This window comes from Leptothoe sp. LEGE 181152 (assembly GCF_032906605.1).
GTDB classification, from domain to species: domain Bacteria; phylum Cyanobacteriota; class Cyanobacteriia; order Phormidesmidales; family Phormidesmidaceae; genus Leptothoe; species Leptothoe turfae.
The window spans coordinates 57,672-173,014 of record NZ_JASATU010000009.1 but is presented as its reverse complement, the minus strand read 5'-3'; the positions used below and the strand labels follow the sequence as shown (position 1 = coordinate 173,014).

At 47.0% G+C, this 115,343-nt stretch carries 100 protein-coding genes and 4 pseudogenes (2 of these 104 cut by a window edge); 48 read left to right on the top strand and 56 right to left on the bottom strand.

Features of this window, described 5'->3' with window-relative positions:
- Positions 1-278, top strand: partial view of an NAD-dependent epimerase/dehydratase family protein gene (locus tag QGP82_RS05995; protein ID WP_499057697.1) — the end only. The gene continues 739 nt to the left of window position 1, outside the view; the window shows 278 of its 1,017 coding nt (coding positions 740-1,017); its start codon lies beyond the left edge, outside the window; the stop codon is at positions 276-278.
- Positions 279-336: 58 nt separating this feature from the next.
- The gene (locus tag QGP82_RS05990; protein WP_499057695.1) at positions 337-1,680 is read left to right on the top strand and encodes a glutathione S-transferase family protein; all 1,344 of its coding nucleotides are present in this window, start codon (positions 337-339) and stop codon (positions 1,678-1,680) included.
- Positions 1,681-1,775: 95 nt separating this feature from the next.
- Here QGP82_RS05990 and QGP82_RS05985 read toward each other — a convergent pair whose 3' ends face one another.
- Together QGP82_RS05985 and QGP82_RS05980 are read right to left on the bottom strand one after the other, a co-directional pair.
- A complete protein-coding gene (locus QGP82_RS05985) occupies positions 1,776-2,780 on the bottom strand; it encodes an alpha/beta fold hydrolase (RefSeq protein ID WP_499057693.1) in 1,005 nt (334 codons plus the stop codon).
- Positions 2,781-2,924: 144 nt separating this feature from the next.
- Positions 2,925-3,854, bottom strand: coding sequence for a fatty acid desaturase (locus QGP82_RS05980; RefSeq protein WP_499057691.1), 930 nt, complete (start codon positions 3,852-3,854; stop codon positions 2,925-2,927).
- A 150-nt stretch (positions 3,855-4,004) separates the two neighbouring features.
- Between QGP82_RS05980 and QGP82_RS05975 the strand changes: the two genes are divergently transcribed.
- Both QGP82_RS05975 and QGP82_RS05970 read left to right on the top strand, forming a co-directional pair.
- Positions 4,005-4,724, top strand: a complete 720-nt coding sequence (locus tag QGP82_RS05975) for a GntR family transcriptional regulator (RefSeq protein WP_163697101.1) — start codon at positions 4,005-4,007, stop codon at positions 4,722-4,724.
- A gap of 140 nt (positions 4,725-4,864) precedes the next feature.
- Positions 4,865-6,292, top strand: a complete 1,428-nt coding sequence (locus QGP82_RS05970) for a PDC sensor domain-containing protein (RefSeq protein ID WP_163697102.1) — start codon at positions 4,865-4,867, stop codon at positions 6,290-6,292.
- On the opposite strand, the gene QGP82_RS05965 is transcribed toward QGP82_RS05970, so the two are convergent.
- The 14 genes from QGP82_RS05965 to QGP82_RS05900 form a co-directional block, all read right to left on the bottom strand.
- Complete coding sequence (locus tag QGP82_RS05965) at positions 6,289-7,611, bottom strand: dicarboxylate/amino acid:cation symporter (protein WP_163670577.1); 1,323 nt, start codon at positions 7,609-7,611, stop codon at positions 6,289-6,291. The two genes, QGP82_RS05970 and QGP82_RS05965, sit on opposite strands and share 4 nt — an antisense overlap.
- 50 nt (positions 7,612-7,661) lie before the next feature.
- Positions 7,662-8,759: a peptidoglycan-binding protein gene (locus QGP82_RS05960; RefSeq protein WP_163697104.1), complete on the bottom strand. Its 1,098-nt coding sequence runs from the start codon at positions 8,757-8,759 to the stop codon at positions 7,662-7,664.
- Positions 8,756-9,559: an aspartate/glutamate racemase family protein gene (locus QGP82_RS05955; protein WP_163670573.1), complete on the bottom strand. Its 804-nt coding sequence runs from the start codon at positions 9,557-9,559 to the stop codon at positions 8,756-8,758. The genes QGP82_RS05960 and QGP82_RS05955 overlap by 4 nt, the downstream gene beginning before the upstream one ends.
- Before the next feature lie 79 nt (positions 9,560-9,638).
- The gene (locus QGP82_RS05950) at positions 9,639-10,031 is read right to left on the bottom strand and encodes a DUF4280 domain-containing protein (protein ID WP_163670571.1); all 393 of its coding nucleotides are present in this window, start codon (positions 10,029-10,031) and stop codon (positions 9,639-9,641) included.
- 13 nt (positions 10,032-10,044) lie between these two features.
- Complete coding sequence (locus QGP82_RS05945; RefSeq protein ID WP_163670569.1) at positions 10,045-12,054, bottom strand: VgrG-related protein; 2,010 nt, start codon at positions 12,052-12,054, stop codon at positions 10,045-10,047.
- A gap of 213 nt (positions 12,055-12,267) precedes the next feature.
- Positions 12,268-12,753: a CIS tube protein gene (locus QGP82_RS05940; RefSeq protein ID WP_163670567.1), complete on the bottom strand. Its 486-nt coding sequence runs from the start codon at positions 12,751-12,753 to the stop codon at positions 12,268-12,270.
- A gap of 65 nt (positions 12,754-12,818) precedes the next feature.
- The gene (locus QGP82_RS05935; protein ID WP_499057687.1) at positions 12,819-19,946 is read right to left on the bottom strand and encodes a hypothetical protein; all 7,128 of its coding nucleotides are present in this window, start codon (positions 19,944-19,946) and stop codon (positions 12,819-12,821) included.
- A gap of 3 nt (positions 19,947-19,949) precedes the next feature.
- Positions 19,950-20,498 (bottom strand): phage tail protein, encoded by a 549-nt coding sequence (locus QGP82_RS05930; RefSeq protein ID WP_490794745.1) that lies wholly within the window; start codon positions 20,496-20,498, stop codon positions 19,950-19,952.
- A 1-nt stretch (position 20,499) separates the two neighbouring features.
- Positions 20,500-20,757, bottom strand: a complete 258-nt coding sequence (locus tag QGP82_RS05925; RefSeq protein ID WP_163670561.1) for a hypothetical protein — start codon at positions 20,755-20,757, stop codon at positions 20,500-20,502.
- A gap of 7 nt (positions 20,758-20,764) precedes the next feature.
- Complete coding sequence (locus tag QGP82_RS05920) at positions 20,765-21,196, bottom strand: hypothetical protein (RefSeq protein ID WP_348918745.1); 432 nt, start codon at positions 21,194-21,196, stop codon at positions 20,765-20,767.
- 11 nt (positions 21,197-21,207) lie between these two features.
- A complete protein-coding gene (locus QGP82_RS05915; RefSeq protein ID WP_163670559.1) occupies positions 21,208-21,693 on the bottom strand; it encodes a phage tail protein in 486 nt (161 codons plus the stop codon).
- An 8-nt stretch (positions 21,694-21,701) separates the two neighbouring features.
- A complete protein-coding gene (locus QGP82_RS05910) occupies positions 21,702-22,184 on the bottom strand; it encodes a phage tail protein (RefSeq protein ID WP_006519850.1) in 483 nt (160 codons plus the stop codon).
- 45 nt (positions 22,185-22,229) lie between these two features.
- The gene (locus QGP82_RS05905) at positions 22,230-22,727 is read right to left on the bottom strand and encodes a phage tail protein (protein ID WP_163670557.1); all 498 of its coding nucleotides are present in this window, start codon (positions 22,725-22,727) and stop codon (positions 22,230-22,232) included.
- Between the two features lie 113 nt (positions 22,728-22,840).
- Entirely contained in the window at positions 22,841-24,553 is a 1,713-nt protein-coding gene (locus tag QGP82_RS05900) for a phage tail sheath family protein (RefSeq protein ID WP_163670555.1), read from the bottom strand.
- A 480-nt stretch (positions 24,554-25,033) separates the two neighbouring features.
- On the opposite strand from QGP82_RS05900, the gene QGP82_RS05895 reads away from it, so the two are divergent.
- The 3 genes from QGP82_RS05895 (at position 25,034) to QGP82_RS05885 (ending at position 28,924) form a co-directional block, all read left to right on the top strand.
- Positions 25,034-26,311, top strand: coding sequence for a Pvc16 family protein (locus tag QGP82_RS05895; RefSeq protein ID WP_499057683.1), 1,278 nt, complete (start codon positions 25,034-25,036; stop codon positions 26,309-26,311).
- 6 nt (positions 26,312-26,317) lie between these two features.
- The gene (locus QGP82_RS05890) at positions 26,318-26,581 is read left to right on the top strand and encodes a hypothetical protein (RefSeq protein ID WP_499057680.1); all 264 of its coding nucleotides are present in this window, start codon (positions 26,318-26,320) and stop codon (positions 26,579-26,581) included.
- Between the two features lie 390 nt (positions 26,582-26,971).
- A complete protein-coding gene (locus QGP82_RS05885; protein ID WP_499057678.1) occupies positions 26,972-28,924 on the top strand; it encodes an ATP-binding protein in 1,953 nt (650 codons plus the stop codon).
- A 215-nt stretch (positions 28,925-29,139) separates the two neighbouring features.
- Here QGP82_RS05885 and QGP82_RS05880 read toward each other — a convergent pair whose 3' ends face one another.
- Positions 29,140-29,349, bottom strand: coding sequence for a Nif11-like leader peptide family natural product precursor (locus tag QGP82_RS05880; protein WP_163671186.1), 210 nt, complete (start codon positions 29,347-29,349; stop codon positions 29,140-29,142).
- A gap of 202 nt (positions 29,350-29,551) precedes the next feature.
- Between QGP82_RS05880 and QGP82_RS05875 the strand changes: the two genes are divergently transcribed.
- From QGP82_RS05875 to QGP82_RS05845, 7 genes are all read left to right on the top strand, one after another.
- Positions 29,552-29,908, top strand: coding sequence for a GPW/gp25 family protein (locus QGP82_RS05875; protein WP_163671187.1), 357 nt, complete (start codon positions 29,552-29,554; stop codon positions 29,906-29,908).
- Between the two features lie 8 nt (positions 29,909-29,916).
- Positions 29,917-32,091 carry a putative baseplate assembly protein gene (locus tag QGP82_RS05870; protein ID WP_499057677.1) on the top strand — a complete coding sequence of 725 codons (2,175 nt, stop codon included), beginning with the start codon at positions 29,917-29,919 and terminating at the stop codon, positions 32,089-32,091.
- A 10-nt stretch (positions 32,092-32,101) separates the two neighbouring features.
- Positions 32,102-33,118: a phage tail protein gene (locus QGP82_RS05865; RefSeq protein ID WP_499057675.1), complete on the top strand. Its 1,017-nt coding sequence runs from the start codon at positions 32,102-32,104 to the stop codon at positions 33,116-33,118.
- A 19-nt stretch (positions 33,119-33,137) separates the two neighbouring features.
- The gene (locus QGP82_RS05860; protein WP_499057673.1) at positions 33,138-34,418 is read left to right on the top strand and encodes a hypothetical protein; all 1,281 of its coding nucleotides are present in this window, start codon (positions 33,138-33,140) and stop codon (positions 34,416-34,418) included.
- Between the two features lie 93 nt (positions 34,419-34,511).
- Positions 34,512-36,662 carry a WD40 repeat domain-containing protein gene (locus tag QGP82_RS05855; protein WP_499057671.1) on the top strand — a complete coding sequence of 717 codons (2,151 nt, stop codon included), beginning with the start codon at positions 34,512-34,514 and terminating at the stop codon, positions 36,660-36,662.
- A gap of 12 nt (positions 36,663-36,674) precedes the next feature.
- Positions 36,675-39,242 (top strand): COG1470 family protein, encoded by a 2,568-nt coding sequence (locus QGP82_RS05850; RefSeq protein WP_499057669.1) that lies wholly within the window; start codon positions 36,675-36,677, stop codon positions 39,240-39,242.
- A 616-nt stretch (positions 39,243-39,858) separates the two neighbouring features.
- Positions 39,859-40,407 (top strand): hypothetical protein, encoded by a 549-nt coding sequence (locus QGP82_RS05845; protein ID WP_499057667.1) that lies wholly within the window; start codon positions 39,859-39,861, stop codon positions 40,405-40,407.
- Positions 40,408-40,789: 382 nt separating this feature from the next.
- Here the strand turns inward: QGP82_RS05845 and QGP82_RS05840 are convergent, their stop codons facing one another.
- The gene (locus QGP82_RS05840; protein WP_499057665.1) at positions 40,790-40,981 is read right to left on the bottom strand and encodes a hypothetical protein; all 192 of its coding nucleotides are present in this window, start codon (positions 40,979-40,981) and stop codon (positions 40,790-40,792) included.
- Between the two features lie 878 nt (positions 40,982-41,859).
- Between QGP82_RS05840 and QGP82_RS05835 the strand changes: the two genes are divergently transcribed.
- Positions 41,860-42,393 carry a hypothetical protein gene (locus QGP82_RS05835; protein ID WP_163671195.1) on the top strand — a complete coding sequence of 178 codons (534 nt, stop codon included), beginning with the start codon at positions 41,860-41,862 and terminating at the stop codon, positions 42,391-42,393.
- Here the strand turns inward: QGP82_RS05835 and QGP82_RS05830 are convergent.
- Entirely contained in the window at positions 42,332-42,895 is a 564-nt protein-coding gene (locus QGP82_RS05830; RefSeq protein ID WP_499057663.1) for a toll/interleukin-1 receptor domain-containing protein, read from the bottom strand. The two genes, QGP82_RS05835 and QGP82_RS05830, sit on opposite strands and share 62 nt — an antisense overlap.
- Before the next feature lie 302 nt (positions 42,896-43,197).
- Entirely contained in the window at positions 43,198-43,320 is a 123-nt protein-coding gene (locus tag QGP82_RS05825; RefSeq protein ID WP_284682006.1) for a hypothetical protein, read from the bottom strand.
- A gap of 291 nt (positions 43,321-43,611) precedes the next feature.
- Between QGP82_RS05825 and QGP82_RS05820 the strand changes: the two genes are divergently transcribed.
- Complete coding sequence (locus QGP82_RS05820) at positions 43,612-44,271, top strand: hypothetical protein (protein WP_163671197.1); 660 nt, start codon at positions 43,612-43,614, stop codon at positions 44,269-44,271.
- Between the two features lie 57 nt (positions 44,272-44,328).
- Here QGP82_RS05820 and QGP82_RS05815 read toward each other — a convergent pair whose 3' ends face one another.
- The 6 genes and pseudogenes from QGP82_RS05815 to QGP82_RS05790 form a co-directional block, all read right to left on the bottom strand.
- Entirely contained in the window at positions 44,329-44,481 is a 153-nt protein-coding gene (locus QGP82_RS05815) for a hypothetical protein (RefSeq protein ID WP_163671198.1), read from the bottom strand.
- Between the two features lie 112 nt (positions 44,482-44,593).
- Positions 44,594-45,127 (bottom strand): hypothetical protein, encoded by a 534-nt coding sequence (locus QGP82_RS05810; RefSeq protein ID WP_163671199.1) that lies wholly within the window; start codon positions 45,125-45,127, stop codon positions 44,594-44,596.
- A gap of 3 nt (positions 45,128-45,130) precedes the next feature.
- The gene (locus QGP82_RS05805) at positions 45,131-45,316 is read right to left on the bottom strand and encodes a hypothetical protein (RefSeq protein ID WP_163671200.1); all 186 of its coding nucleotides are present in this window, start codon (positions 45,314-45,316) and stop codon (positions 45,131-45,133) included.
- Between the two features lie 189 nt (positions 45,317-45,505).
- Positions 45,506-46,039, bottom strand: coding sequence for a hypothetical protein (locus QGP82_RS05800; protein WP_163671201.1), 534 nt, complete (start codon positions 46,037-46,039; stop codon positions 45,506-45,508).
- Positions 46,040-46,254: 215 nt separating this feature from the next.
- Positions 46,255-46,455, bottom strand: coding sequence for a hypothetical protein (locus QGP82_RS05795; RefSeq protein ID WP_163671202.1), 201 nt, complete (start codon positions 46,453-46,455; stop codon positions 46,255-46,257).
- A 162-nt stretch (positions 46,456-46,617) separates the two neighbouring features.
- Positions 46,618-46,824 (bottom strand): annotated as a pseudogene (locus tag QGP82_RS05790) (hypothetical protein); the annotation flags it as partial.
- 68 nt (positions 46,825-46,892) lie between these two features.
- On the opposite strand from QGP82_RS05790, the gene QGP82_RS05785 reads away from it, so the two are divergent.
- Positions 46,893-47,039 (top strand): transposase family protein, encoded by a 147-nt coding sequence (locus QGP82_RS05785; protein ID WP_163671203.1) that lies wholly within the window; start codon positions 46,893-46,895, stop codon positions 47,037-47,039.
- A gap of 2 nt (positions 47,040-47,041) precedes the next feature.
- On the opposite strand, the gene QGP82_RS05780 is transcribed toward QGP82_RS05785, so the two are convergent.
- The gene (locus QGP82_RS05780; RefSeq protein WP_250565221.1) at positions 47,042-48,484 is read right to left on the bottom strand and encodes an MATE family efflux transporter; all 1,443 of its coding nucleotides are present in this window, start codon (positions 48,482-48,484) and stop codon (positions 47,042-47,044) included.
- 97 nt (positions 48,485-48,581) lie between these two features.
- Positions 48,582-49,292 (bottom strand): SDR family oxidoreductase, encoded by a 711-nt coding sequence (locus QGP82_RS05775; protein ID WP_163671204.1) that lies wholly within the window; start codon positions 49,290-49,292, stop codon positions 48,582-48,584.
- Positions 49,293-49,409: 117 nt separating this feature from the next.
- Between QGP82_RS05775 and QGP82_RS05770 the strand changes: the two genes are divergently transcribed.
- Positions 49,410-50,306: a LysR family transcriptional regulator gene (locus tag QGP82_RS05770; RefSeq protein ID WP_163671205.1), complete on the top strand. Its 897-nt coding sequence runs from the start codon at positions 49,410-49,412 to the stop codon at positions 50,304-50,306.
- 205 nt (positions 50,307-50,511) lie between these two features.
- Here QGP82_RS05770 and QGP82_RS05765 read toward each other — a convergent pair whose 3' ends face one another.
- Positions 50,512-51,192 (bottom strand): response regulator transcription factor, encoded by a 681-nt coding sequence (locus QGP82_RS05765; RefSeq protein ID WP_163671884.1) that lies wholly within the window; start codon positions 51,190-51,192, stop codon positions 50,512-50,514.
- 86 nt (positions 51,193-51,278) lie between these two features.
- A complete protein-coding gene (locus QGP82_RS05760; RefSeq protein WP_163671206.1) occupies positions 51,279-51,458 on the bottom strand; it encodes a hypothetical protein in 180 nt (59 codons plus the stop codon).
- A 193-nt stretch (positions 51,459-51,651) separates the two neighbouring features.
- Here QGP82_RS05760 and QGP82_RS05755 point away from each other — a divergent pair, with 193 nt between their 5' ends.
- Positions 51,652-53,304 (top strand): phytoene desaturase family protein, encoded by a 1,653-nt coding sequence (locus tag QGP82_RS05755; protein ID WP_499057658.1) that lies wholly within the window; start codon positions 51,652-51,654, stop codon positions 53,302-53,304.
- Between the two features lie 57 nt (positions 53,305-53,361).
- On the opposite strand, the gene QGP82_RS05750 is transcribed toward QGP82_RS05755, so the two are convergent.
- From QGP82_RS05750 to QGP82_RS05730, 5 genes are all read right to left on the bottom strand, one after another.
- Positions 53,362-54,360, bottom strand: a complete 999-nt coding sequence (locus QGP82_RS05750) for a sll0787 family AIR synthase-like protein (protein ID WP_499057656.1) — start codon at positions 54,358-54,360, stop codon at positions 53,362-53,364.
- 196 nt (positions 54,361-54,556) lie between these two features.
- Positions 54,557-55,069 carry an MSMEG_0567/Sll0786 family nitrogen starvation N-acetyltransferase gene (locus QGP82_RS05745; RefSeq protein WP_499057654.1) on the bottom strand — a complete coding sequence of 171 codons (513 nt, stop codon included), beginning with the start codon at positions 55,067-55,069 and terminating at the stop codon, positions 54,557-54,559.
- 241 nt (positions 55,070-55,310) lie between these two features.
- Complete coding sequence (locus QGP82_RS05740; RefSeq protein ID WP_163671210.1) at positions 55,311-56,393, bottom strand: MSMEG_0568 family radical SAM protein; 1,083 nt, start codon at positions 56,391-56,393, stop codon at positions 55,311-55,313.
- Between the two features lie 98 nt (positions 56,394-56,491).
- Positions 56,492-57,490: a Nit6803 family nitrilase gene (locus QGP82_RS05735; protein WP_499057652.1), complete on the bottom strand. Its 999-nt coding sequence runs from the start codon at positions 57,488-57,490 to the stop codon at positions 56,492-56,494.
- Between the two features lie 198 nt (positions 57,491-57,688).
- Entirely contained in the window at positions 57,689-58,171 is a 483-nt protein-coding gene (locus QGP82_RS05730; protein ID WP_006519826.1) for an MSMEG_0572/Sll0783 family nitrogen starvation response protein, read from the bottom strand.
- Positions 58,172-58,500: 329 nt separating this feature from the next.
- On the opposite strand from QGP82_RS05730, the gene QGP82_RS05725 reads away from it, so the two are divergent.
- The 3 genes from QGP82_RS05725 to QGP82_RS05715 all read left to right on the top strand — a co-directional run bounded on the left by QGP82_RS05725 (position 58,501) and on the right by QGP82_RS05715 (position 60,815).
- On the top strand, positions 58,501-59,790 hold the full coding sequence (locus QGP82_RS05725; protein ID WP_499057650.1) for an MSMEG_0569 family flavin-dependent oxidoreductase: 1,290 nt from the start codon (positions 58,501-58,503) through the stop codon (positions 59,788-59,790).
- Positions 59,791-59,808: 18 nt separating this feature from the next.
- Positions 59,809-59,985 carry a hypothetical protein gene (locus QGP82_RS05720; protein WP_499057648.1) on the top strand — a complete coding sequence of 59 codons (177 nt, stop codon included), beginning with the start codon at positions 59,809-59,811 and terminating at the stop codon, positions 59,983-59,985.
- A 254-nt stretch (positions 59,986-60,239) separates the two neighbouring features.
- Positions 60,240-60,815, top strand: coding sequence for a Uma2 family endonuclease (locus tag QGP82_RS05715; RefSeq protein WP_163703159.1), 576 nt, complete (start codon positions 60,240-60,242; stop codon positions 60,813-60,815).
- A 30-nt stretch (positions 60,816-60,845) separates the two neighbouring features.
- Here the strand turns inward: QGP82_RS05715 and QGP82_RS05710 are convergent, their stop codons facing one another.
- Entirely contained in the window at positions 60,846-61,070 is a 225-nt protein-coding gene (locus QGP82_RS05710) for a hypothetical protein (protein ID WP_499057647.1), read from the bottom strand.
- A gap of 269 nt (positions 61,071-61,339) precedes the next feature.
- Between QGP82_RS05710 and QGP82_RS05705 the strand changes: the two genes are divergently transcribed.
- Both QGP82_RS05705 and QGP82_RS05700 read left to right on the top strand, forming a co-directional pair.
- Positions 61,340-61,924 carry a TetR/AcrR family transcriptional regulator gene (locus QGP82_RS05705; protein WP_163671134.1) on the top strand — a complete coding sequence of 195 codons (585 nt, stop codon included), beginning with the start codon at positions 61,340-61,342 and terminating at the stop codon, positions 61,922-61,924.
- Positions 61,925-62,177: 253 nt separating this feature from the next.
- Entirely contained in the window at positions 62,178-62,561 is a 384-nt protein-coding gene (locus tag QGP82_RS05700) for an allophanate hydrolase-related protein (RefSeq protein WP_499057645.1), read from the top strand.
- A gap of 161 nt (positions 62,562-62,722) precedes the next feature.
- On the opposite strand, the gene QGP82_RS05695 is transcribed toward QGP82_RS05700, so the two are convergent.
- The 3 genes from QGP82_RS05695 to QGP82_RS05685 form a co-directional block, all read right to left on the bottom strand.
- Complete coding sequence (locus QGP82_RS05695) at positions 62,723-63,352, bottom strand: hypothetical protein (RefSeq protein WP_499057643.1); 630 nt, start codon at positions 63,350-63,352, stop codon at positions 62,723-62,725.
- 730 nt (positions 63,353-64,082) lie between these two features.
- Positions 64,083-64,802: an MOSC domain-containing protein gene (locus QGP82_RS05690; protein ID WP_499057640.1), complete on the bottom strand. Its 720-nt coding sequence runs from the start codon at positions 64,800-64,802 to the stop codon at positions 64,083-64,085.
- Between the two features lie 57 nt (positions 64,803-64,859).
- Positions 64,860-65,528, bottom strand: a complete 669-nt coding sequence (locus QGP82_RS05685) for a M24 family metallopeptidase (protein ID WP_163670659.1) — start codon at positions 65,526-65,528, stop codon at positions 64,860-64,862.
- Positions 65,529-65,679: 151 nt separating this feature from the next.
- On the opposite strand from QGP82_RS05685, the gene pdxR reads away from it, so the two are divergent.
- A complete protein-coding gene (pdxR, locus tag QGP82_RS05680; protein WP_499057638.1) occupies positions 65,680-67,140 on the top strand; it encodes a MocR-like pyridoxine biosynthesis transcription factor PdxR in 1,461 nt (486 codons plus the stop codon).
- 265 nt (positions 67,141-67,405) lie between these two features.
- Here pdxR and QGP82_RS05675 read toward each other — a convergent pair whose 3' ends face one another.
- From QGP82_RS05675 to QGP82_RS05640, 8 genes are all read right to left on the bottom strand, one after another.
- The gene (locus QGP82_RS05675; protein WP_499057636.1) at positions 67,406-68,389 is read right to left on the bottom strand and encodes a DMT family transporter; all 984 of its coding nucleotides are present in this window, start codon (positions 68,387-68,389) and stop codon (positions 67,406-67,408) included.
- A complete protein-coding gene (locus QGP82_RS05670) occupies positions 68,386-69,372 on the bottom strand; it encodes an ABC transporter ATP-binding protein (protein ID WP_499057633.1) in 987 nt (328 codons plus the stop codon). Before QGP82_RS05670 ends, QGP82_RS05675 begins: the two co-directional genes overlap by 4 nt.
- A complete protein-coding gene (locus tag QGP82_RS05665) occupies positions 69,356-70,387 on the bottom strand; it encodes an ABC transporter ATP-binding protein (protein WP_499057630.1) in 1,032 nt (343 codons plus the stop codon). The genes QGP82_RS05670 and QGP82_RS05665 overlap by 17 nt, the downstream gene beginning before the upstream one ends.
- A 453-nt stretch (positions 70,388-70,840) precedes the next feature.
- Positions 70,841-71,707: an ABC transporter permease gene (locus tag QGP82_RS05660; RefSeq protein WP_499057627.1), complete on the bottom strand. Its 867-nt coding sequence runs from the start codon at positions 71,705-71,707 to the stop codon at positions 70,841-70,843.
- Positions 71,704-72,732, bottom strand: a complete 1,029-nt coding sequence (locus QGP82_RS05655) for an ABC transporter permease (protein ID WP_499057624.1) — start codon at positions 72,730-72,732, stop codon at positions 71,704-71,706. Before QGP82_RS05655 ends, QGP82_RS05660 begins: the two co-directional genes overlap by 4 nt.
- A 155-nt stretch (positions 72,733-72,887) precedes the next feature.
- On the bottom strand, positions 72,888-74,579 hold the full coding sequence (locus tag QGP82_RS05650; protein ID WP_499057621.1) for an ABC transporter substrate-binding protein: 1,692 nt from the start codon (positions 74,577-74,579) through the stop codon (positions 72,888-72,890).
- Positions 74,580-74,960: 381 nt separating this feature from the next.
- Entirely contained in the window at positions 74,961-76,289 is a 1,329-nt protein-coding gene (locus QGP82_RS05645) for a hypothetical protein (protein WP_499057618.1), read from the bottom strand.
- A gap of 11 nt (positions 76,290-76,300) precedes the next feature.
- Positions 76,301-76,885 carry a hypothetical protein gene (locus QGP82_RS05640; RefSeq protein ID WP_499057615.1) on the bottom strand — a complete coding sequence of 195 codons (585 nt, stop codon included), beginning with the start codon at positions 76,883-76,885 and terminating at the stop codon, positions 76,301-76,303.
- 318 nt (positions 76,886-77,203) lie between these two features.
- Between QGP82_RS05640 and QGP82_RS05635 the strand changes: the two genes are divergently transcribed.
- The 3 genes from QGP82_RS05635 to QGP82_RS05625 are packed head-to-tail and all read left to right on the top strand — an operon-like array spanning position 77,204 to position 79,938.
- On the top strand, positions 77,204-77,497 hold the full coding sequence (locus QGP82_RS05635; RefSeq protein WP_499057612.1) for a DUF433 domain-containing protein: 294 nt from the start codon (positions 77,204-77,206) through the stop codon (positions 77,495-77,497).
- A gap of 59 nt (positions 77,498-77,556) precedes the next feature.
- Positions 77,557-78,192 (top strand): LysE family translocator, encoded by a 636-nt coding sequence (locus QGP82_RS05630; RefSeq protein ID WP_163670687.1) that lies wholly within the window; start codon positions 77,557-77,559, stop codon positions 78,190-78,192.
- A 9-nt stretch (positions 78,193-78,201) separates the two neighbouring features.
- Positions 78,202-79,938 (top strand): CHASE domain-containing sensor histidine kinase, encoded by a 1,737-nt coding sequence (locus tag QGP82_RS05625; protein ID WP_499057609.1) that lies wholly within the window; start codon positions 78,202-78,204, stop codon positions 79,936-79,938.
- A gap of 96 nt (positions 79,939-80,034) precedes the next feature.
- Here the strand turns inward: QGP82_RS05625 and QGP82_RS05620 are convergent, their stop codons facing one another.
- Positions 80,035-80,709 carry a response regulator transcription factor gene (locus QGP82_RS05620; RefSeq protein ID WP_490795137.1) on the bottom strand — a complete coding sequence of 225 codons (675 nt, stop codon included), beginning with the start codon at positions 80,707-80,709 and terminating at the stop codon, positions 80,035-80,037.
- A gap of 204 nt (positions 80,710-80,913) precedes the next feature.
- Here QGP82_RS05620 and amiF point away from each other — a divergent pair.
- From amiF to QGP82_RS05565, 11 genes and pseudogenes are all read left to right on the top strand, one after another.
- Positions 80,914-81,166: pseudogene (gene amiF, locus QGP82_RS05615) on the top strand (formamidase); the annotation flags it as partial.
- Between the two features lie 416 nt (positions 81,167-81,582).
- Positions 81,583-81,816, top strand: a pseudogene (locus QGP82_RS05610) (cysteine hydrolase family protein); the annotation flags it as partial.
- A gap of 148 nt (positions 81,817-81,964) precedes the next feature.
- Positions 81,965-82,525, top strand: a complete 561-nt coding sequence (locus QGP82_RS05605) for a DM13 domain-containing protein (protein ID WP_499057606.1) — start codon at positions 81,965-81,967, stop codon at positions 82,523-82,525.
- A 279-nt stretch (positions 82,526-82,804) separates the two neighbouring features.
- Entirely contained in the window at positions 82,805-83,737 is a 933-nt protein-coding gene (locus QGP82_RS05600) for an alpha/beta fold hydrolase (protein WP_163670693.1), read from the top strand.
- A gap of 291 nt (positions 83,738-84,028) precedes the next feature.
- Positions 84,029-84,691: a YdcF family protein gene (locus QGP82_RS05595; protein WP_499057603.1), complete on the top strand. Its 663-nt coding sequence runs from the start codon at positions 84,029-84,031 to the stop codon at positions 84,689-84,691.
- 39 nt (positions 84,692-84,730) lie between these two features.
- A complete protein-coding gene (locus QGP82_RS05590) occupies positions 84,731-86,416 on the top strand; it encodes an ArnT family glycosyltransferase (protein WP_499057600.1) in 1,686 nt (561 codons plus the stop codon).
- Positions 86,417-86,580: 164 nt separating this feature from the next.
- Positions 86,581-88,083, top strand: a complete 1,503-nt coding sequence (locus QGP82_RS05585) for a sodium-dependent transporter (RefSeq protein WP_163670698.1) — start codon at positions 86,581-86,583, stop codon at positions 88,081-88,083.
- Positions 88,084-88,194: 111 nt separating this feature from the next.
- Positions 88,195-88,422, top strand: a complete 228-nt coding sequence (gene nrtS / locus QGP82_RS05580) for a nitrate/nitrite transporter NrtS (RefSeq protein WP_163670699.1) — start codon at positions 88,195-88,197, stop codon at positions 88,420-88,422.
- Between the two features lie 117 nt (positions 88,423-88,539).
- The gene (locus tag QGP82_RS05575) at positions 88,540-89,067 is read left to right on the top strand and encodes a GNAT family N-acetyltransferase (protein WP_163700796.1); all 528 of its coding nucleotides are present in this window, start codon (positions 88,540-88,542) and stop codon (positions 89,065-89,067) included.
- 94 nt (positions 89,068-89,161) lie between these two features.
- The gene (locus QGP82_RS05570) at positions 89,162-90,094 is read left to right on the top strand and encodes a helix-turn-helix domain-containing protein (RefSeq protein WP_499057596.1); all 933 of its coding nucleotides are present in this window, start codon (positions 89,162-89,164) and stop codon (positions 90,092-90,094) included.
- Positions 90,095-90,467: 373 nt separating this feature from the next.
- On the top strand, positions 90,468-90,965 hold the full coding sequence (locus tag QGP82_RS05565) for a YbhB/YbcL family Raf kinase inhibitor-like protein (protein WP_499057593.1): 498 nt from the start codon (positions 90,468-90,470) through the stop codon (positions 90,963-90,965).
- A 400-nt stretch (positions 90,966-91,365) separates the two neighbouring features.
- Here QGP82_RS05565 and QGP82_RS05560 read toward each other — a convergent pair whose 3' ends face one another.
- Entirely contained in the window at positions 91,366-91,563 is a 198-nt protein-coding gene (locus tag QGP82_RS05560) for a hypothetical protein (protein WP_499057590.1), read from the bottom strand.
- 180 nt (positions 91,564-91,743) lie between these two features.
- Between QGP82_RS05560 and QGP82_RS05555 the strand changes: the two are divergent.
- A pseudogene (locus QGP82_RS05555) lies at positions 91,744-91,891 on the top strand (transposase); the annotation flags it as partial.
- Between the two features lie 216 nt (positions 91,892-92,107).
- Here QGP82_RS05555 and QGP82_RS05550 read toward each other — a convergent pair.
- Positions 92,108-93,028: an ankyrin repeat domain-containing protein gene (locus tag QGP82_RS05550; protein WP_499057587.1), complete on the bottom strand. Its 921-nt coding sequence runs from the start codon at positions 93,026-93,028 to the stop codon at positions 92,108-92,110.
- 758 nt (positions 93,029-93,786) lie between these two features.
- Here QGP82_RS05550 and QGP82_RS05545 point away from each other — a divergent pair.
- Positions 93,787-94,401 (top strand): hypothetical protein, encoded by a 615-nt coding sequence (locus QGP82_RS05545; protein ID WP_499057584.1) that lies wholly within the window; start codon positions 93,787-93,789, stop codon positions 94,399-94,401.
- A gap of 56 nt (positions 94,402-94,457) precedes the next feature.
- Here the strand turns inward: QGP82_RS05545 and QGP82_RS05540 are convergent, their stop codons facing one another.
- Positions 94,458-95,003 carry a hypothetical protein gene (locus QGP82_RS05540; RefSeq protein ID WP_163698644.1) on the bottom strand — a complete coding sequence of 182 codons (546 nt, stop codon included), beginning with the start codon at positions 95,001-95,003 and terminating at the stop codon, positions 94,458-94,460.
- Between the two features lie 389 nt (positions 95,004-95,392).
- Here QGP82_RS05540 and QGP82_RS05535 point away from each other — a divergent pair, with 389 nt between their 5' ends.
- Positions 95,393-96,574, top strand: a complete 1,182-nt coding sequence (locus QGP82_RS05535; protein WP_499057581.1) for an MFS transporter — start codon at positions 95,393-95,395, stop codon at positions 96,572-96,574.
- Between the two features lie 147 nt (positions 96,575-96,721).
- On the opposite strand, the gene mfd is transcribed toward QGP82_RS05535, so the two are convergent.
- Positions 96,722-100,228: a transcription-repair coupling factor gene (mfd, locus tag QGP82_RS05530; protein ID WP_499057578.1), complete on the bottom strand. Its 3,507-nt coding sequence runs from the start codon at positions 100,226-100,228 to the stop codon at positions 96,722-96,724.
- A 403-nt stretch (positions 100,229-100,631) separates the two neighbouring features.
- Here mfd and QGP82_RS05525 point away from each other — a divergent pair, with 403 nt between their 5' ends.
- Entirely contained in the window at positions 100,632-102,812 is a 2,181-nt protein-coding gene (locus QGP82_RS05525) for an ATP-binding protein (protein ID WP_499057575.1), read from the top strand.
- A 52-nt stretch (positions 102,813-102,864) separates the two neighbouring features.
- Here QGP82_RS05525 and QGP82_RS05520 read toward each other — a convergent pair whose 3' ends face one another.
- Entirely contained in the window at positions 102,865-104,451 is a 1,587-nt protein-coding gene (locus QGP82_RS05520) for a glucose-6-phosphate isomerase (protein WP_499057572.1), read from the bottom strand.
- Between the two features lie 426 nt (positions 104,452-104,877).
- Here QGP82_RS05520 and ccsB point away from each other — a divergent pair, with 426 nt between their 5' ends.
- The gene (gene ccsB, locus QGP82_RS05515; protein WP_163670705.1) at positions 104,878-105,873 is read left to right on the top strand and encodes a c-type cytochrome biogenesis protein CcsB; all 996 of its coding nucleotides are present in this window, start codon (positions 104,878-104,880) and stop codon (positions 105,871-105,873) included.
- An 89-nt stretch (positions 105,874-105,962) separates the two neighbouring features.
- On the opposite strand, the gene QGP82_RS05510 is transcribed toward ccsB, so the two are convergent.
- Positions 105,963-106,619 (bottom strand): SDR family oxidoreductase, encoded by a 657-nt coding sequence (locus tag QGP82_RS05510; RefSeq protein WP_499057569.1) that lies wholly within the window; start codon positions 106,617-106,619, stop codon positions 105,963-105,965.
- Between the two features lie 549 nt (positions 106,620-107,168).
- Here QGP82_RS05510 and QGP82_RS05505 point away from each other — a divergent pair.
- Positions 107,169-107,777, top strand: coding sequence for a DUF1997 domain-containing protein (locus tag QGP82_RS05505; RefSeq protein ID WP_250565196.1), 609 nt, complete (start codon positions 107,169-107,171; stop codon positions 107,775-107,777).
- On the opposite strand, the gene QGP82_RS05500 is transcribed toward QGP82_RS05505, so the two are convergent.
- Positions 107,774-108,589 carry a DUF362 domain-containing protein gene (locus tag QGP82_RS05500; protein ID WP_499057566.1) on the bottom strand — a complete coding sequence of 272 codons (816 nt, stop codon included), beginning with the start codon at positions 108,587-108,589 and terminating at the stop codon, positions 107,774-107,776. The genes QGP82_RS05505 and QGP82_RS05500 overlap by 4 nt on opposite strands.
- Here QGP82_RS05500 and folP point away from each other — a divergent pair.
- Together folP and QGP82_RS05490 are read left to right on the top strand one after the other, a co-directional pair.
- Entirely contained in the window at positions 108,588-109,703 is a 1,116-nt protein-coding gene (gene folP, locus QGP82_RS05495; RefSeq protein ID WP_163670707.1) for a dihydropteroate synthase, read from the top strand. The genes QGP82_RS05500 and folP overlap by 2 nt on opposite strands.
- A gap of 400 nt (positions 109,704-110,103) precedes the next feature.
- Positions 110,104-112,092 carry a ShlB/FhaC/HecB family hemolysin secretion/activation protein gene (locus QGP82_RS05490; RefSeq protein ID WP_499057563.1) on the top strand — a complete coding sequence of 663 codons (1,989 nt, stop codon included), beginning with the start codon at positions 110,104-110,106 and terminating at the stop codon, positions 112,090-112,092.
- A gap of 184 nt (positions 112,093-112,276) precedes the next feature.
- Here QGP82_RS05490 and QGP82_RS05485 read toward each other — a convergent pair whose 3' ends face one another.
- The gene (locus QGP82_RS05485) at positions 112,277-113,965 is read right to left on the bottom strand and encodes an EAL domain-containing response regulator (RefSeq protein ID WP_163670709.1); all 1,689 of its coding nucleotides are present in this window, start codon (positions 113,963-113,965) and stop codon (positions 112,277-112,279) included.
- 525 nt (positions 113,966-114,490) lie between these two features.
- On the opposite strand from QGP82_RS05485, the gene QGP82_RS05480 reads away from it, so the two are divergent.
- Positions 114,491-115,343 carry the 5' portion of a glycosyltransferase family 4 protein gene (locus tag QGP82_RS05480; RefSeq protein ID WP_499057559.1) on the top strand. It continues 350 nt past the right edge of the window, so only the first 853 of its 1,203 coding nucleotides appear in the window; its start codon is at positions 114,491-114,493; its stop codon lies beyond the right edge, outside the window.

The following is a 115,343-nucleotide window of genomic DNA, read 5'->3' as shown; positions in this document are numbered from 1 at the left end:
GCTCTGGTAACGGTACGGCAATTCGTGATCTAGCCTATCTAATTGTCACGATGGCCCATCAAAGCATCGAGCGTATTACCTTTAAAGGCAATAAAAGAGGAGGCGATCCATCTCACTGGGTAGGCTGTAACAAGGCCCTGATTCGTACAGGATACACGGCAGAATATTCATTATTTACTGGGTTGCAAGCAACACTAAATTGGTTTAATCAATGGCGACATCAGACAAATAAGGGGACTACCAAAAGTGTGGTAAAGCTTGCAAACGCCTTGAAGTGACCTCCTAGGGTGGTGCGTTTAGCGTTAGCTTGGAGTAGTCAGCATTCAATACGCAAGCATGACTACTCAACCACTGTCTTGGACCGAGCTAGAAGCGCTAGACACAATTCAACGTGATCGCATCAATGGCCCAACAAATCCTCAAGCAACGCTGAGATTATTCGGTCAAAAAGAGCCGCTGCTAACGCTGTTCAGGGACAACCACGCATGGTGCCCTTACTGCCAGAAGGTGTGGCTATGGCTAGAGGAAAAGCAAATTCCTTATGCCATTAAAAAAGTAACCATGTTCTGTTATGGCACCAAAGAAACATGGTATAAAGCCCTTGTCCCATCTGGGATGCTGCCTGCTATCCAGTTTGATGAAAACTTTTCTGCTAAACTATGCCAGGCTGAAGCCTGGTATAAACAGAAGGTGCCTTCAGGTACGCTGCCTGGGGTAGAGTTAGATGGAAAGCGACTTACAGAAAGCGATGATATTCTAATCGCTCTGGAGCAGGCATTTGGACCACTGACCGTAAGCATGTTGGCTCCCCAGGCAATTCCCCTGCGACGGTTAGAGCGCCTGCTGTTCCGTGCCTGGTGTAGCTGGCTGTGCCAACCCGTTCGCTCTGCCCGTCAGGAGCAGTTTAACCGCGAGCAATTTGTGGCTGTGGTAGCTAAGGTGGAAGAAGCGCTAGCGGCTACTCCTGGCCCGTACTTTTTAGAAAAATTCAGTGTTGTCGACCTGGTATTTACCCCCTACGTGGAGCGCATGAATGCCAGCCTGTTTTACTACAAAGGCTACTCCATGCGCGAAGAGAATCCTGGTTTGGCTGCCTGGTTTGACGCTATGGAAACTCGCCCCACCTATCGCGGTACCCAGAGTGATTTTCATACCCATGTCCATGACCTCCCACCCCAAATGGGAGGCTGCTGGGAAAATGGCGAACCCGAGGCCAGGGCTAATCAACAACGGGTAGACCAGGGACCTTGGTTGGGTCTACCGGATGTGGGCTACCCTGAACCCGAAAACTCTCGTGTGGAAGCACTGCATCGGGTATTAAAACATCGTGGCAATATTATTCGCGTCAACCCCACAGACGATCAGATGTTTGATGAAGCCCTGCGCTGTGCTCTCACCAACTTGATGACGGGGGAAGCGTGTGAACCACCCCAGGGGAGCGATAATGGTCTGCGCTATCTGCGAGACCGGGTCAATGTCCCCCGCGACATGTCGATTTATGCAGGAAAGCGGTTGCGGATGGCCCTAGAAAAGACAGCGGCGCTAGTCGGTGATGCCCAAGGACCAGCTATTCCAATACGTAATCGGTATGATCAAAATCCGGCAGAATTCTCTTCAGAAACCCCTGATGGTGCAGCAGAAAAATCTCTGCCGTTTGGATTGAACTGGCTGAGGGGATAATAAGGGGACTGCACAAAATAAAGCCCCAGGTTGGGGCTGTCGATGGGTAGATGAGTGATGGGGTAATGATGTAAGACGTTCTATGGAACGTCTCTTTAACTGGCTAGCAACATCTCAACCGTTTGCTTAATAAAGATCTCGTCTTCAGGATTCTGGTAAGGATTGCCAGCTCGATGGCCCCAAATGGAACGAATTGGAACGTAGTTACTTCCGGAGATTAGTTTGGCCTCTGCCTCACAATCTTCCGGTGTAAAGTACAGATCTGTTGTAGCAGGCATCACCAAGGTCTTGGCCGTAATTGACCCCATTGCTTTAACATAGTCACCCCCATAGATGGGATTATCTCCCACATTGCAGTGTAGCCACGTCTCAATCATTGCCAGTAAATTATGCGGATCGCGCCGTCGATAACCCGCTTCCCAACTCCGCAGCAGATAGTCTTCTAACGACCCATAGCCCCATGCCAGATAAGGCTTTGCTCGATAATAAGCTGGCGACGCAGCCCAGCTGGCATAAATCTGAGTAAACGTGTGAAACCCTTTTTCCGGTATCCCTTCAAATCGCTCACCATTCCAGGTGGGATCACCCTGTAAAGCAGCCCTCAAACTGTAGAGAAAAATCCGATTATGATCAGTAGTTTTAGCGGTGCCACACAATGCTGCAATCCGCTTCACCCGCTCTGGATAAAGTGCACCCCAATGATATCCCTGCTGGGCTCCCATGGACCAGCCGTATACCAGGGCTAACTGATCAATGCCTAAGCTGTCCAACAATGCAGCTTGGGCTCGCACATTGTCATAGTGGGTGAAGTAAAACCCTGGTCGCTTGGCATCCTGACAGGTGCTAGGCGATGTGGAAAGGCCGTTGCCAAACATATTTGGCATAATTACAAACCAGTCAGTGGGATCCAAAATACTTTCTGGACGCACCAACCAGTCAACATCACTGTGCTGTGCTCCGTAAGATGTGGGATATAGTACCCCATTACTGCGCTCTGAATTTAACTCTCCATAGGTTTGATAGATAATCTCTGCTTCAGGCAACACTACACCACACTGTAGTGGAAACTCTTTCAAAACAAAGCTGTTAGGAGACGTCATGATTCTGTTTACGAATGAAGTAAATGCAGTGCTCAATGCTCAATGCTCAAATCAAGACGTTAATCTCTTCCTAGACAGGTGACAGGGGGGATTATCCAAAGGGAAACTACCTCTTTTGAGGAGAGAAAGGATTAATGTTCTCTCTTATTGCAAAGCGCTAATAATTGATCGATTCACCTGGAAATATCCTGAATCGACTCGAGAGAAAGAATCTTTCAGTTTTTGGTGAGCCTTGGGCAACGCATGAAATGGAATCGACGGATAAAGGTGGTGTTCAGCGTGATAGGGCATATTCCACATCAAGAGTCGGAGCGGCCATATCGTTAATGTTGTGCGTGTATTTGTGAGAGGATTATCATCATTCATACACCCTGTATGCTCTGCAATGAGTACAAATCTGAGGAATGGCTGTCCTAACGCCAGTGGCAACAACCAGTAGGTGACAATAAACCAGGGATGCCCTAGGGCCGTGGAAAGTAGTGCGATCGCAATATATGTTCCTAACTGTAGCCGAGTTGACGAGATCACGTCTCCGTAGGAACTTTGTGGCAAAAAGTAATAATCTTCCAGTTGCCTAAAAGAAATCTTTAGATGACCTTTAATTTTGTCATACCACCAAGAAGCACCACTTAGCCGCCATAGATACTGGCCTAGATTTTCAGGTTTAGGATCATCCAGTTCTGGATCTTTTCCGGCAATTTGTGTATAGCGATGGTGCCACTTATGGTAATAACGATAGAACGTGCTGTTATAGAACGATAATAGACCCGCTAACCATCCCACAACATCATTGGTCCTAGAATTAGCAAATGCTGTCCGATGAACACATTCATGGGTTGGACAAAACATCATGGCAAGGCCGATCCCATAGAGCAACAGGGCGGGAAACTTTAGCCAACTGGACGCACTTCCCCACAGGTAGCCACTGACACCAAGCACAACTACATGTAAGGCTAACCTAGCTACACCGTCCAGATTAGTGCGTGTATTCAATGTCTTAAGCTCACAAACATCCAAGATTTTATGAGGTTTCGACACCGATACGTTAGGGGCTTGAGTCGAGTCAGTTAACATCTTTCCAACGTTGATGGGACAAGTGCTCAACGGTTCTGACATCTTGAACTCTTGAAACACTTGTTATAACAAGTAAAAAGTAGCACACCATAGCTGCTATAACAAGGCTAGGTGATATTTCATCAAATCCTGACATAGGCACTCTTCCATATGTCGTCAACATCTGTTCCTTTACACATCAGTATCTCGGAGAAGCTTCGCCAGCAAATTGAAGCAGGTGATTACTTGCCTGGTGAAAAATTGCCCAGCGAACATCAGCTGATGGAGGCTTTTAATGTCAGTCGGATTACGGTTAGACAAGCTGTGGCCAACCTAGTTAGTCAGGGGTTGGCACAAGCGCAACAGGGGCGGGGTGTTTTTGTCACTCCCAGGCAAAAGGTCGCCTATGCATTATCTAGCCCCTTGGTTTTTCTAGAACGAGATCTAGCACGTAAAGGGATTCAGTTCACATTTGAAAATCTTACTTTTAGAAAAATTCGTCCTTCTAACGCTGTGCAAACATCCTTACAGTTGCCTGATAAGTCAACAGTTTATCTGCAAAAAAAACTGCTGCATATGGATGGCGTCGTTGGTGCAGTGGATGTCAGCTATCTTGTACTGGAACTGGGGCAGCAGTTTGGTGCTCAGCTGAAGCGGCAAATGACATTTCCAACCCTTGAAGCTCATGGAATCGTCATTGCGCAGGTTGATGCAGTCATTGAATGCACGCATGCTGACTATGAAATCAGTGGTTATTTAGAAGTGCCCTTAGGTCAACCACTGATTGTGTATCGCTATACGGCTTACACCCATGATCAGTCCCCCATCTTACATGGGGAAACAATCTCGCGAGCAGATCGTTTTTGCTATTCTCTCTCCTTTGAGAAGTGAAAAATAGTCATCCAGTTTCAGGTGAATAAGATAGGAGTCCGGTGGAATCAGCAAATTATGTTGATGCTGTAGCGACTACGGGCATGTTAGTAGGAGATTCTTGGCTTGATTCAAAGCCTCTAACCCTAGCAATCACTCCTATGACAGCTAAATTCAAAAGTTCTCTAGCCACCGGGATAACTACCGGAGTTAATGCGACTAAACAGCTTGTTTCTATTCGCTGGAGTTTGCCCCTGTGTGTGGTCACCCCCTTAGTGTCTGGCATTCTTTTGACGAGCGGGTTGGCTTTTCGTAACGGTCAGAAAGCTGTAGATGAGCTAGTGGGAAAAATTAGTACAGAAGTTGCTGCCAATATTGAAAAACAGGTTGACAGCTACTTGACCAAACCATCGCTGATTGCTTCTGTAATTGAGACCGAGGTGGCTAGTGGCAATCTCAATATTCAAGATACTCGTCAGTTGGGGCAAACTCTCTGGACGTTCACCCAGTCCGATGAACTGACTAATAATCTTTTCTATGGCAATGAGTTGGGTGAGTTTGTTTACAGCGAACGTCAAGATGATTCAACTCGTATGGATTTTGTCGATAAAACCACAAATTTTCAACGCATTGCCTATGAAGTGGATACTAAGGCTAATCCAACAACCCAACTGACAGTATTCGACTACGATCCTCGGGTTAGAACTTGGTATAAAGAAGCCGCTTTCAACAAAGAACCTGTCTGGAGTCAGGTCTATATTGCCAATTCTAGGGCGGATCTTACCCTGACTCGTGCCACACCCATTTTTGATCAAAATGGCCAGCTACAGGGGGTATTTGGCATAGATGTTTACCTCTTTGAGCTCAGTGACTTCCTTAAAAACTTATTTGTTAGCCCTAATGGCAAAGCATTTATCATCGAGCCATCTGGAGATTTGATTGCAATTTCTGCCAATGAGAAGCCATTTATCGTGCAAGGAGACAAAAAACTACGTCTAGCGGCAAACAATAGCCAAAATGAATTGGTACGAGAAACTGTCAATCATCTGTTAGAGAATATCGATGATCTGAATCAGATGAAAAAGCAGTACTCCTTTAGATTTGATTTAGACGGGCAAACGCAGCACGCCCATATTTATCATCTAAAAGACTTAGGAGTTGATTGGATTATTGGAGTCACCATTCCTCAAGATGACTATATGGCCAAAATTCGAGAGACAGCTCAACATACCCTACTTATTGGTATTGGTATTACAGTGATTGCTTCTTTGTTAGCGCTAACCGCAGCCTTGCATATTATTCGTCCCATTAATAAGCTAAATCAAGCGGCAGATGAGATTAAGCGTAATCGGTTTAATCCGCGGACGTTAGCCCATGTTATTTCACGACCTGATGAGTTTAGTAAGCTTGCTAAACTATTTAATGATATGGCTACTGTGGTGATGAGCCGCCAACAATCTCTATCTGAGCAGGTTAAGTTGTTGAAAACAGAGATTGATCAGCATGGTAACGCTGGTGACGATCGTCAGCGGCTGGAGACATTGTTGAGACATGCTCAGCAGGTGCGACAAGCCTATAGAAATCGCTAGTTGAGACCAGGGATAATAGTTTTGCCGCTAGATTTATCAGCAATTACAGCAGTTGTTGCAATGCCGGTGTGAACAATACCCAAAGTACGGAATGGGTCCATAATGGGATCAATCGCTACGAATAAAACTAAGACAGCCTCCAACGGCAACTGTAACGGCTCTAGCACAATCCCCAGCATCGTTAATGTGAGAATGCCAGTAACCCCCGCTGTTGCCATACCGGCAAAAATAGATCCGACAATTACAACCATGATGCTAACTGGACCTATTGGCTTGTCATATAGCTGCATCACAAAAACTGAGCCCAAGGCAAAGTAAATGACTGAGCCAAATCGACAAAGTGTAATTGACAAAGGCGTAACCAGGTTTACAGTTTGACGACTAAAATTTAAGGCTTCGGTTAACTGGGCAATAGCTGATGGTAAACACGCTAAGCTGCTGGACGTCGCTAAGGCCAGGATGGTCGGCTCACGTAAAGCTGACAACACTTTAATGATGGACATCTTGGATTGTTGCCAGACCACTATCGTACTCAAAACATAGATGACTAAAAACGTGACTAGGGTAGCTATGACAAAATTAATCATTGATAACATCACATCTAGCCCCTGTTGAGAGAGCTGATAGGCTAAAAGACTAAAGAGGCCAAGGGGTAAAATCATGGTCAGCCAGTCAATTAGTTGATTAAATGTTTTATAAATGGCTTCTAAGATATCGAAACAGGGCTCAGTAACGCGATCGCGAATCAGCCCCAATGAAATACCGACAATAATGGAGAAAATCAGTACCTTTAATGTTTCACCCTGGCTCAGGGCATTAAAAATATTTTCGGGCACCAAGCTAATCAGAAATGAGGCCATCCCTCTGGAGGATTCTTCAGGAATTGGCCCTGTCAACGCCATTTCTAAATCAATGCCAGAATTATTGACCAGGACTCCTAGAGATTCCAGTGTTTTAGTAGATAGATTACGCCCAGGTCCCATCATAGCCGCCAGAATAACGGTTAAGCCACTGGCAGACAAGAGACCTAAAGGAAAGATTACCAAAATACGTTTGATATATTGAGCTGCATTGCTGCTCTGCATCAGTCGGCCAATGCTAGTGGTAATAGCGGCTAAAAGAATAGGTAAAACACACATCTTCAGTAACCCCAAGTAAAAATTACCGAGGGGTGCTAGCAAGATGGCAAATTCTTGATGTGTAGTACCGACATAGATTGCTAGTGCAACACTAATGAGAATTGCCCAGGGACTGCGTAACCATTTGAGTGAGAGAGTATTTGACCAAAACTGTTGTTTAGTCGCAGGATTAATCGTCATAATAAGCCCGTATAGATGTTGAACTTGTAGAGGCGCATAGCTGTTGATCCCTACTCTTTTTCATCGGTCTCTAGATGATCGGCATAGTCTTCTAGAACGGTGTCAGCTGTGTAGTCAAGACTATAGGTATCTAAATACTGATTAACAAAGTCTTGTAAATGTTGACTATCCCAAGGTAAGGCCATGGCAATTTGGTCTTGGGTGTCATTTAAGGCAATGGTTTGTAACCTGAGGGCTGCGTCTGGATTTTTATGAATAATTTTTTTGACTTCAAGTTCATCTCGATAAGCTGCCTGAATATCGCCATTAATGACAGCTTCTACAATGTCCTCCCATGTGGGATATTCTTGAATCGTGGATTTAGGAAACTTTTGTTTAATAAAACTAGCGTAAGATGAACCTTGAATAACACCCACGTTGCCGCTGAAGTTACGAATGGCTTCAATGACCTGATTCCCTTCGGTTTGTTTAGCCAGCTGCACCCGATTAACTAACAATCCCTGACGCATGGTGACATAGGGGCGGGAGAATCGCACCCGTTTGGCCCGACTGAGGGTGCGACTGAGCTTAGAAATAGCAATATCAGCCTTCAGTTGATATACCTGATCAACAACATCATTAAAGGTATTCGCTGAGCGGTTAAACTCTAAATCAACATCTAGGGCATCAGCTAATCCCTGGGCAATAGTAATGTCCAACCCCTTTGGTGTGTTGCCTTCTGTAAAAAAGGGAGTGTTATCGGTGCTAAGTAACGCGACGACTAATTTTCCGCGATCGAGAATGCGCTGAATATCAGGAGGCATCTCTGTCCGGGGAGCATGGATAGCTTCTTCTGTACCTGCAAGCTGGCGCTGAGTTTCAGTGCCAGCGATGCCATCTGGCTGTAGATTACGGTCTCTTTGAAATGCTTTAACGGCAAGCTGAGTAGATTTGTTATAGCTCCCGTCAATCTCTGCCTCAAAGTATCCTAAGGTATGCAATCGGGTCTGTAGCTGTTCAACAGCGGTCCCTTCACTCCCTAATCGCAGAGTATTTAGGGTATTAGCCAGGGCAGGCTGGGCAGCTAATTGAACCAGACCAATCAACAGGGTGACAACAAGGAGATGCGATACCCATCGAGGTAGTCGCAGTGACGATATATTAATCATGGGAAACTCTTGACTGACACAGTGGATGACTCTGAAATTATTCCGTAGGCAAGATCGAGGGTGAGATTGGCCATGATATCCAGGGGATCAATCCAGTTAATGGGTAGCTGGCTGAGTTGGGCAAGACCGATGGATATTTCTGTACATCCGGCGATTAACAGTTCTGCTCCTTGAGCCGCTAGCCAGCGAGAAGCAACGATCAGCTCGATGAGAGCAATGTCTGAAACCCAGGCACCCGTGGCTTTGATTCCCCAGTCCGGTGAGTAAATTGCTTCCATAATACGATGCTGAATAGGAGAACCTAAAGGGGGCAAAATTGGAGAGATCCCATATTGAGCAAGGCTAGTGGTATAGAGTTGCGATCGCAACGTTCCATCTGTTGCCAACACGCCCACCTGCCGTACATTAGGAAAACACTGAGCAATATAAGCCGCTGTTGCCTCCATCATATGTAGCCAGGGAATATCCAACTGTGCCTGCACCGTATGATAAAACCCATGGGCAGTATTGCAGGTTACCACTAAAAAACCGGCACCCATCGCTTCTAATAAACAAGCACTGCGCACCAGATAGGGAACACAGTCTGGTCCAGTCCCTGTCAAACTTTGAGTCCGATCTGGCGTAGACGCAGCACTCAACAACAACCAGTTAGGATGCTCCTGATCACACTGTGTTCCCCGTCGCGCACTATGGTGTAGCAGGCGTTGTTCGAACTCAATATGGGCCAACGGACCTAACCCACCCAAAATGCCTGGAAGCTTGACTTGCCGCTGGGAATTTTTGGGAAGATTATCTGCCATTATGTACCCATAGCTTTCCTGGGAGTTTGTTACTCCTTGAGGATGCCCAGTTGACTATGGGTTTTAGCAGAAAAATTGGCTATGGAACCTGAACCGTAAACTGTCCGGGATTCATAATTGTTATCACTCCCCCCCAAGTACACATGCACTTAGAACTGTTGTTAAGGGCTGGAAAGTTATTGATATTTACCGTAGGAGAACCTGGAACCCAGGGAGCTGGAATAACAGGTAAACAGGGCATGGGCGTCAGTACGCCCAGGGCAGCGGCAGTAGCGCTCGCCACAGTGGGATTAGCCAGGGAAGTACACATGCCAAAGGGAGGAATATTCACAATAGGCGCATAGTCCATGATGGTGGCGGCTAGAGGGCCAGAAGCCATGACAGGTGGTCCTTTGGGTAAGACATTTAAGACACTGGGTGCCACCCCAAAAGGGCATTTGAGCATGGCTCCAGCAACAACTTGCATTCCCATAATTTACCTCCAGTTAATTCAACTTCAACAAACTCCCTGCCACCTTCGTCATCCCCGAACACTGAACATTTACGGTCGCCTTCCCCTTCACATCCACCATCGAGCCCTCCATTTTCGCCGTTGCATTTGCCTTTATATTCACCTGAGTTCCCGAAATATCCACCCCCGTAGAACTCACAACAATCTTACTACCACCAACCTTAAGCGTAATCTTCGTCGCTCCGGTTAGCGTGATTTCACCGCCATTAATATTAATCTTCTCACTGTTACCACTCGTGCCTGATTTCGCATTAAGGCTACCGGTGGAGATAATATCTACCTTCTTGCCATTATCATCCATCGAAATTTGATGACCATTCTTAGTCTTAAGCTCTATCTTTTTATTCTTATCGTCAAACTTGAGCTCATGCCCGTCTTTCGTTTTGAGGTCAATATATTTATCAGTGTCATTGAAGTGAAGCTGATGCTTATCCACTGTGGTTAAATACACACCTTTTTTACTATCACCCTTATCTTCTTCCACAAATTGCAAAGTATGCCCTAGGCGAGTTTTTAGAGTTCTCAAACGAACCTTACCATTGGCAATGGTTTCCTCTGTTTTCTCCGGTGGTGCATCTTTACCGTTCCACACTCCCCCTAAAATGTAGGGTCGATGTATATCCCCATGTTCAAAGGCAACTAGCACTTCGTCGTTAATCTCAGGTAGCCAGTCAACCCCCCGGCTGGGTCCTGCTCCCATAGACACCACCCGTGCCCAGTTACTCATGTGGTCTTCGGTTAGAGTGGGCAGTTTTACCCTGACTCTTCCCCACCCTTTAGGATCTTTGTTATCGGCAACAACCCCCACCATTAGGGTCTGCCCTGGCAATAGCGTATTTTTAGTTTCCAACGTTTGTAACAAGTCGCCACCACGCAGTCCTCGTACCGAAAACTCAGTCATGTAAATGCGCTCGTGGAGCACATGCCGGGTCTCGGTAATATAGTAACTGCCGCTATAGTTACCCATACCCGTGAGTTTAACCACTCGCCCTGGTCGGATTGACGGATCGCCCTCACTGCGAGCATCAGCCTGGACAAACTCTCCACCCACTTCGTCATAGAGCGCCTGAGCCATCGTTTGAGCCTCTTTAGCTTGGGAGATCGGCTGATCAACCATGATTAACGTCGGTGTTTTGGGTTTACCATCAAAGCTGCTAACAGTTTTACTACCGTCACCACTATCGGTATCAGTTAAAACCTGTTTTGCTTTACTAATGGTTTCAGAAATTACCTCTTTTCGGCTATAATCCCAACCCCGCACTTCCACACTTTTGACCTGCTCAGCACTGCTTACGCGCACACGAAAACTGTGGATATCCTGTAGCCATTCTAGGGACAGAGTGCTGTCTTTTGTCGGTTTACGAAAGTTGAGCTTGCCATCTTGAACAAATAGTTCAAACCCATGGCGAACAGCTCGTTCCCGCAAAAACTCCATATTGGTCTGGTTCTGCTGAAACACATAACCACTAGAACCACCGATATCTCCGTACCCATAGGGTCCTCCGGTGGAGTCCACTGTCCCTGTAGAAATACCAACTTCTGAGGCAACGGATTTAACAATATCAGAATCCGTTTTATTTTGAAATGAACGATTATGACGTCCTCGATGCAAGCGATGGGAAGCATCGTAACCACGAATAATGATAGGAGCTTGGGCTTCACTGGTGAAATGGGTTTCAATCGCTGTGATTTCTCCTTTGATCACCGTGCCTTTGTTCTCTTCGTCAAATTCGTCTGACTCGGTGGTACTGGAGGTAAACCCGATTTCTATCGATTTGCCAATCTCAAATAGTTTCTCGTGTTTCCAGACTTGATAATTTTCTTCACCAGCGTAGTAATCATTCTGAATTACCAGGGTAAACATTCCTGGCAGATGTAAACTTTCCTCCACCACGATTTGTAAAAGATCCTCCATTAAATCACTGGAGGCGGCTTTGCCATCGATCTTCAGTGTAGGTGTGGCGACAAACTTGGTGGCAGCCATAAAGAAGCTTCTTACAAAGAGAACTTGATTTTAAAGAGGTAATGTCAACAGAACATGGAGGTAATTACCAGTTTCTGAAAATAAAAAACAATTGCTTTTACGTATTTTCACGTCAAGCTCCTATTGCCCCCTGCTCCCTTGCCATCTGCCTTTCTATAACAAATGGCCAGGCACAAGGCCATCTCCTACTTAGTTTCATGCCCTCGTTTTTATCTAGCGGCTACTGCTGCCTCGGCTAGGCGTGCCTGTATTACCTGAGCCACTGGTCTCACCAATTTCTTGCAGAGTTATATCCACTGTTGCCCTTACTGGAGTGCCATCAGGCAAAAACATAGTTAGCTTATAGGAAAGTGACTGAACAAAACAACGTAAATATTCTTGTTTTCCCCAAGTAAAGATATACATAGGAGGACGTTCTTTACTGTCTAAGAATTCAACCGCCTGTCGAAAATTTTCGATGTGTTTGTCGAGTACATTTTCGCCTGTCTCATAGGTGTCAAACATCAAACCACCAAGGGTGATGCTATAGGGGTCCGGTGAGCCAAAGCTAATTTTAGGAACACCATCATCCGTGCGGGCACCACCAGACGAATTGAGATTCATCTTACGACTAAAACTCAATTCAGTTGGATTAAACATAAACTCGATATTGCTACCACCTCCTTGGGCAATGAGTTTGGCTTTGACAAATTGGCTCATGGTTCGATCTAATGTATGGTTCGATCTAATGTTCGGACGGATAACTTTTCAAATTTAATTGAGGTTTATCTAGGGTATTTAGGTCCTCTACGCTCCTGTTCTAAAGAAAGTCGTTGTCGCAATAGGCTATAAACTTCTTGAACTAGCATCTCTAAATACTTGCTGTAGTTGTGGCTATCATCGGTTTGTGCATCGGCTGATACAGTAACCGTAGAGGAATTGTCTGGACTAGCTTGAATAACTGTGGGCTTGGTCGAAGATACTGGGCTTGCTACTTGGTGTTGAACAGTAACTGTAGCTGGCTTGGCAAGTTTGACAGTGGGGCTTGCTGACGTTATTTGGCTAGGTTTTGATGTTGATTTTCTAGCAGTGGGGCTAGACTGTTGAGAAGATGCTTTTTTCGTAGACTGATGACCTGACAATTTACGCTGTACAGGTGTCACTAAATTTTCTAAATTAGACCCATTGCCAGGGATATTGGTAATAGCATGTTGCTGTTGACTAGAACCATTGTTAACGTTAGAGACCTGGCGCTGAATTGTGTCAGAGTTGGTCTTTGATGGTTGCGTTGTAGATTCTGAATCTGTATTTGTAGGTTGATCAAAGGCAGGGGAGTTCTGTGGGTGACTGTTGGTCAGGTCTGCAACTAATGATTCTAGATTAGACCACTCACCAGGAATATCGTTGATTGTCTGGCGTTGAATTGTGGAGCTTGATGAGGGTAACTCTGAGGCAGTAGAGTTACCTTTCAGGGATGTTTGAGATGTTTTACCGTGTAACGATGGCAATGGTTCCAACACGCTTAGCGATCTGAGTACCGCTAGCGATTGTTTCTGTCTAGAAGGGGTTAAGACATCTTTATGAGTTGAAGTGATACTCGTGGATATAGATGTCGCTGACTTGTCTTTTGTCTCTGAAGAACGTTGTAACTTTGGGGAATCGAAGGCGATATTCGACGAACGTTGTCCAGTAGATTTCAAGCTTGCAAATTCTCCTCTACCAGACTCAGGCGACTGAATTTGAGTATCACCTAACTGCATCGAAGAATTGTTTGATGTCCCAAACTGAGTAATCTGCTCAGCCACAGAATCACTAATCACGTCCCGTTGGACTGTAGTTGGTTCTATGGGAGTCTGTTTGGATTCAGATAGTGTGTTGTCAGCTAGGCCATGCTTCCTATTCTCTTGCGATGGCTGTAGAACAGGTGGCTGGCCACTTATTGCAGACAAGTTGCTTCCGTTAGGATGATTGGACCGCTGACTGTTTTCTAACGGTGTCTGGTTCAATGGTAATGTGGCTGATTTGCTTACTTCAGACCGGTTGAAATTGGCAACTTGACGCTGTATAGGTGAATCAGGCGTTGGACTGTTTGCGCTATCAGAATGCCGCGTCGTTGGTTCTTGGATATTGGTTACATTATTAACCGACCTCGTCCGAGATGGAGAACTGTCAGTTAGCTGACCTGGCTTAGGCACGCGTTGAACCGATGGCGTTGCGTCAGAGCCTAGCGCAGCATCATGTAGTTCATTAATCTGAGTTTCTGACCAGCCCTTAAGAGATGCTGCATCCGTTTGGTTTAAGACATCGGGATCTGACGCAGTAGGCTGTGTTAGATCAGTAGTACGTTGAACTGAGCCTGTTGAGGTGACATCAGATTGTCCATGACTTGATTTCTGAATCGTCTGGCTTTCCGTTAACCTATCGGGATGATCTGTATCCGTTGAGTTTAAGGTTGATGTTGTTTGACTTGCCTCAGTTACGTGTTGAATCGAAATGGCTGACGTAGCAATAGGTTGAACGTTATTTAATTTGCTAACTTGATTCTCTTCTGATGAGTCATCAAAAGATTGAGACAGACCATAGGGAATTGATTCACTCGGCTGTGTTGAGTCAGGGACTCGTTGGATTGATTCTGTTGGCCCAGAAATGGCTTGCTCATGGTTTTGTTCTTGGATAATCTGATCTATTGATGAGCGATCAGGGGGTGCTATATTTTCTTGGCTAGGTTTATAGACATCTAATGCGGTGGGCTGACTTGACTCGGTTGCACGCTGAACAGACGTTGCTGAGTGAGAAATGGATTGAACATCCTTTAAATTCTGAGTCTGAGCTTCGCCTGATAATTTGTTGGAAGATTGGGTTATCTCATCAGGAGAAATGGATGTGGTAGTTTGTGTGACTTCGTTAGTGCATTGAATCGGATTGATTGAGTCAGAAATGGAGTGTACATCACTTACTTCTTGAATGATCTGCTCTGCTTTCTGAGGACAAGATATGTCCGTTTCAATTGAGCCTGGTGATGCTAAGTGAACTGACTCATATACACGTTGGACCGGCACTTCCAAACTAGATGTAGCAGCTTGAAGGTCTTTCAATACGTTGACTTGAGTTTCTTTCGAGCAATCATCAGAAGATTGGGTTAGCTCAGGAGAAACGGATGAAGTTAATTGAGGGGAAATAGTACGTTGGATTGAGGTTGGTGCACTAGAAATGGGACGCTCATCACTCGATTCTGGAATATCCTGGGCCGCTTTCAAGCTGTCAGGAATGGCTACATCTGTTTGGTTTGACTGATGAGAACCTGATGCGGTGGCCTGGTTTAAATTAGTGGCACGTTGAACCATCTCTGTTGGGCCAGATGTTGGATCAGATGTTGGGCCAGATGTTAGGCCAACAACGGATTGACCAGTACTCGATTTCTGAATAGTAGTCTTGACCTCAGGCGCATGATGAGGGTGAGCGATGTCTGTTGGGATCGGGGCTGATGTGATTGTTTGACGTGGTTCATCCGCACATTGAATTGATCCTGCTGAGGTGGCAACGTGTTGAACATTGCTTGATTCGTTAACCTGAATGTCTGGAAAATTGTCAGGAGACACTCTATCGGCCTCAATTGAGGTTGCTACTGTTGGCTCAACAGTAGTATGTTGAACAGGTTCAGCTGAGGTAGACGTATCTTGAGTATCACTCTTATGATTGAATTCAGTCTCTGCTGACTGCTGAGAAGACAGTTGAGATAATGGCAATTGAACAGCTATAGAATTATTGCCTACATCGCTTGAACTTAGAGACCTTTGAACCTGACTATGGGAAGTATTTTGAGCTATTGTTGGAAGATCTGGTGTGACTGATGCTTGACTGACTGCAGTTTGGTCTTGAGGAGATATCTGATCAGCAACGTTCTTACTTTGTATAGGCTCTATCGTAGAACGCTGAACAGAACCCATTGACTCAGGTGGTATTGCTGGAGTCCCAAGATCTAATGCTGGCCTGTTAAATGTGGGATCTTGCTGATTAGATAGTGTCGGATCCTGCTGATTAGATAGGGACAGTTCTATCTGTGAATATATAGATGGTGAATCCTCAATATTGTCTGGCACGCCAGACAAATCGCTGGGCTGTCGTTGGATTGGGGCTGAGGCCGTTGGAGACAAATTCGCCTGGGGTGATATTTCAGTCTGGTCTAATGCAGTCTGGATTTCAGGGGAAGAGGTTAGTGGATTGGCGGCGAATGCCAACTGGTTTGCGGCTTGAATCCCATCTGGAGCAGCAGAGGGCTGAAGATTTTCCTGTTGGTTGGAATCAGTTGATGGCGCTGATGTAATCTTACTAGGGTTGACAGCTTGCTGCATCGAGATAGACGGCTGCGACTCATCTTTTGATTGAATCTTGTTCTCAGTCGAAAAATCTCTTTGGGGAAGGATTTCATTTGAGTCAAAAGATTGGGATTCAGTATTAGATGCCTCTGAAAAGCACTGAATAGATGAGTCCTTAAGTGGTACTTCTGGAGTGAAGGAAGCACTGGCACCTTTAGTATCAGATAGTTGAGTTGGGTTTATCTGATGTGATTCGTGAGACACTAATGGAGTTAATTCAATCGATTCAGCTGCCCGCTGACTTGACTTGACTGAATTAGAGATAGATTGAATGTCGCTTGAAAACTCATTTGTCTGAGGGTCATTGGGCAACGGTTGAGCTGCATTAGCTGAACCCAATTTGTCAGAAACTGAGTTGAATGGCGACTTGGATTCGGTTACCCGTTGAATTGATTCAGTTTGGTGGGAAAGGGATTGACTCGAGATTGAGACATCAGGCAATGAAGCCTCGGAAGGATTGTTGCTAGGGGGTTGTTGAGAAACAGTTGGTTGGTTAGAAGCGCGGGAGATTAGTGTATCGGCTTGACTATAGGTAATATCAGTTGTGGTTAATTCAGAATGTAACTGTTGAACTGAAGGAGATTTATCTGGTTCGATAGTCTGTGGACTCTCTGCTATGTCTGTTGCTCGCTGGAGAGTGCTATGAATATTCGCTGTCGGTAACGTATTAGAGTGATTATTTGATTTGTGTGCGATCGCATCCCCAACCACCTGCGTTGTTTCTACTGGCTCTGGTTCATTAGAGACCTTGGGTGACCCTGATAAATCAACTCTCCGTTGAACTGATTCTTCTGAGTTAGCAACAGATTGACTATGGCCCAAATTCTGACTAGTCTCAGTTTCGGCAAGGTTATTAGCCGATAGCTGAGTTGCATCTGTTTGGTCAAAGTCAATAGACTGGTCTGTGTCTACTTGCGCTGATTTGTTAGACTCCCCAGTTGACTGAATTAAATCCGCTGAGCGTTGAACTGGTGATTCCAAATTATCACCGGATTGATCATTACCTGAATTCTGAAGAGTCTCAGTTTCGGCAAGATTATTAGCCGATAGCTGAGTTGCGTCCGTTTGGCCAAAGTCAATAGACTGAGTTGTATCTACTTGCGCTGATTTGTTAGACTCCCCAGTTGACTGAATTAAATCCGCTGATCGTTGAACTGGTGATTCCAAATTATCACCGGATTGATCATTACCTGAATTCTGAAGAGTCTCAGTTTCAGAACGACGATTAGCCGATAATTGGGGGCTGTCTGTCTGACTAATTTCACTCAAAACTGAGTCTGAGCCTGAGGACTGAGGTGTTTTAGCTACTCGTTGAATGGGGTCAACCTGGTTAGGTATTTTCTCGAAAAGGCTACACTGGCTGGAATTCTCCCCTTTTATGGAAGTAGTGCTATTATCCCGACTAGGCATAATAGGGTCTCCCAGATTCTCAGAGGGATAAGACTCAAAGCCCTCAGAATTTGGGGAGTGGCTTCGATGTGAGGCTCCGGCGCTGATCTTAGCCGAACCGCTCAGCCGAACGGGGTCTGAATAATGGTTAGCTTTTTTCCTAGAAATATCCTTAGGTATGGACGGGGTTGGATGGGGATTATTGAATAATGTTTCTGACAGATTACTTGCAGACGGCTGACCTGTGTCTACTTGGCTGGAGTCATGGGAGCCTTCTATTGTCTGAGATGATTCAGCTACACGTTGAATCAGTTTGGGTGCATCAGTAACAGATTTCTCAGTGCTCAGTGCATCAGTTGAGTCAGCCGCTGATGCATGACTGAGAGACTCTTGCGATCCAGATAGTTGATGGTTTGAAGAGTTACCTATATTACTAAAATTAGGTGACTTTTGAATTTCAGAATGAGCAGCTATCTGATCGGTCACTGATGGCTCTGATATAGCAAAATCCTGACTGACTGGAGTTGGTCTCTGCGCGGGTGATTGGATACCCTGATCACCGATATCAGATCCAGCTATAGCCCGTTGAATAGGATCTATTGTGGAAGATAATGTCTCAGGTGTCGCTGTGCAGTCGAATGATTGACTAGAATTATCTGATTTCAGATCTAGAGTTTCTACCTGAGTTAGCTCTGCTTGTGAACTGTTATCACCAGCATTGATTGTTTGTTTAGATAACAGATCAACCTTTCTTTGAATTATATCTGGGCTATCTGAATTCGAATGAGACGATGCTTTAGCCTGGTCTAAGGCAATCTCCTGAGTTTCAAGAAGGGCCGATAATCCATTGGGGGCTGTCGGTTGCTGATTGGACGCTAGTTGAATATCATCATGGGCAATACTCGTTTCACCAGAGGAGGATAAATGGCCAGGTGGCTGCTGCGACTCATCACATCGTTGAACAGGCGAGTCAGTTGCACGTGTTCCTAAAGTTGGCCCTATCTCAATATTGGGAGACGGATTTGAAGTTGTGGGTTTTGTATACTCTACCCTTGATTGAGTTCCTCCGTCCGCAGACTGTCCAATAGTTGGGTGATGCTGAGTAGCTCGTTGAATCGGAGAAGATAATTCTCGCAGACTCTGAATGGATTGGTGAATATCAGTTGAGCCCAGTCCCATAGGTGGCGGCTGGGCAACCGCATTTTGCTTATTATTGTTGACCGTATCTGCGGCCCTCTGTAAACTGCTGGGGGCAGTTTCTTTTGATGCCTTAGAGATAGTAGTGGATGAATCAACTGTATTTGAATCTGAAGTTGAGCCTGACTCAGCAGTTAGAGACAGATCTAAAGATTCTTGGGGTTTCAACCCTAACCCAGCTTGAGTTTTTATGTTGGTAGATGGCCCAATCTTTGGATTATCCTGGTTAGTCGATTGTTGAATTGGAGACGATTCACGGAGACTCTGAACGGATTGGTTAATATCGGTTGAGCCTAGGCCAATGGGAGACTGTTGAGCGGATGTTGGTAGATGTGGTTCCGCAACAGATTCAACAGATTGAGGACTATTGGCAGGGGATACTTGGGGATGATTGGATGTATTGTTGCGAGTATTCTCAGCCGTTAACCGTTGTATGGTCTGAGCCTCAATTGTCGCAGAGACCTCATGGGTCTCAGAAGGGTCAACATCTGTTATTTTGTGAGCAGCCTGAAAATTTGATGTAGATGCATGGGTTGGAGATGCTTGGGCAGTAGACTGATGAGGGGAGAGATGAGGCGAGGGATGCGGGGAGGGATGTGCGATCGCATCAGAACGACCTTCTACCTCTGGCGAAAAGTAACGCTGCAAACGGCTACGAAAAGAGGCAGTCTGCTCGACGGAACTAGGTGTATTTTCTCCCTTAACGCGCGATTTTGCATGGTGAGCTGAAGGTGCTGGCGTGTCTACACTACGCGCAACTGTATTATCTGCGATGCTGGATTGCGATGCATGATCTGTTCCGTCAGAGGTAACGGCAGGAAACCCATGGGGATAAAACGTTTTAAGATCTAAGATCGCTAACGATGACGTCCCCAACGAATGTCGCTGTACCCCACTACCCAGGTTACGAAATGCGCCTAAGGGAGACGTATGCCCCAGCTGTCTTGCCATCGATTACTTACTCTCAAAGTAGCCAGTATCAGAGCGTTTTGTTAGCATTGTGGCCCCACCGCCACCGCTGCCAAAGGTGACATTTAAACCTTCATACGCTAGCGTAAGTTCCTCGATGGCAACGGCACTGCCATCTGCCTGTAGAGAAGGTGCCTGCCACCCCACAGGAACAGCACCAATCAAAGTCCAACATTGTTGGGTTTGTCCCGCTTGATTGAAAATTAAGATATTGATGTTGCGGCGATACTGTTGGAGGGCAGTGCCTGACGTGCGCGGTTGAAACAATGTATTAAGCCAGTCCCAAAAGACTTGATCGCCACTCATACCCCGCTTTAGCGTGACATCCGAAAATTCAGGTGTACCCAACAAAATTCGCTGCTGGTCATTTAGGCCTCCTTCCGCGACGGTTTCCTTTTTGACCTGCACGCCAAGTCCACCACATTCTGTAAAACAGGCTGTGATTTTGCTTTCGATTTCCACATAAAATCGATTGCTGGTGACATAGTTAGCTGCGGTAGAATTCTCAGAGCTGCTGCTTGATGTAGTGGCCATTTTATCTCCTGCAAGACCGTTCCTGTTGTAATTTCATGTCGTCACACAGGAGTTGGTGGATGCGATCGCAAAATTGTTGCATCGCTAGGGGATTATGGGCTAGCTTCTCAGCTACCTGAGCCATCATTCGTTTTACTTCCAGCGTATGATCACTCTGCACAATGGCGGGTGCCACAAACGCTGCTGGGTTAGAAATATCGCTACTGGGTGGCAAAACAGTTGTGCGTTCAGCCCCAGCCATAGAATCTAAATTAGTCATAACGTATTTACCCCGTTAGGCGATTGATGTTTCTATAAAAGTTCTGTAGATAATTTAAGTCTCCGGCAAATAAGCCCTCAATGACGGTGGGACTGACCTCAGGTAAGGTGCCCAACGATAGAATAACCCGTGCCAAAATAATCACCGTGGCATAGGCTGGATTCATCTGAACCCTTGGATCAGACATGGGTTCAATCTCATCAATGGTGCGGGCCAATCGCATGGTGCCGTGTTGATGCACCTGACCAGCCGCATCCAGATAGCCCGTTGGCAGCCTGAACATAAACTCAGTTTGTATACCAGAGGAGCCATGACTGGGTGCTTCTGGTTGAAAATCTGAAGCGATGGTTTTGGGCGGCAACGGATCAATGGGTTGAATAGAGGGCTTAGTTTTGGGTGGTGCTAACCCTAAATTGTTGCTGAGTTGAATGGCTGTCATAATTCTCTTTCTCAGTTACAAACGCGTTTGAGCGATTCGACAACAATTTCTACTTCTTCAATGTTGTAGTCAGCTCCTTTAACATCTAAATCAGAGATTTTATAGCTGACGGGCCAAGCTCCAGTGAATTCAAAACGAAATTGTTCATCCCCCGCTTGATCATAGATGCAAAGAGCACCGTTGCGACGCTGGTCAATCCAATTACCCTCGCCAATGGTATCCATCCACTCCCAAAAGGCTGTGGAAATGGTCAAACCTCGTTTGATTGTGATGTTGGTATAGGAGCTGTTTCCTGGAATTTTAGATCGAACAATGTGCCCACGGCTTTTTCCCTGTTTCCCCCAAACCTGGGGGGTTACTTCACAGATTTCGATGACATCTTGCGATCGTGCAAAACCACTACATTCCATGAAGTAACCATCGGTTGAATCAACACTACCGTCCAGCCTAAGTTCCAGATAAAAACGAGCTTTAGTTAAAATCTCTGGAAATGTCATTAGTTACACTATTTGTTTCGAGTAACTTGAGTAAAGTACAACTCCAGTGTGTCTTCCGCTAAGTTGCCACCACTATCAACGGCAAGGCTGCCAATCTGTTTCTTACTGCCTGGAAATAGATCGATAAAGTTATAGCGCATGGCCTCTTTTCCATTCGGGTCATAGACCACTAGCGAACCCGTTTTGCGACTATCCATCGCCTTGGAACCACCCCCCGAATAGGTGTCTGGGTGGCAATCGTTATACCAATCTGATAACTTCTTCTGATCAGATTCGTTACCCGCTACATAGGTCAGGGTAACGGTGCTGTTGTACTTCACACCGCCAATCGTTGCCTGGGTTTGAGTTTTGGCATCTTTAGTCACACCAATGGCTGAATCTCCACCAGCCACTTCTAACTCAATCTCAGGCCCAGTACAGTTTTTGATTGACAAAGCTGTTACGCCATCAATCTCGAAATAGAATTTTGAATTGGTTAAATATTGGACCATGACTATGTTCTCTTGACTGTTCTCTTGACTGACCTAAAGGTCAAACTACATGGTGCGGTTAAACTTTTCGCAGGTAATGGTATAGGTCTCTTCGATGTAAGCATCTGCCGTTACATCGAGATCGGCACACTTATATTTAGAAGGCCATGCCTCAACAAATTGCCATTTAGCTACCTCATTGCCATCGGTATCGTAGGCAGTAATGCTACCTTCTTTTTTGTTGTCGCCCCATTTACTCTTGCCGCCATTGGAAGAAGGTAAACAGTTCTCAAACCACTCGTAGAGCTTTTTGCTGGTACTGTCACCATCGCCGCTGGCAATGCAGACACAGTCAAAGGTAAACAGTCCTTCAAAACCCGCTGAGTTTACTTGCCACAAGGTTTTACCACCCTTGGTGGTGCCAACAGCCTGCTGTCCACCCTGGACCTTAGGAGAATAGTCAGGAATATTGACACTCTTGAAAACAGACTTTTCCCCTTCACAAACTCCGGCAAGTTCCAGATAAAAACTACTTGGGGCTATTGGCTTATTGAGATCAGCCATGGGGTTATCTCCTTAAAATTCTGAAAACGTTGACCAAAACCCCTCTCTCTTTCGGAGGGGGGATGACGTAGAGGCACTCCATGGAACGCCTCTACATCCTTGATTGATATCCCTTATTGATTAGGTGCCCACTGGCTGATACGGAAGATGACAAATTCTGCCGGGCGTACAGGGCAGACACCCACTTCAACATATAAGCGGCCCAACATAATGGTGTCGTGGGTATTCAGCTCACCATCACACTTCACATAGAAGGCTTCTGCTGGAGATGTACCAAACAAGGCTCCCTCGCGCCATAGCCGTTCTAGGAAGTTACTGACCGTGCGACTCACACGAGCCCAAAGATCAGGATCGTTAGGTTCAAAGACAACCCACTGGGTGCCAATTTCAATGGACTTTTCAATGTAGCTCAACAGTCGCCGGACGCTGATGTAACGCCACTGAACATTGTCAGGTTCAACCAGGGTACGAGCACCCCAAACTTTTAAGCCACGGTTGTAGCTGGAGAAGTTACGAATGCAGTTTACACCCAAAGGATTCAGCAGTTCTTGCTCACGCATATTTGTCTCGTAAGCCAGGCCAATAACACCCCGGGGTGTTTCGTTGGCAGGTGCCTTAAACACACCGCGAGACTCGTCAGTACGACACCAGATACCCATCATGTGACCAGATGGGGGAACCAGTTTAGGACGACCGCCGTTGCGGGGGTCAGCCACCTTGATCCAGGGATAGTAGGTGGCCCCAAACATAGAGCGACGATTGAATGTGGTCAACCACTTAGCCGCATCTGCCGGACGCTGACGACTGGGTTCTACGGGATCCATGCTTTTGCCTGGTTTTACCGGCGGTGGATCGATAATGGCCATGCGATAAGCGGGGCCGGGGAATGAATTCTCACACATGCTAAGCATCATTTCCATGACACCGTGCACCTGATCGAGATCAATCAGACCTTTCTCGTAGGCTAACAATAGGTCTGGACAAGCCACCATAGAGACTTCATCAATCTCATACAGACCTTGAATGCCAGTACGATCGTCGCGGTTGCCTTGAAGATCGCGATTAAAGCGCTCTGGCTTGCCGACATAGGGGGGAGGTGCGATCTCATAGGAGCCATTAGCCGGTCGGCGAGAAAGAGCCTGGCCAGATTGTGAGATGTTCTCAACCACAATATACTCAGAGGGCTCTAGCATCGTGACAGCATAGTCAGCAACATCGGAGGCCACCTCTGGATTCATGCTCAGGTGATCGTACTGCTCTAAGATTTCATCACCTTGTCTGACGATGACTGTGAAATACTCACCATTATTAATGGGGGGTTCCGCATCCTCATCGGCATCGTCAGGTAAAGGCTTAGGTCCTCCATCTAGAACACTGACAGTTAATCGACCCGCACTGGATGGAAGCGCCAAGGTGCCTTCTTCCTCAGATTCAGAGGCTTTTAGATAGAAGGAAAGAGAAGGTTTACCACTGGAGGTGATCAGTTTGGTTGCATTCTCAGATGCAGCAGGTTTAGGCGTGCCCGGTAGCTTAGTGCCAACACTTACCACCCAACAGCGACCGCCACCATTCAAAAACCAACCCTGTACAGCAAAGGGAAGGTAAGCGCCAAAATCAGTGAACCCATCGGAGCCTGGCTTGCTAAAAAATTCTAAGTATTGAGCCCAGTTGGTAACCATCATGGGCTCAAACAGTTCAGCGTCTCCTCGTACGTCTTCGGTAAAGCCGATAAATCCGGCAACACTCATGCTGACGCCCTCAATGGGGCGACTACCTCGGTCTACCTCTTCGACGTAGACCCCTGGCGCAAAGTAGTCTAAGGCCATACTAGTTATTCTCCATCCAGTTTGAGCTGTAGTATCTGTGTTTTTCCGTAGAGAGAGGACGTTCTCCTCGTCTAACAGGAAGATAAAAATATAAGTGTTGCTAATTAAGTTTTAATCTGTTATCCGCAAAGGGCAGTGATAACAGGCTAAATCGTCTCTTAACCATATCCAAGCTAAAATCGATTGCTTCTTCTACAAAAACGAATGTTCTGGATGTGGTCAAAGTATAAATCGGCAACAACAATGTGAGTGGATTGACTCCTAGAATACTGTTTTCCCCAGAATCCCCATGCAATATCAATAAAAATCAAATTACGTATATTTAGTTCCCATTACTACGTTTGAACTATCCAAAATTACGGATGGAATAATGGTTTATCCAGATTGCCCAATGGCAGTAGACGCTAGTATTTATCAAACAATGTTGAATTCAATCGTTAACTGGGCACTTCTATAGCAGACGTTTTCATACATGGCTGAATGAGTAATCATCTTGCGATCGCAACTGTCACCGCTACACTACAGCGGTTGCTTCAGGGCGCGATTCAGCGTGATGTAGACGGAGCTCGAGTTACCACCCTAAAGCCCAACAGCATTGGCAGCAGCACCCCTGAGTCAGGCATCAACTTGTTTCTATATCAGGTCGCCCACAATAATGCTCTGCGCAATGGTGATACTGCCACATTTCGCTCTAAAAAAGGCCCCATTCGACGCCACTCCTCTCTGGATCTTTACTATATGTTGAGCGCCTATGGTAATGATACAGAATTAGAACCCCAGCGGTTGTTGGGGAGTGTAGTGCGCACTCTGAGCGATAAAACTGTGCTCACCGCCGATATGATTGACACTGCAATTGTAGACTCGGCGTTCTTAGCCAATTCAGATTTAACCACACAGACGCAACAAATCAACATCAATCCAGTGCCCATGGATATGGATGAGCTGTCTAAAATTTGGTCAACATTTTTTCAGGCACCCTATTCATTGTCTCTGGTTTATAAAGTCATGGCTGTTGTCATTGATGGTGAAATATCGACCCAGAAAGCCCTGCCAGTGAGAGAGCGTTACTTTGGTGGGATGGTTCCATTTCCCCATCAACCAGTAATTGAAAAAGTCATTGCCCAATCAGGCCCTCTGTCCCCCATTGATGAAAAAACTCCCCTGCGAATTTTAGGGAAGCTGTTGCAAGGACCCAATACTCAAATCAAAGTTGGTGATGCTGAGATTGTCCCAAACTCAATCACCGACAATGAAATCAACGTGTCGCTTACAGACGTCCCCCGCTTATCTTTACGGGCAGGCATTCAGTCTGCACAGGTGATTCACTATGGAGGTCAACAACAATCGCAACATTCCTCAAAAATCGTTAATCAATCTGTACTGATCAATTCCAATGCTTTACCTTTTGTTCTGCGTCCCACCGTAACATCGATAAAAGTTGTTGATATAGAAGGCGTTGACGACGATCCACGGACGGGGATTTTACAAATCTCCACCTATCTACCTGTCGGTGCTCAACAGCATGTAGTGCTTGCCCTTAATGAGTGGTCCACAGATGCCCCAGTCACCTACCTCTTTACCGCATCTCCCCGCGCAGCAGATACCGACAGTTTGACAATTTCCATTAGCGGCGTGAAACCTGGCGACTATCTTGTTCGTCTACAGGTTGATGGGGCTGATAGCCTATTAGGTGTTGATACTGATCCTAACAGCAGCACCTTTAATTGGTTTAATAGCCCCAGAGTCGTCGTCAAATAAATTGTCATGAGTGACGTTTCCGAACCCAATGCGGACCAGCCAGCCGAACCTGATTTTGAGGCCTTAAAAAATAAAATGAACCTAGAACTCGAAACAATTAGTGTTAATCAGCTGCATAATTTAGCGACCCAAGCAGTTGAGAAAAAGCTCATCACCGCCCACGGTTATCGTGGGGGACAGTATGAATTACTCCGCGATGGAGAATTTGTTCTGTTATCTCCGACAGAAGCCATTCAGTATTTGCAGGACCTGTTGCAAACGAATGATTAGAATTTGTTAAAGAGCAATTGCATGATTTAAATTTTATGCCCTAAATTTTCTTCAGGAGAAAGTCCATCGGAGGGACCCCACGCAGCCGGTTTTGCCTTAAATCGACTTCTCAAGATATATCAGTGGTTGATGGCGATGAAGGTTGCTCAGGGCTTTCCTCCCTGAAACCCTCCTGAAGTGGGGGCCTAACTCCCCCTTTAGGAGCAATTAAGTTATTTCTATTAGGCAAATTGGGGTTTCCCCGAAAATAGGTTCTCACTTATCGCAAATATTCAGGTGTGGTGTAGATTAAGGCGACGTCGATTAATAAGGTTATCCCTTAATCCCAAAATCATTGTTTAACAGTATCTGGAATACTTGCCTGTTTACATATCATCCAGACCAAATATTATGACTGTTGCATTGTCACCGTCTAAATCTATTCAAAGTTGGCACAGTGCCAATCAGCAATACCTCAGTCATTCACTCGCTCAAATCCGCCATCTATTAGAACAAAAAAACGAAACAAAAACTCCTTTAGACCAACCCAACCCAACTCCGTTAGAAAACAATTACAATGGTCAACTATTTACCCTAGAACTACTAACCCATTGTCTTGGGCTCACTCACTTTGAGCAAAACATTCTCCTGCTATGCGCAGGCATGGAACTAGATGGACATTGGCCTAAACTGTGCCAAACAGCTAGCAATAGCGCCTATCCTACCTTTGGATTAGCCTTAAGCCTATTCGAGAACGTCTGCTGGGAAGCGTTAACCCCCAGTGCAACACTGCGACGATACCAGCTGATTGAGATCGGTGGCGGCAATGCGTTAGTTACGAGCCCTCTACGGATTGATGAGCGAATTTTACACTATCTGACAGGGGTGCAATATCTTGACCAACGTTTGCAAACACTGATGCATGCTGTGCATGCGCCCAGTTTGTTAGTGCCTTCCCATCAACGTCTTATTGACCAGATAGAACAGACTTGGACTCAGAGGTTGCCGGGGAGTCTCCTGTCAGTTATTCAATTGATTGGCGGTGATAGCTCTAGCTTGAGAACTGTAGCCTCTGAAGCCTGTCAGCATTTAAGCCTGGAACTACAGGAGTTGTCTGCTGAGGCGTTACCTACCGATTGGCAACAGCTGAAAACATTGCAAACATTATGCGAGCGTGAATATCGACTGAGTCGCATGGCAGTGCTTTTAAACTGTGAGGATTTAGAGACTGAAAGTGCGGAGAGACGGAGTGCGATCGCAACCTTTATTGACACGACCAATCTCCCCCTGATGATTACTGGTAGAGATCGCCGTCGGCAGCGGCAGCGCCCCCTTTTCACCCTCGAAGTAGACCACCCCACATCGTCAGAACAGCGTCAACTGTGGCAGTCTGGCCTCGGCCATCGCGGAACGACTTGGCAGACCTCTATCAACTCGCTAGTGTCTCAGTTTAATCTGAGCCCTAGTGCCATTCATACCGTTTGTCTACAGGGGCAAACAGTTAATACCCCTGAGCCCCTATGGAATCTTTGTCGTACCCAGGCTCGACCTCGCTTAGATGAATTAGCCCAGCGTATTGACGCTCGTGCCACCTGGGATAGCCTGGTATTACCCGAAAAAGAACAACAGATAATTCAAGAACTCTCTACCCACGTGGCCCAGCGCTCTCGCGTTTACGAAGACTGGGGTTTTGGTGGCAGAAGTGGTCGTGGATTAGGCATTAGTGCTCTATTTTCTGGTGCGAGCGGTACGGGTAAAACGACAGCAGCTGAAGTGATCTCACGGGATCTCAATCTTGATCTTTATCGGATTGATCTAAGTACAGTGGTGAGTAAATATATCGGTGAAACTGAGAAAAATTTGCGTCGTATTTTTGATGCCGCTGAGGGCGGGGGGGTGATTCTACTCTTTGATGAAGCCGATGCTTTATTTGGTAAACGCAGCGATGTCAGTGACTCTAAAGATCGCTATGCCAACATGGAAATTAGTTATCTTCTACAGCGGATGGAGTCTTATCGGGGGTTGGCTATTTTAACCACCAACCTGAAGAACTCCATCGATCAGGCATTTCTCCGTCGTTTACGGTTTGTTGTTCAATTTCCTTTCCCCGACGCCAAACAGCGAGCTGAGATTTGGCGTCGTGTATTTCCTGCGGATACTCCCACTAAAGACTTAGTCTATGAGCGTTTAGCAAAACTGAGCATTGCTGGCGGTAACATCCGGAATATTGCCCTGAGTGCCGCCTTTATCGCAGCCGATGCTGATGAGCCTGTGATGATGAAACATCTACTGCAGGCAGCTAAACGCGAATATCTAAAGTTAGAGCGCCCATTAACCGACACAGAAATTAAGGGATGGATATAGGGGTACACCGCCGTGCCTTCTTCTTGACACTAGAAAAGCCTTAGAAAAGAGAGTTTCAATCCCTCTTTTCTAAGGCAATGCAGAGAAAATGATCAGCTATGCAACTATGCTAGTACCCATGGCATAAACTTGGCAGCGATCGCATCCACCCATCCACATTTGAATTTGATAGTGGGCAAACTTACGCCACAAAATACTCGTGTGACCCAGATGCTTTAAATTCCAGGAATCTCAGAGAGTTCACACTCTAATTCTTCCACCGAGAAATTAGTCATCTCTCGCCATTCTTTCATCGTAAACGAAAAGCCCTTTTGGTTAGCCATCGCTACAAATATCTCTGGGCTAGGTGCTGCACTGAGGGAGTTGCGTAGGGACGGGTTTGTTTGAGCTTCGCGAAAAAGCTTAGCTACTTGTTCTCTAGCCATAATTTAAATACTCGCTAAAGGAATTGAATCAATTAAAATTCATTTGTGTTTACTGTTGTACTCTGAATACCTGGCTAGTGCGAATCGTTAGAATCACGGAAGTTTTCTCACGTTTAGGTGGTTAACATAACAAAAAAAGTTGACAGCAATAAACATATTGGTAAGCACTAAAGAGATTTTAGGACAGGGTTGGGGATTTCCCATGAGGTTAACGCTTCAGGGGGGACTTCAATTTAGTCATGACTATCGTAATCTTGAAGAATCAATTGTCATCATTCTCAGCACTCGTTTAGGCGAGAGAGTCTATCGCCCTGATTTTGGCTCTCGCCTCCATGAATTAGTGTTTGCTCCCCTCAATGATGACACTCTACTGCTGGCCCAGATTTATGCTCGCACAGCGATCCAAAAGTGGGAACCTCGTGTCTTGGTTGAAGCAGTTACAGCCATACCGATGCCTGATACAGCCAGTCTCAGTATCACTGTTAATTATCGAATTCGAGAAACACCTCATCGACGGAGTTTGGTATACCCCTTTTATCTCACCCCATCTGATGAGTAGCGAGCCCTATGGAATTTGACTTTCTGCCCAAACTACCTAATTCCAATTTAGACGACCGCACGTTTAAGGAGCTGGTCGAAGAGTGTCTGTTGCGTGTGCCCCGCTACTGCCCGGAATGGACTAATCATAATCCTAGTGATCCCGGCATCACCATGGTGGAGCTATTTGGCTGGCTCACTGACCAAATGATGATGCGGTTTAATCAGGTGCCGCGTCGTAACTATGTAGCTTTTTTAGAGTTGTTAGGTATTCGTTTACAGCCGCCTGCGCCTGCCCATACCGCCATTACGTTTTACCTGGCTGCAAGTTTGCCAGAGCCCTACCAAATTCCTGTGGCAGTAGAGGTGGCAACTGAGCGTACTGAAACAGAAGAGGCCATTATTTTTAGTACTGATCGGCCACTAATCATTGGTCTTCCCTTGATTAATCATCTGTTGACAGCAGATACGGCTGAGCGTATTCCTAACGTTTTACAAGATCGGCTCTCTACCCGTTGGAGTCGTAATACCAGTGGTGATTGGACCGGTTGTGAACAGACTATTTTTAACCCCACCCCTCAACCTGGTAACAGCTTTTATCTAGTGCTTGATCCAGCCCAGTCCCTTGAAGGCAATGTGATCGCCCTACACTTTACGGGTGAAACGGCAACGCCCACTGGTATTCGTCCTGAGACACCACCCCGCCAATGGCAAGCCTGGGATGGTCAAACCTGGGTGCCAGTTCTCATGCAAGAAAGCGATGACGAGACCTGTGGGTTTAGTTTTTACAATACGGGTAGCACCAGCGATATTCAGCAGGGAGAGGTGGTGCTGCACCTACCTCAACAATTTCCAGTGACCGACTTTGCTAGCTATCGGGGCCGTTGGCTACGCTGTGTTTGTACAACTCCTGACATGGGAGTTCCCACCTATAGTAATTCTCCTCGTCTCTTGAGTGTTTCAGCTCGTTCCATTGGTGGCACCATTGATGCTAGCCAGTGCACGCTTGTGCAGGATGAATTGCTAGGGGAAAGTGACGGGCAGCCAGGCCAAAGCTTTCAATTGCAGAGCCAGCCGGTGCTTCCCCGTGATGAAACAGAATTTTTATCGATCATTCTGCCCAGCGGTATTCAGCAAGACTGGCAAGAGGTGACTGATTTTGCTGACTCTGGTCCAGAGGATTGGCATTACACCCTCGATTCGCTGACGGGGATGGTGCAGTTTGGCCCCCTGATTCGAGAGCCTGGTCAGCTAAAAACGGCGACACACGTGCGATCGCAACAACAATTCCACGGCACCACCGTACTCACTACCCCCCCACAGCTGCTGGAACGACAGTATGGCGCAGTTCCCCCCAGAGGGTCCATGATTACCATGGGTGCCTATCGCACTGGGGGTGGACAGCGGGGTAACGTGCAACCCCATACATTACGGGTGATTAAATCAGCTGTCCCCTATGTGGCCTCAGTGATCAACCATGGGGCCGCTTACCATGGAGCCGATGCTGAATCATTAGATGATGCCGTACTACGAGTGCCGCGACTGTTGCGTACCCGAGACCGAGCCGTCACTCCAGAAGATTTTGAAACCTTGGCCATTGAGGCCAGTCAAGGGGCTGTAGCCCGCAGTATTTGTCCTCAACAGATTAACAGCCAGCCGGGGGTGGTGAATGTGATGTTAGTGCCCCAAGCCAACACCGCCACCATTGATACTGCCATGGGGATCTCTCCGGAGTCCTTTGACCTTACGCCTCAGCTGACCCAACAGGTTACCCAGTATCTAGATGAGCGCCGTCCTTTAGGTATCCAGGTGAAGCTACAGTCCCCTGAGTATGTGGGCGTGACTGTCAAAACAGAAGTTGCCATTGATGCAGCCTATGGTGCCCCTGAAGCTCAGCAGGTGATTCTCCATGATCTGCAAGTCGCCCTCTATCGGTTCTTAAATCCCCTTGTTGGAGGCCGTAACGGTCATGGTTGGCCTTTTGGTACAGCGGTGCATCCGTCAGACATTATCACATTGTTGCAGGGGATAACTGGAGTACGTTATCTCGGGGCCGTCATGCTGTATGAATTACGACGTCAAGACAATGGCTGGGTGCGTCAGTTAGCCCCTGATAACGTTGTTAAACCAGGACCATTAGGCCTGGTCTGTTCCTGGGCAGATACTCAGCTACGTTCGGGCCACACCATTAGTCTGATTAATTAGGGAGAGGCCGATGTCACAGGTACAAACGGGACAAATGATGAGTCTTGAGCTATTGCCTCTCCAGGTGCCTGAAGCGGTTATAGACTCAGCTACCGTATTCTCTCGACAAGCGGTAATGCCGCAGTCGTTAATCAGTAAACTGTGTCTACGGCCAGGGGAGTTTAGTGAATTAGTGGTGCGGATCAAAAACCACTCTAGTGAGTCGATCCAACTTAACTTCTCGGTCACTGGAGATATGCCCTCTAGCTGGTGGCAACTGCGCACAGAAGGCTCTAGTTTACCTGGCCATCACCAGATGGAAGTTGTTCTGTATTTTGCGATCGCAGCCGATTTCTTTGAACAGCCCCTCGCCCCTGAGCAACTGCCCCTGAAACTAGATTACACTGGCCAACTAACCGTCACCGCCATCACCTCCCGAGGTGACAGCCAGGAACAAATTAGCCCTTTCCAAGTGTTGGTCAGGCCGCCAAGCCTGTATCTCGATTTTCTCCCCGACATCTATCGCAATGTTGATTTTGTTGGTCGATTTCTAAAAATCTTTGAAACCACCTTTGAGCCCGCCGTTGACATTCTGGATCACCAATGGGCCTACCTTGATCCGCTCACAGCCCCCCAGGCCATGCTGCCGTTTCTGGCCCACTGGGTGGGCTGGTCATTTCAAGGACCGCTCAGTTTAGCCCAACAGCGTGCCTTGATCCGCTATGCCATGGAGATTTATCGATGGCGTGGCACCCGACGCGGTTTGCGATTTTATCTCCATCTGGCCAGTGGTCTCCCCTTAGACGACCATGTATCCGATGAATCCCAACGGTCCATTGGCATCCACGAAAACTTTAGCCAGGGCTACGTGTTGGGTCAAACCATTCTAGGAGAATCCACCATCCTCAGAGGTAATCTTCCCTATCACTTCAACGTGCAGCTACGCCCTCCCAGGGATTATCCCCTCGATGAGACCCTGATTCGCACCATCATCGAACAAGAAAAACCCGCCTTCTGCAGCTACGACCTTGCCATCGAACCCCAATAACCAATACCCAATCCCCCCCATGAACCCCACCCCCCTCCGGCGTATCCAAGTCAACGACGGCATAATGAATCCCAGCCCCCTCCAGCGCATCCAAGTCAACGACGGCATGCTGATCACCGCCAACCATTGGCAAATTGCCCACAGCTATCACCAACAACGACAAACTATTCATTATGAAGCTCTCCATCAGGGTGGTATTGTTAGCGGCTTAGGAGTGAGTGTGGGTCCCATTCCCGAAGTCGCACCGAGTAAATATCGACAGCCCCGCTGGTTAACTATCCAGCCGGGATTAGCCATCGATGCCCAAGGCAATCCCATAGTGGTTTCTAATTTAGAAAGCTGTTATCTCTCAGCCCAGCCCATAGCTGAGACGACAATTTATATTGTGCTGAAACATTCAGAACGATCCTCTCAATCTGAGATTGTTCAAGAAGCATTTCAGATTATTGAAAAAGATGTCCCAGCAGAGAGTGATGAGGTAGAACTTTGTCGAGTGCGATTAGGCGTGGGGGACGTTGCGATCTCACCTCCTGAGGATGTCTTTTCTCCTGCGCTCAACCAGCTTGACTTACGCTATCGTCAGTGGGTGCAGCCTCGCCCCCAGCGAATGGCCAGCGTTGCAGCCTGGTCTTACCATAGCTCAATTATTGCTCAGTTCGAAGACCTATTTGCCGCCTTGCCAGGCCTATATCCAGCATTGCAGGGACAGGTAACAACGCAAGTATTGGAGAGTGATTTAACCTATCTTGCCTATGAAGATTTTTGTGAGCTGACTCGCCCCGATCAGCGGCAGGTTGCTCAGTATCTTCAGCAAGGGGGTGTAATTTTGGTTGGAGCTGCAGCCGACCAACTGGGTGAACTCTATCGGGTTGAAGCTGAGCTCAATCAAGCCCTCTTCGCCAAGCCTCAAGGCTTAACGTCATCGCTATACACCTCGGCAGAGCAGGAACTACATAACGTTCAAGGTTGCATTGCTGAAGCTGTGGCAAAACTAACTGAGCCATTGCTGGCTTTTCTAAACGCAGAAGGATTAAGTCTTAAATCTGTAGGCAGAGAAGTGCGATCGCAACCCTTTAGCTTTAGTCAGTGGCCCACGATCCATGGTCAGCCGGTTGATCTGCACGGTTGGGGTGGGTTGTTACTGTTGGTGGGGCCGTTGCCTCAGGCTTGGAGCCTTAGCGAAGACCTGAATCTCTCCCGCGAAGAGATTCGCAGCGCTCAGGAATTGGGGGTTAACGTGTTGAATTTTGCAGCACGGCGGCGGTGTATGTATCAGTGGTTAGCGCCGCCGCCATCATAAGGGGGCATTGCCCAACCTCAGTTTCCTGATGCCTTGACCAATTCTCAACTAATCCGATTGCCTGACCCCATTGCCTGACCCTATTGCCTGACCATGGCCAAACAAATTCTGACCCAGCTTTCTACCCATACAGTCCATTTAGGCATGGGTAATGACCAATTTGAAGTCATGGTCAATAATCTTAGCGATCGGTTTGCCACCTTTGCCTTAGAACTGTCAGCTTCGGGGCTAGCTCGCCAGACTACACCAGATTGGTATCGGCTCACTCCAGACATCTCGGCAAAGATTCCGGCGGGGGATCAAGTCAATTTTGTGGTGAGCATTCTAGAAACTCCCCCGATCCCTGGTGGTTTCACTGGCAAAATGAATCTCAATGTCAATGTGACCTGTCTGGAGTTGGGGGAAGAAGACCGCCAGCTAGTCAACCTTGTTGTTGCCGGATCTGGTGTACTACCGTCCTCCCTTAGCGTCCCCAAAACTGAATTTCAGGCTGTTCCAGGAGATTTGATTGAGATCCCTTTACAGCTGTTTAATCCTAATCGTAACACCGCACATACGCGGGTTACCCTCAAAGGTTTGCCCAAAGCATGGCTTACCGACGGTCACGAGCGGCGTTTACAAGTAGCCCCCCAGGGAAGTGCCCATGGGGTATTTATCTGCCAGCTACCATCGACTAGTGAGGCAAAACCCTATCCATTTAGCATTGAAGTAAACCAGGCCGAGGCACCGATTGTCAGACAAAAAGGTATCCTCACAGTGTTGCCAACGGGCTGGGTTGAATTTGTTTATGAACTTGAGCAATCTGAAGATTCGGAACCACCATTAGAGAAAAGAGTAAATGCTGCGTCGAATCGCTATGCCCTGGTCCTCAATAACAAAAGTAATGTCCATCAATCTGTTGCCATCACCCTAAATCGGGTTGATATTCCCTGGCACCAGAAAATTTGGGCGATGTTACGTCGCCGCCCACCCATACCTGCCTCAACGACATCGCATTTACTTCAGCTCACCCCAGCACAGGTTGATCTCAAAGTGGACGATCTGGCCCAGATGAGTTTAACCCTTTCGCCAAAATCCCCCTGGTGGGGCTGGCAACGACGGCAACAGTTTCAGCTACGCCCCCAGCTACATCAAACAGAAATACGACCATCGACTCAGACCGTTGAACTGGTAGCTAACCCCAAAGTTCCCTTCTGGTTACAGTGTCTAGGTTTCCTTAGCCTGAGTATTATGGCCATTATGGCTGTCTATTGGCCCAATGGTCATCGCGGCTCTGTGAATAGTGTACAGTTCGACGGTCAGGCGAATGCCGTGATTAGTGGGGCAGACGATCATACCCTATATCGTTGGCAAGTCTCGCCGCGTCTGCAAGATGTAGCAAAGCTAACAGATACGAATAAGTCTGTGCGTGTCGTTCGTTATCGTCCCCGCAATAATGATTTGTTAGCAGCTGGTTTAGAAAATGGAGAAATTCAACTATGGGATTTTTTATCCCAGAAGTCTCCTAAAACTTTGGTATTTCATAAGGATGATCGAGTCTTTGACCTGCAATTTAGCTATGATTCCCAAAGTCTTTTTAGTGCCCACGGTAGCGGGCTGGTGCTACGCTGGGCCATGGATGATTTATCTCACCTGGGTCAGGGCACTGTTCCAGAACAGGAGCACCACTTTGACTTTGCTATTCAAGCGATAGCACCGATTGATTACACTAACCAGCAACATAATCAACAGTCCCACTGGCTGGCTGTGGGCGGACGCTTTAACCACCTGGTTTTATGGAATCTAGAAACGGATCAGCAACACTTCCTGAAGTACCCTGCTGGGGAACCCAATCACTATATCTCTAGCTTAGATACAGCAGGTGCTACTTCAACTCGCTTAGCGGTTGCAGATAATCAGGGGCGCATTACCCTATGGGATTTGGATAAATGTCTCCATAGGGTTACCGCTTGCAAAGTAAGCGACCAATGGATGGATGGCCATAAAGGTAAACCTGTAAATACCGTAGCCCTGAGTAAAAATGCCTGTTACCTGGCTAGCGGTGGCGACGATGGTCGCGTCATGCTCTGGTTTCTGAATACGGCAGGACAGGTGATGGAACAGAAGAAAATAGCCCACTTTAGTAAACCCGTTAACAGTGTTGACATTTTGCAACAAGATAAAACCCTGCTAGTGGTCAGCGGCAGTGATAACCATCGTGTCAAGCTGCATCGCACTAAGGCCAACAATAAAATCTGCCCATAAGGATACGTCGTAATGACTCATTTTTCCCTACCCATGCGATCGCTACCCGAGGTAGCTATGGAACCGTCTGAGATTGCCCTATCTCAGCCCATTGGGATTATCCTCTCCTCTTCTGGAGAAGACTCTGTGCTACCGGGCGAGCGTTTAGAAATTGGGGTGACCATTAACAACAAGGGAAACCAGAGTGCCATTATTGATGTCTACCTAGACGAATTACCAACGGCCATTCATAACTGGTGCTCTACGACACAAACCCGTCTAGCGTTGGATCCTGGTCAAGGGGAAGAAGTCACCTTTGGGTTTGATGTGCCAGCGTCAGCTTTATCGGGAGCCTATCGCTATCGACTGATCGTAGACGCCCCTAACCATTATCCTGATAGTCCGCCCCAGCGATACGAACAAGTCTTGCAGGTGTTGCCACCGACCCATACGACCGTCAGAGTAAATGATCCGACGTTTGCCGTAGAGCCAGTTACCACCACCAATAAGCCAGTTAAAACACTGCCAGGCAATCCGCTTCAGTTTCAAATATATGTTTATAACAGAGCGGACCGAGTGGATCGGTTTCGGCTACAGTGCACTGATTTAGCTGAAGATTGGGTAACCATTAATTATCCCCAGGGATTCCAAGCGCCAGGTTTGGCCATAACAGAACCCTATCTGGATTTGAACCCAGGTATGGAGGGCGTTATTTTATTGACCATTACGCCACCATCCAATGCCCTGGCAGCAACCATGCTAGCTACGCTACAGCTTAAATCTGAGAATAATCCACAACTCAAGCTGCTAGATGTTCTATACATCACCATTGATCCGGTTTATCAGCTGGATACTCGCTTTCGCACCCTGGTGAGTCGGGTACAGCGACAGCCAGGTTTATATAGTATTCAAGCCAGTAATCAGGGAAATACCCCCAGAACCCTGGAGTTCAAAATTTTAGGGCTGGAAGACGCTGATCTTTGTGACTATCAGATTCAGCCTCAATCACTGACCCTAGCTCCGCAACAAACCTTACTCAGCCAGATTTCTGTTCAACCTAAAAATCCCTGGCAGCGACCACTGTTTGGGGGTGGGCGAGTAATCAACTTTGAAATTACAACAACTGACCCAGAGAAAAAGCCACTCCTCGACATGCCCATGCAGGGGCTTTTAATGTGGGAAGCGCGCCCCTGGTGGCAAATTTTGCCAGTTATTTTATTGTTACTAGGCTCATTTATCGGGCTAATATGGTTAGCCTGGTATTTTTTTATTCGCCCCCCTGCACCCACCAACATTTTACGGTTTTCAACCGAGGATACAGCCTACAGTGCCGCCCAAGGAGACACAGTACATCTTGGGTTTGACATTGCCAACCCAAGGCGGATACAGCATCTAGAAATCGTTGGCCTATCGGCTGAAGGTAAGCTGTTGAGTGGTCCTTTAAAGTTTGACTTTACCCAGGGGTTGCCTGCCACTTTAGAGCCTCTATGTGTGCAGCGACCAAACCAGCTGACTTGCCGTAATATTCGCACTGATGCCACACGAGCAGGCGAGTATACGTTTACCCTTTCATTGATTCCTAAGCCAGGTCGTAATGCTACACCAGCAACAGCAACAGCACTGCCTGTGACAATTACCCCTGCACCGCTACCGGCCATTCTAGAACTGGTCTCGACCTTCGCTTCTTATGCTGAAGCACCGCCACAGCCAAAGACAAAATCTAAGGAGACCCAGACAAACGCTGCGAAGAAGGCCCAGGCTACGGATGGGAAAAGAGCACAAATGACAGATCTTCCCATAGCGTTTGTTCCATCTCTGCCAGAAAAAGATCCCCATGTTGCCAGAGTCAACTGGAAGGTAGATCATCCAGAACAATTAGAGACGCTACACCTGGTTGGACGAGATGCAGAAGGAGCTGTCGCTACACCAGTGTTTTCATTCGATTTTCAGGCTGGGATACCCAAAGAACTCACTGATTTCTGCCTATTAGACACCCAGTTAATTTGTCGTAATGTCCCCACAAGTCTGCGTCAGGCGGGTATATACACGTTCGATTTAATCGCCATTCCTAAAGGAGAGTTGCCTGAAAAACCTATTTCATTGACCAGTGAACCCACACACATTCAGCCGCGCCCCCCCCGTTTGTTGACGTTCACGCTCAATGGAGAACCGGCTCAGCCTAACTATTTGGTCCCTGTTGATGAGGGACAGCCTTTAGTAAATTTGGAACTAGCTTGGGCCGTAGAAGATAATCCGGGTACTCAAGTGATGCTGATGCCAGCCCCTGGCAATGTCCCCGTAGAAGGTGTTTTGCCTTTACCCCTTAGTCCAGAACCGGGTGAAACGCTCGTCTCTTTGCAGGTGATTAATGGGGCTGGAGAACAGCTTACCCGCTCGATTACGATTACCACCTATGATCCGACACCAGAGAGTCCCACAATTGTTGTGAATACAGGGGATGCAGCAGCTGGTGATGGTGATGGAGCCAATGCTGCTGGCAGTGCTGATGCTGCCGGGAATAATGGAGGTGCAATTAGGGTGCCAGTGCCTAGCAGACCAGGTACAGTATCCCCGCAGGAGCTACCCCCACAGTTTGAATAAACTGGCTGTAATCCCCGTTGGGTTTGGCGCGATACTTCCCTTGCTGGGATCAGAGAAGCACTGGAAAACTCTATCTACTCACAGCAGGGTATCCTGGCCCACGAAGTTGAAAAAGGTCGAACCGTAACACCTAAAGAATCCATTTGATCGTTTCTATGCAGAAAATACATGCTTGCGGCGACCGATTAGCTGGTAGAGCCACCAGCTAAAGAGGAACGCAACGGCTGCGATCGCAACCGACTGCCCAATCCACAACCATTCTCTATCACCTGAAATGCTTGTACCATAGTCATTTTGCCTATTTTCAGGGAATTAAGAGGGATTGAAATACGCCTGAACTACGCTTAATAGCGTTCAATTTCTAGATTTTTTAAGCCATTTTTAAGCCAAAAACCCACCCTGCACGCATATCTGCAAGAAAGAACAGGTAGACAGTATTTATATATATCTATCTAGGTCAACCTGACTTTTCCTGCTAAGTCCTAGAATTGCCTAATAGCAAGGGTTCTGAAACCACACTCAATTCTTAATAAGCTGACCTTATTGAGAATTGAGCCGCGAGGTTAAAGGGCTTCCAGGGCGTTAAAATTGAGCAGATTTTTCTCTGAAAAAGATAATGGGAAAAGTCAGCAAAGGTGACACCAATACAGCCCGTGGGGGTGCAACCGGTACCCGCAAGATGCGGGATGAAGGGGAGGTGCATATCAAGCTACTGGCTAAGGGCAAAGCCCGGATCACGTTCCCAGATGAAGCGCCCTTTATCCTGCACTATCCCAACTTGGAAGCCTACACCCAGGTAACTGACAGCTATTTAAGCGAGCATGATGCACTCATTGATGAGCTAGCTGAGGATGATTTTGAAAGTCAAATCATTAAGGAATCCCCTTCAATAAAGCTCCCTACGAAATGGGAAGTGGCTAAATCCAAAATGCAGGCTGTGGATAGCCCTTTACGACCTCTAATGGAGTGGTTTGAAAGCAGAAATGAAAACTCATTCTCCATGCAGTTCATCAAAGAAAATGGGAAGTTGCTAAACACCATAGGAAAGCATGAATATTTTGATGGAAGTAGCGCTAGAGAAAAAGTAGAATCTGCTGTGCTTTTATTGGTCAGGGATGGACTACTTTATTATGATGGCGAGGCTGTTTTTAATAACAATAAATAGCCTCTTGGCGATTGGGTGGGCGTTGGGTGATTTTTACTCTGGGCGCACTGGGTGATAAGAAAAATCAAGCCGCCCAGACCGCCCACCCAGAGATCGCCCAGACAATCGCCCAGCATTTTTAGATTGCATTTACGTAGTTTTAAAGAGACAGAAAAATACTTAAATTAAAGGTATTTATATGATGTCAAATACGGTTCCTAAATTAGTCATCACGTATGATCTAAGAATTGCTAATCTCACGCGATATAAAAAAGTTAAATTAACTATTCTACAGCTCATTTTAACTCAATAAATCACTGCATCTACATTCCAAAAAAATCACTAAATTGTCACCAAAAAATAAATCAAAATCCCGAAAATCATCAAGCGCTAAAAGACCAAATCAGTAATCTGATCGAGTCATATGATCCGTCCGGTTCTGCACTGCTTGAAATTGCGGTTGATGTCGCTGACAGGTACTCAGCACTCGCGCAGGTATCAGAACTGTTAGCCGCATCCCATAGTCAAATGCGAGTGCTTGAACATCGCCACGCGCTACTTGAGAAGCACGGCATTCCAATTCAATAAAAACCATTGCATCTACTACATGCCTGGAAATCAAGATATGTCACTGAATCAACATGAAAACTACGAATCGAAAACCAGGCTTCACCCGCCATAGGGAAAGCAGTCAGTAACCACATCAATACGCGCTTTGAGCGGTAGCTGTAGATTCGGTTACCGCTCGCTTTTTGAAGAGGGGTACTGAATGCTTGCAGCTAAAGGCTTTGAGGGTGCGGGGATTGTGCGTTTCTTGCTGTTAGAGGTATCAGCATTCTGATCGAGGTCGCGGCAGAGGATGAAGGCGTCATTGATAAAATTATTTGGCTTAAGAAAATACTGGATGGTGATGCCCAACACGAAAAGGAGCTTAAGCAATCTGGCACTGTGAATGATGATTGCGCTTGAGTATAGAGACGAATTACTCAAGGAAAACGGAATTCCAATCGAGTAACCCGCAACTTAGTCTCACTTGCTTCCGAAAAATCACTGCATCTACTTGATTCCTAGAAATGAAATCATGTTGCTGAATCAAAATGAAAAACACAAAAGCAAAACTACGCCATGGCAGACATCGGGGTACTGGTCGGTAGAAGCCTAAGCCATGGATAAATGTAAGCGGTAGCTATGGACATTTCAGGCTACCGTTCTCCTAACATCACTATCACTTAACAATAGATATACATATTGAATTTACGGCTACGGCTACCGTTGCATCCGGTTCTACGACTATGGATGCCTGGTGGGTAGTTGAATAGTTATAACTTGTGGCTATCAATAACTGGCTTTAACAAGCTGTGGCAGGCTATGGCAAATTACAGCAGTCGAACCACAGTTACAGTTCCGTCTCGTTATTCTTGATAGTTTGCCCATTTCTGTCCAAACTATCGGGAGTTGTACTGATAACTGCCGATGCGCAGATTACGGAAACGCTTTACCGTCCCTAAGCTCCCTGAGAAATATCAACAGTGGCTAAAGCGTAATTGGTGGTGGCTGCTCATTGGCTTGACGATCTTTGTAATAGCATTTCTAGCCTTTGTCTTAGATAACTGGTGGCCTAGGACCGGGTTTAATGGGAAAACCTTGTGGGAGTGGCTTGAATTACTGGGTGTTCCACTTACCTTGGCAATACTTGGTTATTTTCTACAGCAACAAGAGCAGAAACGAGCAAGGGAGTATGCCGACCAGCAACGCGAAATTGCGGCAGACGAGGCAAAAGACGAAATTTTGCAGGCTTACTTTGATCGGCTATCAGTACTCCTAGTTGATAAAAATTTATTAGCGATCGCTTCTAAAATTTATCCGAAAGGTAAGAGCAGGAAGCAGCATAGCTTCTATCGATTAAGTAAAGAAGAGAAGCAATTATATAAAGCTAGAGAGGTCGCTAGGGCTCAAGTCGTAACACCTGAACAGCAAGAACTCTTTTATGCTGCCGTCGATTGGTAATAGAGCCTTTGTTATTCACCTTGACAGTTTCAAAAGTGAATGTCTGAAGCTTCGGAATATTTGGGGTTGCGATCGCATCTGGGAAATGCAGCTCAATTGACTTCACCAATCGCTCAAATTGCCCGTCTTGAAACAGGTCTACCCATTGATAATCGGCTAGGTTGATGCCGTATTCCTCCTGTCGCAGCTCGGGTACTTGACAATCATCTAAGCGAACCGGAATCAGATATATGTTCCCGGGTGGCATATCCCCCATTTTCTGAAGGGCCATTCTAAATTCACGTTGGATATAGCCTTGCTTAGCAACCGACTGTTTGGATAGGCAGGCAATGAAAACGTCACTTTCTCGGATTGCCTTAGGAATTTCTGCTCGCCAGCTTTGACCAGGCAGTAAATCAACTTTGTCTAACCAGGGCTTGAAACCTCGCTCCTTTAGCCGATTGTATAAGTCAATAACAGCATCCTTATCTTCACTAGCATGGGCCAAAAATATCTGGATCATCGACTACAATGGGACTAACATCACATCACATTTGGAAAGCGACTCTGCCCGCCAAGTTAGAGTCGTTTTCTGTATCTATAGCCTATTAAAGCTGGTCTAGTTGATGGATGTCAGGAATCTAATTCTGGGCACTGTAGGTATAGATGGCAGACAACCTGCCACTATTCAAATTTCTATAACAAAGCTGCCCCTGATGCTCAGTGCATCGGGGGTTATTTAATGCCTATGGAATCCCCATAACTCAGCAAGGTCAGAAGTGATGCTAGTGAAGGGTAACAGCGGTTGCGATCGCACAAATTATTTTAGTTATTTAGCGCAGACGTGAATGCCTCTATCAGGGCATTGAGTATGTATTCTTCAGGCTGAATATCTACACGGCCAAACAAGTTTAAACCGCTCAGGGCATAGCTCTCTAGCTGTCTCATGCAAGCTCTTTACCTCACTCCAGTTCAAAACCTGCGAGCTAGCATCTAACACCAACTGCGCCACAAAAGGCGAGGTTGGATATGGAAACTTTACACAACTGGGAAGTTTAGTTAGTTTCATGTTGTTAATCAAGCTGATTAACAACCGCAAGAGGGAAAGAAGAGTCGCAAGCTTTATCCCTCTTGCTCTTTTATTATATCCGTTGTATACAACAGACAACATCAGTATAGTAACACTTTATTTTTGTATATTTTCCCTGTATACCATGGATATATCTACACCTTAAGATTATGGCTAATAAAAATCCAGTTCAAACAGCCGCGTTCAAAGCTCAACAAGTTCCGAAATATGGCGATAAAGCTCTAGGTAAGCCTATTTGCGTGCGTTATCTTGCTGATATCGACGAAATCCTTAGAGATCTCCCTAATCGTCAGGAGTTTATTAGAAATGCGGTAGCCAGTGCATTAATTGAACAAGGTTTACTTGATACCTACGGCGATAGCACCCATAAAGATAAAATCAACCAGCTTCTGAACGATGCGGATCGGGTCAAGACTCTAGAGGCTAAAGTAATCGAACTGGAACGCCAGCTTAAGGCCATGTCTAACGCTACGACCACCGCTAAACCTGAGCTAGAGCCGAATCTATTGGGTACTGACTGGTCCCAGGTACCCAGTGCTGAGCTAAAGGGTAGTCAGGCCCCCGGCAGTGCAGAGGAGAAAATCAGACGTGCTATTGAGGCTATCCGGGCCTACAACGAAGGTAAAGAGCTAAGCCAAATGTACAGACTGTCTGAAGCTAATGTTAGATATCTGTCAGGTTCACGGCATGGCACTATCAAAGCTTATTTTGCTGCTAATCCTGAGCTAAACGATTACAACACTAGCTACGGCTTCACTGTTCAGCATGATCGGGGCAAGACTCCCATTGCTGAAGTTATTGAATGGTAGGGTTCAGATAGTGTCAGATATATACTCCTGATAGCGGTTGCGATCGCACGCATCGTATTAGTTATTTAACGCAGACGTTAAGGTTTCATGCTCGGACACCAACCAAAGTAGATGCCAACGGCGTGACTCAACCGGGTCACAGCTTGTCTGATAGCGCTCCTTCAGTTCAGCCGATGAAAGATGGGGGACGATACGATGTTTTCTAGGCATACCCTAGAGTCTCATATTTCGGTCCCCATTAATTTGGATTTGGTATACTGGCCTTCTCCAACTGACATAATCTCTATGAACAATGGTCAAGGTTAACCAAGAGGAATAAACCTTATTGGCTTTCGGGATGGTCTGAGTCTCGAAGCCCAAACTTAAATACAAGTGTCTTACCTAGGCGTTCCCAGTGTTTACCATTCTCTGAGAGTGCTTTTTTAGCAGCTTCTTCCGACTCTAAAATAAAGTGGAGTTCATTGTCTAAAACCTGGATATCAATAGCTGTGAATGTATTTTGTTCAACTCCTAGTTCAACATTATCCATATACTCAGCTAGTCCAGCTGCTGATTGCAAAAGAGCATAGTGATTGCCTGAGGCTTTCTCCCATGTTGCCGCGTCACCATGGGAATGTTCATCGACCCCAAAAATCGTAGTCTGAAAGAAAAAGGGTTTCTCAGCTGAACCGTTATTAAACCCCAGAAAAACAGTCAGGACTTCAAATTTGCTACCCACTGAATCCTGAGCTACCAAGATATTCTTAGGTTTGCGCATGAATTCACGCCACTCAGCTTTATCCTCACAGATGACAGGCTGACGCTCCTTGAGAATATATCGTTGAAAATCTTGAGGAGGAGTTAGGGGACCGATCATGCCTTAAAACAGAGGTACGATATCCTGAGCTGCAATCGATTGAATTGTCCAATTTGTAAGGCAAATAACCAATATCTGGTTACCTATCACCTTGAGCACTTCGTAAATTTGATAGCTGGGTTGCTGTGCGATTAAATCACCCTGCCGTAAAGCTTGGATGACAGAATCACTTTGGGATTTTGTACTCATACAGCAGTGGGGCACGAAGCTGAAATTGTTTTCTCCAGTGTAATCACACTAGTGATTAATTCCCTGTGATCGCAAATAGAATTGCCCATCCTTAGTTTCTGAGGGAAGATTTTTACGGGGCACACTGTCCCTGCGCTACCTAGAAGACCCTAAGCCAATACCCTAACTACTAAGAGTTTCCAGGTTAGCTTAGGATGAACTTTCACCAGCCCTATCCCGAATTACATCCTGCAAAACCTCAGGTAATTCATCTAGGCTATCGATACCATTAATCAGCACATTCCCCACGGTTGTTTGCTTGCCAGGGAACAGCCCTGATGCTTTGCCACAGCGAACATTGATATAGGATTCAGGGGTATCCAGGTAGCAATCCAGCATGATGCCTTTGCCTACATCGAGCTCACTACTGGGTGGCTCAAGCGGTGCAACATAAGATGCTGATGCCAGATAGACTTCATTCGGCTTAACCCTATTTGGGTTTTCGGCTCGGATAGTGTCTAAGCGTTTCTTTAGTTCAGATTGTCGCTTGGTTGTACCAAAGCTATAGACTGTGCCCAAAGGTCTGCCTGGAACCCTATACTCATTTCCGGGGACCCACTCAGTTCCATCAGGGCCATACATCCGAGTCCAGCTATTTTCAGGATTCTGACTGTCGTCGTACGAAACACTCCTAACACCGTTTTTATCTGTTCTGTCCGTATAACAATAGTAAGTGAGCTGCATAAGAGGTAGAACGTCTGTTCCCTATAAATTCATCATTATTAGCCCAGATACTGACTGTATTTGTCTTTCTGTTAGGTAGATACATGATCAGGGTGTATTGCTTCATTGAATGTCTCCAGTGAGATTGTTACTTGTATGGCACCCCAGATATGACAAAGCCAGACTTTTGGAACTAGCAACTTTTGTGTTGCACAATGCATCAGCCAGTCGATAAATTACTGACCAGAAAGGTTTTCTGTTGAACGAATAGTTTTCTCCTCAAAGCGCTCTTTAGGTACAGAAACCGTTATGTAGGTATGAAGATGTTCGATATCGACATACCATGCTTGTTTTCGCTTAACCCAACGTTCTTGGATCAATTTGATAGGGGCACCTTTGTCAAAGATTGAAAACTTCTCGGTAGCTACATAGTCCATCCGTTTTAACCAATCACATTGGAACAAATACAGTTTTTATCGATAGAGCACCCTAGATATTGCAAAGCCGTCACACTTCAGGGAATGACAGCTTACTGGGAAAGACCTTGACTTAACATTACCTAACTTGTAATAGATCAAACTTCATCTGACAGAGGGAGGTTATCTGACACTTAGAGATGTGTCAGGTTGTGTTTGATTTTTGACACTCTTTTCTCCGTATTGATCTAATTGTTTTTCGTTTGCTAAATGCGCACTATCGAGAAAGGTTTGTATTGGTGTCTTGCCGTAACAATATCGACCTGAATGGGGGCGTTCCCAATTGTAATACTCTATCCATTCATCCACATCATTTTGTAGTTCCTCAAGACCTTGATTAGGGCAAACGCATACTCGGAATGGGAATATCAAGGGGCATCCTTCTGAACTCATACCCTATGCCTGCCCCAGTTGAGAATTCAGTTACCCTGCTTGAGCATTGCAGAGCCCTTGAAGATCCCCGAGTTGAGTACCTGGTGGAGCATCGTCTGCTCGATATTATTGGCCTCACGATTTGTGCGGTGATTTGTGGGATGGATAGATAGTATTAGTGGATTGATTGTTGAGTAGTTGAGTAGTTTTCCATTTTTTCTGAATAGATAGGTGGCAGGATTAAGCCATTTTTAAGCCCATCGAAGATCTGGTATAGGCGAAAGCTAAAGAGCACAGCAACTGCAGCGATCGCAACCGACTGCCCAATCCATAGCCCCCGACTACCCAGCTCTAGCTGAAACCCTAGACCATAGCTCACCGATAGACCCACACCCCAAAAGCCCAGCACATTTAGCGCCATCGGTACTCGGGTATCTTGCAGCCCCTGTAGTGCACCGTACACAGCCTTTTGCAAACCATCCAATACCATCGTGATCGCCGCAATCGTCAGCAACGGCATTGCCAACATCACAATGCCTGCATTCTCAGGGCTATTCACATCTAAATAGATGCTAATCAGCTGTTTGGGGAACAACAAAAATGCTAACGACCCAACGGTCATCGAAACCGTCGTCAGCCCCAGACTTACCCAGGTAGCCTGTTGCATACCTGCTAAATCTCGCTTGCCAAACCACTGCCCTATGCGAACTGTGGTGGCAAAAGAAATCCCTAGTGGCACCATAAATACCACCACAATGGTTTGCAGCACCACCTGATGAGCTGCCAGTGCATCGGTTCCCAAGCGACCCATTAACAACATAATGGTTAGAAAGAATCCTGACTCCAAGCCAGAAAAAATGCCAATAGGCACACCCACCCAAACTAGCTTTTTGAGTACTCGCAGTTTAGGCCAGTGTAAGGTATGGAGAATCTGATACTGTCGAACAGCAGGATGCAGACGCACATACAGTGCAAGAGCCATAAACATTCCCCACCAGGTGAGCATGGTGGCTAAGGCTAGACCTGACAATCCCATGGCGGGCAAGCCTAATTTTCCAAACCCCAATATATAGTTGGCAACAATGTTGAACAGGGTACCCACTACAATAGTGACCATAATAGGCTTAGCGTGGGACAAGGCAGACACTGTTGAGCGTAGAGCCGTAAACCCTGCCATGGGCAAAAAGCTCCACAGGATAATCTTGAGATAAGTGTCGGCCAGTTCAACAACAACTGGGTCTTGACCACTGCGAAGCATCCAAACACCCAAATGACCAGTAAACGCCATGGCTGGTATGGCCACCAGTAATGCCAACCATAGACCCTGACGAGATACCTGTTGAATTCTGCCTCTCTGTTCAGCCCCAAAGGCTTGGGCTACCAAAGGACTGACCCCCATCACCACACCGGTGAAGGCGGTCATAACCACAATGTAGATAATGGCGGCCAATCCCCCGGCTGCTAAGACATCTGGCCCCATGCGACCCATCATGATGGTGTCGGCAAAACCAGTAGCGGATTGTGCCACCTGGGCACTGATTAGGGGAACGGCTAAGTTGAAAAACTCCTTTATTTCAGAACGCAGAGCATTCTGACGAATTGTTATGGGGAAGGTCATGGTAAAAAGCGTTTCAATAAAACCACTGTAAAGACTTCAGGCGGCTATCGATATCTATGGCTTGTAACGGTTCCATCAAAGCCATAGAACTCAGAGGTTAAATCGCCGCAGAATAGGCCTCATCTAATTTGAGGGTGGTACCTGAAATAAACTTGGCATCGTCTGAGAGCAAAAAGGCAACGGCTTTGGCCAGCTCTTGGTAGGTGGCAGGTCGGCCCCACATCAGGTCGTCTGGCACATTCCAGCCTTCTAGTTCGGCCATATCATTGGCCACAAAGAAGGGGGCAATGGAGTTGATGCGAATGCGATCGCACCGATACCGTTTGGCATACAGCTTGGTAAAGCCTTCCATCGCGGTCCGCAGGGTACCGCTAAAGGGGGTTCCCAATGATGGTTCGTGGGAGTCACAGGCAGAAATCGTCACCATGGCCCCACCACCCTGCCGTCGCATGGGCTCTGTCACCAATCGAGCCAGACGAACAACGCTGAGAAATAACATTTCAAAATGGTCAAGCCACATTTGATCTGAAATCTCCAGCAAATCAGGCCGAGGCGGATCACCAAAGCTCATAACTACCCCATCAATACGCCCCCACTGGTCCAATGTGCTTTTTACAAGGGTTTCCAAATCAGCTGCACTCGACAGAGAACCCTGGACCCCAATGCCCTGCAGAGATGCTGCCAGATCTAAAACAGACGCTGAACGGGCCAACAGAGAAACGTTGTACCCCTGGGCTGCCAACTCTTTGGCACAACCGGCACCAATGCCCCGGCTAGCCGCCGTCACAATTACGACTTTGTCCCCCATTGTCGTCAACCTCACTAACTGTTTTTGGTCTAACACAGCATTATTTCCACCTTAATCTGTGCTTTTCTAGAAGAGAAGTCCATAGGCAGGCATATCACCTGTGCCCACGGGGAATAAATGCTAAGTGTTTTTAACCAGCTGCCGGAGCTAATCGCCTTTGTTGAAAGTGTTGATGTGGGAAGCTTTAGTGCCGCTGCGCGTTCGTTAGGCACGACCCCTTCCGCCATTAGTAAGCGGGTGGCCAAGCTAGAAGATCGGTTAGGTATACGACTATTGCAGCGCACTACCCGATCACTAAGTCTGACCGCCGAGGGAACGACTTACTACGATCGGGTAGCACGACTGCTACAGGAACTGGAGGATGCTAACGACAGCGTTATCTCGGGCGGTCGTCCCCGAGGCAAACTAACGGTTAGTGCATCCCTCGATTTTGGGCAACGGTTTTTAATGCAGCGACTGCCTATCTTCTTGAAAGAATATCCAGAAATTCAGGTGAATTTGCAATTAACTGAGCGACTGGTGGATTTAGTGGCTGAGGGCATTGATGTGGCGATTCGACTGGGGGACCTGGAAGACTCTAGCCTCATTCGCAGACACCTGGGCTATGCGCAGTTTATTTTATGTGCGTCCCCCGGCTATTTACAAAAGTATGGCAACCCCGCCACACCAAAGGACCTGGTGCAACATAACTGCATGCGCTATCTCTTTAACGGGCAACCCCTTCCCTGGGAATTTCTCATTGATGGTGTTTGGCAAATAATTCCCGTCCGGAGTTCCTTTAATTCTGACAGTGGTGAATCTCTGAAAAATGCAGCATTAAGCGACCTTGGCATTGTCCGTATGCTGAGTTTCCATGTAAAAGAAGAGTTAAAAACCGGACAGTTAGTGTCGCTCTTTTTTGAACAGCTGCCACCGGGATTAGCAACCCAGGCTGTTTTCACCCACCGTCGTAATTTATCTCCTCGGGTGCAGGTATTTCTTGAGTTTTTGAGCACTCACTGTACTGTTTCTTAAAATCATTCACTGTGTTTTTAGGGCGATCGCACAGGTCGATACATAAAAATGAAGCACAGTGTGAATTACACGTGTAGTTCTTATCGGTAAAAGTGATTTATGATTTGAGACAATGACCTGAAGAAAAACTGGCTCCATGGGTCTGACAATCGCCAGATGGCGTTATGGCAATCAGACGAGGATGGCTAAGAAATCTGTCTAGAGCTTATTCATACGTAAAGCGGTAACCTGTTCCCCTAATGGTCTCGATCAAATGACGACCCAGCTTTTTCCTTAGATAGCCCACATAGACATCAACAATATTGGAGCCCGGATCGTAGGTATAGCCCCAAACGTCATCCAGTAGTTTTTCTCGGCTCATAATTTGCCCTGGATTACGTACAAATGCTTCAGCCAGCAAAAATTCTCTACTAGAAAGCTGAACAGCATTCCCATTAACTCGCACTTCTCGGGTGCGTAAATTTAACTCTATCCCCTTAAAGCTCAGAAAAGTCAGGGGGCTACTGGGGCGACTTTGAGCAACATGCACATTATGTAGACGGGCTCGAACACGGGCGAGCAATTCCGCAAACTGGAATGGTTTGGTGATGTAATCATCTGCACCATGATTAAAACTGGTGACTTTATGATTGATGCCGTGATGAGAAGAAAGCACAATCACCGAGAGTGGTATTCCCTGTCTTCGTATCTCATCGAGCACAGTAATGCCATGCTTCATGGGCAGTTCCAGATCAAGAATCATGAGATCAAACTGTCTATTTAAGACGGCTTCGATCGCATCTTCGCCATTATGAACAACAGCTGTTTCATAGCCATTGGCCTGCAACCCCTTTTCCAAAAAGTGGGTAACTCCAGGAGCATCGTCCGCAACTAAAACACGTTTCATCATGATTACAACTAAAATTCAAAACTTGAGGCAAGTAGTCTAAAGCCTTAGAGATCACTTGATCAATCATGTCTAAATATTCTATCTCAAAATTTCATTGTACTAAACGGTTTAGTAAGGCGTACATCATCCACAGTCTTTTCCAATATCTGCGCCCGTCCATAGGCTTCATGGGTTAGGGTCTCTTGCTCTTGCCATAAGGTTTCGATCTGTTCTTTTTGAGCCTGGACTTCTTGGGTCAGGGCTTGGGCATCCTCCGGCGTCATCGGATGTTGACAACAGAAACATTTAGAGCTAAGTTTATGTTGTCGATGTCAACATTGATGTTATAGCCTTATTTTGGGTGTCGATTATGGATGGCCTTAGTGGGCAAAGTTTATTCAACGCTGCGTCGATACTCTGATCATTCTCTTCATTTTGCGATCGCAATCATCATTCGTTTGACCGTTGGAGGTCACCATGAAAACTACACGCAAAGACTACGACCTAATCTTGATTGGCTCTGGTATTGGTGCGTTAACCGTGGCTAGTTTGATGGCCCAGCTACGCGATAAGCGTGTGCTGATTCTAGAGCGCCATTTTGTCCCAGGTGGTTTTACCCACACGTTCCAGCGTAAAGGGTTTAGCTGGGATCCAGGTCTGCACTATGTTGGGCAAATGGAAGCAGGCTCTGAAGTTCGTAATTTGTTTGACCTGATTACGAACCAACAGGTGCAGTGGCAAAAGATGCCAGAGCCCTTTGAAAAATTTGTCTATCCCGAGTTCAGTTTCGACCTCTATGGTGACCCTAAGCAGTTTCAAGCTGATCTAACCAAGCAATTTCCAAAAGAATCCCAGGCAATTCGTCAGTACTTTAAGGATATTCCTAAGGCAGCTGCAGCATTGTTTCTCGATGCGGCCAAACACAACAGTGCTTTTCTGTTCAAAGTAGTCGGTGAAGTGGCAAAACTCTGGCATGGAACTAGTCTCAATCTGACAACTCAAGACTATCTAGATCAACACTTTCAAGATCCCCAACTGAAAGCATTGCTCGCCTCTCAATGGTTAGACTATGGTCTGTCACCAGCAGACAGTCCCTTTGCCCTCCATGCCACGATTGTTAACCACTATCTCAACGGAGGCTATTATCCTGTAGGCGGATCTGGCACCATTGCTAACAGCGTACAGCAGGTAGTTGAAGCTAAGGGTGGCAACGTATTGGTGAGCCGAGAAGTTACTGAAATTTTGCTTGACGGTGACAAGGCTGCTGGGGTGCGGGTGCGTAATTTGAAAGCAAAAGAAGAGACATTTGAAGACTATTATGCACCTACAGTCGTATCTAATGCTGGAGCCTATAACACCTACTTCAAGTTCATTCCAGACAACTATCCCATTCCATTTCGAGAATCTCTGCAACAATTTGTGGAAGCGCATCCACCAGCCACAAATGTGTCTGTATACATCGGTTTCAAAGATGATCCACGGCGGTTAGGTTTCAAGGGCGAAAACCATTGGATTTACAACACCTTTGACCATGGGGCTGTGGAACAACAAAAGGGGAGCTGGATTCATACAGGTCAGCCGCTTCAGGTATATCTGTCGTTTCCATCGCTGAAAAATCCTTATGCCAAAAAACACACAGCCGAATTGATCGCCTCTGCCGATTACGCTAGCTTTGCCGCCTGGCGGGATCAGCCTTGGTTACATCGAGATCAAGATTACAATGCCCTCAAGCAACGTATCCAGAACGTTTTGCTAGACATGGTTGAACAACATTATCCAGGGTTCTCAGATCTCGTAGACTACTGCGAAGTATCCACACCTCTCACTAATGAACATTTCACAGATCATCCTCAGGGTGGAATATACGGATTACCCATGTACGCAGAACGATTTGCAGCTAAGAACCGAGGCTGGACCAAGATCAAAACACCGGTGCCAGGGCTATATATGACCGGCAGTGATGTTTGTATGATGGGTATTGCTGGCTCAATGATGGGAGCAGTTTTGACGACCAGTCACTTGCCTGATGGGATATCTATGGCTCAGGTATTTGCAAAGGCGGCGAAGGCCCAGGGGCATAAAGAGAATGGCCTTACAGAAACATCACACACAATGCGTTTAGGAACGTAGATCAAAAGTTCTACGATTCATAGTTCTGCAGGCTGTCAATTTAGATAATCCCCCTAATTATTCACGTTGTCCAAACCCTGTTAATGGATAAACCATATCCCAAAACAGCTCTTGCTCTCCCGCCTGCTGCAGAATGATTTGAGACCCCGTTGTCACCTTACCAACAGCCTTACACGTTAACCCATGGGGCTGAAACAGTTTCTTGACCTGGGCAAGACGCTCAGGCGGCACAGTAAAAAGAAAACCAAAGCTAGGAAAACTCGTGAGCCATTTCTCCCAGGCAACGTTCGGTGGGTGCGGTACCAAATCCAGGTTCAAGGTAGCCCCCACCCCTGACGATTCAGCCAGCATTAGCAGGGTGCCCACCAGACCGCCCATGCTGATATCCTTACCTGCGGTGCACAACTCAGCGCTCGCCAGCTCAGGGAGTAAGGCTATCTGTTGTCGCAGCATCGCAGGCTCAGCCGTTGTTGCAGCATTCCAAAACGGATAGGTCTCGTAGTAACTGCCCGCCATGTTTACCACCATGACCAAATCATCGCCGGGTTGTGCATCAAAACTGGTGATTAGCCGCTGTGCGCGCCCCAATATGGCAACGGCAAGACCATCGTAGGGGCTATGGCAGTTGGTATGTCCGCCAACAATAGGCACATTATACGCACGGGCAGCCGCCTGCATTCCCTTCCACAAAGGAGTGCAGGCGGTGACAGATTGACTCCAAAGTGTATCCACTACGGCGATGGGTGTCCCTCCCATGGATGCAACATCCGAAATGTTGACCATAATGGCACACCAGCCCGCAAACCAGGGATCCTGGGTGACTAGCTGGGGCCACAGACCTTCGGCAGCCAGCAGCAGATAACCATCGCCATCGGGGATGGCCGCACAGTCATCGCCTAAGCGAATCGGTTCTCCGGCAGCCGTTTGCACATATTGCCCAATGGCTGTGGCAGCTGTTTGGATATCCCGTTTGTTGAGGATACTGACAGATTCCTGGAGGGAGTTAACCAGGGTAAATAGGCTGGGTTGCTCGGTTTTAGGGGTGGTGGGTTGCATGGCCTTCATCCCCCGGTCCCTTCTCCCTGGGGAGAAGGCGGGTTAGGGATACTTAGGCATTTTCCCGAAAAGGTTATATCAACTGGAAGTCCTCCTTTTTTGGGTGAAAGTATCTGTGTTATCCCCATTAGGCATACTGGGGTTTCCCGAATTCTGGGGGGAACAAGAGTCAAGTCTAACACTCTACAACTCCCCCTTAAGCCACCTGCGCAAGAGGTAATTCTGGACGAGGCTGATCCGTAGCAGGATAATATTCCAAATCAGCTTCCATCAGATGGTGGGGGTGTCCCAGGATTTCAATTTCCTCCAGGCTATGCCAATGGAGGCGGGTGAAGAAACGCACGTTTTGCAGTTGAACGGTGGCGAGGAAGCGATCGCACCCCCAAGTATTTGCTGTTGTTACTGCCTTTTGAATCAATCCTTTACCAATGCGACCCACCCGCCGAAAGTCTGGATGCACACCTAAACGCCCACCATACCAAAGCCGAGGTTTCTCCTCATAGATACGCACCACACCGACAACCTGGTCAGGCTGGTCGGGCGTGTGGGCAATGGCCACAATGGGGTACGACGTATTGTCAATGGCATCGCGATCATGCCCCTGGAATAGACCTTGCTCTTCACAGAAAATCTGTTGCCGCAGGTTGAAATAGTTGGCAATATCTGGTTTAGAAAGGGCAAGTTGAAAACTATACGTACGTTTTTTCATGGCTTTGAAAAATTTGTATGAACATAATTCCAATGGTGAAATTATTTCTGAGAACCTCCTCCCCTGACGCTACGCTTTAGCGCATGCCCTTTGGGCTTTAGGGTAGGTGACGTAGGCGACGGGATCTCGACCGATAACGCCAGTTGTTGATACCCCCCTCCCTACTGGTTCTCCTTATTAAGGGGAATCAGATACCGCCAAGCCTCTGACGTCGGTAGACCATTATTGGCCCATAAATTCTTTAACTCTCAAACAAAGACAACGCCGAACAAGCCCCACATTTAGCGCAGCCCGCCTTCATCTCACTGGATAACAGATTCGCCTGCTTCAGCATTCGCCCAATGCCCTGATACAGGTCATACATAAACTCACTGCTGGGAGGCTTATGGTCAGCCAATGGCGTGCCCCCAATGGGAACAAAGGGAACAACAAAGGGATAAACACCGATATCTATCAGCCGTTCGCTGACCTCCAGTAATGTCTCTTGGCTATCCCCCAGTCCAGCCAACAAATAGGTGCTGACCTGACCGCGACCAAAGACTTTGGTGGCTGCTTCAAACGCTTTGAAATAATAGGAAAGAGGTACTTTGGCTTTACCCGGCATAATCTTAGCGCGCACCTCGGGGTCTGCCGCTTCTAGGTGCATGCCTAAACTGTCGATGCCTGCTGCACGCATGCGATCAAACCAGATAAAATCATTGGGGGGCTCACACTGGGCTTGAATGGGAAGATTTACACGGGCACGAATCGCCTGGGCACATTCGGTTAGATAGGCCGCACCGCGATCGGTTGTGTTAGGGGTGCCTGTGGTCATAATCATGTTCTCCACTCCGTCCAAACGGACAGCGGCTTCAGCGACCTCAGCCAGTTGCGCGGGTGTTTTTTGAGCAATGGTGCGATCGGCGGCTAACGATTCACCAATGGCGCAAAACTGACAGGCTGTTTTCCGATTCTCATAGCGGATGCAGGTTTGGAGAACTGTTGTAGCCAGAACATTGCGACTGTGGAGCAGAGCAATCTTCCAATAGGGAATGCCGTCAACAGTTTGTAGATCATAAAACCGAGGCTGTTCTGGAAAATCTAACTCGGTGATCACCTGATCATCCTTAGTGAGAACAGACTTACCAGACTCACAATCCACACCATAGGGTGACTGGGCTGCACCATCCGTATACACCGGAACCATAAAGGTGGTTTCACCAATGGTGACTGCCTTATGGTCGGATGGACCCGCTCCTCCTTTACGGCCCGATGCACCAACGGTATCGGTAACCAAGTTGAGGCCCTTGGTCTGAAGCTCGGTAATCACCTGCTGTGAATTCATGGTGGAAGAAGTAAAAGGAGAATCTAAAGGATTGATAAATGGGGAAAAGGGAATGAGGAGAACTATGTGAAGAAGGGTGGCTTCCCGAGGGTACTCTTCTATTCAGGTGTTTCCTCTAGTGCGGGCAAAGAATCTGGCTCACCGGGGAGAAGTTCTTGAGTCATACTCCCTGGGGATACAACAGAATACGGAGTTTTATTAACGGTTAGCTGTAATAAATCAGGACGGGCGTAGTGGCCGACTGAGTCCATCATGCGCTTACGTTTGGTGATTAGGGAAAAGTCTAGATCTGCGATCGCAATCCCCTCTCCTTCCCGAATCGGTTCACACAACGGCACCCCTTCCGGACTAATAATGGTGGTATAGCAGCCACCCCGCAAAACTTTCTCCAACGCTTCATTGGGAGCAATCTCACTCACCTGATCAGGCGTTAACCACCCCGTAGCATTGACCACAAAACAGGCAGACTCCAGCGCATGGTGGCGAAGCGTTACCTCAGTCTGGTTTGCAAAAACCTCTCCTACCATGGAGCCAGGAAACTGAGCACAGTGAATCTGTTCATGGTTGGCCATTAAACTATATCGGGCCAGCGGGTTGTAATGTTCCCAACAAGCCAGGGCCCCGACCCGACCAACTGCCGTATCGCACACCTGTAAACCAGACCCATCCCCCTGCCCCCAAACCATGCGTTCATGGTAAGTAGGCGTGATTTTGCGTCGTTTAAGCAGACAGGTACCATCTGCATCAAAAATTAACTGAGTGTTGTAAAGAGACCCCTTATCCCGCTCATTTACCCCCAGCACAATGACCATCTCATGGTTACGAGCGGCACGGCTCACCGCCTCAGTGACCGGCCCAGGCACCTCAACAGCCTCTTCGTAAAGCTTCATATGCTCTTTGCCCATCAGCACGGGGGGCAGCACAAATGAAAAGTATGGATAGTAGGGGACAAACGTTTCCGGAAAGACAATTAGATTAGCCCTCTCACGGGCAGCGTCATCAATGGCCTTCAAGACTTTTCCCAATGTACCTTCACAGCTATGCAATACAGGTGAAATCTGTACCGCAGCTGCTCTTACGGCTCGAGAATAGTCCATAGATACTTTCTCCCCCACAGGATTTTCAACATCATTTTAGAGTGTTAGACAGTAGGTAATAGGTGTTAGACAAAACTGACACCCAATACCTACTACATAGTACCCGATAGCAGAAACTTGGCAGTTATTTCATCCGCCCATCGACTCATCCCCATTTGATAGTGGGCCAACTTACGCCACAGAGTACTAGTGCCTTTTTTACATGGTCCAAGTATCGAGAACAAACGCCCCATCCTTACGGTGCATCAAGATAATGTCCAAGACATCCAAAGGGTTAATGGGCGTAATGCCAGGGATTAAAGAAGGCTCACCATGGCCATATAGCGCCTGCAAGGCAAATCGGCAGGCATAGACTTTACCACCCTCTTCCATGACCTTCACCAGTTGATTATTCATGGCCAGGTGCCCAGGAAAAGCCTCATCTCCAATCTTGGGAAAACCGCGCTGCACCCCTAACGTAACACCAGGACCATAAAGCAGAACCGATGTTTCAAAGCCCTTACGGATCAGACGAGTTGCCTGCAATAAGTTAACTAAACCAATAGACCCTTCGAAGGCAACTGTGTGAAATGCGACCAGTGCTTTCTCTCCAGGTTCTGCTTGAACATCAGGAAATACCTTCTCTTCATAGTCAACAAAAAAATCACCGGCCTTATGAGCTGGAGTAGTTACTTCAGGCATCTGACGCTGCTCCCAATATGAATTTGTCAGCAGCTTAAAAGGTCTCAGTCACCATTCTCGTATCTGTTGTTACAAAGTCAGTAAGCCTGACAAATGAGACAGCTAAATCAATTTATTTCCATGAGAGATATTCCCAAAGGACAGTCTCCTGTTCAAAAGTGCAGGTCAAAGGATGTCGGTGTGAATTTTATGCGTCTTTAGACAGGGGATTTATCGTTAACGCCTGACCATAAGCCGAGATTTCAGGTTTTAGTATCTGTTGCTACAGGGGATTCCAGTGCTGATTTTTATGGTTGAACTGTAACCCATTGTCTTCAGGGACTGAATTTATGCGGGCACTCACTAGTTCACATTTTCCCGTTGCTATTGTTGGTGGAGGCCAAGCTGGTCTGTCTATTAGTTATTGTCTGAAGCAACACGGCATTGACCATATTATTTTTGAGAAGAACAGAATCGCTCACTCCTGGCGCTCGAAGCGATGGGATACATTTTGCCTAGTAACACCTAACTGGCAGTGTCTGTTACCTGGCTATCCATACCCTGGCAATGACCCGAATGGCTTTATGCAACGGGACGAAATTGTTCAATATATTGAAGATTATGCTAAATCTTTCAAGCCCCTGATTAAAGAGGGTGTCACTGTTTCGAAAATCAGTAAGCCGGAAAACGTATTTGAGATAGAGACCTCTATCGGTCACTACATTGCAGACCAAGTTGTGGTTGCCACGGGCGGTTATCACACGCCTAAAATGCCTAGGATGGCTGAGCGGTTGCCGTCGAGTGTGACCCAGTTACATTCTTCTGAGTATAAGAATTCTGAGACTTTACCAGAGGGAGCTGTGTTAGTCGTCGGTACAGGCCAGTCAGGCTGCCAAATCGCAGAAGATTTACACCTGTCTGGCAGACAGGTGCATCTATGTGTTGGCGGTGCACCCCGTTCACCTCGAAGATATCGAGGTAAGGATGTGGTGGACTGGCTAGATCAGATGGGTTATTACGACATGTCCATTGACGAGCATCCCCAGAAAGAGTCTGTCCGCACCAAGACAAACCATTATGTAACAGGGCGAGGCGGCGGACGTGAGATTGATCTACGACAATTTGCCCTAGAAGGCATGAAACTCCACGGCAAACTCAAGCATATCCAAGGTGATTCCTTAGAATTTCAGGATGATCTCGGCCACAATCTCGATCAAGCAGATGCTGTGGCTGAAAGTATTAAGCAGACTATTGACAGCTATATCGAAAAGCATCGGCTTGATGCGCCCATTGATCCTCCTTATCAAGCCGTTTGGCAACCTCAAACGAGTCTTTTATCGTTAGATTTGGTAACAGCAAAAATCTCCACAGTTATTTGGTCTACTGGGTATCATACGAATTTTAGCTGGGTAGATATTCCTGTATTTGATGGCAAAGGGTACCCGGGTCATGAGCGTGGAGTTACGACTATCCAAGGTCTCTATTTCTTAGGATTGCCCTGGTTATACACCTGGGGGTCGGGGCGCTTTTCGGGCATTGCTCGTGATGCAACCTATTTGGCAGATTGCATCGCGTTGAAGAATAGAGTGTTACCCCAACATTTGAACAGCAATATCAATGAAGTTGCATTAGGTTCATAAATTAATCAGACATTCTTTGTGGATAGTGACGATGCCCATGAACATGATAAATCGGTGGTTGCGATCGCATTCCATCCCACCGCCCGACTACTGGCCTCAACGGCCCAAGATGGTCAGCTCTGCCTATGGGAAAATGCAACCTCCTTACAACAAACCCTAAAAGGTATTACCTCCAGGTTTTCTGCCATAGCCTAGCATTACCAAGGCACCTATCTAGCAGCCGGTGGCGACCAGGGAAAGATCCTGATATGGAAACCTGAAAAGCGGGGGCAGGGGTTTCAATAAGAAGCGTAATCGTTGGCTTCGACTCCGCTCAGCCAACGACGACTCCGCTCCGCCAAAAACGGCTTCAGTGAGCGGAGCCGAAGGGGCCGCTTACCATTGATTTACTCAGAAAATAGTTTTGACCGCTTACAATATGGGGGTAAGGATAGCTCGGCTCGCCTGTAATGACTGCCATCAATCTCAATTTAGAACCGTTAGTCGAGGAGCTGAGCCATGAGCAGTTCTACAGACTATGCATGGCAAACAGAGATGTTGTCATGGAGCGGAGTTCGACAGGAAAGTTAATTATTATGTCCCCAGTCGGTGGTGAAAGTGGTCGGCAGGAAGCTAACTATATTATCGATTTGGGTATTTGGAATCGTCAAACGGGTTTAGGAGAAGTATTCAGTTCCTCCACAGTGTTTAACCTACCCAATGGGGGTGATCGGTCTCCAGATGCAGCCTGGATTACGTTAGAGCGATGGAATGCGTTGACGCCAGAGCAGCAAACAAAATTTCCTCCCATTTGTCCTGACTTTGTGATTGAACTGCGGTCTGAAACTGACCGGTTGAAACCACTTCAGAAAAAAATGCAAGAGTATCTTGATAGTGGTTTGCGCCTTGGTTGGTTGATTAATCCCCAAGGAAAAACTGTTGAGATTTATCGACCAGGGCAAGCCGTTGAGATCATAAAGTGTCCGACTACGATCTCAGGAGAAGATGTTCTACCTGGGTTCGTTTTAGAGGTTAAGGGTTCCTGATTTCTGAAATTGTGGATTCCTGGGCATAGTTTACTGGGTTAGGAGCTGTTCAACTTCAGCTGATTTTGAGGATATGTCCAGCTCTTGATAAAGAGATAGGCTAGCAGTTAAAAACTCTTTGGCTTTGATATCTGCGTTGGGTTCTTGTTGATGTGCCCAAGCTAGGTACATCTCACCCAGCAGTTTATTGGTTTCTGCTAAATTAACCAAGCTATCTACCGGGCTATCATCTCGGCGAACATAAAAATCTTTCAAATCCTCGCTTACAAGCGGTTCGTCAGGCTTAAATAACCGATAAATAGGCCGCCAGAAACTAATGCCACAATTTCCTGGGCTTGGATGTAGACAAGTAAATGGTTAACCACCCTTAGGTTTTATACACATTCATCCACCCAAGTCATGTAGCTAAACTATATGACCATAATTTTGCTAGTTGCAAACAGTGTCCAATTGCCCAAAAATCATAAGGCTAAAAGATATACTAAGTAGGCTTGTCACCCTGAAGCTCATCTTCCAAAGCTACAATGGCTAACCTGAAACGGACCCGTGAGGACATTTTGAAATCAATTGTCAGCACAGTTCATCGTCAGGGACTGACAGCGACAGGGTTAAGTAAACTGTTTGAAGTTAGCGGCGCATCATCGGGTAGTTTCTATAACTATTTTCAGTCAAAACATGAGCTGGGTCATGCCCTGATTGACTTTGAATGGTCCCAGCTCCAGGCCGATGTATTAGAACCTGCTATCTCCCATAGTGAGGATCCGATCAAGCAAGTCTTCTGGATTTTAGATCGACTAGAAGAAAAGCAAATGAAAGCGCCCAAATGCGGTGGCTGTTTACTCGGTAATTTGATTGTTGACCTGGTGGAGCAGGATCCCTCATTTCGCGACCATCTAATGCAGGTATTTAGCAAATGGGAAGGGGCCATAGCCCAAACGTTGCGTCAGGCTAAACCTCAACTCAGGGATGATATTAATCCAGAGCACCTGGCTGAACAAATCATCACGGCCATTGAAGGGGCAATGTTGATGAGCAAGTTACATCGAAATCAGGCCCGGCTCAAGCGAGGCTTTAATATCGCACGGCAGGCATTAAAAAATGCACTGTAGAATTTGATAGGTAATAATCACGTACCCTTTGGTGCAAATCCCTGTTCCGCCAAGCCTCTACATATTTTTCTCTAATGGAGAGCTAGCGATGGGAGAATTTTTACACTTTAGGAAATAAAATCAATTAACTGCCAAATTAGTTGGATGTACAGACGTTCTATGGAACGTCTCTTCCACAGTTACGTTTGGAATTTATTGATGGCTTGCTCCTTAGACATTTATCCGCCTAAATAATTGCTTCTCTCTGAAACCTATGACCGAAACCATCAAGCTTGCTGTCAATGGCACTCTGATGCGGGGACTTGAACTTAACCCCAACCTTCTCAACGTCAACGCAACCTTTGAACGCGACGCTCAAACAGAACCCGCTTACCGCATCTGGTCCATAGATGACAAATATCCAGCCATGATCAAGGTCAGCTCAGGGGGCGTTGCTGTGGCTGTTGAAGTATGGCAGGTGCCCCTGGCAGGTCTGGGTGTTATCCTTTCCCAGGAACCGCCGGGGCTGGCCATTGGGAAGGTGAAGCTCCATGATGGCGAAGAGGTACTAGGCGTGATTGGAGAACCGTTGACGGTGGCAGGGAAAAAGGAAATTACCGAATTCGGTGGCTGGCAGGCTTATCAGGAAGCTAACTGAGTCTTATTTGAGCATGCTTCATCTGCCAGCCAATACTTACCATGGCAATGGGCTTTTGCTGATGCCCGCTGAGCACCTTGAAACGCCTAAACAGCCGAGGCTTCAAGTATATGCCCTGCTAGCAGACCAGTGCCCACCGCTTCAATCATTCCTTTTTCAGTTTAACCGTCTGATGGATCTGGATCACAAGCAGCCAATGCATGTTTCGTTTCTAGGTTTCTCAGATAGACCTGCTGCTGCTCAGGTGTAAGAACAGACAGTATTTTCGATTCAAACTCTCTATCTATTGCTTGGTTCTCCGCTACCTGTTCTGGAGTAAGCCGCAACCTTTCGGATAGGACAAACTCTACGTATTGACCGTATTCCACGTTAAGCTCATCTATCTGCTCACTATCAGGCACCTGATCGAGGTTGGCAGCATCAGATACACTGAATATCTGTTGAAGTACATCATCAGGTATATGTACACCATCCTTCGCTATAATATTTATGCCATTGGGCATGACTTCCGTCTGAACATCCATCAATGCAGATCTTGCACTTAATTCCTCTTCTGCTTGTTGGTATGCGGCCTCTTGCTCAGGTGTAAATTCGATTCCTTGGAATTCATGAAATAATTCACCTTCAGGAACGAGTGCTTCAATACAATTACCTACAGATAGAGTTTCTATTTCAACGTCATCTTGATTTCGGGCTTGAACATATTGTTTATCGTTAGAATACATGGCGACTGAGGCAGCAGCCATTAAGCCAAAAGCAGAGATAGTCTTCAGGAAGAGAGAATGTCTCATGGTAGTCAGAACTCCAAAGAAAAAATGAGTTGGATAACGGATATAGTGCTGTGTGGCGGTAGTATGTAACTAAGTACTAACCCAATGCTTGCCTGATAAGACTTTGAATTGATTTTTAGTTAAGAATAGGCTTACGGAATTTAAGCTCAACGCACAGCGCTTGAATTAGACGGTATATCTCGACAGTAGAGATGGCTCTCAGTTATTTCAAGCCGTCTGCAGGTTGAACAGCGAAGAACGAAAAGAAGCTAGGAAGAAAGTCTCATAAAACAATGTAACTTCTAAATTTAAGAGTCCTAAGTGATTTAGCCAGTTTTGAATCTGGCTATAGCGTTTCTCTATCTGGTGAGGGACATACTTGAAGCTAGAAAGCTTATCAGTTAATGATTTTGACGCACCTCATTTGAGCGGGAACCGCTATAAATCACAGGGCTTATAAAAAATCATAGTTTTAGGATGGACTCGCCGCTATTCTATAAACAGAAATAGCCATGTCCATCAGCCCTATCCATGTAATCTCAAATATAGTTCTTCTCAAAAGAGACAGATACCCCTCACTGACATACTGCTGCATTAGTTCTTTAAAGTTTCCCCATTTCATCCCTCTCTATAGAAGAAACACTAGCTTAGGGGAGTGCACAAAAATAAAGACTCCGTTTGGGGCTGTAGATGGGTAAATGAGTGATGGGGTAATAGGGTGATTAGTTAAGCGCAACAGACCATTAGCCTACTATTCATTTTCACCAATTAACCGAGGTTTTGTATCCACCCTAATACCTCGACTAGCACGATTGGCCAGAGTCTGCTGCCAGTTTGCAGCCAGCAGTGGCAGTTCAGCCAGTTCAGCCACCTGGTCACGGCTAGTAGTACGATGATGCATCGTTTCATTCGCCCGCATCACCGTCCATTGAGGATAGGGACGATTGATTAAAACAAGCGGCTGCTTAGGAGTAACATACCCCTCTTGTAACACTCGAAAATACCAACCCGTTTTACCTGTGCGTTGCACCTGCAGGGCAAGATCTTTAATGCGCCATCGCCGTGACAGTTTCCAACAGGGTTGACGAGGTTGAGAGACCTGCACAATAGCGTCTCCTACCCCATAGGTATCACCAATACAAACCGATGATTCTGTTTGGCCAACCACTGTAAAATTCTCTCCGAATGCCCCATAGGGCAATGCTGGATTCATCAGCTGTTGTCGCCAATCAGGATAATGCTCAGCCGCATAGGCCAAAACGGCTTTTTCAGGCCCACCATGGTGACGTAAGTCAGCCTGTCTGTCTCCCTCTAAATTGGTTTTACCCAACCAAATAGACGTCTCAACCGGCTCTTTAAAGAAGCCAGTTGACCAGGGTCGATCCATGGGGTCAGATGCATTTTTAACCCCTAACTTTTTAACCAAACCTACCTGTATTGACGTTAGGTAGGGCGTCTCTACTAAGCTCATAGGCCTTGTGGTGGCTATATTATTTGACGGCGGCACTAATGGTGTCAAATGATGGCATCAAATGAGAAGATCTTCATAAAATGCACCAAATGCTCTATGAGGGTGACGAATTTGAATCTCTAGTACCCACAACTTAGATGACGGACAAAAGGAAATATCCGCGAGACCGCCTTTATAGTAAACATCATGGGGAAAGTCCCCCAGGCGATGACCACTTAAATCCATATTTAACACCCAACCCATCTGATGGGCAGTATCTTGTGCAAATTTATAGAGGCTATCCCCCCCCAGGGCATCTATTTTCCACTTGTCTGATACCGCTTGAAAGATGTGTTTTACATCGTCAGCACAGCGCCGTAGTATCAGATTTTCCCCTGTGACAAAGGTATCCCCTGCGGCCCCTTCATAGTTTCCCCAAACTGGACCCACATCAATGAAGTAAATATCATTTTCTCCCAGGCGAATGCCAGATACTGAGTCTGCCCCAATTGTTTTGATGGTGTTGGGGCCAAACCGTACACAGGGTTGATGCCAGTTTTGGCGAGCACCCATATCCTGCAGGGTTGCGATCGCGATCTCGTTGGCTTCTTCTTCCAGCATACCAACCTGAATTTGCCGAGAAATCCGTCTGACTGCCTCAAACGAACGGTCACGGCTTGCAAAGAATAGATCCTCAGAAAAATTAGCTTGGGTTCTTTCGAGTACCTGTTGTTCTAAGGTGTGCATAAAATGACGGTCCCTTGAAACGTAGTTATATGAGCCCTTAAGTCCTTCAGGCCTATAGGCTTACAAGCTATTGCTGAATGACACATTACATCCTATAAAAAGATTGGACTCATGTAATGGACCAATTCAAATAAAAAATAGTGTACCAATTATGTTACACCTCCAGCTTGATCGGCAGCGCTCCCATCATCCCTATTACCTGCAAATTATGGAGCAAATTCGTGGAGCTATTCTTGCGGGTCATGTATCCAGGGGGTTTCAATTGCCCCCCAGTCGACAACTTGCCATAGAACTCGGCATTGCTCGACGGACCGTTGTTCTGGCCTATGAAGAGCTATGCGCCCAGGGATATTGTGAGAGCCAGGTGGGCAAAGGTACCAGCGTTGCTGATGTCGCGTTGCTGCATGTAGCTCCCCTGGAACACAGAACAACCACTGGATTACCCCAATGGCTCGTGGGGAAAACCCCTAGGTCAGCTGTCCCTGAGGGTGAGTGGCAACCTACCCTTAACGACAAGAGCATCTCCCCACAGCAATCCTTGATTTGCTTCACACCCAGCCTGGCTCAAACAAATTTACTACCCCTGAAAGCCATGCAAAAGGCATTTCAAACGGTGATGCAAACGGCGTCCATCCATTTACAAGGGTACGAAAAAAATAACGGTCATCCCGAACTATTAGACGCTATTTGTCACCATGTTTTATCAAACCGAGGTATAACGACCTCTCCCGATCAGATTCTTATTACCAATGGGTCGTTACACTCTTCATATCTACTCGCTGAATTGTTTACCCCCCATGGTGGTGGCCTCAGTTATGGTGTTCCAGGATATCTGCCGATCTCTCGAAATTTTATAAAAAAAGGAATTCAAGGCATTCCTTGTGCTGTCGATACAGACGGAATTTGTCTCACTGAGGCGGCCCATTTAGCCCGATTTCACTACGTGATGCCGGAGCATCATTTTCCTACCGGTGTAACATTATCACCTGAACGCAGAGGACTCCTGTTACAACTTGCGAGTCAACAAGATGCATTAATTATTGAAGATGATTATGACAGTGAATTTTATTTTAACCGCCATCCATTACCAGCATTAAAAGCGGCTGAATACAATGAGCGGGTTATCTATTTAGGGACATTCTCCAAAACGTTATTTAATGGTTTGCGGGTCGGATACATCATCGCTCACCCGGAAATAATTCAGCAACTGATGGATTTACGTTGGCAAATGGATGGGGGAACCAGTCTAATTCTACAGCTTTGGTTAGCTGAATTACTCAAGTCTGGCACCATTGATCATCATTTACGTCGTATGCGCGTACATCATCGTAAAAAGCGCGATCTAATTGCTCAATATTTACACCGAGGTTTTCCTCACTGGCAATGGCAACCACCCACTGGCGGCTTACAATTTTGGATTAAATTACCATCGGAACAATCTGCCCTCAGGGTGGTCCAACAATGTCGCGCCCTGGGCGTAAACGTTTTTTCCGGTCATCATTATTACTCATCTGAGTGTAAACAGGAAAGAGACCATTTAATTCTCGGATTTGGAACAGTGACTGAACAGCAAATTCACCAGGCCTTTAGTCAACTAAAGAATCTCCCCTGAAGCCAGACCCCACATCTGCTGCAAGCTCTGAAGCCTGTAATATGATCGCTTCGGCTGATTCGCTACTGAAAAGACTGATCAGCAGAGACGGATGCGTAGACCGGATGCATTAACGGGTGGGATTGCAGGGCAGCCAGGCCGCTCCCCGCCGCATAGATAAACTGTCGTCTTTGCATAGATGTGGGGTTTGTGGGGGTGAATCGGCTGGGGCGTTGGGTCCAGAATACAGAATTTCCTTCCCTAGGACAGCCCCATAGCCATGTCACTAATCAGCATAACGGGACTTTAAACTCAGCATAGACACACCAGTGGTCACCAACCCAATGCCCACAATCTGTTGTTGCTGCAACGCCTCTTGCAATATCCACCAGGCAAATAATGCCGTTAACGCAGGTGCGCTGGCGCTCAGTAATGCCGTTAAAGAGGCCCCAATCAGACCAATACCAGAGTTACTTAGAACATAGGCAATCAGTGTAAGGGTGGCTGAAAATACGGTCATCGCCAGAACGGGTGGCCAGGCATCTGGGGGTATCGTTATTTGCTGATTGACCAATAGAGTCAGACTGGCCAGCGTTGCCACGATAACAAAGGTATACAACGAAAACGGAATCGGATGTAACCCTGGATATCCAGGGTTTGCTTTGAGGGAGAATTCAGCAACAATACCATAGAGGCCAAAGCTAACCCCAGCACCAATCGCACAGATAATGCCCAATATAGGATTGGATACCCATTCAGATGGCGGTGTCAGGGTGGTGAGTACGACCCCCGTAGAAATGACCACCATTAGCCAAAGCTGATAGGGGCGTGGAGATTGTTTGAACAATTGCCACGCCAATAAAATAGTGATGGCTGGATAGATAAAAAAGATTGCGATCGCAACTCCAGCCACAATCTGACTCAGCGCTGTATACAACAGCGTTAAACCAAAAAACAAACAGACTCCACTCGCTGTCACAGATCCCCACAGTTTGGGCATAGTTGGCAGTGTTTGCAAAACCTTAAACGTGCTGGGATATAACCAGGGGGTAAGTGCGGTTAATAGCAATGCCATGATTACCATACGCAAAGCCAGCAACAGGACAACATGACTCAGTTGCGGAGTAACAAATCCACCAAAAGGAATCTGACCAAACAGCTGGCTTGGTGTAAAAAACAGCCGTAATACTACATTTTGAACCGAGAGACCCAGGGCGCTTAGCAATACTAAGCCAATCCCCATAAGTTTACTAGAACGAAGTGGCGTCATTGAAGAGATGCAGGATAATGACAGGCCACCTGATGATAGTCGTTAATGGGCTCCAGCGTGGGTGCTGTTTGCTGACAGCCATCATCCCCCTGCGGACAACGACCATACAATCGACAAATGTGGGGTGATGGGTTGATGGGACTGCGCGGCTCCCCCGTCAAGGGAATCCGATGGGGATTTGCCTCAAATGCAGGAATAGCGGAAATCAGTGCCTGGGTATAAGGATGTCTGGGCCGATTAAAAATCTCATCCGTTGGCCCCGTTTCCACCAGCTTGCCCAGGTACATGACCAGGATGCGATCGCACAGCAGCCTCACCACATTCAAATCATGGGAAATAAACAAATAGCCCATAGTCATCTGTTCACGCAGCTCTGCCAACAGATGCAAAATCACCGCCTGCACCGACACATCCAACGCCGATGTCGGCTCATCCAAAATCAGGAGTGTGGGATTTAATGCAATCGCCCGCGCAATCCCCACCCGCGCCTTTTGCCCCCCTGATAGCTGATGGGGAAACCGACTTAACAACTCTGGCGGCAATCCCACCTGCTGCGCTAACTCCGTCGCCCGTTGTGGTAGTCGCTGCCGATCCTGCCTTGACCCCAACCGCCGAATCGGTTCTGTAACTGTATCAAACGCCGTAAACCGAGGATTCAAACTATCACTGGGATCCTGAAACACCATCTGCAATTTAGCCCGCTGAGCACTGTGCGCAAACTCTCCCACCGACACCTGACCAATATCCACCCCATTAAACACAATCGACCCAGCCGTCGGCTCTAACAGTCGCGCAATCAACCGCATCAACGTAGACTTACCACAACCAGATTCACCCACCAAACCCACACTTTCCCCCGGCAAAATCGTCAGATCCAAACCATCCACCGCATGGAGATATTGCGCCTGTTTGCTTCCAGACATCCAACGAGGTGTCTTAGTAGCAACAGGAAAATGTTTTGTAAGGTTAGTGACTTGTAGCATTTTCTCTCTCCAACGGATACCAACACCCCACCCAATGTTCCTCCCCAACCTGCTGATAAACCAGCCCTTCTTTTTGACATTTCTCAGTCGCCCGATCACACCGACTAATAAACCGACACGGCGGCAAATCCTCCCGACGCAAATCCGGCAAACTCCCCAAAATCGGAATCAAATCATCAAATCCCTTATGGGGCTCCGGCGTCGCCGCAATCAGCTTCGCCGTATAGGGATGACGCGGCTGAGTAAACAACAGATGGGTGGGCGCACTTTCCAAAATGTGACCAGCATGCATAACAATGATGCGATCGCAATATTCTGATGCCAGTGCCAGATCATGGGTAATCACCACCGTCGCCATCCGTTGTTCCGTTGCCAGCTCCTTCAACAAATTCATTACCGTCGCCTGGGTCGTCACATCTAACCCCGTGGTTGGCTCATCCGCGATCAGCAATTGGGGGGAACAAGCTAGAGCTAATGCAATCATAATCCGCTGACACAGACCACCCGATAGCTCGTAAGGATACGCATCATACCGCTGCTGAGGATCAGGAATTTTCACACTGATCAACAATTCCAGGGCACGCTTTTCCAGTTGATTGCGCGGTAAATCTGCATGACAGCGCAGCACATCCACCAGCTGTTTACCCACCTTACGAATAGGGTTCAGCGCCACCCGAGGATTCTGAAAAATCATCGACAGATCCTTACCCCGCAGATATCGCAGTTTCTTTTCAGGCATCTTCAGGAGGTTATAGTGCTCTGTATCCTGGCTCCAGAGCACATCTCCATTGGTGACATGGCCTGCCCGGTCGAGGATGCCTAAGATGGCCAGGGCTAGGACGGATTTACCTGAACCACTTTCACCGACGATGCCGACGGTTTCTCCTTTGTTGATGTGGAAGCTGATGTTTTGTAGGGCTTTAACGGTGCCAGTGCGAGTGCGGAATTCGACTGACAGGTCGCGTACTGACAGCAGGGAGGTTTGAATAGATGTAGTAGTAGGTGGGGAGATCATGAGTTAGTTTTCATCGATTCCACTGCTGGCTAAAAGTTAAAGGTTTGGTATGTTCTACGCTGAGAAGGGCCGCCAAACAACAAGACGATAACCCAATTAATCGACCCTGCCGTAACCCCTATTTAACGCAATTGAGGACAACCCAATAGGCTGGGTTCTAGGGCGGCCTCCCGGCCCTAGCCATGGGGGTTTGGGGAACTCGGAGGGACCCCAAGTAACCGGTTTTGGTTCCCTCCGATCCACCTCTCGATTCACTCTGAATAAAGTCATCATCCTTACAGATTTTCTCTGGTGAATACGAAACAACTCTGCCTTACGAAGGGGAGGTGCCGAAGGCGGAGGGGTCTCGACCGTTGGCGCAAGTTTTCCAGACCCCTCCCTGACGGTTCCCCTTGGTAAGGGGAACCAGTTTTTGCCAAGCCTCTGGGAGATTTTGAACTTGATTCCCATGGTTTAAGTCCTCATTCTTGGGTCAATCAAATCTCGCAAACCATCACCTAGCAAGTTAAAACAAAACACCGCTAGCATTAGCACCGCCCCTGGGAAAATGGCTAGCCACCATTCGCCAGAAATAATATAGGTGGCTCCTTCAGCGACCATAATCCCCCACTCGGGGGTGGGTGGTCTGACACCGAGACCAATAAACGACAATCCGGCTGCATTCAAGATAGCCCAGCCCATATTTAATGAAATATGCACCATCATCACGGGCAACACATTGGGAAACAGGTGAGCGGCCATAATGCGTAGATGACCGTTGCCTGCTAGCCTTGCGGCTTCTACATACCCCGCATCCCGACGGACTAAAATCTCGGCTCGTACTACGCGGGTGTAAAGGGGAAGATTGATCACCGCCGTGGCATAGATAATATTCTCTACAGTATTACCGAGGGCGGCGACGAGACCCATGGCCAGGATAAATAGGGGGAATGCCATGAGGGTGTCAATGACGCGGCTGATGATGCGATCGCACCAGCCCCCAAAATACCCGGAACAAGTCCCTAAAATACTGCCCAGTGCAAAGGACAGTGCCACCGCTACCACCGCAATGCCCAGGTCCAATCGGGTCGCCACCAGCACCCGGCTTAGCACATCCCGACCCAGGTCATCGGTGCCAAACCAATGGTTGGCTGTGGGGGGAGATAGGGCAACAGCTGCATTGCTAGCGACGGGATCGTAGGGTGCGATCACATTGCCAAACAGGGCAAACAGGACAAACACAAAGAACAATAAAAATGCCCCAAATGTGACTACATTCTCGCCGATAATATAGCGAGCCTGGGCCAGTGAAGATTTGGAAACTGTTTGAGATCGGGTCATGACTCCACTCCCGCCCGAGGATCAATCACGGTGTACAGCAAATCAATTAACAAATTCAGCACCACATAAAGCAACGCCATCGTCAGCACAAATCCTTGCACCGCCGCATAGTCCGAAGCAATCAGGGCAGACACCGCATAGGAACCAATTCCCGGCCAGGCAAAGACTTTTTCCACCAGCACATTAGCCCCAAGCAAAAAAGAAAACACCACTCCCAATGTGGTCACCACCGGCAACATGGCATTGCGAAAAGCATAGCCAAACAGAATCGTATGGGGCGCTAACCCACTAGCTCGGGCCGTGCGAATAAAATCACTGGACAAGACGCTCAGCATTGATGCCCGTGTTACTCGCGCTAAAGGAGCCAGAGCAAACAACCCTAAGGTGACTGCAGGCAATATTAGCTGGCCAAACGCCGCTTGAAACGTTTTCCATTCCCCAGCCAACAAACTATCCACCAAAAACAATCCTGTCACCTGCTCCGGCGATGAGTAGAGAATGGCCAGCCTTCCTAGGGGAGCTGGTGCCACACCCAAACGAAAATAAAATACATAGATTAGCAATAACCCTGTAAAAAAGGTGGGCAATGACACACCTGTTGTTGCCAAAACTCTGACACCATGGTCAATCCAAGACCCTGGACGATTAGCCGCCAGAATACCCAACGGTAAGGCCAAAGCTAAGGAAAAGACCAGCCCTGCCAAGGTCAGTTCAAGCGAAGCAGGCAATCGTGTGAATAAATCAGAGACAACGGTTTGCCCTGTGGTCAGAGAATTACCCAAATCTCCTCGCAGGAGTTCGCCAACATAAATAATGAACTGTTCAGGCAGACTACGATTCAGCCCCAAAGTTTCTCGAATCTGATCAATAGCTTCTTGGGTCGCAGCAGGTCCAGCGAAATAAGCAGCCGGGTCTCCAGGGAGAGCGCGGGTAAGCACAAACGTGACGACAATGACACCAAGGATGCTAGGAATTGCGGCAATAATGCGACGGATGACAACAGAGAGTGTAGAGGGACGAGACATAAGCTTTAGGAAGGGCGTAACCCTGTTACAGAGGCTTAACGATAACTGGTTCTCCTTCGTAAGGGGAACCGTCAGGGAGGGGTCTTCGAGATGCGGCACAAGTTATCGAAACCCCTCCGCCTACGGCACCTCCCCTTCGTAAGAGGAGGACCCCCCTAAGCCTTCTTCAACTGCCGATAATCCAACTGTCTGTGGAACCAATACTGATACCCACTCACCCCAGGCTGCATCGCCACCGACAAATACGGCTGCGCCACCACGATCCGGGGCATCTCTTCAAACGCAATCTTCAGGAACCCCTTGACACTCTTCTCATACTCCGGATCTCCTGGTTCTGTGGCCAACGCCTTATCCACCAGCTTGTCTAACTCCGGATTCTGATAAGAACTACCATTAAACGTCGCATTCTGCCCGTGGTACGAATAGAAGAAGAAATAATCAGGATAGTTGAGCCAACCACCAAAGTTGTTAACAATCATCGGGCGATTCTTCTCCACCAGCACAGCCCGAAAGTTGGAGCCAGGAACTTTTTCCAAAGTAGCGTTAATGCCAATCTCAGCCAGGGACTCTTTAACCAGTACACAGAGAGGTTCAGCCCATTCTTGAGTACCCAAATTAAAAGCCAGTGTCGTATCAAACCCATCCGGGTAACCAGACTCAGCCATCAGTGCTTTTGCCTTCGCCATATCAGTGTTGTAGGGATACGGCTGCGGCCAGTCAATACTCTTAGGCTCAAAACTCTCCCCTCCATACATTTTGACACACTCGCCGTAGAGGGCCGTGTCCACAATGGCATCGTAGGGCATAGCATAGGCCACCGCCTGTCGTACTTTGACATCGCTAAAGGGGTTAGGAGTACCGTCTAGCTCCGGCTGAGAGTTCAGGTCAATGGTGTAGAGACAGTTTTCAATGGGGGTGGAAACAACCGTGTGCTTACCCATGGCTTTGAGTTCGCTAATGTCTTTTTCAGATACTTCATAGTTAATGTCCACATCACCCTTTTCTAGCAAGGCACGACGATTACCTGACTCAGGCACATTCAGCCAAATAATCTTCTCAATAGCAGGGGCAGGACCAGATTTCCAGTCATCATTGCGCACCAATACGACTCGCTCTTCGGGGGCAAAGGTATCTAGCTTATAGGCACCACTACCAGCTGAATTGGCGTTGGTCCACTCCAGTCCCCAAGGGTCTGCTTCACTAGCATTAGGTTCAATTAGAGTAGAGTTCATGATGGCAGGGATGGGTACCGCCATGTCCATAAGAGTAAGCTTATCCTTTCTGAGGAAGTTAACTTGGAAGGTATGGTCATCCACAACGACAAACTGGTCAGGACTTTCCAGGGCTCCTGCTTTCATCTGGAATGAGGGGAAGCCACCGACGGACACAGCCCGGTCGTAGGACCATTTCACATCCTTGGCGGTGACGGGGGTGCCATCGTGGAAAATAGCGTCTTTGCGCAGATTAAAGGTGACGGATAGCTCATCGTCAGCGACGGTCCAGGATTCGGCTAGCTCGGGTTCGATGACGGTATAGTCATAGGAGAGGGAACCATCGTCTAAAGTTTTGGTGCCAAAGGTGACGAGGCGATCGTAGAGGCACCAGGAGATACCGTAGGCGGGGCGGTTGGTGCCCACTTGGTGGAGGTCCAGACCATTGGGAAAGCCACCACCTTGGACGACAGTGAGTACGGCAGGTTCAGCACCTTTGCCAGGATCGGCAGTGGTTGCACCTTCGGTTGACTCAGCGGCAGGTTTGGATGATGAAGCACAGGCATTAATAAGGGCTGCTAGGGATACGCCTCCGGTAAATGCTGTACCGCGCTTTAGTAGGTCTCGTCGCCGCATTGCCTGACTCCTTCGCTGACAAAGATGTTTAACTGGCAGCAGGTTAGGCCAGACAGACGAAGTTTTTCAGGAAAAATTCGGGAAGAAATCGGGAAGATTTGAAGAAGACTAAGCAATTCGAGTCAACTCAAAAAATAGACTTAATTGGAAATAAAAGCGATCAATCAAAATGGTGTCAAAACCTGACTCTATAAGTATTTAGTCTATACATATTCTCCTGAAACTCTTTTCCTGCAAGGGTTCTAGTGTTTCAGATTAAGTCTTAAGTCTAATGTATCAATCGAGTTTTTTATCGGGTTACATCTACACTACCAGTCAACCACAACAGAGAATCTCCTAAGACTCAACTAAAAAATCATACAATCAGCAGCATGTGAGTTGTTATTTGGAGTTTTCATCAACAACATTTAACCAGAATCTAAAATCGTGATACACCTGCTTGGAGTTTATAGCAGTGCCAGACTCGAAACTTTTCAACATCAAACCATTATTATCTTTTTTGTCAAAGCTAAATATCTCTAGTTTTTTTGTTCCTGAATTATACAGGAAGCTCAAGAACGGATACAAACTAATAGATTCAGCATTAAAACGTATATATAGCTTCTCTTTACTCAATGATTTATCAGCCTCAAATTCTACCCTTTCAAATACAGGATGATCCCCTCTAAGAAGACTCGCCTTATAAATTATTTTTCCTGTAGACCATTCAGTATCAATATCGTCAATTACGACCATTTCGCATTGACTTATGAAGTCAAGATCCTCAAGCAAGGCATTTATATAAATAGATTGCTTATCAACAAATTCTTTATATTCATTAGTGTTTACAGGGCCTCTACCATGCTTGGAATCATTAAGTCTTTCAACAATATATTGACGTGTGTTTTTAGCGAACTCTGATTCTTTTTTACCTCTCCCCTTAAACCATATTGCCGAAAAATTATTTGCTAGTGGGGTATTATCAACCTCTCTTAAGATATTGCATGAGGTTTGTAATAATCTTCGCCAATGTCCTGGCGATAAACCGCTAGCAAGTCCATCTTTAATCTGAGAGCAAAAATCATCAAGTGGATGATTAATATAGTCTCGATATTCAAATACAAGACTCATTCCTACAGACGCTAAAAACGATAAAAGATGTTCACCATACTTCATTTGGCGGTCATATGTGGCAGCATACTCTCGCTCAACATAGATATTCCGGTAAGGATAAGCTAAAGGAAACGGGTAGAGATTACTAATCTTATAATTAATATCGTTCTTTTGAGATAGTGCTTTCTTTAACACTTGAGATGTGAATTTCACCTTTTGAAGGTTATTGGATAGTTCCACTTTGTCAACATTTCCAGAAATTGACTTTCTTAATTGAGCAATTTCAGTAAAAAATGCCAATTCGACTTCGTTCAACGCTTTCTCGAACTCAGCAATTTCTTCTGGTGTTTGATACTTATTACCAATACGATCTGCTTTAAGAAACAACTGTTCGTCTATATCTCCGTTAGGATCAGACTGCAGCAGTAATTCGTTGATTTTTTGATAAAGCGCAATAACGTTGTCCCACCCAGCATTTTTATATCCCTGCGTTGCCAGCCAAGCTTGGTCCTCCTTCGGTAGCTTGCTACGTTGATTTGAATTTGAACGCTTTATCTCCCAGTAACTCATACCGCTGAAGAGACGCTTTTGGCTTTTTTTCTGTTTATTGGTAGCCATGGCGATAACCTCTACCCCAGCGTCCATCTAAACAGACGAATCAACGCCTTACGGATTTCACTATCCTCATACTGCAGTAGCATTTTGGTGTCTCGAGCCAGCCGTAGGCGGATCTGGTCAACGATGTTCTTGAGTTCCTTATTATCCTTTTTGAGCTGAGTATTCGCATCCACCAACTCGTCATTCTGCGTCGTCAGGTTTTGAACCTTGGAGTCTAGATACGACTTTTCAGCCGTTAAACGCTTAATTTCTGCTTCAAGGGTCGCCTTTTCCTTGCTAGTAACCTGCTTCGGCTCAGAAAGATTGGCCTTCGCCTTTTCCATCGTTGCAATTTGCAATTCTAGATACTGATATTCTGACTGTAGTTTTTGCAGCTTTTTTTCTGCATCACTAAGAAGTTGATTGGAATGCCGATTACTTTTGCCCAGTTCTGAATTCTTTGAAGCGTAAGAATCCACAAGCTTAACGGCACTGGGCTGGCTTTGCAAAGTTGCCAACAACTGCTCACAATCCTCAGTATCGAGGGGCTGACTAATATTTTTGTTAATGCCGTATCGGTTTTGGAGAATGGCCTGAAGCTCTTTCTTTGAGGGCATTTTTCTATATTCTACGAAAACTGGAATATCCGTACCCATAACAGATGTTAACTTAAATTAGATGCATATATCCCCGAACTACATCCGTATAGTTTGGCAATTATTGGTGACTAAAGCGATGTGGCCTTCTCTACTTAGTAAGCTAGGTTGCCATCAGCATGACCGGACTATTAACGATGCATCTTTCAGACAAGATGTCGGGTAATACTACATCAGTAGCCACACTTTCATCATTGATGAGCCAAGGAATTACCACACACATAAACGAAAACTATACTAAGGGCACTAAGGACTGATAGCACCAGTGGGATTAAATCGATGACAGCGGCACCTACATCAAGATACGTTACCCGAAATCCAGATATCCTAAACGGTGAGCCAACCATCGTAGGCACCCGCGTTTCAATCAGAGCCATTGTCGGTCAATGGCGCTTAGGAACCTATGCCGAAGACATTCCCACACAGTTTCCTCAACTTACGCTGGCACAAGTCTTTGACGCCCTTAGCTTCTACTTAGACAACCAGGTAGAAATCAACAAATATATTGAGCGTAATCATATTCCAGAAGAACTCATCCATCCTGCTGTTCATGAAATATTTGAACATGAATAGCTTCGATGGCTTCATCCATAAAGCTGTGATAACCTACCAGCTAATCAACGGAGCCCACTATGGAAATATTTGCCGCCATTTTTAGTATTGCCATAGCCCTGACCATCGGAGCCATGAGCCCTGGTCCTAGCTTCGTGATGGTCGCTCGCACCGCATTAGCCGTTTCCCGCAAAGATGGCCTAACAGCGGCGCTAGGCATGGGTGTTGGCGGCGTCCTGTTTGCCACCATTGCCCTACTCGGTCTCCTCACTCTCCTCACCGCCGTACCCGTTCTCTACATTTCCCTAAAAGTCCTAGGAGGAGTCTACCTGATTTATCTCGGCTATAAAATCTGGCAAGACTCTGCCCAGCCGGTCACCTTGAATCCTACCGAGCAACAGACTCAGCAAAATCCAGTCTGGTATTCATTTTTCCTGGGCCTCACCACTCAAATCAGCAATCCCAAAACCGCTGTTGTTTATACCAGTGTTTTTGCCTCTTTACTACCCAGCAATGTGCCCGCCTTCGCAGTCATTGCCCTGCCAATTGTCGTCTTTATCATCGAAGCTGGCTGGTATTCCCTAGTCGCCTTAACACTCTCTGCTACCACCCCTCGCAGCCGCTATCTCGCCTCCAAAAAATGGCTGGACCGCACCGCTGGCACCATACTGTCCTTGCTAGGTGCTAAACTCATCTTCGAAGCGAATAACCCATAGGTAAGGCATGTGCGTCTCCGTCATCCAACATTACCTATTGTTCTCACCCTTCTTTTAGGCACTGGCCTATCTATTCTGGGCACCCTTGCTGTTGCTCGCTGGGAACATGCCAACTATCGCCTCCAGTTCCAACACCAAACCGATGGCCTCACCACTGCCCTTCAGCGTAGCATCAACCGCTATACCGATTTACTCCTGGCCCTGGGAGACTTCTACACCGTCTCAGAACAAACTGTCTCCCGTGCCGAGTTCAACCGCTTTGTCCAACGGGCACTCAAAACTTACCCCGGCATCCAGGCTCTGGAATGGGCTCCAGTAGTATTCGAACAAGATCGCAACACCTTCGAGACTACTATCCAGACCGAAGGCTATGCCTCCTTTCAAATTACCGAACGAGAAAGTCGCGGTGGCCTCACCCGTGCCGCATCCCGTCCTTATTATATTCCTGTCACCTATTTGCAACCCTTAGCAGGCAATGAACTTGCCTTCGGTTATGATCTTATCTCTGACCCCACTCGCCGCACCGCCCTTGAAACCGCCCGAGATACTGGGCAAATTGCAGCCTCCGGTCGAATTCGGTTAGTGCAAGAAAACAAAAATCAGTTTGGTTTTCTAGTCTTCTTGCCCCTATACAATAACTCCACAATTCCCCCATCCCAGACAGCTCGTCGCAATCAGCTCAACGGTTATCTACTAGGAGTTTTTCGGGTTTCAGATGTAATCGAAGAGTCCCTGGAAACCCTCAATTACAACATTGATTTTATCCTAAGAGATCAGAGTGCAGCAGCTTCTGAACAGTTATTAGGTAGCTATGATGCCGCTACTCAAACAGTGACAACGGAGATAGATCAGCATGTGGCTAACAGAACGCCATGTCCCTCATCCACTGACTGCACCCACACCCTTACTACCGGAGGACGTCAGTGGGCCATCACCTTTACTCCTGCTGCCAGTTATCCAGCCCTAGCACCCTGGGGTGCCTTGTCTACGCTAATTATCGGTTTGTTGCTCACGACAATAGTTGCTCGCTATCTCTTCCAAGCCCAAACAGAACTCTCTAGGGCCCGAGAACTGAGCGAAGCTAAAATTCGTCTTTTTTCCATGGCTTCCCATGAGCTACGCACACCCCTCAGTACCATTTTGCTCTCAGCCCAGGCGTTAGAAGCCGATACCCAAGCCAACAATCATCAGCATATCTATGGACGTATTCGAGCCACAGCTAAGCGGATGAATCAGCTACTGAATGATCTGTTGACCCTATCGCGGGCAGAGTCTGGCAAACTACAATTTGACCCCGAAATTATCAACCCAGAAAAGTACTGTCAACAGTTAATAGAAGAGGTTCGGTTTAGCTTTGAAACATCTCCAGTCATTAGTTTTACAATATCCGGTGATTGCCAAAAAGCTTATATTGACCGGCAGCTACTGCGAGCAATTTTGACTAATTTACTCTCCAATGCCATAAAATATTCTGGACCTGAACCCCAGGTAACTTTAGAATTATCTTGTCACCATCATGAGATTATTTTCCAGGTGCAAGATCAGGGTATTGGTATCCCCAAAGCAGACCAGGCCAGACTTTACGAAGCCTTCTATCGAGGGACCAATGTGGGCAATATTGCCGGTACCGGTCTGGGATTATCAGTCGTCAATGCCTGTTTACAGCTTCACCAAGGTACCCTCGCCTGCAAGAGTCAGCTAGGCCAGGGAACAACTTTTAAGGTGACTTTACCACGCATTGATTAACGCCCCGAGGCACACAAATTCCCATGTAGGGTAATATAGGGGCTGGCCTTGCACCTGCCCTGAGATAGCTACACAATCATGCTAGAGGTAGGTATATTATTTTCCCTGTAACCGATACCCTACACCATGTACAGTTTCAATTAATGTTTTAGGTGCGCCAGCCACTTTGAGTTTATTGCGCAAACTTTTAATGTGGGCTTTAACAGTCTCTTCATCGGGTGGACTCTTCATGGACCAAAGAGATTCTAGAATGAAAGAACGGCTTAGCACTCGTCGACCATTGCGCAGCAGCAGTTCTAAAATTGAAAATTCTTTTGGGGTCAGGCGTAGGGCTTGTTTGTTGTAGTTGACCTCATAGGTGCTTGGGTCTAAGCTCAACTTTTCCCAGACGAGAACCATAGGAGACTGTGCACTGCCCCGACGTAACAAAGCCCGGATCTGGGCCAAAAGCTCAGATAAGTCAAAGGGCTTAACCATATAGGCATCTGCCCCAGAATCCAAACCCCGAACCTTATCCTGACTGGTATCCCGCGCCGTCAGCATCAGCACTGGCAGCTCATAGCCATGACTACGCAACCGCTGACATAGTCGAATCCCGTCTAGGTAAGGCAAGGTCACATCCATCAGCGTCAGGTCATAGTCCATCAGTTGCACCTGACTCCAGCCTGATTCCCCATCCTTAACAGCGTCCACCACGTAGCGCTGGGCCTCTAACACCTCTGTCAAAGACTCTGCAAGTTGACTATCATCCTCAACCAACAGAAGACGCATTGCTACCTATACCAACTGTCAATACTTCCTATCTAAAGATGACTAGATCATTACTCCTATGCTGTGTAATTGACTACACCTATTACTGACGATTTGTTACCGCTACATTACAAAACACTTAACTTGCAACAAAGTACACAGTTCTCTACGTAGGTCTCGTCTAAATTAACACCATAGGTCTGCATGGCGAGGATAGGGTGATGGGTGGATGAGGAAGTACGCCCAGATTTAGTGCGCGAGGCCCGTCAGCACTAGTCCGTAGAAAACAATATTTACCTGTTTGGTCATCGAGGCTATGTAGCTGTCAAAGGGGGTGCTCAAGACTGTCCCTATATCTATCAGGCAAGATATGGTGACCGGTAATTATCGGCTGCCTTGGGAAGACGACGTGGTGTATACCGATGGTACTTCATGTGGATTTGACGCTCCAACCCGTGAGTATAAGGGAGAGGAGTGATCTTCTAGTGTTTTGAGCAATGGTTAGTAGCTTTTCTATATTTTCTAAACTGTTCGATTTTGACTGGTTGTATTCAACCTGAGCCTTGGTAGGGTGTGGTTATTGGACAACCATAACGTCACCACAAAAATTCCAGCTACTAAGCCCAAGCTGATCAGGGCAGTAATTATAAAAATTTTATTTTCTCTCATGACATGTTCGCTATAGGTGCGATGAAGCTAAGGTGAGATGCCCAAAAAGCTTCGAGAATTTCTGATAGTTAAGTAGCTCAAAGCCACTGCAATCGTAGATGCATTAGATATGGACGTAGACCTGAACGCTTGGTTCCCTAAATCAAAAATTAAAATTTGGTTCGTTGCGAACATTTTGATCAGAGATAGAAATGGTATGCCTGCTTTGGAGTGAGTGTAATACCCATGGGCCATTCCGTAACCTCAGCCCCCTATTCCTATCCTTACAATGGCGATCTGCGTCCCGACAATACCGCTGATCATCATTGATATGCAAACGGACTTTTGTCGCATTTTGGTACGTGGTGAAGCAGGCTGGGAAATCATCCCTAAGCTAGCTCCTCTACCAGGGGAAACTGTGATCGATAACCTGGTAAAGGGGCATTTTTTGCGACTGATCTAGACTTGTTGTTGCGTCGTAATATATAAAAAATCTTCTAAGCCAAAGCTTATCTAAGAACTCTTTTTACTCAGGCGAGATTCAGCTTAGCCCTGTTTACTAAAAACCGTCAAGCCGGTCATCGCTGGCAGTTCAAGTCCTTCTGACTATTTTTTCTCAGTAAACAACATGAAACTTACTTACTTTGCAGCCCTGGCTGTTTCTTCTATGCTGACTGTTAGCACAGCGATCGTTACCAACAGTTTTCAACCGGCATATGCAGCTCCCTGTGCTGCTTCAAGTGTAAATCCTTGTGCTGCTAACCCCTGTGCTGCTAATCCTTGTGCTGCTGACCCCTGTGCTGCTGACCCCTGTGCTGCTAACCCCTGTGCTGCTGCTAATCCTTGTGCTGCTGGAAACCCCTGCGCTGCAACGGATACAGGCAGCTTTGTTACTGTATCCAGCGATACCGTTGGTGGCGTAACTATTGTCGAAGAAAATGGTAAGCGCTATCTCGAATTTGACGAGACCTTCAGCACTGATGACGGTCCTGATCTATTTGTATTGCTACACAAAGAAGCGACTCCCCAAAGCTATAGCTCTGACAAGTTTGTGAATCTAGGAGATCTACAATCCATTAACGGTAGTCAGCGCTATGAGATTCCTGAGGATATCTCCATTGATGAATTTAAGTCTGCTGTGATTTGGTGCCGTCAGTTTAATGTAACCTTTGGCTTTGCAGCGATTTAGAACGGGATAATATTTTGGTTCTAAAAGTCTCCTAAGTAAAAAAGAAAGGTTTATTACTCGATTTTTGAAGATCCCCCCTTAACTCCGCTCTGCCCCTAGCAGGTAAAGCTCTGGGGGATTTTCAATTGTTAGAAACAAGGTAAGGAGTTGTGAAAAAATAAGTTATTTCTAATTGCATATATTCGGGGTTACGACGAGGTCGATTGTGTATGTCAGGAAATGCCATAGATCAAGCCTCAAACGCTAACAGCCCCATTGGGAGAAAATCCTTCCGTTGCCATGGATAATGGAAAGGTACGTCAGCAGACGTTTTGTACTTTTCCCGATTTTTGCTTAATGGCAACCACATTACCCGCTGATGTTCAGCATCTAACCGAAGACACATCGGTGGCCCTAGCCAGTCAAATCCAGTTTGCTGATATCTCTACCAATCTCACAGAATCGCCCATAGCCACTAGCTATATGTGTGCTGGAACCGGCAAACCTATCCTATTAATCCATGGATTTGACAGTTCGATTTTTGAATTTCGTCGTTTAGTCCCCCAGCTATCTGCTAATGCTCAAGTCTGGGTAATGGATTTACTAGGCTTTGGGTTTACTGACCGCACGACGGATGCTCCCATTACTCCTACGGCTATCCAGCAGCATATCTATAGTTTTTGGCAACAGCAGATCGGCCAGCCAATGATCTTGGCCGGTGCTTCCATGGGAGGAGCCGCCGCTATTGACTTTACCCTCAATTTTCCAGAAGCAGTGGAGAAACTGGTGCTTCTAGACAGTGCCGGATTTGCTGCTGGACCAGCCATGGGAAAATTCATGGTACCCCCCCTTGATGGCTGGGCAACCACATTTCTCAAAAATCCTGGTGTACGGCGGCGGATTAGCCAACAGGCTTACTACGATCGCACCTTTGTGACTCCAGATGCTGAACTTTGTGCTGCCTTACATCTACAGATGCCCAACTGGAAAGAAGCCCTGATTGCATTTACTAAAAGCGGTGGCTATAACTTCTTGACTAACTATATTCAAAAGATTGAACCACCGACGCTGATTGTGTGGGGTAGGCAGGACAAAATCTTGGGTACCAAAGATGCTCAACGCTTTCAGCAGACCATCCCCAATAACAAGCTGGTGTGGATTGATGACTGTGGCCATGTGCCCCACCTAGAAAAACCCAGGAACACAGCCCAGGCAATTGTGTCTTTTGTGTAGGTTCAATTGGTAGACCTGGGTAACACCCAAAAAATTTGCCTTTATGGTATGTATATTGGAACATTAAGGTTTACTAACTAATTATCATATAGAAACCTAATGTGCATTTTGTCAGACGCGGGTAGCGCGTCTGCCTAATCTCACACGACTAATACGCCCATGAACCTCGGAATGATTCTAGACATTTGTCCGGAAAATATCAGTGTGAGCCGTTGGGTCCAGTTTACGGGTTCCATCACTTGGTGGGTGGCGAAATCTCCCCTGGCAAGCTTAATGATAGGGGGCATGCTTATGCTCAGCTTCCTAATTATTAGTGGACTCTTGATGCGGGGTTTTATTCTGCTGGGTCGAGGCCGCTCGATTAAGCGGGCTTGGAGCTGGGGTTTTCCCATCGCATTTTTGGTAAGCGTTTCACCACTGCTGATTGGGGAGCCCTTACTGACGCATTTCCTCCCGGCCTATCAGGGACAAACCGCCGATGCTGTTGTCATATTGGGGCGCGGCAGGTCGTTACAAAACAGCCGGGTGATGGCAGCGGCTGAACTCATGGCGATGGATCGTGCCCCACAGGTATTTGTCAGCGGCCATGGAGATGCACCTTTTCTGGCTAATCAATTAGAGCGGGTGGGCATAGCTCCTAGCAAAATCTCGGGGGAAGCTTGTTCGCGCACCACGGAACAAAATGCTAAATATACGGCTCAACAGTTGATGCCCAGTGGGGTTAGATCAATTATTTTAGTGAGTGATCCTCCCCATCTATTGCGATCGCAGCTAGTTTTTCGCAGCCTTGGGTTTGACGTCATTCCTTACCCCAGCCCCCTGCCGCAGACGCTGGGGCTACGGTATCGCCGTCTACTGACCATGCGAGAGACCCTGGGTCTCGTTGCCTATGGTGTGATGGGACGCTATCAACCCCGACCGATTCACTCCATGAATCCGACCGCTGCACAGTAAACTAGTGCGGAAACATGGTTTATCGGAGGTGCGATCGCAATGGGGTCAGCTTCATCACAGTCATCTGTCCGCTGGGTCGCCATCCTTACCGTGGTTTTCACCCTGTTTATTGCCTTTTTCTGGCGTTTAGACAGCATTGGCTTAATCGATGAAACAGAGCCTTTATTTGCCGAAGCCTCCCGTCAGATGTACGCTACCGGCGATTGGATCACCCCTTATTTCAATGGTGAAACCCGGTTTGATAAACCTCCCCTGGTGTACTGGGGTATGGCCTTAGGGTTTCACATTTTTGGTGTGGGAGAATGGGGCGTGCGACTACCCTCGGCATTGGCCGCTGCTGGTTTAACCGGATTTAGCTTTTACACCCTGCAACGGTTTGGCTATGCCCATGGAGGGCAGTCCGCCGACATTCAAGATAAACGACAAGCCTTCACCCTGGCAGCTGTAGTAGGTGCCGTCTCCATGGCCCTCCACCCAGAGACCCTGGTGTGGGCCCGCACTGGTGTCTCAGACATGTTGCTATCAGGCTGTATGGGAGCCGCGCTGCTGTGTTTCTTTTGGGGGTATGCCCAAGCCCCCCGCTGGTACTACGGCTTCTACATTTTTGTCGCCCTGGCAGTATTAGACAAAGGCCCTGTGGGACTGGTCATTCCAGGGTTAATTGTGACAGTGTTTGCGGCCTATGTGGGCCAGATTCGCACCCTACTCAAAGAAATCAAACTGCTACAGGGTAGTCTCATAACACTGTTGTTGACGGTGCCCTGGTTCATCGCCGTCATCGCCATCCATGGTCAAACCTACATCGACAGCTTTTTTGGTTACCACAACTACGAACGTTTTACCGACGTCGTCAATGGCCACGCCGCCCCCTGGTATTTCTACTTTGCCGTCGTCGCCGTCGGCTTTTTACCCTGGTCCCCAGGGTTACCCTTTGCCATGACCCGCTTGCGCCCCTGGGCCTTAGGCTACTGGCGACATCAGCCCAGAGAGAAACAGCTAGGACTGTTTGCCCTCATTTGGTTTCTCACCATTTTCTGCTTCTTTACGGCTGCGGTGACTAAGCTACCCAGCTATGTGCTACCGCTCATGCCAGCAGCAGCCATCCTGGTGGGGCTTATGTGGGCCGGGCCGCGTCAGCGCGGTACCTGGATCAGCGCTATCTTGAGCATTGTGTTCTTTGCAATTCTCTCCATAGCCTCTTACCTCACCCCCAATTGGATCGGGGGTGATCCAGTCATGCCAGACTTTCCGGTATTAGTACGAGATTCTCAGGCTATGGCCTATGGCTCCATTGTATGGGGGCTAGCCACCCTGGCAGGGCTAGGATTGTTGCTAATGCGACGTGTTCGCTGGGTATGGGCCGTAAGTTTTATAGCATTCATGGCATTTACTGTGGTTTCCATTTTGCCCGTAGCCGCCATTGCCGACAGCCAGCGTCAGCTACCCTTACGACAGCTAGCCGAGACCATCCAAACAGAACAGCAGCCAGATGAAACCATAGCAATGGTAGGGTTTATGAAACCCAGTCTGGTGTTTTATACCCAAAGCCCTGTACTATATACCTATAACCCTGATTCAGAGCAATTACAGGCCACTGGTCAAGCCCTGGTCGTGGGTCATCCCGATGAAATTGCCACAGCCATTAGCGCCGGCCAGTCAGGAGAGATTTTACAAACAGCAGGCACCTATCAGTTAGCTCGCGTAATCTTCACTCCAGAGTACTAACGGAACAGCATCTTTGCACGTATCCCGTAATGCCTTAGCTTAACAAACCCTTGTTGGGGTACTCTGTTTAGCTTTGAACGCTTTACTAACGCTTTGGCAACGTTGTTTCCCATAGCCTGTGACACAGACAATATCAGGAACCGCATCAACAAGAATTCAATACTATGGCACGTCAGCAATGGTCTTCCAAAACAGTTTTTATCCTCGCAGCTATTGGTTCAGCCGTTGGCTTAGGGAATGTTTGGCGCTTTCCATATCTTGCCGGTAAATATGGCGGTGGGGCTTTTCTAATTCCTTATTTAGTAGCGCTATTAGTTGTTGGGATTCCTCTCCTGATGCTGGAGTTTGCCATTGGGCAAAAAATGCAGCAAGGGGCAATCGGTGCATTTAAGAAAATGCATCCCAGGTTCCAAGGCTTTGGTTTAGCTGCAGTTATCGCAGGCTTCATAATCATTGCTTACTACGCAGTCGTCATGGCCTGGACCCTTATTTATTTTTTGGCAGCCTTTCGCGTCAGTTGGTCAGAAAATGCAGAACAATACTTTTTTGAGTCGGTCCTGCATCTAAGTGAAGGGATAAGTACAGTTGGTGCCATTAATTTCCCCATTCTGCTTGCCTTGGCAGCTGTGTGGATGATGATTTATTTTTGTATCTGGCGTGGGCCTCACAGTGCGGGTCACGTCGTTCTCTGGACTGTACCATTGCCTATTATCCTACTAGGTGTCTTATTTATCAGGGCCGTTACCCTACCTGGTTTTTTAGACGGTTGGCAGGTCTATCTCATTCCCGCTTGGCAAGTATTACTTAAGCCTGAAGTCTGGTCAGCCGCGTTCTCTCAAATTTTCTTTACTCTCTCCCTGGCCTTTGGCACAATGCTGACCTACGCCAGTTATAAATCTCCTGACAGTGAGATTGTGCAAGACACCTGGATCACAGCCTTGACCAACAGTGCCATTAGTCTATTCTCAGGTTTTGTGGTCTTTGCCGTCTTGGGATACATGGCGTTGCAAACAGATACCCCAGTAACAGAACTGGCGGCCTCTGGACCAGGTTTAGCGTTTGTGGTCTTTCCCCAAGCCCTTAGTCTCATGCCACTACCAGGGGTGTTTAGTGTCCTCTTCTTTCTCATGCTATTCTTCCTGGGGATTGATAGCGCATTTTCCATTGTGGAAGCGGTTAACGCAGCCATCCTAGATCTTAAACCTAACTGGCAGACTCAATACGTATCCATCGGCGTCTGTTTGTCAGGCCTATTGGCGGGATTAATATACACCACCCAGGCAGGTCTTTATTTTCTAGACATTACAGACCACTTCATCACAAATTACACCCTCATATTGATTGCTATTGCCCAAGCAATTTTAGGAGGTTGGATCTATGGAGCTGAAGTACTGCGTCGATACATTAACAACGTCAGCAACTGGCAAGTAAATCGATGGTGGTCCATATTGATCAAGTTTATTGTTCCAGGCTGTCTAACTGCACTCTTAGTAGCTCAACTGATCAATGATCTCCGTGTTCCCTATGAAGGCTATCCAAGCTGGGCGTTAGCCTTTGGCTGGCTGTGGGTGTTGTTCCCAATTGTCATCATGGTCGCTCCTTTCATCATCAAACTAGAGGGAAGTAAAACGGAGCATTATTCCGCCACTATTCCCCCCAGGAAATAGTTAGGGTTTCTAAGTAACACAGCCCATCAAAACTGTTCGATTCGATACATTTTGTGTTAACTTTTAAATCCATGTACCTGAAATAAAAAACATTCGTTACCAGCATCTGCTATGAAAAGCTACTTTTCTGCCCTGATTGATCGTGATCTATGTCCCGGTGCGGTCAAAGTTGCGCTTGTCGTTGGTACTCTTCTGTTCAGCATCAACCATGGCCCCGCCCTTGCTAAGGGTAAAATGACACCCACCCGCTGGCTGGCTGGACTGTTAACCTACGTCGTGCCCTACTCTGTCAATATCCATGGGCAGTATGCTTATCGCAAGCGTCAGTCAGCGTCTTAGTTGGATACAGGTACTTAGTTGAATACAGAACACGACCATGGCATGGTTAGATATGCCATGGTCGCCCATGCTAATGGGGGTAGAACGACTGCCGACTAGCCTGGTTCAAGGTGACCTATGCAACCCTTTCCAACAACTCTCCCCGAGCTAAAGACTCGGCAGTTCAGGCTGCGTTCCATGTCGACTAATGACAAGGCCAGTCTATTTGCTATCTATGGCGATCCAGAAGTGATGCGGTTCGCAAGTGATGAGACATTCTCGACCCCAGCAACAGTTGACGAGATGCTCTCAAGTGTCAGCCAGCTCTTCCAAGAACAGACATCTATGGAATGGGGTATTGAGCGACGTACCGACCATACATTGATTGGCACCTGCGGTCTGCACTCCTTTGATCTGACAAACAACTCGGCAGAGGTGGGCTGCATGCTTACCAGGTCAGCCTGGGGACATGGGTATATGCAAGAAGCACTGCGCGCAGTTATCTGGTATGCATTTTGCGATCGCAAAATCACGCGCTTGCGAGCTGATATTGATACCCTCAACCACCGTTCTATTCGCTTGTTTAGCAAGCTGGGCTTTATCCATCAGGGAGGTACCATCTATGTTTGCAAACCTAAGTGCAAACCTGAGGGAGGCGATCTCTGATCCACACTAAGGATTTCTAGCAGATATGGCTTTGATGCCTGAGTAGGCCTGTAGAATATCAAAATTAAAGTGTTTCAATTATTTGTCAAAGCAGATGTCTCAGGTGTCAGACAAGAAGCTTAAAGAGAAATTTTGCCAGAAACTTTTGTTGACTGCTCAAGAATTAATTCCTAACACAGCGGTAAATAACACTACAGTTCAACCCCTAGCCACATTAACAAAGTTAGTAGTTCGCCATCGAGAGACGATACGCGCTCTGAAAGTAACCTACCCCTCGCTTGTTATCATCCTATCAGGATCCAAAATCTTCTATATCAATGAACAACCATTGACATTTGAAGCGGGCGATTTATTTGTTATCCCTCCGCATATTACTTTCGATGTCATTAATCAGCCTCCAATCCAAGGCGAGTACATTGCTCTCATCCTGGAACTATCAAATAATTTACTGGAACGTGTTCGGAGGGCGTATCCAGAAATCATTGAATCTCAGCCAAACTCTCCCATCACTGAAGCACTCTCAACTGTAGATTTCAATATTGTGTTATCGCCATCCCTAGCAGATGCACTCATCCACTTAGTCAAAGGAACGTCCAATAGATATCATCAAATCCTTATGCTCAATGAGCATCGTCTTATAGAAGTAGTCTTGCTATTGCTACAAAGTAATGTTCGAACGCTGCTTTTAAAGTCCATTTATCCTGATTTTGCTACGCATCTTCGTTCGTTGATCAGTAACAATCTTGCAGATGATTGGTCCCTAGAACGATTGGCTCAAAGACTTGATATGAGTGTTTCTACCCTCAAGCGACGGCTGCAAAGCGCCAATTTAAGTTACCGTCAGCTGCTAGATGAAGAGCGCATGCACAAAGCCATGGAATTACTGGAACAAAGTCATCAGAGTGTTGCCCAAATTGCCCTGGCCTGCGGTTATAAGTCTCAATCTCGGTTTGCAGCCCGATTTCGTAAATACTATGACCTGAACCCATCGGATATTCGTTCTGGCAAAGCAAGTCATGTTCACTAATCTTAGGCCATTTGGCAGATTGAGCTTTTGAGGCGCAAAATTGAACTTCCCTGCATCGATCTCTACCTTTGATTGCCTTGATAATCAAAGCGTCTAATACAAAATCCAAACAACAACCCCGAGTCAAACTAGATACCCCGTAGGGGCTGCGCCATTTATTAATCCCGACTAAAGACAATCATCGTCGGGGCACTCCCTTGTGGAGGGCGGCTGAGCGCACCGTTGAAGCCTGCCCTGCAATATCAAGCGCTATCAGTCAGGATTTCATATTGGCCAGGATTTCGTGTAATTCCAAGAGGTATTTATTATGCTGAGAAAAACAACGTTATTTATGTTGGTTTTGTGTAGCGTGATTGTTTTTCAATCTGCTACCATGGCAAGTCCATTCTCTCTCACTAGCCCCCAGATAACCGAGAATGCCACATTACCCCAGTCCATGGTCTTCCAAGGCTTTAGTTGTGAAGGGGGCAATCAGTCGCCAGAACTAAGCTGGACTGGTGCACCGGCTGGGACCAAAAGCTATGTGATCACTATGTATGACCCTGATGCGCCCACAGGTGTGGGCTGGTGGCATTGGCTATTGTTTAACATTCCTGCTGACACGCATAGTCTGCCCCAGGATGCTGGCAACCCAGCGGCTAATTTGCTGCCCGTAGGTAGTCAACAGGGCTATACAGATTACGGTTCCAGTGAATATGGGGGTGCCTGCCCGCCCGTCGGTGATACGCCCCACCGATACCTTGTTACTGTCTATGCCCTGGATGTGGATTATTTGCCCACCGGTCCTGAAACGACTGGTGCTAAACTCGCTTTTTTGATGCGTGGTCATATTCTGGCAGAGGCTACAATTACTGGACGCTATGGGCGATAAATTGATTATCTTCAGCTCACACCGTTTAATCTCCTCAGGTTGACTGCCTGAAACATCTTAGGTCTCCCTATGATATCAAGTACGACACCGTGCCCAAGACCGTGATGCGTAAGTCCTGATAGCGTTTGCCATGTTGGGTCAGCCAACGTTTGGCAGCAGCGACCTCACAGTCTTGTTTATCATGGCCATCCTAGGGCACGACAAACTCAGAGACTAAAGGGAATCACGTGCTCTCGCCCCGGGCACGCTAGCACCGGAGTAACGACACTATGGAAATATTGGAGCTTTCCGGATTTGAGTTTGCGATGGGAACATTACGGACATTGAATTTGGGTCGATCTAAAATACTCGGTCCCATCGATGGGCATGAGCAACTCATCTTTGAAGCTACGAAACGTCTTTAATTGGTCCGTTGCTTTGAGGAGTTGAGACCCGCATCGAACATGGCAAACAGATGATGGGGAGGAACCTCATCGAGCAATGAGCGAATTTGATTGTCGCTGGGCACCTCATGAGTGCCGAATAAATTCTCGACATTGCTTCGGCCTTTACGGTCTGCCATCGCCTTTTGATGGGCCAGAAACGATGGATCTTGCATAAAAAACGTAAAGATTCAGGGGGGTTAGTCTCCTTCAGGGATCAATGAAGGTACAGGAGAACCATGTCGAGAGGCTTTTAAGGCATCACTCAGGAAGTCAAAGATCGAACGTTGCTGAGCTGTAATAGTTAAGACTTTATCAGTCAAAAACTGGTCCCAAAGTTGTGGGCGGGGGCTTGTGTGTTAATGGATAATTGTTCAGTGCATCTGGGTGAAACGGTTCGTGAATTGATTGAGGCTGCCGGAGCTAAATTAATTTACTTGCCTCCCTATTCACCAGATTTTTCACCGATTGAAAACTGCTGGTCTAAACTTAAGAGCCGCCTTAAATTCATCGGTACAAAAACCTATCCCGACTTGGCCAAAGCAATTGAAGAAGCCTTCTCAGAAGTCTCTCTTGACGATATTAGTCCTGGTTCACTCATTGCTGTTACTGTACCTCAGAAGATTAGAAACCGCTATAGCTGAGTTTCTCAAGCCTGACCTACTTACTTTTCATTTCATGCTCATTATGCTGTCAAAGAAAATAGGATTCTCTAAAACCCTATTCATTCTTGATAAGCAAATCTACTACCTCTAGGCTACTGTGTTCAATTGCAACTTCAAGAGGTGTTTTATCTTTGAAATTTTTGAGATTTATGTTTGCGCCATTCTCAATGAGAATGGCTGCTATTTCATGATGGTTGAAAATCGCTGCATTATGGAGAGGGGTATTTTCATTCCAATCTGCTAAATTTACATCTGCCCCAACGCTTATTAGAAAAATTGTCACATCTAGATGATTCCCTTCAACAGAGCGATGAAGTGCACTTGGAACATTTGAATTAGGCTCTTTGTTTACCTCAGCATCCTCATCAAACAAAAACTTCACAAGTTGTAAATTACCTCTAGATGCAGCATTCTCTAGTGCTCTAGATAAGTATGCGCTTTCAATATGCACATCCGCTTCAAATAGGATTCTAAAAATTTTTGAACCGTCATAGTATCCAGCATTAGAAATTAATCCCCCATCAAACTCAAAAACAGCATTTTCACTCTTCAGAAACAAGCTCAACAGCCTAGGCCGATTGAGCACAATTGTTAGATTTAGCGGTGATTCATCAGCCTTGGAAATATTTATATTTGCTCCATTTTCTAGTAATAAATTTGTAATCTTCATATCCCCTTTTTGAACCGCCATATATAATGCTGTAGTCCCAATATCCTCAGACATAATTGGGAACGGTATAGCTTTTTTCTGAGCATCAATATCGACACCTAGATTAATCAGTTTAGAGACGATTTTATAGCTCCTCATTTCTGCTGCACACATGATCAATGGTGTTCGGCCAAGATATGCGGAAGGGTTACCACCTGTGGTCAAGTAAGTATTGAGAACTTTGATATTTTCGCAAGCCCTTTGAGGTGGGCCAATACCTACCCAACTTAAAACCCCCCATCGAAACCGATAACCGATAAGGGTCATTGTGATGAATAATAAACACCCCCCAATCAAACATGCTCTCTGCATCTTTTGAGCCTTAAAAATGAGTCTCTAAATTGATTCGAACGATTATTTCAGATGTCAGTTAAGTTAACCATTATTCCTAGCAATTGATTGACTGAATATCCAATAGTTCTGATAAACGGAAATGTGGGCTAGGACTGAATTCGGAAGCCAGAAGTCGGCAGTCGGAAAGGGAAGGCATTGCGTAGGGCTTTGCTCTTCTCGCAGAGTCCTCCTACTTCCGAACTTCGAACTCTAACTTCCTGGGGAAATCGTCCCGCTTTGCGTTGGTAAGCTTGATGACGTCTTTGTCCAAACTGTATTGAGTGAGGAAATCGATCCAGGCTATAGAGTTTGATCTTTCAGAAGTTGATTACGAGAACAAGTAACATTGAATAAGAGCGGATTAGGGGACCTGCAACAAAGCCAATTTCTTTTCAACAGAATGAAGCATATGTAAACTCAGCCTCTGATACTGACTTAGTCGAAAGGATTTTGCAGGATCATATTCGGCAGGTTGAAAACCGACAGCAAAGACTCATCGAACAAGCAAATAGATTGTGTCCAGGCGGCTATTGCTCACAGGATGTTGATATTGAAAAAGCGATTATGGATGTTTGTGGTTCAACTGGATGCCCAAATGTAGCTACACTAGAGACCTATGTGAGTGATTAAGTAGCCTAATGCGTGGCAAAAAAATTCTAGGTAGATACGTTTCGGATTTTGAGTCAACGCCTATGCCTGATAGAAAAGGATTAGGTGCACTTAACTCCAATGACCACTTAATATTGGTGAAAGCTAATATCGATGAGGTTGGCTTTGCTCTAAAGAAAATAAGAAATTGTGGACTTCATCAGCAGAATGTTTATGGAAAAGATATAACGTTAGGAAATCGAGCATGCTGTTACAGCATACAATTAACTGGTCATGGTTGGTCCGCTCTACAGTATATAAAGGTTGCTCCTGTTCTTGCAATTTTTAATAGAGAGGATGCGCAGGCAATTTCCAGATTTTTGAGCTCGGAAGCAGTTTTCTTCGAGTTCAGTGACACTGGTACCTATTTAAATTATTTTTACTACAGGTTAGGTGCGCTTTTGGAAAGATTGGAGTATGTTGAGATATCCAACAAAGCTTATTACGAATTTTATTCTGAATATCGCTCTTTGGGTTTCGATGTAACACGCGATGATGCTTTTCTTGTTGCGAATGATTTCTTTTACAATAAGGGGATTTATCCTATCGAGATTACTTGGAAGGGTATTGGTCCGTTTGTGGCAGGAGACAATGTTTTATTCGAATTTACGCGACTGGACATAAAGGATGTTGTGCAAGCTGACTACTTTGAAATTTAACAGAGAGTATCGTTTGTAATAGCACTACCCAAAGCAGGCATGGCTCAACAATATAACTAGGAGCGAAATATAATTCTGAAAATACCTACAAAATCATCAACATTTAAGCGCTCATCTACAATCGTAGCAACGTTATTATGTCGAGCCTGCCTAGACCAACAAGCATAAAAAGCGCTGATTTGTTGATCTTTTAAGAAGATGTCTGCAGTTGACCAATCACCTTCATACTCATCTTCTAAATCATCGGAAGGATAACTGAAATGGCTTATGATTCCTGCTGATGTGTAATGCGTGTAGCGGATAGAATCTTCTGTATCACACACCGTAAGGAAAACCACTTCACAATTGAGGCTGGAGACTATACCTTTAATAAAGTCAAACTTCGGCCTACAGGCCAAGAATTCAACATTAATCCACTCATTACCCTTGAATTGATATAGTAAAGCGCTTTGACAATTATTGACCGATACAGTTTTGCTATACACATTACTATCAATGTATATGTCTGCCACCTCTTGAAGATTATCTATAACCCTCAAGAGATGTTCTTTCAAAAAATGAAGCGTCAGGGATGCATTCGTATCAGGCAATCCGTAGTGCACTTCAGAGAACTTCCTAAGTCTTCAAAAAGATGAATGAACATTAGTTGATTGGTACAACCTCAGCGAAGCAAGCTGGATTAACCACACAGCCTTGGATATAGCATGACATTTTGACCTATCCCATTTTTTATTGAGGCAAGATCGGATTTCCGCCCTACTCGTACTACATGAAATCAGTATACTTGTGCCCATAGTGCATTGAAAAACTTACAATGAGATTCCCACCCTGGTAACTTTCTAAAACTCGATCGCAGCAGCATACCTTATCTGTCCCATGGTCACAGGTAAGATATCGTTTCTGTTCGTGGATTCCTCCGCCTGGTCCAGCTGGACAAGAAATTTGAACATTACGTTTGTCATCAAATTTTTCAGGACAGGAGAATTTCACAATGCGATTGACGGGTAAACACAAAACCCTCAAGACGGTGATGAGTTTAACTATCATCTTCTTGATCATTGAACTATTGGACGAGTTAGTTGGGGGTGTTTTAGATCCGGCTTGGCCCCTAATTCGTCAGGATTTAAACCTGTCGTACGGGCAGGTTGGTTTACTGTTGGCCACGCCCAGTACCATCAGTCAGATAATCGAGCCAATTTTTGGCATCTGGGCTGATATGGGACATCGACGGCGATTGATTATAGGTGGAGGCATGGGATTTGCGATCGCGCTCTTCCTACTCTCCTTTAGCCAAGACTTTACCGGATTTACGCTCGGGCTCATGCTGTTAGGTCCTGCATCTGGCAGCTTTGTCAACATTGCCCAAGCCACCCTGATGGATCTTGAGCCCACACGCCATGAACAAAACATGGCACGTTGGACCCTGGCCGGTTCCTTGGGTAATGTGATGGGACCTTTGATTCTGGCCGTTGCGATCGCGCTCAACCAAGGCTGGCGAGGGGCACTGTTTATTTTGGCCGTTCTTAGCGGGTTAATGGCAGTGCTGCTATGGCGATCGCCCAACCTGTTTAGACTCACATCGTCCCCCGAAGCTCGGAAAGTCCATAGTCTTAACCATGGATTCCGCAATGCGATATCCGCCTTAAAACGTCCCAATATCGTACGGTGGCTGACATTACTACAGTTCTCCGATTTGATGTTGGATGTATTCCGTGGCTTTGTTGCACTGTACTTTGTTGACGTAGTGAATACTAATGCAACCCAGGCCAGTTTTGCAATGGCCATTTGGTTGGGCTTTGGTCTCCTAGGAGATTTTCTTCTGATTCCTTTACTCGAAAGAGTGAGAGGCCTAACGTACCTCAAAGTCAGTGTGATTTTAGTGCTATGTCTTTATCCTGCTTTTTTGTTGGTTCCTTCCCTCACCACCAAGTACATCGTTTTGGGGTGTCTTGGTTTCCTCAACGCCGGATGGTACTCGATTCTACAAGGACAGCTCTACACTGCCATGCTAGGACAGAGCGGTTCGGTCATTACCCTCAGCAACCTATTTGGCCTCATCGGTAGTTTAGCGCCCTTATTAATCGGTGTTGCCGCTCTCTACATTGGATTAGGAAACGCCATGTGGATATTAATCGCCGCCCCGATTGCTTTGCTGATTGGCTTGTTGCGATAGGGTAGTTTTCTACAACTCCCATGGATGCACATCTGGAAAATAGCGATTATCGTAGGGCAATCCCTTGTGGTTGCCCCTACGGGATTGCTGATGTTTAATCGGATTTACTGAACGCGGATTGGGTATAAGCAGGATTTTGACCAAAGACTACACATCACTTCCCGCTAAGGCAGGCTCATTTAATGCCCCACGCATATACCCCAACCACTCAATCAAGTTCTCCAGCTGCTTGTCCGGTTTCATCACACCGAGACCACGCACCGTTACTTTACCCGACCCATAGATAAACCGTGATTTCAAATGACCCGGTACCTTCTCATGCAGCAGCTTCCAGGCTGGCGCTTCCATGGGTGTCTCCATCACCACATGCTGCTTGCCCTCCGGCTTAATTTTCGCAAAGCCCAAGGGTTTGGCAATCTGCTTCAGCTCTAACATTTTCACTAGCTGTTCCACTGCCGGTGGAATAGTCCCAAACCGATCGTTCAGGTCCGTCACAATTTGCATCAGCTCACGCTTCGTATCTGCAGCCACCAGTGAGCGGTAGACGCTCATCTTTTGATCGGTATCGCCAATGTAGTTGTTGGGAATAAATGCCGTCAGTTTCAGATCTACCTGAGTCTCGTCCACCTGAGGAATCTCCTGACCACGAATCTCGGCAATTGCCTCCTGTAGCATATCCATGTACAGGTCAAAACCAATCACCTCCATCTGACCAGACTGTTGCACCCCTAGCAGGTTACCAATGCCGCGAATTTCCATATCCCGCATGGCTAGCTGATAGCCCGAACCCAGCTGGGTAAATTCTTGAATTGCCCGCAGCCGCTTGCGTGCCTTATCTGAAAGTTTGTCTTGCCTTGGGAAAAACAACCAGGCATGGGCCTGAATGCCAGAACGCCCCACCCGCCCCCGCAACTGGTAAAGCTGGGATAAACCAAATTTTTGGGAGTCTTCGATCAGGATCGTATTCACCCGAGGAATATCCAAACCCGATTCAATAATGGTGGTACACACCATCAAGTCTGCTTCACCATTGCTAAAGGCCAGCATAGTGGCTTCCAGCTCGCCCTCTGGCATCTGACCATGGGCAACCGCCAACCGAATAGATGGAATCATCTCGCGAATGCGAGCAGCAATCTCTTCAATCCCTTCCACCCGTGGCACCACATAGAATACCTGTCCGCCCCGATCTAACTCTTGGCGAATGGCAGCCCGCACCTTCTCCATATCGTGGGGAGCCAGGTGGGTCATAATCGGTCGTCGGGATGGAGGTGGCGTTGTAATCAAGCTCATCTCCCGCACACCTGAGAGCGACATGTAAAGCGTACGGGGAATCGGGGTGGCACTCAGGGTCAGCACATCCACCTGGGTTTTCATGGCTTTGATTTTCTCTTTTTGGTTCACCCCAAACCGCTGTTCTTCATCGACCACCAGTAGTCCCAAATCTTTGAATTTAACGGCTTTCCCTAACAGCTGATGGGTACCCACAACAACATCTAGCTCGCCTGTCGCTAACCGCTGAATAATATCTTTTCTCTCACTGGCAGTGCGGAAGCGGTTTAACAACCCCACCTGGATAGGATAGGGGGCATATCTCTCTTTGATGGTGTGGTAATGCTGCTGGGTGAGAATTGTTGTGGGAGCTAGCATTGCCACCTGTTTACCAGCGATTACGGCCTTAAAGATCGACCGAATAGCCACTTCGGTTTTACCAAAGCCCACATCGCCACAGACTAGTCGATCCATGGGGCGAGGGCTTTCCATATCCCGTTTCACATCCTGAGTGGCCTTCAGCTGATCGGGGGTGGGTTGATAGGGAAAAGAATCCTCCAATTCCTGTTGCCAGGGCATATCCACTGGATAGGTAAAGCCTTCCAGTTCAGAGCGCTGGGCATAGAGCTTGAGCAGATCCACTGCAACCTTTTGGATGGCTTTTTTGGCACGGGTCTTTGTTTTTTCCCAAGCCTTGCCAGTCATTTTGTTCAGCGCAGGCCGTTTCTCCGCTGATGCTCGAAATCTCGACAGCGAGCCCATTTGGTCCGCAGCCACCCTGAGCAAACCGTCGGCATATTTGATCACCAGGTACTCTCGTGTTTCCGCATCAATGGTGAGACTTTCTAGCTTGAGAAACTGGCCGATACCATGGTTACGGTGTACTACATAGTCGTTGGGTCGGAGCTTATTAGGGTCGACTTTCTTAGAGGCCGCCCGGCGACGTTTGCGCACATAGCTGGGGGTGGCCAGGGTGTGTTGACCAAAGAACTCCCGATCGGTGACGATGCCAATGCGAAAGGTGGGCAGGATAAAGCCTTCCAGTTCTGCCAGGCCAGAATACTTGACGCCGACGGGCACATATTGACCATGGAGTTTTTCAATGGCAGGGTAGTCTTTGGGATTGGGGATAAACTGGGCAGGACAGTCATGCTCTTGAAGTAGGGCCACTGAGCGGGTGGGCTGGGCAGAGATTAGCCAGATTTGATGTTTGCGATCGCACTCCCCTCGCACCGTTTCCGCCAGCTTGCCAAACTGATGGGGAATGGCCGGTACCGGACGGCTAGATAGGTTGAGTCCTTCCCCCTCCTCAGCAATCTCCGACATCAGGAGCTGGGAAAACAGAGACAGATCGTCCAACGCCTCATCAAAGGAGCGATGCAGACGCGGAACCTGATCCCCCGGCAGCTGAATCTCGTCACTACTGCCCAGGGTTTCATTGACCTCATGCCAATAGTCATCCACCTGCTCATACCAACGACCACTGTGAGCTCGACATTGATCAGGCTCATCAAGGGTAATCAGCGTATCCTCTGGCAAATACTCCAGCAACGATGCCGGTTGATCAAACGCAATCCCCAAAAATCGTCGCAGACCTTCTACCCGCTGACCACTTTCATACCCTTCCCTAACCTCCAACGGCATCAGGTCCATGAGCACGCCTTTCTGATCTAACTTGGAGGCAATCAGCGGACTGAAGTCCGTTGCCGTCAGCAATAGGGTGGAAACTTTATCCAACGACCGCTGGTTTGCCGGATCAAATTCCCGCAGCCGCTCTAACTCATCGCCAAACAGCTCTAACCGCACCGGCAGCTCCGCCGACACTGGAAACACATCAATAATGTCTCCCCGTTGGCTCCACTGTCCTTCTGTTTCCACCGTCGGTACCTTTTCATATCCTAGGGTAGCCAACGTCCGTGACAGCTCCTTCAGGTTTAGCTCCATGCCCTGCTCTAACTGCAAGCAATAGGGCTTAAAGGATTCCACAGGGGGCAAGTGTGGCTGCAACGCTCGCTCCGTTGCCACAATTACACTGGGCTTGTCAGATTCCTTAAGCAGATCCGCCAGCACCTGTAGCTGCCCCCAGGTCATCTCCGACTCCTGGTCAAACGGATCGTAGGGCGAGGCCTCTGATGTCGGATACAGGGATACCCTGGGCCAGCCCATGGCTTCTAGCTGCGCGGCCCAACGCCCCGCTTCCTCTAGCGTTGCTGTTATCACCAGCATGGGACAAGCCTGGGCCTGGGCCAAGGCTGAGGCCACCAGCCCTTTGGGTAAACGGGGTAACCCATTGAGTACTAGCTGCTGCTGTTTATCTAGCTTTATAAGTAATTCTTGAGCTAAAGCAGCCTTACTAAGGGCACGAACAACAGACGAAAAAGCCATGAAAGCAGTGGAAATGGGTTACAGCATCTATAGATTGTAAAACCTGATTTGCGGAACAGGATTGTCAATGCAGCACAGGATTGCTAATTCTAAATCAGAACACAGTACTGCCCATGGTTAACGCCATATCCCCAGGGATTATCGCAATGTTTCCTAAATTTCGGCCATTTCTGAGGTGACGTTGGGATTAAAGGGAGAATTCTGGCAACATTCAGACATTTATCAGACATTTAGCTGATGTAGATATGGCATAACTAGCCGTATCTTAGAATGTCTAACCATCTATCATATAAATTCCCCATAGGGACAAAGCATTGCCCCAGGGATTAAAGCAGGGAAACTTACCGATAGCTCAAGGGTGCATCCAGTCAGTTGATACGGTTTGGTTGGATCAGTACAACCCATGCCATCTTTCAAACGTTACAGTTATTTCTTAACCGGAACATTTTTAATTGTTCTGCTTATTTCCCTAAGTTTTTTAGGGTTACAGTGGCATGCTGTCTATACCCATGAGCAGATTGTCATTCAAAATAAGTTCTTTGAAAATGCCGTTCACCTGGACGGCATTGTTAAATCGGTTACTAATCAATTGCATATTCTGCAAGTAACCGCCGAAGAGGATCTCAAATTGTCCATTAAAGATCCAACCACGTCACCTCTTCGCAAACAGGTGATCCAGACAAGAGACTCCCGCTACAAATTATTTCCGCAAATCGGTGAATCCCGGGATACCTTCGGCAATATACAAGGAATAGGGGCGCTGTCCCATCAGTCTAATGAGTTTGAACGTGAGTTCAACATGACGCTGCGGCTGATGCCGATCTTTCGAGGCATCAAGGAAAATTTTCAGGAAGTGACCTGGGTTTATTACATCTCAGCCCAGGGGTTTATCAATCTGTATCCCTATAGTGAAGAGATTGAATTTGATCAGGCCATGTTAAAAATGGCATTTTTTGCCCAAGGGCTGCCTGACCATAATCCCCAACGACAAACATCATGGACAGATGCCTACCTTGATTTAGCAGGACAAGGGATGATGGTCACCGCTAATGCACCGATTTACGAGCAAGATCGGTTTCGTGGCACAGTTGCCATTGACATCACCCTTGAGCGTCTTAATCAGGCCATTCAAAATTTTGATTATGCCAAAGGAACACTATTGATTTCAGGGGCTAATCAACAGTTATTGGCCTATCCTGGTCTGAAAACCACCAGTGCTTCCGAAATTCAGACCCTTGATACGGTCTTACCGGACGCTCTCAAAGCTGAAACAAATTTGATTTTATCTAGCCCTAATAATCACGTGCAGGCTATTGGGTCGTTTTTAGTGATTCACCGCAGGATAGCCGATACTCCCTGGGATTTAATTTTCTTTATCCCAAAAAGCGCTATTTACTATGCAGCCGTGACCAATGGTCTCCTAGCATCCATGATTCCACTTATTGGTCTAGGGCTGTGTTTATGGGCAACGAGTCGCATCTTAACCGATAGCTTTATTCAACCCGCCTGCCAGCTAGTGGATCATATTGAGCATGAAAAACAAGCGGTCTCGACAGATCTTCCTGACACCCTGCCCGATATTTGGGTGCCTTGGTTTGAAACCATCTCCCGTGCCTTTAGAGAAAATCGAAAACTGTTAGGAGCACTCGAAGTCCAGCTAGACAATTTAAAGAAAACCCAGCTTCAGCTGGTACACAGTGAAAAAATGTCCGCACTAGGGAACTTAGTCGCAGGTGTGGCGCATGAAATCAATAATCCCCTCGGCTTTGTAAGAGGAAATGTGGCTGAGTTACAACTATCCCTCAAGGATATTACTGCCTATATCCAGCTATGGGAACGAACGTTTCCATCCCCGGGAGAAGAGCTCAGAACCGCCCGTGAGCAGCTGGATATTGAGTTTTTGTTAGAAGACTTGCCCCATATGCTGGCTTCGATGAATGCGGGGTGCGATCGCATTCGCAATATCAGCAATAGTCTGCGATTATTTGCCCGCGCTGACCATGACCAAAAACTCAAGGCCAATGTCCACGAAGGCATTGACAGTACCCTACTGATTTTGAAATATCGACTCCAAGCCAACCAGTACCGTCCTGAAATCCAAATTATCCGTGACTATGCCCAACTACCAGACATCATGTGTTTTCCAGGGCAACTGAGTCAGGTGTTTATGAATATCTTGGCCAATGCCATTGATATGTTCGATGAACTCGCCGAAGAAACATCATTTACCGAGCTAGAGACCACACCTCAACAGATCACCATCTCCACCCAACTCACCCCCTTGCGGCAGGTGGAAATTCGCATTCGGGATAATGGCAAAGGAATTCCCACGGATCTATGGGCCAAAATTTTTGACCGTAAGTTTACAACTAAGACCGTCGGCAAAGGTACAGGATTAGGGCTGGCGATCGCCCACCAAGTTGTCACCGAAAAACATGGTGGTCGCCTGGACGTGTATTCTCAGCTAGATCAAGGCACCGAATTTTCAATCCTGTTACCGATTGAAACCAGCGACAGGTCAACGGATGACCAGACCGATGAGCCCAAGCAAGTCAGCATAAGCACGGCCAGCACAGGTCATTAACCGCTGCCGCTGGCCATGCCTCAAACGGATAGCTCACCCAAATTAGAGCTCGCTAGCGAGCCATCACCCGCATCGTGCCAGGATTGCCCGCATTGCCATCAATTGCCACCATGCGACCATTGGCATCCAGATGTCTGATAATTTTATAGATATCCTCAATGGCATCTGGGCGGCCCACCTTATCAGCCACCTCAGCCAGGGTCAGAGAACCGCCGGTTTTACTCAGCACGTCCACCACCATGTTCTGTAGATTGAGAATACTAGCCGCCGCTTTTTTACCCGCTTCTACACCTGGCTGATGATAGGCATTGATATTGACCACTGCGGCATACAAACTCACGGCCCGCTCATATAGGGCAATCAGCGAACCCACAATCACAGGTGTCACCTCAGGAATGGTGATTGTAATGGACTGACGCTTATTTTCAAACAAGGCTTTGCGAGTCCCTTGCAAAAAGCCTGAGAGATAATCACCAGCGGTCACACCTGGGTCAATTTCCGTCGAACTCCCCTCGCGATCCGTCAGCACCTCAATCAGCGTCACGAAGAAATTATTCACCCCTTCCCGCAGCTGCTGCACATAGGCGTGCTGGTCAGTGGAGCCCTTATTGCCATAGACCGCAATCCCCTGGAACACCTTATTGCCGTCTAGATCTGTTTCCTTACCCAAGGATTCCATAATCAGCTGCTGTAGATAGCGGCTGAACAGCAGCAGGCTGTCCTTGTAGGGCAAAATCACCATATCTTTCTCACCCTTACCATTACCTGCGTGGTACCAGGCCAGAGCCATCAATGCGGCTGGGTTGCTTTTGAGATCAGGGATTCGCGTTGCCGCATCCATCTGTTTAGCACCCGCCAGAATGGCACGAATATCGATGCCCTGGAGCGCAGCCGGTAGCAGCCCCACTGACGATAGCTCCGAGGTCCGTCCGCCCACCCAATCCTCCATCGGGAAAGTGGCTAACCAATTGTCAGCCTGAGCAACTTTATCGAGCTTGCTGCCCCGACCAGTGGTGGCTATTGCATACTTCGAAAAGTCCAGCCCCCGCCGTTCATAGGCGGCCTTGACTTCTAACATGCCATTGCGGGTTTCTGGGGTGCCGCCAGATTTAGAAATGACAAGCACCAGGGTGGTTTTTAGCCGATCCCCTAACCTGGCCAGGGTCTTATCGATACCCGCTGGATCGGTATTATCAATGAAATTAATTTGCAACGGCGGATTGACTGCCCCCAGGGCCTCAGCCACAAATTCTGGCCCCAAGGCTGAGCCGCCAATACCGATGGACAGGATATCGGTAAAGCGCTCTTCACCCGGCGGCGTAATCGTTGCCGTATGAATTTGCTGAGTAAAATTTTCTATATCGCGCAGGGTATTAACTATTTCGCTACGCAGGTCTTCATTCGGAGCAAGATTGGGATCCCGTAGCCAGTAGTGACCCACCATCCGATTTTCGTCGGGGTTTGCGATCGCACCCTTTTCCAATGCATCTATCGCTTCAAACGCCTTTGCAAACCGAGGTGTCATCTCAGCTACAAAGGCATCATCAAACGTTACACGACTGACATCCAAGTAAAATCCTAGCTCCTCGTTGTAATAAAGCCAGTCTTGATATCGTTGCCACAACGCAGTCGCATCCATAGTTACCTCTCGAGGGCTGCTAATTTTTTGTCACTAAACTATATTCACATCCAGCGTTGACAGTTTTCGTAGTAGAAAACTCAGAGTTTATGCCTTGAATGTGTTTGGGGCATAGGGCAAAAATCCTGAGTCACCTGGACATTTACATCTGCCAGAGTCGACTGAAACGCATTGTATAAGGGATGCGTCTGAATCTAACCCACAGAACCTATGCCATCTATGCCATCCATGTACCGACTGCCAGTGTAGTGAGCATTTATCCGGAAGACCCCAAAATTCTTGAAGGATTTCACGATTCGTCGAGGAGCTCGTCAAACAGACAACCGCTAAGGGTTCTCTGGCTCCTCATTTCTCTAGTAAAATTGTAATGGCCGTCACACAAGCGGCCAGTACACATCAAATCGCAGGGCTTCACATTACTTCCTAATGGATTTAGTTACCCTTCAAGGACTGCTTGACAACGCTTCTTTTGCCGTCCTATTTCTGACGATGCTTCTCTACTGGAGCAGCCTTGCCTTTCCTGGAATTAACTGGCTTAAAATCCTGGGCACCACTGGCATGGCCATTGCCAATCTCTGCATTGCCGCTTTATTGGTAGCCCGATGGATTGAAGGCGGTTATTTTCCCCTTAGTAATCTCTACGAGTCTCTTTTCTTTATTGCCTGGGGGATTACGGCCATCCATTTTGTTGCGGAGCGCATGGGTAATAGCCTTTGGGTCGGTGCTATGACCGCACCGGCTGCCATGGGGATCACTGCATTTGCCACCATTTCTCTCCCCAGCAACATGCAGGTCTCAGAGCCTCTGGTACCTGCCCTCAAGTCCAACTGGCTGATGATGCATGTCAGTGTCATGCTACTGAGCTATGCGGCCTTAATGGTCGGGTCACTGGTTGCGATCGCATTCCTTGTTATCACCCGTGGCCAGGCGGTTGAACTGAAAGGGAGCTCCGTGGGCACAGGGGGATTTCGCGATCGTAAATACATCCTCAATCGGGCTGCAGAACAGAAAGCCAAGGAAGCTGCGATGGCTACCGCTAGTGCAGGCGGCGGTACTGCCGTGCTAGAAAAACCAGCAAAGACGGCCCTGTCCATACAGCGTCTCACCCTGGCAGATACTCTAGACAACATTAGCTATCGCATTATTGGTCTTGGGTTTCCCCTGCTCACCATTGGCATCATCTCCGGCGGTGTCTGGGCCAATGAAGCCTGGGGTTCTTACTGGAGCTGGGATCCCAAGGAAACTTGGGCCCTAATTACCTGGCTAGTGTTTGCGGCATACCTGCACTCACGCATCACCAAAGGTTGGCAAGGCCGTAAGCCTGCATTTATTGCGGCATCTGGTTTTGTGGTGGTTTGGGTATGCTATCTAGGCGTGAATTTGCTGGGTAAAGGTCTACACAGCTACGGTTGGTTTTTCTAGTGTAGGACCGGTGAATAGTTGACCCTGGAGGGGGGAATTGCCCCCCTCCAATTTTTTACACAAAAATTGGGACGCCATCCCATGGGGGATTATCGGACCCCGGCAAACAACGCCCCAAAGGACTGCGCCTGCGCCTCAGAATTCATCACAATCTCGACAATCTTATTCTCAGATTCTGGTTCGCTCAGAGCGGCAATACACACCTGCGCTACCTTTTCTCGGGCGATCCCACCCTCAAACAGGGTATCTGCCGACGCCATTAAAATCGGGTCTCCACTGTCCTCATTACGCAGTCCCCCAGGCCGCACAATTGTGTAGGTCAAGCCACTATTGGCAATATAATTCTCCGCCTGCTTTTTCCAATAAAGCACTAGCCAAAACAGGTTAAGCGGATGGAAGAACTTAGATACACAGAGTGAAGAAACAATCACAAAGCGCTTGACACCGGCTAATTTAGCCGCATCAACCAGATTTTTAGTGCCTACAAAATCCACCTGGTAGGGGCCGGTCATATCAAAACTTGGGGCAGCCCCCGTTGCGCAGATAATGGCATCGCAACCTGCGATCGCAACAGCCAACGTTTCAGGCTTAAGCACGTCCCCGACAACGACTTCCACAGCCTCTGAAAAATCAGCAGCCTTGGAACGATCTCGCACCATTGCCTTCACAGTCACATCTGAACCACTCAGTTGATTCGTAATTCGTCGCCCAGTTTGTCCCGTCGCTCCAACAACCAATACTTTCATTTTCATACCTGTAGTTACGCCCCAACCCCTCTCAACGTAGCAAACTGTAACGTTGGCTGCACCTTAGATACCTCAGCTCTGTTATTACTGACAAAGCCCTGCGAACACCTTGGAACATTAAGCAATTCACACCAGACTCACACTTGATGTTCGTATCTTTGAATTTCATTAAGCCTCTATCGAAAAAATTGTGGTCCTAAAAAAATCGACTAAACTTAACGAATAACAATAAAGTTTAAATGGGGGAGCTATGGCTGATAACAGCAGGGTTTGCCCGTAAGTCCATATCCGTGGTTTAACGATGGTTACTTATTTTTTTAACTCAGTAACCTGGGGGTATAACGGTAAATCAATTATCCCGATAATTGATCCCTGTACTTGCCCACCATGGAAATAGCCAAAAGCTATCGCTAAGCTATCCATTAGCAAGCACCCAGCGCATCTTGACAGTTTACCGATAGATTGTTTAGAACTTTAAATTTTATGCACGTGTCTTCTACGCAGCATTCTCACTCAGGAGTTTCTGGCACTTCGCAGACGTCACCTAGTATGGTTTCAAATGACCAAACGTTGAACAGCAGTAATAATTTGGGTGTATCCGACACGATCATTTTTGAAGGCTATTACGTTGGCAATATGGAGATGTATGCCGACGTCGATACCGTAGCCAGCTATCTAGACTCCCACCAGGGTTGGTTTACCCGATGTGCTGAGCCGATGGATGTTAAGCCCATCGGCCATAATGGATACGCCATTTCCCTGGGTCGCTTTGGCAGCCTCAATTTTCAGATCCAGCCAAAAATTGGCCTGCATCTACTACCTCAAAATCGTGGCGTCTATAAAATTGAGACAATCCCCGTACCTGGTCATAAACCTGAAGGATACGATGTAGACTTCAGTGCTGCCATGTCCCTGGAAGAAAAGCAAAACAAGAAACTGCCCAAGGGACAAGCCACCCACGTGGAATGGGAACTTAATCTGCAAACTAAGGTGCAGATGCCCAAATTTATTCAGGCATTACCCCAATCCCTGGTGAAGGCCTCCGGTGACAAGTTACTGAACCAAATTGTGCGGCAGATTTCTAAACGCCTTACCCACAAAGTTCAAGAAGACTTCCACACAATGATGAATCTACCTTTACCTGGGCGTAAGGGTTAATCCTCAAGTGTTTGCCTTAATGCCTCGATAGGTGCCAAATAATTCGCCTCAGGCTCTTGGGCTAGCTGACAGGCCTGGCGATCTATAGCCAGTAGATCATTACCCCATACTACCTGTCCAACTGCAAACCCTTGCCCCACATCGGGTCGCCAATCTTGGCTGATAAACTTTTGGCTACAGTCGGCCACGCCACCATCGAACAGATGACCGATAGTGCCATAAACATCTTGCAAAATCTGCGGTACTGAAGGTCTATGGAGTTGGCCTCTAGAATGAGCACTGCGGGCTTTGTACTTAGCCCTTGGGAATAAACCATATAGGTTTTTTAAGGTAGCCGATACTAACGGACTTTCTTTCAGGCTAGTCACTTTGAAAGCACTGACAGAAATACGACAGTCCACTTCCTTCAGCAGCTTGGGTGCCCATAGCTCTGAATAACGTACAGGCTGAGGGGAACGGTTGCGATAGGCAACACAGGGCAATGTATCGGCATCAAGTACCGCCATACCATCATCCAAAATGTCGTAGAGGCCATTTTGATTAGCAATTTCTGCTAAAGAGAATTTGGAGCAAACACCCTCTACCACCAAAATCTCAGCTTGAGGGCTGGCCTGGCGAAGTCCCTGTAGCACTTTTGATAAAACCGACATACCAACCGTTACCGGTGGTCCCTTGGGATACCCCAAATTCGGCTTTACTAAAATTCTCGTTGCCCCTTGAGCCGTTACTGGCGGAGTATAAATAAAGTCTGCCACTTTAGCGGTATGAGTAGCAGTGTCCATTTTCTTCGTCTGAGTAGTCTGAGCAGCCATGGCCTTTACGGTAGTAACCCGCGGTTTTAAACAGGAATTTGAACGGTGGACCGACGCACTTGAAACTGCCAACGGTCTGAAACCGCAGCTTAAAAGCTGGTTTGTCGATATTCGTATCTTCGACGGTAAAGACCTGGTGTGGATGTACAGCAAGCTACGTGCTCACCCAGAGTACATTGGCCCTGGTACCTATGATCGACTGGCGCGATTATTTATGGCCGAAGGTCAACAGAAGGTGGCTAGCCGCCAAGCCTGGACTATTCGGGGGCATCAGTTTAACTGGGGTGAACGCACCTATCTGATGGGGGTAATTAATATCACCCCTGATAGCTTTAGCGATGGTGGCCAGTTTAACTCCGTGGAAACAGCACTCAAACAGGCAGAGGCGTTGTTAGCAGCCAATATTGACATTTTAGATCTGGGCGGCCAGTCGACTCGACCAGGAGCAGAGCAGATTTCCCTGGGTGAGGAACTGAACCGGGTGATACCCGTGATTGAGGCCATTCGCCAGGCTGACAATGCAGACCTCAATCAAGCCGTGATTTCGGTGGATACCACCCGAGCCACGGTGGCTCGGGCAGCGGTTGAAGCTGGTGCAGATATTATTAACGATATTTCGGGAGCTACCTATGAACCCGATATGCTCAAAGTTGCTGCTGAAAAAGAGGTGCCTATAATTTTGATGCATCTACGAGGTACGCCGGAAACGATGCAGCAAATGACGGACTATGGCGACCTGATGGGTGAAATTTCCAAGTTTCTACGGGAGCAAATTGAGCAGGCTTTAGCCGTCGGCGTTCCTATACAAAATATTTGTATTGATCCCGGTATTGGATTTGCAAAAAGCTATCCTCAAAACCTGGAAATTTTACGTAAGCTGCCAGACCTCGTGGAGCTGGGCTGTCCAATTTTAGTCGGTGCCTCTCGCAAGAGCTTTATCGGTTGGATTTTGGATCAACCTGATCCCAAACAGCGGGAATGGGGCACTGCTGCAGCTTGTACAGCAGCCATTGGGGGAGGAGCTGATATCCTACGCGTTCACAATGGGGCAGCTATGGCGGATGTTGCCCGGGTTGCCGATGCTATCTGGAGACAAACTGAGTCAACAGACTGAGTTCTAGCAACATTAACGAGTCAGTTGACTGCTTCATCAATGTGACGCTATCTGTCACCTTTAGGCAGCGAGCAAGTCTTTCAGAGCGGTGCCCCCTGAAATCAGCAATGGTGAATATTCCAGGCATAAATTTTGATTAGTTGGGCACTCTAATTAACGGATGCTGATGCTCAGCCTGTTAAAAGTTACCGGAAATCTGCGTAAATCCCGGTAGGGAATAGGTTGTAAGGAGTTACCAATAGTAACTAGGTCTGGCTAGTCCTAGGCATAGTATTGGTCCTTTGCAATTAACGTCTTTGGTTGTGATACAGTCAGCACGGAAAATCGGGTTTGTAATAGGCGTCCTTAAGCCAGGCAACCGATGGCAGTGTAACCCTGTGGTGGAGATAAGAGGAGACCCATGCAACAGAAACTAACAACGATTTTGTTGTTGAGTACCGTCATCGGCATTAGTGCAGGTACTTCTGCAGAGGCAAGTGGTTCTCTACTGACAGATCTGTCAAGACAAGAATTACCAACATCCAAATTATTAGATAGACATTTAACTATAGAGGTTAAGCTAGTTGAAGATGCTTCCGCCACAGGTGATCGGGTAATCGATGACAATTCCGCGTCTATTGAGGCTCCTTCCCCTAAAAGTGATTGGGTAGGCAATGCCCATGCCCCATCTGTTGTCACGTCTCCTAAAGCATTTGATGCGACGGAAGCCATACCGTTACCTGAACCCATGGTTCCTGAAGAGATTGGTGGACTAAACCTGCGTCAGTCAGGCGTTATGGTCAGTCAACAAGTGCCTGCTACGCCACCCCCAGCAGATAGTTTGCCAGAGCCATTACCAGAAGCCGAGCCAGAAATAGAAGATCCAGATCCCGTATTACCAACAACACCTGTACCTCCTCCTGAGTCGGCTGAGCCACCTCCAGAAACAGGCCCTACAGTTACGGTTCAGCGGTTTGAAGTGCTGGATAGTACTGTGTTTGATGAATCAGACTTCGATACTGTTCTGTCATCTTTTGTGGGTCGGGCACTAGGAATCGATGAACTACGGCAAGCTGCAGATTCCATCACTCAGCTTTATCTCAATGAGGGATACATTACCTCGCGAGCTGTTCTGCCTAACCAGCCGATTACGGATGGCGTTGTCAAATTACAAATTATTGAAGGTAGCTTAGAGGAGATTCGCATAGAAGAAGCCGATCGACTAGCTAACTATGTGCGATCGCGAATTAACTTAGGGGCCAAAACCCCTCTAAACCAGTTTGATCTAGAAGATCAGCTGCGACTGCTACGGGCCGATCCCCTCATTGACAACATTGAGGCCAGTCTCCGAGCAGGCACAGGTTTGGGGCAAAGTATTCTGGTGGTGCGCATTGATGAAGCCGAGCAGCTTGAAGCCCATCTCACCCTAGACACTGATTCACCCGTGAGTGTTGGTGTGGTTCGTATGGGCGCTAATGTTACCTATCGCAACCCCCTGGGTATTGGTGACCAAATACGGGCAGCTGCCTATCGGGCTACCACAGGGGGATCCCACCTATATGAACTGAGCTATAGCGCCCCCATCAATCCCATGAACGGGACAATTTCGGCGCGTTTTTTGCCCAGTGAGTTTGAGATTATCTCTCCCCAGGAACTAGCCTCATTTGACATTGAAGGCGATGCACAAGTTTACGAGCTAACCTATCGTCAGCCCCTGGTGCGCAATCCTCGCGAGGAATTTGCCCTTTCCCTGGGGTTTCGTCACCGGGATGGCGACACCCGCATTGCATCAACAGATTTCTCTAGCAACAGTGCCAGTGTCATCCAGTTTGGTCAAGATTATTTGCGTCGAGATCCCCAAGGAGCATGGGCGTTGCGATCCCAGTTTAGTCTGGGCGTTGATTGGCTAGATGCAACAAATTTGTCATCGCCCCAAGCAGACAGTCAGTTTGTGGGCTGGCTGGGCCAGGTGCAACGGGCCCAGGTTCTCAACCCAGATCATTTGTTGATTATTCAAGGTGATGTTCAGCTAGCATCAGATACCCTGCTGGGGTCAGAACAGTTTGTCATTGGGGGTCGCCAATCGGTGCGGGGCTATAGTCAGAACGCCCGATTTGGCGATAATGGTGTTCGTCTCTCAGTTGAAGATCGAATCACGATCCAGCGTGATGAATCAGGAGCACCGATCATGTTGCTCAGTCCGTTTATAGATATGGCAGCTGTTTGGAATACTGAATCTGGCACCACCGTTAACGATGATCGTTTTCTTCTCGGTACCGGTGTAGGCTTCACCTATCGCCCAGTTGAGAAATTAAATCTACGTCTGGATTTGGGTGTGCCATTGGTAGATATTGATGACAGCGCTCCTCAAGATGTATTCCTATATTTAGATTTTGATCTTGAGCTTTAGAGGGATATCAACTTAGGCTGGGAAAGCTAGCCCAGGTCAGGAGTCAGAAGTCAGGAGAAATAATCAAACGAGTATGACTGAAACCGTATAAGGTGCTTGCACTTAAATAATTACCCCATTACCCCATCACTCATCCCCCATCCACAGCCCCAACCTGGGTCTTTATTTTTGTGCAGTCCCCTAACTATATCGGTCTCACTGATTGAGCAGCGTACCTTTTAGAGGATCCCAGCAAGAGTTTTTCAAAATCTTTGGCTGAGAGAGCGGGGCTAAAGAGATATCCTTGCATACTGTGACATTTAAGTTGCTTAAGGATTGATAGCTCCCTAGCTGTTTCTACACCACCAGCAATGGTAGAAATATTTAGCCCTCGAGCCATTTCCATAATAGCTCTGACAATTACTTGATTACTTCTATTATTGTGCAAGTCACGAACAAAACACTTATCTAACTTGAGAATGTTCACCGGTAAAGACTGTAAGTAGCCAAGGGAGCCAAAACTAAAATCATCAATGGCTATACTAAACCCCCTACTTTGGAGGTCAGCCAACAATAACTTAGCCCGACCAAAGTCTTCCATAATTAGTCGTTCAGGCAATTCCAAATCCACCATAACAGGATTGACCTTTACAGCCTCTACTAAGGTCATCAACCGATCTATAAACTGGGAACTGCGCAATTGATGAGCCGATAGATTAACAGCAATGCTAATGCCGGATAACTGTATTCTTTGCCAATGGGCCAGTTGCTGCAGTGCCGTTTCCAAGATCCACTCACCAAGAGGTAACATTAGCCCATGTTCTTCCGCAACTGGGATGAACTGAACTGGCAATACAGGTGGCTCGCCTGGCACAATCCAACGCACCAAGGCTTCTGCCCCAATAATCTGACCACTGCTTAACTCAACTTGAGGCTGAAAATAAAGCTTTAACTCATTCCGTTGCATCGCCCATTTCAGCCGCTCTGCCAACGATGGCTGGCTAGCCGATGGGCTAACTTGATTAAGTGTTGTTTTTAGCGCCTTAAGTGTGGTGGATTCAGGGCTTTGGACAACCTCAATGTGAATGTCTGGAATCAGACGGTGATTATTGATCACCATTGGTTGTTGTAAATCAGATTTTAGCTGGGCAATAGTTGCCTCATAACTGGTCTCCTCAGGCGTATTCAATGCACTTAAAAAGACAATAAATCGATTTGCTCCCACATAAGCTAGGGTATTGATCGAGATCGTTGGGTGGTTCCAACACTCTCGCCATTGGTGTAGCTGTTGCCCAATTGTTTCAAGAAAAAGCTTCCCAAAGACATGGCCATAGCCAGTTTGCAACACATCATAGTTATCAACTCGAATCACCCATAAACTCGACCAAGGTGACTGTCGAACCACGTCCAACTGTTTTGCTAAATCGGACCACTTAATGGCAGAGGTAAATCTGCAGGATGCATCAACAGATTTAGATTTTAAATACTTAGATAAATGCTCCCGCTTGTTAAGCTGTGCTCGCACCGCACGCAAAAAGCTTTGTAAGTCAATGGGCTTTGTCAGGTAATCATCAGCCCCATGCTCCATACTACGGCGGAATGTGTCGGAGACATCATGGCCAGTCAGCATAATGATGGGGATAGTGGCTGTGGTTGGATGCGATCGCAAACATGCCAACACCTCATATCCATCAATATCTGGTAACCCTATATCACAGACAATCAGCTGGGGTTGATGCAGCTGCGCCAGATGCAGACCATCCTGTCCTGTAGTTGCCCTGAAAGGAGTAAAGCCATTAAGACTAAGCAGATCACAAAATACCGTAGCTAAATCGGCATCATCATCAATCACCAAAATAGTTGTCATTACCGCAGATGTTTCAGGCATCACCATAGACTTAGGGTCATTTACACTCGATTAGCGTTTGCACCAACATTACCTATCGCCATCGATAGAGTACCCAGCCCTTACCCTTGGTGTCTTAAGTTCATCACCCCAGCTCATTTTCAACTTACTCGCACCATAGGTAATTTCTCTGAATCTCCCAAATCTCAAGCTACATATGATACAAACAAAGGCTAGGGATTTTCAGATAAGTTGAAATTAGCTTAAAGCTCACCAGTCCGACCGTTGCTCATCAACAGAACTGGACTGTAACAATCAAGAATCTGTAAAGACTGTGCAAAGATGCCCACACAGACAGGGAAGTAAAATTCTTGTTCGTAAGGATTAAATATAAGTGAAATATAGGTAAAAATTGACTTTATACCCTCTCAATAACAGCAAAAAGCTAACCCCTTGATTGTGCCAACATTTACGATGAAGACCATCGAACGGTTGTTGGATGGTGTTAGAAAAATCACATTTAATAGCTAGGTCTATTATTAACGTCTTATACTCACCCTCTAGCTATCTTTTATGGATCTACAGCAATTGCGTTTACTTCTGGTGCAAAGTCATGAGCCCTATCAAGAGGGCATGGCGAATGGCACTTTGAATGCTGAGCAGCTAATTATGTTGGAAGGCTTAACCACCTGGGGATTTCAACTACAAGAAGTAGGAGTGTTGGGCTGTGTGTCAGACGTCCCCTATGATCAGGTCCTGAATACGGGTGTGCGCGTAATTGGCAATGGACCCGTTACAACTAATGAGACGATCTTTAAACGGCTGGCAGACTTCTGTCCCACCCATCTCATTGTTGATGTTCCCAATCCTGCAATTTTTCGTTGGGCCACCCGTCAGCACGTACGTTGTATCGGCATGTTTCGAGAAACGCTGACTGCACCAGGTTTTAAACAACAATGGAACAACTATCAACTCTCCAAAGTACTGAACCATAGTGGCATTGAATGGGTTGGGGGACTGGGGCTAGAAAGATGCAAGACTCTGGCACAAATAGGTGTGCGCCGTGACAAACTGATCCCCTGGAATTGGCCGCCATCTAACCGAGCTGAAACGTTTGAACCTAAACAGTTGCGATCGCGTCCCGATCCCCTACAGCTAATTTATGTAGGCCCTCTTTTCTCCACTAAAGGCATTGGCGATTTACTGATTTCTACGGCACAGCTCAAGGCTCAAGGCTGGAACATTCATCTCAAGCTAGTAGGACAGGGCAATATTAACCGATTCAAAATTCAGGCAAAACGATTACAACTCAGTCACGTTGAATTTATTGAAGATATTCCGGACCACAGCCTCGTTCACCTGATTCATCAAGCTGATATTTTTGTGATGCCGAGTCGGCACGAATCTCCAGAAAACTCCAATACTA

What these genes read in the sequence shown, in the direction of transcription:
- QGP82_RS05770 (WP_163671205.1), top strand. Translation starts at nt 49,410, where the DNA reads ATGCTAAGTGTTTTTAACCAGCTGCCGGAGCTAATCGCCTTTGTTGAA.
- QGP82_RS05695 (WP_499057643.1), bottom strand. Translation starts at nt 63,352, where the DNA reads ATGAGACATTCTCTCTTCCTGAAGACTATCTCTGCTTTTGGCTTAATG.
- QGP82_RS05550 (WP_499057587.1), bottom strand. Translation starts at nt 93,028, where the DNA reads ATGACCCTTATCGGTTATCGGTTTCGATGGGGGGTTTTAAGTTGGGTA.
- QGP82_RS05560 (WP_499057590.1), bottom strand. Translation starts at nt 91,563, where the DNA reads ATGCAAGATCCATCGTTTCTGGCCCATCAAAAGGCGATGGCAGACCGT.
- QGP82_RS05620 (WP_490795137.1), bottom strand. Translation starts at nt 80,709, where the DNA reads ATGCGTCTTCTGTTGGTTGAGGATGATAGTCAACTTGCAGAGTCTTTG.
- QGP82_RS05630 (WP_163670687.1), top strand. Translation starts at nt 77,557, where the DNA reads ATGGAAATATTTGCCGCCATTTTTAGTATTGCCATAGCCCTGACCATC.
- QGP82_RS05655 (WP_499057624.1), bottom strand. Translation starts at nt 72,732, where the DNA reads ATGTCTCGTCCCTCTACACTCTCTGTTGTCATCCGTCGCATTATTGCC.
- QGP82_RS05785 (WP_163671203.1), top strand. Translation starts at nt 46,893, where the DNA reads ATGCCTGCCCCAGTTGAGAATTCAGTTACCCTGCTTGAGCATTGCAGA.
- QGP82_RS05485 (WP_163670709.1), bottom strand. Translation starts at nt 113,965, where the DNA reads ATGGTGATGCCTGAAACATCTGCGGTAATGACAACTATTTTGGTGATT.
- folP (WP_163670707.1), top strand. Translation starts at nt 108,588, where the DNA reads ATGGCCTTTACGGTAGTAACCCGCGGTTTTAAACAGGAATTTGAACGG.
- QGP82_RS05955 (WP_163670573.1), bottom strand. Translation starts at nt 9,559, where the DNA reads ATGGCAGATAATCTTCCCAAAAATTCCCAGCGGCAAGTCAAGCTTCCA.
- pdxR (WP_499057638.1), top strand. Translation starts at nt 65,680, where the DNA reads ATGTTACACCTCCAGCTTGATCGGCAGCGCTCCCATCATCCCTATTAC.
- QGP82_RS05880 (WP_163671186.1), bottom strand. Translation starts at nt 29,349, where the DNA reads ATGGCTAGAGAACAAGTAGCTAAGCTTTTTCGCGAAGCTCAAACAAAC.
- QGP82_RS05970 (WP_163697102.1), top strand. Translation starts at nt 4,865, where the DNA reads ATGACAGCTAAATTCAAAAGTTCTCTAGCCACCGGGATAACTACCGGA.
- QGP82_RS05690 (WP_499057640.1), bottom strand. Translation starts at nt 64,802, where the DNA reads ATGAGCTTAGTAGAGACGCCCTACCTAACGTCAATACAGGTAGGTTTG.
- QGP82_RS05600 (WP_163670693.1), top strand. Translation starts at nt 82,805, where the DNA reads ATGGATAATGGAAAGGTACGTCAGCAGACGTTTTGTACTTTTCCCGAT.
- QGP82_RS05795 (WP_163671202.1), bottom strand. Translation starts at nt 46,455, where the DNA reads ATGGACTATGTAGCTACCGAGAAGTTTTCAATCTTTGACAAAGGTGCC.
- QGP82_RS05545 (WP_499057584.1), top strand. Translation starts at nt 93,787, where the DNA reads ATGCCTGATAGAAAAGGATTAGGTGCACTTAACTCCAATGACCACTTA.
- QGP82_RS05500 (WP_499057566.1), bottom strand. Translation starts at nt 108,589, where the DNA reads ATGGCTGCTCAGACTACTCAGACGAAGAAAATGGACACTGCTACTCAT.
- QGP82_RS05755 (WP_499057658.1), top strand. Translation starts at nt 51,652, where the DNA reads ATGAAAACTACACGCAAAGACTACGACCTAATCTTGATTGGCTCTGGT.
- QGP82_RS05775 (WP_163671204.1), bottom strand. Translation starts at nt 49,292, where the DNA reads ATGGGGGACAAAGTCGTAATTGTGACGGCGGCTAGCCGGGGCATTGGT.
- QGP82_RS05585 (WP_163670698.1), top strand. Translation starts at nt 86,581, where the DNA reads ATGGCACGTCAGCAATGGTCTTCCAAAACAGTTTTTATCCTCGCAGCT.
- QGP82_RS05845 (WP_499057667.1), top strand. Translation starts at nt 39,859, where the DNA reads ATGGGAAAAGTCAGCAAAGGTGACACCAATACAGCCCGTGGGGGTGCA.
- QGP82_RS05635 (WP_499057612.1), top strand. Translation starts at nt 77,204, where the DNA reads ATGACAGCGGCACCTACATCAAGATACGTTACCCGAAATCCAGATATC.
- QGP82_RS05925 (WP_163670561.1), bottom strand. Translation starts at nt 20,757, where the DNA reads ATGACTAATTTAGATTCTATGGCTGGGGCTGAACGCACAACTGTTTTG.
- QGP82_RS05815 (WP_163671198.1), bottom strand. Translation starts at nt 44,481, where the DNA reads ATGCCTAGAAAACATCGTATCGTCCCCCATCTTTCATCGGCTGAACTG.
- QGP82_RS05645 (WP_499057618.1), bottom strand. Translation starts at nt 76,289, where the DNA reads ATGGCTACCAATAAACAGAAAAAAAGCCAAAAGCGTCTCTTCAGCGGT.
- QGP82_RS05490 (WP_499057563.1), top strand. Translation starts at nt 110,104, where the DNA reads ATGCAACAGAAACTAACAACGATTTTGTTGTTGAGTACCGTCATCGGC.
- QGP82_RS05780 (WP_250565221.1), bottom strand. Translation starts at nt 48,484, where the DNA reads ATGACCTTCCCCATAACAATTCGTCAGAATGCTCTGCGTTCTGAAATA.
- QGP82_RS05800 (WP_163671201.1), bottom strand. Translation starts at nt 46,039, where the DNA reads ATGCAGCTCACTTACTATTGTTATACGGACAGAACAGATAAAAACGGT.
- QGP82_RS05590 (WP_499057600.1), top strand. Translation starts at nt 84,731, where the DNA reads ATGGGGTCAGCTTCATCACAGTCATCTGTCCGCTGGGTCGCCATCCTT.
- QGP82_RS05730 (WP_006519826.1), bottom strand. Translation starts at nt 58,171, where the DNA reads ATGCCTGAAGTAACTACTCCAGCTCATAAGGCCGGTGATTTTTTTGTT.
- QGP82_RS05705 (WP_163671134.1), top strand. Translation starts at nt 61,340, where the DNA reads ATGGCTAACCTGAAACGGACCCGTGAGGACATTTTGAAATCAATTGTC.
- QGP82_RS05505 (WP_250565196.1), top strand. Translation starts at nt 107,169, where the DNA reads ATGGTTTCAAATGACCAAACGTTGAACAGCAGTAATAATTTGGGTGTA.
- QGP82_RS05665 (WP_499057630.1), bottom strand. Translation starts at nt 70,387, where the DNA reads ATGATCTCCCCACCTACTACTACATCTATTCAAACCTCCCTGCTGTCA.
- QGP82_RS05910 (WP_006519850.1), bottom strand. Translation starts at nt 22,184, where the DNA reads ATGGTCCAATATTTAACCAATTCAAAATTCTATTTCGAGATTGATGGC.
- QGP82_RS05875 (WP_163671187.1), top strand. Translation starts at nt 29,552, where the DNA reads ATGAGGTTAACGCTTCAGGGGGGACTTCAATTTAGTCATGACTATCGT.
- QGP82_RS05670 (WP_499057633.1), bottom strand. Translation starts at nt 69,372, where the DNA reads ATGCTACAAGTCACTAACCTTACAAAACATTTTCCTGTTGCTACTAAG.
- QGP82_RS05830 (WP_499057663.1), bottom strand. Translation starts at nt 42,895, where the DNA reads ATGATCCAGATATTTTTGGCCCATGCTAGTGAAGATAAGGATGCTGTT.
- QGP82_RS05965 (WP_163670577.1), bottom strand. Translation starts at nt 7,611, where the DNA reads ATGACGATTAATCCTGCGACTAAACAACAGTTTTGGTCAAATACTCTC.
- QGP82_RS05945 (WP_163670569.1), bottom strand. Translation starts at nt 12,054, where the DNA reads ATGGCTGCCACCAAGTTTGTCGCCACACCTACACTGAAGATCGATGGC.
- QGP82_RS05525 (WP_499057575.1), top strand. Translation starts at nt 100,632, where the DNA reads ATGCCATCTTTCAAACGTTACAGTTATTTCTTAACCGGAACATTTTTA.
- QGP82_RS05820 (WP_163671197.1), top strand. Translation starts at nt 43,612, where the DNA reads ATGGCTAATAAAAATCCAGTTCAAACAGCCGCGTTCAAAGCTCAACAA.
- QGP82_RS05510 (WP_499057569.1), bottom strand. Translation starts at nt 106,619, where the DNA reads ATGAAAGTATTGGTTGTTGGAGCGACGGGACAAACTGGGCGACGAATT.
- QGP82_RS05980 (WP_499057691.1), bottom strand. Translation starts at nt 3,854, where the DNA reads ATGTTAACTGACTCGACTCAAGCCCCTAACGTATCGGTGTCGAAACCT.
- mfd (WP_499057578.1), bottom strand. Translation starts at nt 100,228, where the DNA reads ATGGCTTTTTCGTCTGTTGTTCGTGCCCTTAGTAAGGCTGCTTTAGCT.
- QGP82_RS05985 (WP_499057693.1), bottom strand. Translation starts at nt 2,780, where the DNA reads ATGACGTCTCCTAACAGCTTTGTTTTGAAAGAGTTTCCACTACAGTGT.
- QGP82_RS05810 (WP_163671199.1), bottom strand. Translation starts at nt 45,127, where the DNA reads ATGATCGGTCCCCTAACTCCTCCTCAAGATTTTCAACGATATATTCTC.
- QGP82_RS05960 (WP_163697104.1), bottom strand. Translation starts at nt 8,759, where the DNA reads ATGATTAATATATCGTCACTGCGACTACCTCGATGGGTATCGCATCTC.
- QGP82_RS05745 (WP_499057654.1), bottom strand. Translation starts at nt 55,069, where the DNA reads ATGAAAAAACGTACGTATAGTTTTCAACTTGCCCTTTCTAAACCAGAT.
- ccsB (WP_163670705.1), top strand. Translation starts at nt 104,878, where the DNA reads ATGGATTTAGTTACCCTTCAAGGACTGCTTGACAACGCTTCTTTTGCC.
- QGP82_RS05715 (WP_163703159.1), top strand. Translation starts at nt 60,240, where the DNA reads ATGACTGCCATCAATCTCAATTTAGAACCGTTAGTCGAGGAGCTGAGC.
- QGP82_RS05905 (WP_163670557.1), bottom strand. Translation starts at nt 22,727, where the DNA reads ATGGCTGATCTCAATAAGCCAATAGCCCCAAGTAGTTTTTATCTGGAA.
- QGP82_RS05565 (WP_499057593.1), top strand. Translation starts at nt 90,468, where the DNA reads ATGGCAAGTCCATTCTCTCTCACTAGCCCCCAGATAACCGAGAATGCC.
- QGP82_RS05990 (WP_499057695.1), top strand. Translation starts at nt 337, where the DNA reads ATGACTACTCAACCACTGTCTTGGACCGAGCTAGAAGCGCTAGACACA.
- QGP82_RS05895 (WP_499057683.1), top strand. Translation starts at nt 25,034, where the DNA reads ATGAGTAATCATCTTGCGATCGCAACTGTCACCGCTACACTACAGCGG.
- QGP82_RS05685 (WP_163670659.1), bottom strand. Translation starts at nt 65,528, where the DNA reads ATGCACACCTTAGAACAACAGGTACTCGAAAGAACCCAAGCTAATTTT.
- QGP82_RS05950 (WP_163670571.1), bottom strand. Translation starts at nt 10,031, where the DNA reads ATGGGAATGCAAGTTGTTGCTGGAGCCATGCTCAAATGCCCTTTTGGG.
- QGP82_RS05835 (WP_163671195.1), top strand. Translation starts at nt 41,860, where the DNA reads ATGCGCAGATTACGGAAACGCTTTACCGTCCCTAAGCTCCCTGAGAAA.
- QGP82_RS05765 (WP_163671884.1), bottom strand. Translation starts at nt 51,192, where the DNA reads ATGAAACGTGTTTTAGTTGCGGACGATGCTCCTGGAGTTACCCACTTT.
- QGP82_RS05535 (WP_499057581.1), top strand. Translation starts at nt 95,393, where the DNA reads ATGCGATTGACGGGTAAACACAAAACCCTCAAGACGGTGATGAGTTTA.
- QGP82_RS05805 (WP_163671200.1), bottom strand. Translation starts at nt 45,316, where the DNA reads ATGAGTACAAAATCCCAAAGTGATTCTGTCATCCAAGCTTTACGGCAG.
- QGP82_RS05760 (WP_163671206.1), bottom strand. Translation starts at nt 51,458, where the DNA reads ATGACGCCGGAGGATGCCCAAGCCCTGACCCAAGAAGTCCAGGCTCAA.
- QGP82_RS05850 (WP_499057669.1), top strand. Translation starts at nt 36,675, where the DNA reads ATGACTCATTTTTCCCTACCCATGCGATCGCTACCCGAGGTAGCTATG.
- QGP82_RS05975 (WP_163697101.1), top strand. Translation starts at nt 4,005, where the DNA reads ATGTCGTCAACATCTGTTCCTTTACACATCAGTATCTCGGAGAAGCTT.
- QGP82_RS05860 (WP_499057673.1), top strand. Translation starts at nt 33,138, where the DNA reads ATGAACCCCACCCCCCTCCGGCGTATCCAAGTCAACGACGGCATAATG.
- QGP82_RS05725 (WP_499057650.1), top strand. Translation starts at nt 58,501, where the DNA reads ATGCGGGCACTCACTAGTTCACATTTTCCCGTTGCTATTGTTGGTGGA.
- QGP82_RS05520 (WP_499057572.1), bottom strand. Translation starts at nt 104,451, where the DNA reads ATGGATGCGACTGCGTTGTGGCAACGATATCAAGACTGGCTTTATTAC.
- QGP82_RS05930 (WP_490794745.1), bottom strand. Translation starts at nt 20,498, where the DNA reads ATGGCCACTACATCAAGCAGCAGCTCTGAGAATTCTACCGCAGCTAAC.
- QGP82_RS05940 (WP_163670567.1), bottom strand. Translation starts at nt 12,753, where the DNA reads ATGAGCCAATTTGTCAAAGCCAAACTCATTGCCCAAGGAGGTGGTAGC.
- QGP82_RS05900 (WP_163670555.1), bottom strand. Translation starts at nt 24,553, where the DNA reads ATGGCCTTAGACTACTTTGCGCCAGGGGTCTACGTCGAAGAGGTAGAC.
- QGP82_RS05575 (WP_163700796.1), top strand. Translation starts at nt 88,540, where the DNA reads ATGCAACCCTTTCCAACAACTCTCCCCGAGCTAAAGACTCGGCAGTTC.
- QGP82_RS05915 (WP_163670559.1), bottom strand. Translation starts at nt 21,693, where the DNA reads ATGACATTTCCAGAGATTTTAACTAAAGCTCGTTTTTATCTGGAACTT.
- QGP82_RS05640 (WP_499057615.1), bottom strand. Translation starts at nt 76,885, where the DNA reads ATGCCCTCAAAGAAAGAGCTTCAGGCCATTCTCCAAAACCGATACGGC.
- QGP82_RS05675 (WP_499057636.1), bottom strand. Translation starts at nt 68,389, where the DNA reads ATGACGCCACTTCGTTCTAGTAAACTTATGGGGATTGGCTTAGTATTG.
- QGP82_RS05855 (WP_499057671.1), top strand. Translation starts at nt 34,512, where the DNA reads ATGGCCAAACAAATTCTGACCCAGCTTTCTACCCATACAGTCCATTTA.
- QGP82_RS05935 (WP_499057687.1), bottom strand. Translation starts at nt 19,946, where the DNA reads ATGGCAAGACAGCTGGGGCATACGTCTCCCTTAGGCGCATTTCGTAAC.
- QGP82_RS05700 (WP_499057645.1), top strand. Translation starts at nt 62,178, where the DNA reads ATGACCGAAACCATCAAGCTTGCTGTCAATGGCACTCTGATGCGGGGA.
- QGP82_RS05650 (WP_499057621.1), bottom strand. Translation starts at nt 74,579, where the DNA reads ATGCGGCGACGAGACCTACTAAAGCGCGGTACAGCATTTACCGGAGGC.
- QGP82_RS05605 (WP_499057606.1), top strand. Translation starts at nt 81,965, where the DNA reads ATGAAACTTACTTACTTTGCAGCCCTGGCTGTTTCTTCTATGCTGACT.
- QGP82_RS05840 (WP_499057665.1), bottom strand. Translation starts at nt 40,981, where the DNA reads ATGGTTTTTATTGAATTGGAATGCCGTGCTTCTCAAGTAGCGCGTGGC.
- QGP82_RS05865 (WP_499057675.1), top strand. Translation starts at nt 32,102, where the DNA reads ATGTCACAGGTACAAACGGGACAAATGATGAGTCTTGAGCTATTGCCT.
- QGP82_RS05570 (WP_499057596.1), top strand. Translation starts at nt 89,162, where the DNA reads ATGTCTCAGGTGTCAGACAAGAAGCTTAAAGAGAAATTTTGCCAGAAA.
- QGP82_RS05825 (WP_284682006.1), bottom strand. Translation starts at nt 43,320, where the DNA reads ATGAGACAGCTAGAGAGCTATGCCCTGAGCGGTTTAAACTTGTTTGGC.
- nrtS (WP_163670699.1), top strand. Translation starts at nt 88,195, where the DNA reads ATGAAAAGCTACTTTTCTGCCCTGATTGATCGTGATCTATGTCCCGGT.
- QGP82_RS05750 (WP_499057656.1), bottom strand. Translation starts at nt 54,360, where the DNA reads ATGCAACCCACCACCCCTAAAACCGAGCAACCCAGCCTATTTACCCTG.
- QGP82_RS05885 (WP_499057678.1), top strand. Translation starts at nt 26,972, where the DNA reads ATGACTGTTGCATTGTCACCGTCTAAATCTATTCAAAGTTGGCACAGT.
- QGP82_RS05595 (WP_499057603.1), top strand. Translation starts at nt 84,029, where the DNA reads ATGCTCAGCTTCCTAATTATTAGTGGACTCTTGATGCGGGGTTTTATT.
- QGP82_RS05920 (WP_348918745.1), bottom strand. Translation starts at nt 21,196, where the DNA reads ATGACAGCCATTCAACTCAGCAACAATTTAGGGTTAGCACCACCCAAA.
- QGP82_RS05890 (WP_499057680.1), top strand. Translation starts at nt 26,318, where the DNA reads ATGAGTGACGTTTCCGAACCCAATGCGGACCAGCCAGCCGAACCTGAT.
- QGP82_RS05740 (WP_163671210.1), bottom strand. Translation starts at nt 56,393, where the DNA reads ATGAATTCACAGCAGGTGATTACCGAGCTTCAGACCAAGGGCCTCAAC.
- QGP82_RS05735 (WP_499057652.1), bottom strand. Translation starts at nt 57,490, where the DNA reads ATGGACTATTCTCGAGCCGTAAGAGCAGCTGCGGTACAGATTTCACCT.
- QGP82_RS05660 (WP_499057627.1), bottom strand. Translation starts at nt 71,707, where the DNA reads ATGACCCGATCTCAAACAGTTTCCAAATCTTCACTGGCCCAGGCTCGC.
- QGP82_RS05870 (WP_499057677.1), top strand. Translation starts at nt 29,917, where the DNA reads ATGGAATTTGACTTTCTGCCCAAACTACCTAATTCCAATTTAGACGAC.